Annotated in this window: 89 protein-coding genes and 2 pseudogenes; 60 read left to right on the top strand and 31 right to left on the bottom strand. The window is 30.3% G+C overall.

The annotated features are described in order from the left end of the window. Positions 1–200: 200 nt before the first annotated feature. The gene (gene holA, locus AJ884_RS03490; protein ID WP_070286448.1) at positions 201–1,166 is read right to left on the bottom strand and encodes a DNA polymerase III subunit delta; all 966 of its coding nucleotides are present in this window, start codon (positions 1,164–1,166) and stop codon (positions 201–203) included. Further along, on the bottom strand, positions 1,159–3,093 hold the full coding sequence (locus AJ884_RS03485) for an RNB domain-containing ribonuclease (protein WP_070286447.1): 1,935 nt from the start codon (positions 3,091–3,093) through the stop codon (positions 1,159–1,161). The genes holA and AJ884_RS03485 overlap by 8 nt, the downstream gene beginning before the upstream one ends. A 118-nt stretch (positions 3,094–3,211) precedes the next feature. On the opposite strand from AJ884_RS03485, the gene ilvC reads away from it, so the two are divergent. The 5 genes from ilvC to AJ884_RS03460 are packed head-to-tail and all read left to right on the top strand — an operon-like array spanning position 3,212 to position 7,331. Beyond that, positions 3,212–4,234, top strand: a complete 1,023-nt coding sequence (gene ilvC, locus AJ884_RS03480; protein ID WP_002871355.1) for a ketol-acid reductoisomerase — start codon at positions 3,212–3,214, stop codon at positions 4,232–4,234. A gap of 3 nt (positions 4,235–4,237) precedes the next feature. After that, complete coding sequence (locus AJ884_RS03475; protein ID WP_070276223.1) at positions 4,238–5,320, top strand: divergent polysaccharide deacetylase family protein; 1,083 nt, start codon at positions 4,238–4,240, stop codon at positions 5,318–5,320. Continuing rightward, the gene (locus tag AJ884_RS03470; RefSeq protein ID WP_070285712.1) at positions 5,310–6,083 is read left to right on the top strand and encodes a DNA-processing protein DprA; all 774 of its coding nucleotides are present in this window, start codon (positions 5,310–5,312) and stop codon (positions 6,081–6,083) included. The genes AJ884_RS03475 and AJ884_RS03470 overlap by 11 nt, the downstream gene beginning before the upstream one ends. Next, on the top strand, positions 6,080–6,463 hold the full coding sequence (gene ruvX, locus AJ884_RS03465) for a Holliday junction resolvase RuvX (RefSeq protein WP_070243497.1): 384 nt from the start codon (positions 6,080–6,082) through the stop codon (positions 6,461–6,463). The genes AJ884_RS03470 and ruvX overlap by 4 nt, the downstream gene beginning before the upstream one ends. A gap of 28 nt (positions 6,464–6,491) precedes the next feature. Next, entirely contained in the window at positions 6,492–7,331 is an 840-nt protein-coding gene (locus AJ884_RS03460) for an RsmB/NOP family class I SAM-dependent RNA methyltransferase (RefSeq protein ID WP_079861543.1), read from the top strand. A gap of 175 nt (positions 7,332–7,506) precedes the next feature. On the opposite strand, the gene msrA is transcribed toward AJ884_RS03460, so the two are convergent. Genes msrA through aspS form a run of 4 tightly spaced genes read right to left on the bottom strand, consistent with a single transcriptional unit; the run spans position 7,507 to position 10,899 of the window. After that, positions 7,507–8,004 (bottom strand): peptide-methionine (S)-S-oxide reductase MsrA, encoded by a 498-nt coding sequence (msrA, locus tag AJ884_RS03455; RefSeq protein WP_070285681.1) that lies wholly within the window; start codon positions 8,002–8,004, stop codon positions 7,507–7,509. Positions 8,005–8,044: 40 nt separating this feature from the next. After that, complete coding sequence (gene ppa, locus AJ884_RS03450; protein WP_002871349.1) at positions 8,045–8,563, bottom strand: inorganic diphosphatase; 519 nt, start codon at positions 8,561–8,563, stop codon at positions 8,045–8,047. Between the two features lie 9 nt (positions 8,564–8,572). After that, on the bottom strand, positions 8,573–9,151 hold the full coding sequence (locus AJ884_RS03445) for an adenylate kinase (protein ID WP_002855137.1): 579 nt from the start codon (positions 9,149–9,151) through the stop codon (positions 8,573–8,575). Then, complete coding sequence (gene aspS, locus AJ884_RS03440) at positions 9,148–10,899, bottom strand: aspartate--tRNA ligase (protein WP_070285713.1); 1,752 nt, start codon at positions 10,897–10,899, stop codon at positions 9,148–9,150. The genes AJ884_RS03445 and aspS overlap by 4 nt, the downstream gene beginning before the upstream one ends. 90 nt (positions 10,900–10,989) lie before the next feature. Between aspS and AJ884_RS03435 the strand changes: the two genes are divergently transcribed. The 12 genes from AJ884_RS03435 to mrdA all read left to right on the top strand — a co-directional run bounded on the left by AJ884_RS03435 (position 10,990) and on the right by mrdA (position 21,766). Further along, the gene (locus AJ884_RS03435) at positions 10,990–11,850 is read left to right on the top strand and encodes an NAD(+) kinase (RefSeq protein ID WP_070285682.1); all 861 of its coding nucleotides are present in this window, start codon (positions 10,990–10,992) and stop codon (positions 11,848–11,850) included. Beyond that, positions 11,850–13,373: an AAA family ATPase gene (locus AJ884_RS03430; RefSeq protein ID WP_070243500.1), complete on the top strand. Its 1,524-nt coding sequence runs from the start codon at positions 11,850–11,852 to the stop codon at positions 13,371–13,373. The genes AJ884_RS03435 and AJ884_RS03430 overlap by 1 nt, the downstream gene beginning before the upstream one ends. Before the next feature lie 104 nt (positions 13,374–13,477). Further along, positions 13,478–14,722: a bile resistance response regulator CbrR gene (cbrR, locus tag AJ884_RS03425; protein WP_070276217.1), complete on the top strand. Its 1,245-nt coding sequence runs from the start codon at positions 13,478–13,480 to the stop codon at positions 14,720–14,722. Beyond that, positions 14,713–15,528 carry a TatD family hydrolase gene (locus AJ884_RS03420; protein ID WP_057980181.1) on the top strand — a complete coding sequence of 272 codons (816 nt, stop codon included), beginning with the start codon at positions 14,713–14,715 and terminating at the stop codon, positions 15,526–15,528. Before cbrR ends, AJ884_RS03420 begins: the two co-directional genes overlap by 10 nt. Next, positions 15,528–16,646: a lytic transglycosylase domain-containing protein gene (locus tag AJ884_RS03415; RefSeq protein WP_052858977.1), complete on the top strand. Its 1,119-nt coding sequence runs from the start codon at positions 15,528–15,530 to the stop codon at positions 16,644–16,646. Before AJ884_RS03420 ends, AJ884_RS03415 begins: the two co-directional genes overlap by 1 nt. Further along, positions 16,606–17,433, top strand: a complete 828-nt coding sequence (locus tag AJ884_RS03410; protein WP_070276215.1) for a septal ring lytic transglycosylase RlpA family protein — start codon at positions 16,606–16,608, stop codon at positions 17,431–17,433. The genes AJ884_RS03415 and AJ884_RS03410 overlap by 41 nt, the downstream gene beginning before the upstream one ends. Before the next feature lie 5 nt (positions 17,434–17,438). Then, on the top strand, positions 17,439–17,927 hold the full coding sequence (locus AJ884_RS03405; protein ID WP_002866504.1) for an HAD-IIIA family hydrolase: 489 nt from the start codon (positions 17,439–17,441) through the stop codon (positions 17,925–17,927). Further along, the gene (locus AJ884_RS03400; protein WP_070276213.1) at positions 17,918–18,433 is read left to right on the top strand and encodes a hypothetical protein; all 516 of its coding nucleotides are present in this window, start codon (positions 17,918–17,920) and stop codon (positions 18,431–18,433) included. The genes AJ884_RS03405 and AJ884_RS03400 overlap by 10 nt, the downstream gene beginning before the upstream one ends. Next, positions 18,415–18,876, top strand: coding sequence for an LptA/OstA family protein (locus tag AJ884_RS03395; protein ID WP_002859586.1), 462 nt, complete (start codon positions 18,415–18,417; stop codon positions 18,874–18,876). Before AJ884_RS03400 ends, AJ884_RS03395 begins: the two co-directional genes overlap by 19 nt. Next, positions 18,873–19,469 carry a ribosome biogenesis GTP-binding protein YihA/YsxC gene (gene yihA, locus AJ884_RS03390; protein WP_070276211.1) on the top strand — a complete coding sequence of 199 codons (597 nt, stop codon included), beginning with the start codon at positions 18,873–18,875 and terminating at the stop codon, positions 19,467–19,469. Before AJ884_RS03395 ends, yihA begins: the two co-directional genes overlap by 4 nt. Continuing rightward, positions 19,466–19,960, top strand: a complete 495-nt coding sequence (locus tag AJ884_RS03385; protein WP_070286446.1) for a hypothetical protein — start codon at positions 19,466–19,468, stop codon at positions 19,958–19,960. The genes yihA and AJ884_RS03385 overlap by 4 nt, the downstream gene beginning before the upstream one ends. Beyond that, entirely contained in the window at positions 19,961–21,766 is a 1,806-nt protein-coding gene (gene mrdA, locus AJ884_RS03380) for a penicillin-binding protein 2 (protein WP_070233177.1), read from the top strand. It abuts the gene before it with no gap. Positions 21,767–21,886: 120 nt separating this feature from the next. Here the strand turns inward: mrdA and AJ884_RS03375 are convergent, their stop codons facing one another. The 10 genes from AJ884_RS03375 to AJ884_RS03330 all read right to left on the bottom strand — a co-directional run bounded on the left by AJ884_RS03375 (position 21,887) and on the right by AJ884_RS03330 (position 31,321). Then, positions 21,887–23,677: an aminopeptidase P family protein gene (locus tag AJ884_RS03375; RefSeq protein ID WP_070286445.1), complete on the bottom strand. Its 1,791-nt coding sequence runs from the start codon at positions 23,675–23,677 to the stop codon at positions 21,887–21,889. Positions 23,678–23,692: 15 nt separating this feature from the next. Next, positions 23,693–23,917, bottom strand: a complete 225-nt coding sequence (locus tag AJ884_RS10080) for a hypothetical protein (protein ID WP_070286444.1) — start codon at positions 23,915–23,917, stop codon at positions 23,693–23,695. A gap of 665 nt (positions 23,918–24,582) precedes the next feature. Further along, complete coding sequence (locus AJ884_RS10070) at positions 24,583–24,714, bottom strand: hypothetical protein (RefSeq protein WP_285895264.1); 132 nt, start codon at positions 24,712–24,714, stop codon at positions 24,583–24,585. A 569-nt stretch (positions 24,715–25,283) separates the two neighbouring features. Further along, positions 25,284–25,829 (bottom strand): hypothetical protein, encoded by a 546-nt coding sequence (locus tag AJ884_RS03360; RefSeq protein WP_070276204.1) that lies wholly within the window; start codon positions 25,827–25,829, stop codon positions 25,284–25,286. Further along, positions 25,822–26,928 (bottom strand): hypothetical protein, encoded by a 1,107-nt coding sequence (locus AJ884_RS03355; protein ID WP_074468912.1) that lies wholly within the window; start codon positions 26,926–26,928, stop codon positions 25,822–25,824. The genes AJ884_RS03360 and AJ884_RS03355 overlap by 8 nt, the downstream gene beginning before the upstream one ends. Further along, positions 26,915–27,790 carry a GTPase Era gene (gene era / locus AJ884_RS03350; protein WP_070274946.1) on the bottom strand — a complete coding sequence of 292 codons (876 nt, stop codon included), beginning with the start codon at positions 27,788–27,790 and terminating at the stop codon, positions 26,915–26,917. Before era ends, AJ884_RS03355 begins: the two co-directional genes overlap by 14 nt. After that, positions 27,787–29,106 (bottom strand): ATP-dependent protease ATPase subunit HslU, encoded by a 1,320-nt coding sequence (hslU, locus tag AJ884_RS03345; RefSeq protein ID WP_002852226.1) that lies wholly within the window; start codon positions 29,104–29,106, stop codon positions 27,787–27,789. The genes era and hslU overlap by 4 nt, the downstream gene beginning before the upstream one ends. After that, positions 29,103–29,645 (bottom strand): ATP-dependent protease subunit HslV, encoded by a 543-nt coding sequence (gene hslV, locus AJ884_RS03340; protein ID WP_002776411.1) that lies wholly within the window; start codon positions 29,643–29,645, stop codon positions 29,103–29,105. The genes hslU and hslV overlap by 4 nt, the downstream gene beginning before the upstream one ends. Next, entirely contained in the window at positions 29,645–30,088 is a 444-nt protein-coding gene (gene rplI / locus AJ884_RS03335) for a 50S ribosomal protein L9 (protein ID WP_070286443.1), read from the bottom strand. Before rplI ends, hslV begins: the two co-directional genes overlap by 1 nt. A 12-nt stretch (positions 30,089–30,100) precedes the next feature. Beyond that, positions 30,101–31,321, bottom strand: coding sequence for an argininosuccinate synthase (locus AJ884_RS03330; protein WP_070286442.1), 1,221 nt, complete (start codon positions 31,319–31,321; stop codon positions 30,101–30,103). A 155-nt stretch (positions 31,322–31,476) separates the two neighbouring features. Here AJ884_RS03330 and AJ884_RS03325 point away from each other — a divergent pair, with 155 nt between their 5' ends. From AJ884_RS03325 to AJ884_RS03285, 10 genes and pseudogenes are all read left to right on the top strand, one after another. Next, positions 31,477–31,722, top strand: a complete 246-nt coding sequence (locus AJ884_RS03325; RefSeq protein ID WP_002864726.1) for an RNA-binding S4 domain-containing protein — start codon at positions 31,477–31,479, stop codon at positions 31,720–31,722. Further along, a complete protein-coding gene (tsaE, locus tag AJ884_RS03320) occupies positions 31,719–32,126 on the top strand; it encodes a tRNA (adenosine(37)-N6)-threonylcarbamoyltransferase complex ATPase subunit type 1 TsaE (protein WP_070286441.1) in 408 nt (135 codons plus the stop codon). The genes AJ884_RS03325 and tsaE overlap by 4 nt, the downstream gene beginning before the upstream one ends. Beyond that, complete coding sequence (lptB, locus tag AJ884_RS03315) at positions 32,119–32,847, top strand: LPS export ABC transporter ATP-binding protein (protein ID WP_002855252.1); 729 nt, start codon at positions 32,119–32,121, stop codon at positions 32,845–32,847. Before tsaE ends, lptB begins: the two co-directional genes overlap by 8 nt. Beyond that, entirely contained in the window at positions 32,847–34,097 is a 1,251-nt protein-coding gene (locus tag AJ884_RS03310; protein ID WP_070286440.1) for an RNA polymerase factor sigma-54, read from the top strand. The genes lptB and AJ884_RS03310 overlap by 1 nt, the downstream gene beginning before the upstream one ends. 164 nt (positions 34,098–34,261) lie before the next feature. Continuing rightward, the gene (locus AJ884_RS03305) at positions 34,262–35,686 is read left to right on the top strand and encodes an anaerobic C4-dicarboxylate transporter (RefSeq protein ID WP_002856715.1); all 1,425 of its coding nucleotides are present in this window, start codon (positions 34,262–34,264) and stop codon (positions 35,684–35,686) included. Positions 35,687–35,827: 141 nt separating this feature from the next. Continuing rightward, positions 35,828–36,015: pseudogene (gene kdpF, locus AJ884_RS09585) on the top strand (K(+)-transporting ATPase subunit F). Between the two features lie 9 nt (positions 36,016–36,024). Then, a complete protein-coding gene (gene kdpA, locus AJ884_RS03300; RefSeq protein WP_002861365.1) occupies positions 36,025–37,716 on the top strand; it encodes a potassium-transporting ATPase subunit KdpA in 1,692 nt (563 codons plus the stop codon). 9 nt (positions 37,717–37,725) lie between these two features. Further along, on the top strand, positions 37,726–39,771 hold the full coding sequence (gene kdpB / locus AJ884_RS03295) for a potassium-transporting ATPase subunit KdpB (protein ID WP_070286439.1): 2,046 nt from the start codon (positions 37,726–37,728) through the stop codon (positions 39,769–39,771). Position 39,772: 1 nt separating this feature from the next. Next, entirely contained in the window at positions 39,773–40,381 is a 609-nt protein-coding gene (gene kdpC / locus AJ884_RS03290) for a potassium-transporting ATPase subunit KdpC (RefSeq protein WP_044780531.1), read from the top strand. A gap of 2 nt (positions 40,382–40,383) precedes the next feature. Continuing rightward, entirely contained in the window at positions 40,384–42,315 is a 1,932-nt protein-coding gene (locus AJ884_RS03285; RefSeq protein ID WP_002871322.1) for a sensor histidine kinase, read from the top strand. On the opposite strand, the gene uvrB is transcribed toward AJ884_RS03285, so the two are convergent. Next, positions 42,310–44,283: an excinuclease ABC subunit UvrB gene (gene uvrB / locus AJ884_RS03280; RefSeq protein ID WP_070286438.1), complete on the bottom strand. Its 1,974-nt coding sequence runs from the start codon at positions 44,281–44,283 to the stop codon at positions 42,310–42,312. The genes AJ884_RS03285 and uvrB overlap by 6 nt on opposite strands. Before the next feature lie 153 nt (positions 44,284–44,436). Between uvrB and AJ884_RS03275 the strand changes: the two genes are divergently transcribed. The 4 genes from AJ884_RS03275 to AJ884_RS03260 are packed head-to-tail and all read left to right on the top strand — an operon-like array spanning position 44,437 to position 47,168. After that, a complete protein-coding gene (locus AJ884_RS03275; RefSeq protein ID WP_002852327.1) occupies positions 44,437–44,667 on the top strand; it encodes a hypothetical protein in 231 nt (76 codons plus the stop codon). Further along, complete coding sequence (locus tag AJ884_RS03270) at positions 44,657–44,899, top strand: hypothetical protein (protein ID WP_002854947.1); 243 nt, start codon at positions 44,657–44,659, stop codon at positions 44,897–44,899. The genes AJ884_RS03275 and AJ884_RS03270 overlap by 11 nt, the downstream gene beginning before the upstream one ends. Continuing rightward, on the top strand, positions 44,896–45,333 hold the full coding sequence (locus AJ884_RS03265) for a prepilin-type N-terminal cleavage/methylation domain-containing protein (protein ID WP_002852324.1): 438 nt from the start codon (positions 44,896–44,898) through the stop codon (positions 45,331–45,333). The genes AJ884_RS03270 and AJ884_RS03265 overlap by 4 nt, the downstream gene beginning before the upstream one ends. Then, positions 45,315–47,168, top strand: a complete 1,854-nt coding sequence (locus tag AJ884_RS03260) for a primosomal protein N' (protein WP_044780529.1) — start codon at positions 45,315–45,317, stop codon at positions 47,166–47,168. The genes AJ884_RS03265 and AJ884_RS03260 overlap by 19 nt, the downstream gene beginning before the upstream one ends. Before the next feature lie 9 nt (positions 47,169–47,177). Here AJ884_RS03260 and AJ884_RS03255 read toward each other — a convergent pair. Further along, positions 47,178–48,573, bottom strand: a pseudogene (locus tag AJ884_RS03255) (DUF2972 domain-containing protein). A 145-nt stretch (positions 48,574–48,718) separates the two neighbouring features. Here AJ884_RS03255 and ispG point away from each other — a divergent pair. Then, entirely contained in the window at positions 48,719–49,792 is a 1,074-nt protein-coding gene (gene ispG / locus AJ884_RS03250; protein ID WP_070283751.1) for a flavodoxin-dependent (E)-4-hydroxy-3-methylbut-2-enyl-diphosphate synthase, read from the top strand. Between the two features lie 29 nt (positions 49,793–49,821). Here the strand turns inward: ispG and flgH are convergent, their stop codons facing one another. Next, the gene (gene flgH / locus AJ884_RS03245) at positions 49,822–50,520 is read right to left on the bottom strand and encodes a flagellar basal body L-ring protein FlgH (protein ID WP_070286437.1); all 699 of its coding nucleotides are present in this window, start codon (positions 50,518–50,520) and stop codon (positions 49,822–49,824) included. 91 nt (positions 50,521–50,611) lie between these two features. On the opposite strand from flgH, the gene pta reads away from it, so the two are divergent. The 3 genes from pta (at position 50,612) to AJ884_RS03230 (ending at position 53,880) form a co-directional block, all read left to right on the top strand. Beyond that, a complete protein-coding gene (gene pta, locus AJ884_RS03240) occupies positions 50,612–52,117 on the top strand; it encodes a phosphate acetyltransferase (RefSeq protein WP_083267223.1) in 1,506 nt (501 codons plus the stop codon). Between the two features lie 13 nt (positions 52,118–52,130). Then, the gene (locus AJ884_RS03235; RefSeq protein ID WP_070286435.1) at positions 52,131–53,318 is read left to right on the top strand and encodes an acetate kinase; all 1,188 of its coding nucleotides are present in this window, start codon (positions 52,131–52,133) and stop codon (positions 53,316–53,318) included. A gap of 70 nt (positions 53,319–53,388) precedes the next feature. Next, the gene (locus AJ884_RS03230; RefSeq protein ID WP_070233204.1) at positions 53,389–53,880 is read left to right on the top strand and encodes a hypothetical protein; all 492 of its coding nucleotides are present in this window, start codon (positions 53,389–53,391) and stop codon (positions 53,878–53,880) included. Here the strand turns inward: AJ884_RS03230 and AJ884_RS03225 are convergent. Both AJ884_RS03225 and rsmH read right to left on the bottom strand, forming a co-directional pair. After that, entirely contained in the window at positions 53,868–54,806 is a 939-nt protein-coding gene (locus AJ884_RS03225) for a hypothetical protein (RefSeq protein WP_070233206.1), read from the bottom strand. The two genes, AJ884_RS03230 and AJ884_RS03225, sit on opposite strands and share 13 nt — an antisense overlap. After that, positions 54,806–55,744, bottom strand: coding sequence for a 16S rRNA (cytosine(1402)-N(4))-methyltransferase RsmH (gene rsmH / locus AJ884_RS03220; protein ID WP_079860796.1), 939 nt, complete (start codon positions 55,742–55,744; stop codon positions 54,806–54,808). The genes AJ884_RS03225 and rsmH overlap by 1 nt, the downstream gene beginning before the upstream one ends. A 158-nt stretch (positions 55,745–55,902) precedes the next feature. On the opposite strand from rsmH, the gene AJ884_RS03215 reads away from it, so the two are divergent. From AJ884_RS03215 to flgG, 5 genes are all read left to right on the top strand, one after another. Next, positions 55,903–57,393, top strand: coding sequence for a peptidylprolyl isomerase (locus tag AJ884_RS03215; RefSeq protein ID WP_070274964.1), 1,491 nt, complete (start codon positions 55,903–55,905; stop codon positions 57,391–57,393). Beyond that, positions 57,390–58,778, top strand: a complete 1,389-nt coding sequence (ftsA, locus tag AJ884_RS03210; protein WP_079860504.1) for a cell division protein FtsA — start codon at positions 57,390–57,392, stop codon at positions 58,776–58,778. The genes AJ884_RS03215 and ftsA overlap by 4 nt, the downstream gene beginning before the upstream one ends. Positions 58,779–58,793: 15 nt before the next feature. Continuing rightward, a complete protein-coding gene (ftsZ, locus tag AJ884_RS03205; protein WP_002921956.1) occupies positions 58,794–59,906 on the top strand; it encodes a cell division protein FtsZ in 1,113 nt (370 codons plus the stop codon). A gap of 155 nt (positions 59,907–60,061) precedes the next feature. Beyond that, entirely contained in the window at positions 60,062–60,874 is an 813-nt protein-coding gene (locus AJ884_RS03200; protein ID WP_070286433.1) for a flagellar hook-basal body protein, read from the top strand. 30 nt (positions 60,875–60,904) lie between these two features. Further along, positions 60,905–61,696 carry a flagellar basal-body rod protein FlgG gene (gene flgG, locus AJ884_RS03195; RefSeq protein ID WP_002852142.1) on the top strand — a complete coding sequence of 264 codons (792 nt, stop codon included), beginning with the start codon at positions 60,905–60,907 and terminating at the stop codon, positions 61,694–61,696. 65 nt (positions 61,697–61,761) lie between these two features. On the opposite strand, the gene glnA is transcribed toward flgG, so the two are convergent. Then, positions 61,762–63,192, bottom strand: a complete 1,431-nt coding sequence (gene glnA / locus AJ884_RS03190) for a type I glutamate--ammonia ligase (RefSeq protein WP_070233216.1) — start codon at positions 63,190–63,192, stop codon at positions 61,762–61,764. 202 nt (positions 63,193–63,394) lie between these two features. Here glnA and AJ884_RS03185 point away from each other — a divergent pair, with 202 nt between their 5' ends. From AJ884_RS03185 to AJ884_RS03100, 18 genes are all read left to right on the top strand, one after another. Then, entirely contained in the window at positions 63,395–64,090 is a 696-nt protein-coding gene (locus AJ884_RS03185) for a chemotaxis protein (RefSeq protein ID WP_044794184.1), read from the top strand. Further along, on the top strand, positions 64,087–65,340 hold the full coding sequence (locus AJ884_RS03180; RefSeq protein WP_044780520.1) for a peptidase U32 family protein: 1,254 nt from the start codon (positions 64,087–64,089) through the stop codon (positions 65,338–65,340). The genes AJ884_RS03185 and AJ884_RS03180 overlap by 4 nt, the downstream gene beginning before the upstream one ends. Then, a complete protein-coding gene (gene purE / locus AJ884_RS03175; protein ID WP_070274961.1) occupies positions 65,341–65,835 on the top strand; it encodes a 5-(carboxyamino)imidazole ribonucleotide mutase in 495 nt (164 codons plus the stop codon). It abuts the gene before it with no gap. Between the two features lie 9 nt (positions 65,836–65,844). After that, complete coding sequence (locus tag AJ884_RS03170; RefSeq protein ID WP_004305571.1) at positions 65,845–66,381, top strand: DUF3972 domain-containing protein; 537 nt, start codon at positions 65,845–65,847, stop codon at positions 66,379–66,381. An 11-nt stretch (positions 66,382–66,392) separates the two neighbouring features. Beyond that, the gene (gene glyQ, locus AJ884_RS03165) at positions 66,393–67,256 is read left to right on the top strand and encodes a glycine--tRNA ligase subunit alpha (RefSeq protein WP_002852069.1); all 864 of its coding nucleotides are present in this window, start codon (positions 66,393–66,395) and stop codon (positions 67,254–67,256) included. Further along, on the top strand, positions 67,243–67,968 hold the full coding sequence (locus tag AJ884_RS03160; RefSeq protein ID WP_002932958.1) for a Nif3-like dinuclear metal center hexameric protein: 726 nt from the start codon (positions 67,243–67,245) through the stop codon (positions 67,966–67,968). Before glyQ ends, AJ884_RS03160 begins: the two co-directional genes overlap by 14 nt. A 9-nt stretch (positions 67,969–67,977) precedes the next feature. After that, positions 67,978–68,694, top strand: a complete 717-nt coding sequence (locus AJ884_RS03155) for a zinc ribbon domain-containing protein (RefSeq protein WP_002888864.1) — start codon at positions 67,978–67,980, stop codon at positions 68,692–68,694. Continuing rightward, entirely contained in the window at positions 68,691–69,848 is a 1,158-nt protein-coding gene (gene waaA, locus AJ884_RS03150; protein ID WP_004305574.1) for a lipid IV(A) 3-deoxy-D-manno-octulosonic acid transferase, read from the top strand. The genes AJ884_RS03155 and waaA overlap by 4 nt, the downstream gene beginning before the upstream one ends. Further along, entirely contained in the window at positions 69,829–70,581 is a 753-nt protein-coding gene (locus AJ884_RS03145) for an RluA family pseudouridine synthase (protein WP_053872572.1), read from the top strand. Before waaA ends, AJ884_RS03145 begins: the two co-directional genes overlap by 20 nt. A 66-nt stretch (positions 70,582–70,647) precedes the next feature. After that, positions 70,648–71,985: a signal recognition particle protein gene (gene ffh / locus AJ884_RS03140; RefSeq protein ID WP_070233227.1), complete on the top strand. Its 1,338-nt coding sequence runs from the start codon at positions 70,648–70,650 to the stop codon at positions 71,983–71,985. A 64-nt stretch (positions 71,986–72,049) separates the two neighbouring features. Next, the gene (gene rpsP / locus AJ884_RS03135) at positions 72,050–72,277 is read left to right on the top strand and encodes a 30S ribosomal protein S16 (RefSeq protein WP_002852274.1); all 228 of its coding nucleotides are present in this window, start codon (positions 72,050–72,052) and stop codon (positions 72,275–72,277) included. 2 nt (positions 72,278–72,279) lie between these two features. Continuing rightward, positions 72,280–72,522 (top strand): KH domain-containing protein, encoded by a 243-nt coding sequence (locus AJ884_RS03130; RefSeq protein ID WP_002861392.1) that lies wholly within the window; start codon positions 72,280–72,282, stop codon positions 72,520–72,522. Further along, complete coding sequence (gene rimM, locus AJ884_RS03125; protein ID WP_053872574.1) at positions 72,515–73,054, top strand: ribosome maturation factor RimM; 540 nt, start codon at positions 72,515–72,517, stop codon at positions 73,052–73,054. Before AJ884_RS03130 ends, rimM begins: the two co-directional genes overlap by 8 nt. Further along, on the top strand, positions 73,051–73,755 hold the full coding sequence (trmD, locus tag AJ884_RS03120) for a tRNA (guanosine(37)-N1)-methyltransferase TrmD (RefSeq protein ID WP_053872575.1): 705 nt from the start codon (positions 73,051–73,053) through the stop codon (positions 73,753–73,755). Before rimM ends, trmD begins: the two co-directional genes overlap by 4 nt. A gap of 9 nt (positions 73,756–73,764) precedes the next feature. Then, positions 73,765–74,121, top strand: coding sequence for a 50S ribosomal protein L19 (gene rplS / locus AJ884_RS03115; RefSeq protein ID WP_002861395.1), 357 nt, complete (start codon positions 73,765–73,767; stop codon positions 74,119–74,121). A 132-nt stretch (positions 74,122–74,253) separates the two neighbouring features. Continuing rightward, positions 74,254–74,667, top strand: coding sequence for a hydroxyisourate hydrolase (gene uraH / locus AJ884_RS03110; protein ID WP_002852246.1), 414 nt, complete (start codon positions 74,254–74,256; stop codon positions 74,665–74,667). A gap of 23 nt (positions 74,668–74,690) precedes the next feature. Then, the gene (locus AJ884_RS03105) at positions 74,691–76,031 is read left to right on the top strand and encodes a class II 3-deoxy-7-phosphoheptulonate synthase (protein ID WP_002861396.1); all 1,341 of its coding nucleotides are present in this window, start codon (positions 74,691–74,693) and stop codon (positions 76,029–76,031) included. Beyond that, complete coding sequence (locus tag AJ884_RS03100; RefSeq protein ID WP_002861397.1) at positions 76,028–76,357, top strand: ArsC/Spx/MgsR family protein; 330 nt, start codon at positions 76,028–76,030, stop codon at positions 76,355–76,357. The genes AJ884_RS03105 and AJ884_RS03100 overlap by 4 nt, the downstream gene beginning before the upstream one ends. A gap of 12 nt (positions 76,358–76,369) precedes the next feature. Here AJ884_RS03100 and AJ884_RS09580 read toward each other — a convergent pair whose 3' ends face one another. Further along, a complete protein-coding gene (locus AJ884_RS09580) occupies positions 76,370–76,612 on the bottom strand; it encodes a SelT/SelW/SelH family (seleno)protein (RefSeq protein ID WP_257841545.1) in 243 nt (80 codons plus the stop codon). A gap of 195 nt (positions 76,613–76,807) precedes the next feature. Here AJ884_RS09580 and dnaE point away from each other — a divergent pair, with 195 nt between their 5' ends. Beyond that, positions 76,808–80,410 carry a DNA polymerase III subunit alpha gene (gene dnaE, locus AJ884_RS03095; RefSeq protein ID WP_004305583.1) on the top strand — a complete coding sequence of 1,201 codons (3,603 nt, stop codon included), beginning with the start codon at positions 76,808–76,810 and terminating at the stop codon, positions 80,408–80,410. Between the two features lie 12 nt (positions 80,411–80,422). Here the strand turns inward: dnaE and AJ884_RS03090 are convergent, their stop codons facing one another. Genes AJ884_RS03090 through AJ884_RS03070 form a run of 5 tightly spaced genes read right to left on the bottom strand, consistent with a single transcriptional unit; the run spans position 80,423 to position 84,362 of the window. Beyond that, a complete protein-coding gene (locus AJ884_RS03090) occupies positions 80,423–81,055 on the bottom strand; it encodes a YggS family pyridoxal phosphate-dependent enzyme (RefSeq protein WP_002855231.1) in 633 nt (210 codons plus the stop codon). Positions 81,056–81,090: 35 nt separating this feature from the next. Beyond that, positions 81,091–81,840: a flagellin C gene (flaC, locus tag AJ884_RS03085; protein WP_070277473.1), complete on the bottom strand. Its 750-nt coding sequence runs from the start codon at positions 81,838–81,840 to the stop codon at positions 81,091–81,093. Positions 81,841–81,879: 39 nt separating this feature from the next. Then, the gene (locus AJ884_RS03080) at positions 81,880–82,350 is read right to left on the bottom strand and encodes a DUF4149 domain-containing protein (protein ID WP_070277474.1); all 471 of its coding nucleotides are present in this window, start codon (positions 82,348–82,350) and stop codon (positions 81,880–81,882) included. A 12-nt stretch (positions 82,351–82,362) separates the two neighbouring features. Next, positions 82,363–83,178 carry a HemK/PrmC family methyltransferase gene (locus AJ884_RS03075; RefSeq protein WP_070286432.1) on the bottom strand — a complete coding sequence of 272 codons (816 nt, stop codon included), beginning with the start codon at positions 83,176–83,178 and terminating at the stop codon, positions 82,363–82,365. Beyond that, on the bottom strand, positions 83,175–84,362 hold the full coding sequence (locus AJ884_RS03070; RefSeq protein WP_004305587.1) for a M48 family metallopeptidase: 1,188 nt from the start codon (positions 84,360–84,362) through the stop codon (positions 83,175–83,177). Before AJ884_RS03070 ends, AJ884_RS03075 begins: the two co-directional genes overlap by 4 nt. Before the next feature lie 125 nt (positions 84,363–84,487). On the opposite strand from AJ884_RS03070, the gene AJ884_RS03065 reads away from it, so the two are divergent. Continuing rightward, positions 84,488–84,673, top strand: coding sequence for a hypothetical protein (locus AJ884_RS03065; protein WP_044778932.1), 186 nt, complete (start codon positions 84,488–84,490; stop codon positions 84,671–84,673). On the opposite strand, the gene mog is transcribed toward AJ884_RS03065, so the two are convergent. The 3 genes from mog to AJ884_RS03050 form a co-directional block, all read right to left on the bottom strand. Then, positions 84,670–85,212 carry a molybdopterin adenylyltransferase gene (mog, locus tag AJ884_RS03060; protein ID WP_044778931.1) on the bottom strand — a complete coding sequence of 181 codons (543 nt, stop codon included), beginning with the start codon at positions 85,210–85,212 and terminating at the stop codon, positions 84,670–84,672. The genes AJ884_RS03065 and mog overlap by 4 nt on opposite strands. 20 nt (positions 85,213–85,232) lie before the next feature. After that, the gene (gene corA, locus AJ884_RS03055; RefSeq protein ID WP_070276184.1) at positions 85,233–86,216 is read right to left on the bottom strand and encodes a magnesium/cobalt transporter CorA; all 984 of its coding nucleotides are present in this window, start codon (positions 86,214–86,216) and stop codon (positions 85,233–85,235) included. A gap of 113 nt (positions 86,217–86,329) precedes the next feature. Further along, entirely contained in the window at positions 86,330–88,084 is a 1,755-nt protein-coding gene (locus tag AJ884_RS03050; RefSeq protein WP_070286387.1) for a hypothetical protein, read from the bottom strand. Positions 88,085–88,284: the final 200 nt, after the last annotated feature.

Genomic DNA, 88,284 nt, shown 5'->3' with positions numbered 1-88,284 from the left:
GTTTACTCTCCTACTTGTTAAAAATTTCATCCTGATAATTTTAAAATTATTGGGATGGATGTTTTTAAGGTTGTTAAACTCTTTTTAGATTACAATCATTCTTTTAAAGTATTTTAAAAACTCAGCTAAGATTAACAATAAATCATTTTAAATTATTTTAAGACGATTAAAAAGAAGTGAAGAGGATTGAAGATTAAAAATTAACTTTTTAAAATCCTTGCAAGTTTAAGCAAATTTGAAATCAAGAATTCTTTTTTTACGAGTTTAGGATTGGTTTTAAGTTCGTATTCGCTTTTAAGTAAAAGAGTGAAAATTTCTTTATATTGTTCGATTTTTAAACTAAAGGCTTGAGAGCTTAAATTTTGTCCCACTTGAGGGGGTGGAGTGTAGCCTAAAAGCTCTTTAAAATCAATTTTGCCATTGACTTTAACATAAAGTGCGATTTTAAATAAACGATAAAAAGAATTATATAAAGAGTTGATTAAAGCGATTTCATTAAAATTATCTAAAATTTTTTCAAGTTCGCTTTTAAAGTCTTGTTTTTTTAAAATTTTATCAAAAAAGCTTTCAAAACTTCCTGTATTTAAACTATAGCAGTATTGTTCTATGGTTTTTTCATCTACTTTTAAACCACTAAATTTATTAAGCTCACTCGCAGCAAGATACAAGTTTTCATCAAAACTTGTAAAAAGAGTAAATAAAGCATTTTGAGTGATTTCAACCCCTAGTTGTTTTGCTTTTATTCTTAAAAGTTCCACGCCTTCTTTAGCTCCGTTAGCTTTAAAAAATCTTGCAAAATGAGGAGAGAAAATTTTTTCTATGTCACTTTGCTTTGAACTTTCATCATAAAATTCTAAAAGAAAGAAGTTGTCCGCATTGTTTTTGCAAAGTTCGACTAAAATTTTAAGATCCTTTGTTGGAATTTTTTTAGAAGTTTTGATTTCTAGTAATTTTTTTTCGCTAAAAAGCGATCCTGCGCTTAAAAAATCACTCGCACGAGTGAAGTTGTATTCTTCAAAAAAAAGCTTTAGAGTTTCATCGGGTTTATATTTTTCTTTTATAAATTCAGCATAAAGTTCGCTTTGAAAATTATCTGCTCCATAAAGAAAGAAAAAATTAGGTATTGAATCTTTAGAAAGCAGGGTTTGAAGCTCTTTTCTATACATTTTCTTCCTTTATAAGTCTTTGGGTGATTTTAGCATAAATTTTCGCCATAACTATATCTGCTTCCATGATTTGTACTTCAACACTTTCTAGTAAATTCACACGCGTATCATAAAGGATTATATCCGCTCCTTTGATTTCATCATCTAGTTTAGCTATGCAAACTCCATCATTTTGCACAATCAAAGCTTTAAATTTTTTGCCTATATTTTTAGCTGCCCATCTAGCAAATTTTCTATCCATAAAATCAAAAGCAACCTTATCTGCCTCTCTTTCAAGAGTGCTAAGACTCTCGCAAGTGCTTTCTATGTTTAAAAGCAGATAATTAAAAAGTTTTTCATCGTTTTTTTGTTTGGCTTTTAAAAGTCTGTGCAAAATAAGATCAGAATATCTTCTTATAGGGCTTGTAAAATGTGAGTATTTATCAAAACCCAAACCAAAATGTCCCGCATTTACGCTAGAATATTCCGCTTTTTTTTGTGCTTTGATGATGAGTTTATCTACTTCTGCTCTTAAATTTAACTCATCGGCTAAAGCTTGTATATCGCGTATGAGCTCAGGAAGATTGGGCTTAAAATTTACATCGATTCCGAGTTCGCGTAATTCATTTAAAAGCTTATCGATTTTTCTTGAATCAGCACTTAAGTGATTTCTAAAAACACCTATATCTATGAGTTTTGCTGCGGCTTTATTAGCTAAAAGCATACAATCTTCGATCAAATTATGCGAAGGCGTGTCTTTTTCAAAAACTGTGCTTTTTAGACTTAAATTTTCATCTAAATTCATTCTTAATTCTTCGGTGCGAAATTCAAAAGCATTTTTAAGACGCATTTTGTGTAAATTTTTTGTTATTTCAAAAAGCTCATAAAGCCATGAAAGCTCTTTTAAATCAGGTTTTTGTATCAAAATTTCATCAACTTCATCGTAATTAAAACGGCGTTTTGAGTTGATAATACCTTCAAAAAGTTCTTCTTTGATGACTTTATTTTCATGATCGAGCGTGATTTTAAAACAATACGCTAAGCGATCTAAATGAGGTTTTAAAGAACAGATATTTTCACTTAAAGGACGAGGTAACATAGGTATGGCAATATGTGGAAAATAAATAGAAAATCCACGATTTCTTGCTTCTTTATCTATAGCACTATAAGCATAAACATATTCGCTAACATCAGCAATAGCTACATAAATTTCTCGTTTTTGAGTGTCAAAATAAATCGCATCATCAAAATCTTTTGCATGTATAGGATCTATAGTGCAAAAAGGCAGGGCTCTTAAATCCATGCGATTTTCATACATACTCGCATCAACACTATCGCCGTTTGCTAGGGCTTCTTTGATACAAGCGTCGCTAAATTCGTTATTTTTATTAAAAAGAGCTAAGGAGATTTTTTCATCTATACTTTCATCATCAATATGCCCTAAAACTTCTATGATATTGTTATTTTCATTTTCTATTTTTAAAACTGTTCCTAAAGGTAGCGATTTTAAGGATTTTTGAGAAGCTTTTAAGGCAGTGCTTAATCCTGTTTTGATATTCATTCCAAGTACGGCTTCGCCATACCTTTTGGTGATTACTAAAGAGGTTTCATTGGCTATTTTTAGAACCAAAATTACCTTTGCACTAGGGCGTTTTTTCTTTAAAGGTAGAAGTTTTACCGCAACTATATCTTTATAGTTTGCACCTTTTAGGTTTTTGTTTTCTATCAAAAGATCTTTTTTGAAACTTTCATCAAAGCATTGTAAAAAACCTGTGCCTTTGCTCGAAATATCAAGCACCCCAAAGGCAAAACCATTGTTAAGATAGTATTTGTTTTTGTGTTCTTTGATGATGTGATTGGCTAAAAGTTCTCTTAAAATTTGTTTAAATTCATTGCTTACTTCGTGAGAGCCAATGCCATAACTAAGACTGTTTAAAAATTCTTTCACTTTTGATACTTTATGATTTTTTGTAAAATTCTTACATAAAGTTTATAAAAAAAATATGAAATTTATACTTTAATTGCTATAATAATACCTTTAATTTTTGAATTTTTAAGGAGTGAATATGGCTATTACGGTATATTATGATAAAGATTGTGATTTAAATTTAATCAAATCAAAAAAAGTAGCAATTATAGGTTTTGGCTCTCAAGGACACGCTCATGCCATGAATTTAAGGGATAATGGCGTAAATGTAATTATCGGACTTCGCGAAGGTAGTGTAAGTGCTGTTAAAGCAAAAAATGCTGGTTTTGAAGTAATGAGTGTAAGTGAGGCTTCTAAGACAGCAGATGTGATTATGATTTTAGCTCCTGATGAAATTCAAGCAGATATTTTTAATGTCGAAATAAAACCAAATTTAAGTGAAGGTAAGGCTATAGCTTTTGCACACGGTTTTAATATCCACTATGGTCAAATTGTTGTTCCAAAAGGTGTAGATGTTATTATGATAGCACCTAAAGCACCAGGACATACAGTAAGAAATGAATTTACTTTAGGAGGTGGAACTCCTTGCTTGATAGCCATCCATCAAGATGAAAGTAAAAATGCTAAAAATTTAGCCTTAAGTTATGCAAGTGCGATTGGGGGCGGACGCACAGGTATTATAGAAACAACCTTTAAAGCTGAAACAGAAACAGATCTTTTTGGTGAACAAGCCGTGCTTTGTGGTGGACTTAGTGCTTTGATTCAAGCAGGTTTTGAGACTTTAGTTGAAGCAGGTTATGAACCTGAAATGGCTTATTTTGAGTGTTTGCATGAAATGAAACTCATTGTGGATTTGATTTATCAAGGTGGTATTGCAGATATGCGTTATTCTATCTCAAATACTGCAGAATACGGCGATTACATCACAGGGCCAAAGATTATTACTGAAGAGACTAAAAAAGCGATGAAAGGTGTTTTAAAAGATATACAAAATGGTGTTTTTGCAAAAGATTTTATCTTAGAACGCCGTGCAGGTTTTGCTAGAATGCATGCAGAACGCAAAAATATGAATGATTCTTTGATAGAAAAAACAGGGCGTAATTTGCGCGCTATGATGCCTTGGATCAGTGCTAAAAAATTAGTAGATAAAGATAAGAACTAAACATTGTCAAAGAAAAAATTAGTTCAAATTCAGCGTTATTTAATCATAGCTATACTTTTTTTACTTTGTATAGCTTTAGCTTTGGGAATTTTAGTAAAATATCAAAATTCCCAAGATGTTTCTTCTGCTAAGCCGGATTATTTTGTTGATAAACAAGAAGATTTAATTTCATCAAACAAAGATCATTACGAAATTGGTATTTTTCAAGAGAGTGAGTTTGATAATAATAAATCTGTAAGTATTTTAGAGCAAAAAATTCAAGAAATTGATGATTTAAATACAAGTTTAAATGAGCAAAATTTAAGCAGTGTGGAGCAGAATTTAAGTTTAGAACAAAATCAGAGTTTAGAGCAAAATTTTATTCCAAAAGATATAAATTTAACCCAAGATCAAAATTTAACTTTTGATGAAGATATTCATTTAAATAAAATTTCTAAAAAACCAAAACTTGCTATTATTATCGATGATATGGCAAATGCAAGTCAGGTTAGAGGTTTAAAAGCTTTAAATTTAAAGTTAAATCCTTCTTTTTTTCCGCCAGATAAAAACCATAGCGAAACGCCAAAACTTGCTTTAAAATTTGATTTTTATATGGTGCATTTACCTTTAGCAGCGATTAATTACAATAAACCCGAGCTTGATACTTTAAATCCAAATGATAGCAAAGAAAGAATTTTTAAAAAAATCAAGCAAATTAAAAAAGATTTTAAGGATTTAAGATATATCAATAATCACACAGGAAGTTTATTTACAAGCAATGAAGAAGCTATGAGAAAGCTTTACGAGGCTTTAAAAAATCAAAATATATTTTTTGTAGATTCTAAAACTATAGGAAATTCTAAGGCAAATAAAATCGCTAAAGAACTCAGTATGCCTTATATACAAAGAGATGTGTTTTTGGATAATGAAGATGATGTTAATTATGTTAAAAAACAACTTCAAAGCGCAGTAAAACTTGCACAAAAAAAAGGTTTTGTTATAGCCATAGGACATCCTAGGAAAAATACTTTTAAAGCCTTAGAGCAAAGTAAGGATTTGTTAAAAGGCGTTGATCTTGTGTATTTGAGTGAAATTTATGGCAAGTGAAATTTTGCCTGATGAATTTTTGAAACTTTTTAAAGATTTAAAAAAGCCTCCTAAAAAATTACACTACAAAGGAAATTTATCTTTATTAAGACAAGATAAAATCGCTATTATAGGTTCAAGGCGTATGAGTGTTTATACGAAAAATTGTGTTTTTTCCTTAGTGAGTATGCTTAAAAATACCCATCTTTGCGTGGTAAGTGGCGGTGCTTTGGGTGTGGATATCACTGCAAGTATGGCAGCTATGCCAAATACTATAGGTATTTTTGCTAATGGTTTAGATCAAATTTATCCAAGAACTAATGAAAAAATCATTAAACAAATTTATGAAAACGCTTTAGCTTTAAGCGAATACGAAGATGATTATTTGCCAAAAAATTATGACTTTTTACTAAGAAACCGTTTGGTTATTGCTTTAAGCAAGGCTGTTGTGGTTGCACAAGCAGATATAAAAAGTGGTTCTATGCAAAGTGCAAGGCTTGCTTTAGAGCTTAATAAGCCTTTATATGTTTTACCGCAAAGACTAGGAGAAAGCACAGGGACTAATTTACTTTTAAAGGAAAATAAAGCAAAGTTAATCTGTGATTTTAAAGAATTTGTAAGTGAGTTTGCAAGTATAGATATAAATCAAGATGAATTTTTAGAGTTTTGTAAAAAAGGTGTGAGTGTTGATGAGGCTTTAAAAATTTATGGACAAAAAGTTTATGAATACGAACTTGAGGGAAAAATTTCCATAGAAGGGCTTTTTATAAGGGTTTTAGTATGAGAGCTTTGGCTTTAGATGTAGGTTTAAAACGCATAGGTGTAGCGCTTTGCGTAGATAAAAAGATCGCTTTACCTTTAGATGCAGTTTTAAGAAAAAATCGCAATCAAGCCGCTAATGAAATCAAAAATTTACTTAAAATACATGAAATTTCTTTACTCATTGTAGGCATTCCTAAGGGTGGGTCAAGTGAAGAAGAAATGACAAGACGCATTAAGCATTTTGTTTCTTTGCTTGAATTTGATAAAGAAATTTGCTTTGTAGATGAAAGCGGAACAAGTAAAGAAGCTTTAGAATACGGCGTAGCAAATACACGCAAAAAAGATGGTAAATTAGACTCTTTGGCTGCTTTTATCATGATAAAGGATTATTTTGCTCTCTAGAATAGAAAAACTTTATACCAAAGATGAAATGCAAAATATTTTATCTTCTTTTACTCAAGAAAAAAATGTTTGCGTATTTGCAAATACTTTAAAAATTAGCACTGAAGAATTAGAAAAAGAATTTTTAAAACAAAATTTAAAATTTAAAAAGATTAATGCTTATTGTTATTTGTTTGACGCCAAAGATAAAGCCATCTTAAGTTCTATGAAAGCTTTTAATGAGGCGTACTTTTATATACAAAATTATTCTTCTTATTTGTGTGCTTTAAATTTAGAGGTCAAAGCAGGGCAAAGTGTTCTTGATATGTGTGCAGCTCCGGGTGGCAAAAGTATCAATCTTGCAAATTTTATGCAAAATACAGGTTATTTAGCTTGCAATGAGATGAGTAGGGATAGATTTTTTATTTTGCAAAAAAATCTTAAAAATTACGGCGTGAATGCTAAAGTTTTTATGAAAGATGGTAAAAATATAGGCAATTTATGTCCTTTAAAATTTGATAAAATCTTACTCGATGCGCCTTGTTCAACTTTTGCTAAAATAGGTTTTGATTTAGAAAAAAGTTATAAAGAAATCAAAAATATTGCAAAAACTCAAAAAAAACTTCTACATTCTGCTTTAAAGGCATTAAAAATAGGTGGAGAGCTTGTATATAGTACTTGCACCTTTACCAAGGAAGAAAATGAAGAAGTGATAGAGAATGCTTTAAAAAGCGAGTTTAAATTAGATCTTTTAGATATTGATTTGGAAAATGTTGAGGCTAAAGCAGGGCAAAGTGAAGAATTTGCTGAAATTTCAAAATGCAGACGGATTTTACCAAGCTTAGACTATGATGGATTTTTTATAGCTAAGCTTAGGAAATTATGTTAATTAATAAAATTATTCACATTTAAATACTAATTCATAAAAAAACTTAAAAAACAATAAATAATTTTTTCTTTATTTTAAAGCTTAAAGTTCTATTTTTAAGTACTTTGAAAAGAAAATCACAGCGTGAAAAGGCTGTGAATAAAGTTGAAATTTTTTTAACCTTAAAAAGATGAAATTAGTCTGATTGTATTTTTTGCAGTTTTGGAGCTATTACAGCTTGACAATATCCTTGATTGGGATTATTTGTAAAATAATGTTGATGATAGTTTTCAGCTTTGTAGTAAGTTTGCAATCTTGAAATTTTAGTAACTATTTTTTTGCTTAATATTTTTTGCTGTTCTTCGATGAAATTTTGAGCTAAAATTTTATCTTCTTCATTTTCGTAAAAGATTATTGAGCGATATTGTATACCAATATCTCCACCTTGTTTATCTATACTTGTTGGATCATGAATTTTAAAAAAGAGTGTTAAGATTTCAAGAAGAGAGATTTGTTTTTCATCATAATTTATTTTGACAACTTCTATGTTGCCATCACCATTGCACACGCTTTCATAGCTAGGATTTGGATTTCCTCCGCTATATCCAACTTCAGTATCGATTACACCTTTTAGGCGTTCAAATACAGCTTCAACACACCAAAAACAACCACCACCTAAAACGATATTTTTCATTGTGAGTTTTCCTTGAGTTTAGCCCTTTGAAGGGCTAGGATTATTTGTAGTTTTTGATTGCTTTTTCTAAAATTTCAATTGCAGCTTTTTCATCTTTGAAATCTTGTACTTTAACCCATTTGTTTGGCTCTAAAATTTTATAAGTTTCAAAGAAATTTTTGATTTTATTTAAAGTTGCTTGTGGTAAATCTGTGTAAGTTTTTATATTATCATATCTTGCATCTATTTTTGAATTTGGAACCGCAAGAAGTTTTTCATCCATTCCGCTTTCATCTTCCATGATTAAAACACCGATTAAGCGACAAGGAATCACAGCTCCAGCTTGGATAGGATATTCATTAAGTACTAAAATATCCACAGGATCACCATCATCAGCCAAAGTATTGGCAATAAAACCATAGTTTGCTGGGTAAAACATCGCGCTAGCCATAACGCGGTCTACCATGATAGCACCACTATCTTTATCGATTTCATATTTTATGTTTGAGCCGTATGGAATTTCGATTACGGCATTGATTTTATTTGGAATATCTCCGATTTTGATTTTGCTTAAATCCATTTTTTCTCCTTATATACTTTGAATTTTTTTAATCAGTTCTTTCATATCTGCGACGATAGGTTCGATAGTGCGCTCTCCATCGATAATAAAATGAAGTTTTTTCTTTTGATAAAAATCTAAAATTTCATTTAAAGGTTCTGTATAAACTTTCATTCTATTGTAAAACACTTCTTCATTATCATCTGCACCACGATTTCTGCCTAGAACTCTTTCTTTGGCAACTTCTTCGCTTACTCTTACTTCTATGACACCTTTAAGACAAATTTCATTTTGCTCACTTAAAACCTTGTCAAATTCCATCATTTGTTCTACGCTTCTTGGATAGCCATCGATGATGATAGTTTTAGTTGGAGCAGCTTTTAGTGCGCAAACTATAGTATTTACAACAACATCTAAAGGAACAAGATTGCCTTTGGAGATAAAACTATCTATAGTTTTTCCAAGCTCACTCCCACTTGCTACTTCAGCTCTTAAAAGATCTCCTGTTGAATAGTGTGTAATATTTGTCGCATCTGCTTGTGCGATTAAACTGGCATCGGTAGTTTTTCCACTACCTGGTGCACCTATGATTAAAAACAATTCTTTCATTTTATATTCTCCCTTAGTTTGATTCCTAATTCTCTCATTGCTTCATTATTAGCAGGCGATGGTGCATCTGTCATTAAGCATTGTGCTCTTTGGGTTTTTGGAAAGGCTATAACCTCTCTTATGCTGTTTGCCCCTGTAACTAGCATGATGAGTCTATCAAGTCCTATAGCGATACCTCCATGTGGTGGAGCACCAAAACTTAAAGCATCAAGTAAGAAACCAAATTTTTCTTTTTGTTGTTCTTCATCGATATTTAAAAGTTTAAATACTTTTTGCTGAATATCGTTTTTATGGATTCTTATACTACCTCCACCTAGCTCAACGCCGTTTAGTACTACATCATAAGCGATAGATGAAATTTCTTCTAAATCAGTCTCATCGATATTTTTTGGCATGGTAAAAGGATGGTGCATCGCAGAATAACTTCCGTCATCATTTTGCTCAAACATAGGAAAATCAACAACCCATAAGAATTCTAAGGCATTTGGATCTATAAGATTTAACTCGTTAGCTAAGAAAATTCTAAATCTTCCCATATAATCAAGCACGGTTTTTTTAGCTCCTGCACCGAAAAATACCACATCTCCTATTTCAAGTTCACAGCGTTTGCTGAGTTCATTTAAATCTTCTTCGCTAAAGAATTTGCAAAGTGGACCTTTAAGTCCATCTTCTTTAACTTGTATGAAAGCCAAACCCTGAGCGCCAAATTTACGCACAAATTCTTCAAATCTTTGCATTTGTCTTTTTGAAAAAATAGTATCGCCTTTTGGAACGCGTATGGCTTTGATGCGATTTTTCTTTGTATCTTTGGCGATATTTGCAAAAATTTCATTATTTGACTTAGCGAAAATATCAATAACATCAATAAATTTAAGATCAAATCTTAAATCCGGCTTATCAGAGCCATAATTCTCCATAGCTTCTTTGTATTGCATTTGTCTAAAAGGGGTTTGAATTTCTTTGCCGCAAGCTTTGAAAATATCTTTTAAAAAAGTTTCAGCTACATTGATCACATCTTTTTGTTCGCAAAAACTCATTTCAACATCAATTTGTGTGAATTCAGGTTGGCGATCAGCTCTTAAATCTTCATCTCTAAAACATTTTGCGATTTGAAAATAACGATCAAAACCGCTACACATTAAAAGTTGTTTGAAAAGCTGAGGGCTTTGTGGAAGAGCATAAAATTCACCCTGATGCACACGAGAAGGCACGAGATAATCTCTTGCGCCTTCAGGAGTGGCTTTGGTAAGAATAGGGGTTTCAACTTCTAAAAATCCCATATTTGCCAAAGAATTTCTAGCTGCTATACAAGCTTTAGAACGCAGGGCAAAATTTTCATAAAGTTTAGGATTTCTTAAATCTAAAAAGCGATATTTTAAACGTAATTCTTCATTTACACTTTCATCAGCGATGGCAAAAGGAGGCACGGCGCTTTCATTTTCTATGGTAAGTTTAGAAACAACTACTTCGATTTCTCCTGTTTTTAATTTAGGATTTAAAAGTCCTTCACCACGCGGACGAATAGTACCTTCTGCAATAAGTACAAATTCATTTCTTGCATTGGAAGCGATTTCATGGGCTTCTTTGCTATCATTTGGATCGCAAACAAGTTGGATAATACCACTTCTATCTCTTAAATCTATAAAAATAACTCCACCATGATCGCGGTAGCTATTTACCCAACCGCAAAGTTTAACGCTTTGACCAACATGGGAAATTCCCAAGTCTGTATTATAATGACTTCGCAAATTTATTCCTTGAAAAAGATTTTTTAAGATAATGAGCAAAATTATAGTATTTTTATTCTTTTGCTTTGCTAAGATTTGATATAATTTTTTATGCAAAATAAAATAGATCATAAGAATATTAAAAAAATTGGACTTGTTACGCGACCCAATGTGAGTTTAGATAAGGAAATTTTAAAACTTCAATCGATTTTATCTATATATAAAGTTGAACTTGTTTTGTTTAAAGAAAGTTCTGAAATTTTAAATTTGCCAAAGTATGGATTGGATGATTTGTTTAAAATATCTGATTTTGTTATTTCTTTAGGTGGAGATGGAACTTTGATTTCTTTATGCCGTAAAGCTTGTGAATATGATAAAGCAGTTTTAGGAATTCATGCTGGACATTTAGGTTTTTTAACAGATTTTAAAGTTGATGAAGCTGAAAATTTTTTTCAAGCTTTTTTTCAAGGAGAATTTAGAATAGAAAAGCCTTATTTGTTAAGTGTTTTTTTAGAAGATAAGCAAGGAAAAATTTTAGAAAAATTGGCTTTTAATGATGTGGTTATCAGTAAAAATAATCAAGCATCTATGGCTCATATAGAAGTTTTTAGAAAAGAAAAGAAATTTAATGAATATTTTGGAGATGGGCTTATTGTTGCAACTCCTGCGGGTTCAACAGCTTATAATTTAAGTGCAAATGGACCCATAGTTTATACTTTAGCTCAAGCTTTTATCTTAACTCCTGTTTGTTCTCATTCTTTAACACAACGCCCTATTGTCTTGCCAAAAGGTTTTGAAATAGAGATTATGGCAAAGGATTGCGTACTTTGTATTGATGGGCAAGAAAATTATAAAATGAATGATTTTAAAAGTATAAAAGTGGGTTTAAGTGATAAAAATGTGGCTTTAATTCACCCAAAAAATAGGGATTATTTTCAAATTTTAAAAGAAAAATTACACTGGGGAAATTGATGATAAATAGAATTTTTATGAAAGAAAATCTTGGTTTTAAAAAGGCTGAGCTTGAAATTTCTAAAGGGCTTACCGTTTTTACAGGGCTAAGTGGAGCTGGAAAATCGGTCTTGTTTAAAGGAATTTTATCCGCATTTTCTTTGAGTGAAAGTGAGGCTAAAATTGTCGAAATAGAGCTAGATGATAAGTTAGATTTAGAAAGTTTTGGCATAGAAAGTGAAGAGGAGAATGTTTTTAAGCTTTTAAAAGAAAAAAACACAAAATATTTTATTAACAATCAAAGCATAGCGAAAAAAAGTTTGCAAAATTTAAGTAAAACTTTTATTAAGTATTTAAGCGCAAAGGAAAATAACGAATTTGGAAATGAAAAATTTTTAAATCTCTTAGATGCCTTGGAAATGCAAGAAAATACAAATTTTGTTTCCTTTTTGGAAGATTTTAAAAAAGATTTTAATGCTTATAGTCAAATTTCTAATGAGCTTAATGCAATTTTAGAAGAAGAAAAAAAAGTAGAAGAATTAAAAGAATTAGCTAGAGTGCAAATTGAAAAAATTTCAAGCATTAATCCTAAAATAGGTGAGTATGAAGAGCTTTTAATACTTAAAAAGAAGCTTTCTAAAAAAGATAAATTAGAAGAAGCTTGGAGTAAGGCAGAGCGTATTTTTGAGCTTGAAAAAGTTGTTATTGAAGCTTTAAATTTAAGCGAAGTTGATGCGAGTTTTTTTAGTGAATGTTTAAATGAATTACGCGTGATTTGTGAAAATCAAAAAATGGAAGATTTGGATTTTGATGTGGAGACACTTTTAGATCGCATTGAAAATTTATCCTATCTCATCAAGCGTTATGAAAGCATAGAAAATGCTTTAGAAGTTTTAAAACAAAAAAAACATGAACTAGAACATTATGAAAATTTAAGTTTTGAAAAAAAAGAACTTGAAAAAAAATTTCAAGAATCAAAACAAAAATTAGAAGAAAAAGCACAAATTTTAACTCAAACAAGAAAGAAAAACCTTAGAAAATTAGAAAAATGTTTAAATAATTATCTTAAAGAACTTTATATGAAAGATGCAAGTTTGACGCTTAAAGAAAGTGGAAAAATTTCAATTTTAGGCAAAGATGAGATAATACTAGATATTAATTTAGCTCATTTAAAAAATTTAAGTTCAGGTGAATTAAATCGCTTAAGACTTGCTTTTATAGCCACAGAATGTAAAATTTTAAATGCAGGTAAAGGGATATTATTTTTAGATGAAATCGATGCAAATTTAAGTGGAAAAGAGGCTATGAGTATAGCTAAGGTTTTAGAGGAGCTTTCTAAGTTTTATCAAATTTTTGCTATTTCTCATTTACCCCAACTTTCCTCTAAGGCGCATAATCATTTTTTAGTTGAAAAAAATGGCGAAGAAAGTAAGGTAAAAAAGCTTGATCAAAAAGAAAGAATTAAAGAGCTTGCTAGGATGGTAAGTGGAGAGCTTGTTAGTGATGAAGCAATCGAATTTGCTAAGACCTTGTTTAAGAATTAAGCGGATTTTTTATTTTACTATGTTAAAATATATAACTATAAAATTTCCCTATCTTTTGAAATAAATATATTAAAAATTTTAGATATAAAGGTATTTTACGCACTATGAATAAGAAAATTTTAATTATTGATGATAATAAAATGCTCGGCAAACTTTTAGCTAAAAAAATTCAAATGACTTTAGATTATGAGGTAGATATTGCTTTTGGTTTTGCTGAAGCTAAGGAGTTAATGAACAATAATTATTTTTTAGCTTTTGTGGATTTATGTTTACCGGATGCCCCAAATGGTGAAGTTGTGGATTATGTTATAGAAAAGAAAATTCCTGCTATTGTTCTTACGGCTAGTGGTGATAAGGCTACTAAAGAAAAATTTATGGATAAAGATATATTAGATTATATTTTTAAAGAAAGTGAAACTTGCGTTGATGAGATTATTAGTTCTATTATAAAACTTAATCAATATGCAAAAACTAAAGTGATTTTAGCTATGAGTAAGCTACCTGAACGTAATGAAATTAAAAAAATACTTACTCAAAGACAATTTAATGTTTTAGCTGCAGCTCATGGTGAAGAAGCAATGAGTTATTTAAATGATAATAATGATGTTAAGCTTATTATAGCAGATGTCAATATGCCAGTAATTAGTGGTTTTGAGCTTTTAACTCAAGTAAGAGAGCGTTTTAGTGATGATGAATTAGGTGTGATTCTTTTGGGGGATTATAATGATTCATTTGAAGCGAATTCTTTTAAAAATGGAGTTAATGAGTATTTGCTCAAGCCTTTAAGCAAAGAAAGCTTTAATTGCCGCTTAGATCGTTGTTTATCTTATATGGATGATAAAAAATTTTTAAGCACTTATAATGTTTTAGATCCTGTATCTGGGGTTAAAAATTATAATGCTTTAATCGATGGAATAGATGATTATTTTAATGAAATAGCAACAAAAGACGAGGAATTTGCTTTTGCTTTCTTAGATATAGATAATCTTCAAATGATTAACGATGAATACGGTCGTGAAGTTGGTGATGAAGTAATTAAAATCTGCGCTAATGAAATAGTTAATGAAACTAAAGGAAGAGATCTTGTAGGTAGATATAGTGCAGAAAAAATTTGTATTTTACTTAAAAATATATCCCAAGAAAGAGCGATTAAAATCTTTTCTCGTATACGAGTAAATATAAAAAAGGCCGGTGTTTTAGTTAATTTAGATGAAGTCTTTTTTACAGCTTCTATAGGCGTGGTTTTTGGAAAAAGTGGAGATAAGATTGATTCTTTGGTTGATAAAGCAAGTAAAATATTGTCTCAAGCAAAAGATAATGGCAAGGATAGAGTTGAAGTATGTTCTTAAATCTTGATTTTCAAGATGGTTTAAGGATTGTTGATACGCATTGCCATCTAGACAGTGAAGCATTTAAAGATGATTTAGATGAAACTTTAAATCGTGCTTTTAAAAATGGTATAGAGAAAATCATCATACCTGGTGCTGATATAAAAGACTTGCCTTATGCAGCTACAATTGCTCATAAATATAAAAATATTTTTTTTGCAGCAGGGGTGCATCCTTATGAAATTGATAATTATGATGAGAAAATTTTAAGGCAGTATTTATGCGATGAAAAGTGTGTAGCTGTAGGTGAATGTGGGCTTGATTATTTTCGTTTTAAAAGTGATCTTGCTGAAGAAATTCAAAAAGAAAAAGAAAATCAAAAAAAGATTTTTATCGCACAGCTCGAACTTGCTATTGAATTTAAAAAACCTGTTATCATCCACTCAAGAGAAGCAAATCATGATACTTATGAGATTTTACATGGGTATTCTAAGGATCTTGTAGGAGGAGTTTTACACTGCTTTAATGCAAGCGAACATTTGCTAACTCTTTTTGAAGAGGGATTTTATTTTGGTATTGGAGGAGTTTTAACTTTTAAAAATGCTAAGAAATTAGTTGAAATTTTACCTAAAATTCCAAAAGATAGACTACTACTTGAAACTGATGCTCCATATCTTACTCCAGAGCCTTATCGCGGTAAAAGAAATGAACCTTTGTTAACTCAATTTGTAGCAAACAAAATGTGTGAAGTATTGAATTTATCAAGAAAAGAGCTTTTAGAAATTTGTTTTAATAATTCTGAAAAATTATTTTTTAAAGGTTATTAATGAAAAAAATTTTATTGTGTTTTTTAATATGTTTTAATTTTCTTTTTGCACAAATTAATACTCCTGAATTTTACGAAAGACAAATGAATGTTTTAAGAAATTTGGATATTAACCCAAGTTTTATCAGTGATTTGATTTTTGTGCAAACTCAACAAGATATAAAATCAAAACATGCTCAAACTTTAATAGATAGTATGCAGAATTTTTCAAAAGTTACTCCTATGATAAGAAAAATTTTAGCCCAGCAGGAAGTTCCTGATGAGATTTTGTATCTAGCTATGGTTGAATCAGGCTTGAAAACTCATAGTGTTTCTAATGCCAAGGCTGTAGGGGTTTGGCAATTTATGCAACCAACAGCTAGAAATTTGGGTTTAAGAATCGATGCTTATGTTGATGAAAGGCGTGATCCGGTCAAGTCAACTTATGCCGCTACAAATTATTTAAAAGAGTTAAAAGAAGAATTTGGTAAATGGTATTTAGCGCTTTTAGCTTATAATTGTGGAAATGGTAAACTAAGACAAGCTATCAAGCAAGCAGGAAGTGATGATTTAAGTGTTTTATTGAACCCTGATAAGAAATATCTTTCTTTAGAAACCAGAAATTTTATAAGAAAGATTTTAACGCTTGCTTTTTTAGCCAATGATAGGGATTTTTTACTAGATAAGGATGCGTCTTTAATGAATTATGCTTTAAGCAACGAATTTGCAAAAGTTGATGTGCCTTCTTCTGCATCTTTAAAAGAAATAGCTAAGAATTTAAATATGGATCTTGCAACTTTTAAGAAATATAATCCACAATTTAAACATAATTTTACGCCTCCTGGTAAAGGGTATTATATGTATATACCACTTAATAAAGTAGCATTTTTTGATAAAAATTTTAAAGCAGAAAAACTTGCGAAGGTTGATACAACTATACCTATGACAAGAACTTATATTGTTAAGTCTGGTGACTCTTTATATAAAATAGCAAAAAATTATAATATAAGTGTTGATGAAATTCGAGAATTCAATAAAATAGCAAAAAATCATCTTAGCATTAATCAAAAATTAATTATACCAATCAAGGAGAATAAAAATGCAAATAAAAACAATTACACTAAAGTTGTCAGCCGTTAGTCTGGGGGCTTTATTTTTTAGTGGTTGTTTAGGCACTAGCTTTTTTTCTAGCTTGGATAATGCTCAAGTGTATTATCCTTCAAATGATTTTAAAAGCAGTCCTAGTTCTTCAGGGACTAAAGGAACGATGAAGCCTTATACTATCAACGGTAAAACTTATTATCCTACTGTTGTAGCAGTAGGCGAAACTGCTGATGGTATTGCGAGTTGGTATGGGCCAGGCTTTCACGGCAAGAAAACCTCTAATGGTGAAATCTATAATCAAAATGCTTTAACCGCGGCTCATAAAACTTTACCTATGAATACCATCTTAAAAGTAACCAATCTAAATAACAATCGTCAAGTTACCGTTCGTGTAAATGATAGAGGTCCTTTTGTGAATAATCGTATTATAGATTTATCAAAAGGAGCTGCTAGCCAAATTGATATGATTGCTTCAGGAACAGCTCCAGTAAGGCTTGAGGTTATAGGATTTGGATCAAGTAATTCGGGTAATAATATTGTACATTCTAATGTAAACTATGGAAATAGTGGAGAGATTGCAAATAATGGACAAATTTATGAAGGTGGAAATTTCATGGTTCAAATTGGAGCCTTTAAAAACCCAGCTGGAGCACAAACGATAGCAGCAAGATATAAAACTTATAGAACTTATAGCTCTACTATACGCACAAGCTCAGTGGATGGATTAAATCGCGTTTTCTTAACAGGCTTTAGAAGTGAAGATGAAGCAAGGGATTTTGCTGCAAGTGGTGCATTTGCAGGTGCATTTGTTGTAAGAGAGTAGAAATTATGACAGAATTGATTTTTTTGGATGTAGATGGCTGTTTAACTGATGGAAAAATTATTTATACTTCTAATGGAGAATTTATTAAAGAATTTGATGTAAAAGATGGAGCGGCTATCGAGGCTTGGCTAAAGCTTGGTAAAAAAATTGCTATTATTACAGGTAGAAATTGTCCTTGTGTTGAAAAAAGAGCTAAAGATTTAAAAATAGAAATTTTATATCAAGGCATCAAGGATAAGTTAGCTTGTGCAAAAGAAATTTTACAAAAACTTAATTTAGATTTTTCTCAGTGTGCGGCTATTGGGGATTATTTTAATGATAAGGCTTTGCTTGAAAGTGTAGGACTTAGTTTTAAGCCAAAAGATGGTCATAAAGATTTAAATGTAGATATAGTGCTTAGCAAAAAAGGTGGCAAGGCTGCTGTAGCACAGATGATAGAAATTTTAGTAGAAAAAAATCATCTAGAAGAAGAATGGAATAAGCTTTGGCTATAAAAATTTTTGGAATCTTAATTGCTCTTTTTACAATTACTTTTACAATTTTAAGTTTGCAAGATCCGTATTCTTTAAATTTGCAAACTAATGCTTTAAATTTTAAAAATATTGAGGCTAAAAATTTGAAAGCTTATGAGAGTAATACTAGTACAATTAAGGCATATTATAAGGCAAATTCTTGGGTGAGATATGCAGATAGAGATGAATTTAATGATTTTATTACTTTAAATTTAGATTTTAATCTTAGTGCGAATCGTTTAGAGTTTTTCAATAAAGATATGAGCAAGGTTTTGTTTGAAGGAAATGTCACTTATATAGGTGCTAATAATGTCAAAATTATTTCTCAAGAGGTAGAATACCAAACTAAGGATAAAATTTTACACACAAATACTAATTTTAAAGCTTTGATCAATGGAAGTATTATTAACGGAAATGCTTTAAACTATGATATAAAAAACAAAATTTTAAATATCCAAGGAGTAAATGCGTGGTTGCAAGACAAATAATTTTATTGTTAGCTTGTGTAAGTGTAACTTGGGCAACTCAAATTGAAGTAAAAGCTTTAAATTTTTACTCAGATGAAAATAAGGGTGAAAGTATTCTTAGTGGAAATGTAGAAGTAATTAGGGGTGATGATATTTTAAATTCTGAAAAATTGATTATTTATACGGATAAAAATCGCAAACCTATTCGTTATGAAGCAATGCAAAATGCTAGGTTTAAGATTGTTTTAAAGGGTAAAACTTATAAAGGTAGTGGAGATAAATTTATTTATAATGTTATTAAAGATACTTACGAGATTAATGGTCATGCTTATATAAATGAGCTTGGAAGTAATCAAAAACTTTTTGGTGATAAAATAATAGTCGATAGAAAAGCTAATATTTATCGAGTGGAGAGTAAGGATCAAAAACCTGCTCGTTTTGTGTTTGATCTTAAAGACAAATGATAATTAGTGCTAAATTTATCACTTCTTTAGTAAAATTTGATGAGAAATTGAGCTCAAATTTTAGTGAAGTAGCATTTTTGGGGCGTTCCAATGTCGGAAAAAGTTCTTTAATCAATTCTTTGTGTAAACAAAAAAATTTAGCCAAAAGTTCGGCAACTCCTGGAAAAACTCAGCTTATAAATTTTTTCGAAGTAACTTGCAAAAGAAATGAAGAAAAATTTAATATCAATTTTATCGATTTGCCAGGGTTTGGTTATGCAAAGGTTTCTAAAAATTTAAAAGCAATATGGAATCAAAACTTAGATGAATTTTTAAAATTAAGAACCTCGATAAAGTTATTTATACATTTAATCGACTCAAGACATACTCATTTAGAGATCGATGCAAATTTAAACGACTATTTGAAAAGATTTTTACGACCTGATCAAAAAATTTTAAAAGTTTTTACCAAATGCGATAAATTAAATCAAAGTGAAAAAGCTAAGTTAAAAAATGAATTTAAAGACTCTATTTTAGTTTCAAATTTGAATAAATTTGGTCTTGATTCTTTAGAAGATATTATCATCAATCAAACTTTAGGTCTTGATAAATGAGAAGAAATTTAAGTGCTTATAAAGCAAATTTTAATGGAGCTTATGTCCTTTTAGGATTTTTTTTTCTAATCTATCAGATTCTTGGTTCGACTTTTGTATATACTCCGTTACTTTATGGGATTTTTTTCTGTTATATGTTTTGCTTACTAGAAGAGAGAGAAAGAACTTTTTTAAAGCTTGATTTTAGATGGTATTTTTCTTTATTTTTTTTATTTTTTACTGATATAACTTATAATTTTTTTATTTTTTCATCTTGGTTGGCATTTTTTATTTTTTATTATCTTTGTGCAGATTGGATTAAGACAAATTTAAAAATTGGTAAATTTATCCCTGTTGTTTTTGTGCTTTGTGCTTACGCCATTATTTTGCTTTTGGATGTGATATTGTCTTATATTGGAGATGAAAAAATTAAAATTTTAGGATGGGCGTATATTGTTTCAGTTTTTATAGAATGTTGCTTAGCTTATGTGTTTTTTAAAGGTAAAATTTAAATGAGAATGCGTTTAGTTGTTGGATTTATACTATTGTTTTTTATATTTTTATTAAGTCGTGTGTATTATTTGAGTATAAAATCAAATGTATATTATGAAGAGCTTGCTAAACAAAATGCCATAAAAACTGAATTTTTACCACCCGTTAGGGGTCAAATTACAGATAGAAATGGAACTTTATTAGCTATTAATGATTTGGGTTTTAGTATCTCTATTAAACCTTATTTAAGTATTAAAAAGTCAAATAAGGGAATTTTAGATAAAGAATTATCTGAACTTACAAATTTATTTCCCGATTTAAATGCTAGTAAATTAGCAGAAATTTATAAGAGAAATGATTCTTACTATAATCAAGATTTTATTAAAGTTGTAGATTTTATACCCTACGATGAGATTATTCCGCATTATTCAGAGTTAAATCTTAATAAAACAATAAAAATAGATCCTGTTGTAAAAAGAAAATATCCTTTTGGAAAATTGGCTTCGCATATTATTGGGTATGTAGGTAAGGCAAATTTGCAAGATGTTCAAGAAAATGAAATAGCAAAACTTTCTAACTATACGGGAAAAAGCGGTATAGAACGCTATTATAATGATATTTTACAAGGAGAAAAAGGAACCAGGGTTTATAAGGTTAATGCCTTAAATCAAGAAGTAGAACAGCTTTCTTACACTCCTGCTAAGTCTAATGATATAGAACTTACGATAGATATAGAGCTTCAGTCTTATTTAACTTCATTGTTTGAAGGGAATGCTGGAGCTGCTATAATTATGAATGTAAATGATGGATCTATTTTGGCTGCAGGGAGTTTCCCTGAATATGATCTTAATCCTTTTGTAACAGGGATTTCTTTTAAGGATTGGGATGAGCTTTCAAATAGTCTTGATCATCCTTTTACAAATAAACTTATAAATGGATATTATCCTCCAGGCTCTGTTGTAAAAATGGGAGTAGGGCTTTCTTTTTTAAATTCTAAAAATATTAGCCCGTCGACTCAATATGTTTGCAATGGAAGCATTGAGCTTGGAGGCAGGTTTTTTAGATGTTGGAATCGATCAGGCCATGGACCTGTGGATTTAAAACATGCGATAAAATATAGTTGTGATGTTTATTTTTATAATGGCAGTTTGCAAGTTGGAATCGATCAAATAAGTGAAACTTTATCTCGCATTGGCTTTGGAGCGAAAACAGGGGTAGATTTACCTAGTGAATTTTTAGGAACTTTACCAAGTAAAGAATGGAAGATGCAAAGATATAGACAATCTTGGTTTCAAGGTGATACTTTAAATACAGCTATAGGTCAAGGTAGTTTTCTTGCAACACCTATGCAAATTGCTAGATATACAGCTCAAATCGCAAAAGGTGGAGAGGTTATACCTCATTTTTTAAAAAGCATAGAAAATAATAATACAACTATAGAAAATCAAATGGATGAAAATAAAAAAGAAATTTTTACTTTATTTGAAAAGAGTCAATTACCTTATATAAGAGATGCAATGTATGCTGTTGCCAATGAGCAAGGAGGAACCTCTTATCGTTATTTGCATAATCTTGATGTGAAAGTTGCAGCAAAAACAGGAACTGCTCAGGTTGTGGGATTTTCACAGACAGATAAAAATAGGGTTGATGAAAAACAATTTGAGTATTATACTAGATCTCATGCGTGGCTTACTTCTTATGCTCCTTATTCTAAGCCAAAATATGTAGTTACCGTTCTTTTGGAGCATGGTGGGAGAAATATTACTTCAGGGGCAACTGTAGCTAAAATTTATCAAAAAATGATTGAACTTGGATATTTTAAATAATTTCTAGTTGTAAATTAAGTTTTTCAAAAAAAACTTTTTTAGCAATTGGTTTAAAAACCTTGTATTAAACAAATTATAAGTTTAATACAAGGAAAATTTATCTATATTAACAAAAGTATCTTAAAAGATGGCTTTTGTTCTTTTTTCAAGCCAAACTAGAGCTTTTGGATAATCACCTAGCTTAGGAGAAAGTTTTTCAAATACTTCTTTGTGATAATCGTTTAACCATTTTTTTTCTTTTTCATCTAACATTTTTGTATCAATACAAGATATTTCAAAAGGACAAAGAGTAACAGGTTTAAAGTATAAAAACTCTCCAAAATCTTTATTTTTAGGATTTTCTACTTTGGTATGAATAACTAAATTTTCAAGTCTTATACCCCATTTACCTACTTTATAAATACCTGGTTCTATGGAGGTTAGCATACCTTCTTTGGCTTTTGTTTTTTCAAGTACAGGGGATAGATAAGATAAAACTTGTGGACCTTCATGGACATTTAAAAAATATCCCACGCCATGTCCTGTGCCGTGTATATAGTCAATTTGTTCTTTCCATAAAGGTACGCGTGTGATTGCATCAAGTAAGGGCATAGCTATATCTTTTGGAAAAATTGCACTGGAAATGGCAATATGTGCTTTTAAAACCAAGGTATAGTCATGAATTTGTTCTGCATTAGCCTTTCCTATTGGTACAACGCGTGTAATATCTGTTGTACCGTTTTTATATTGTCCGCCAGAATCAATAAGTAAAAGTCCATCTTTTTTAAGATAAGCAAAACTCTCTTTTGTGGCTTTATAATGTGGATATGCTGCGTTTTCGTTAAAGCCTGCTATAGTGGCAAAACTATCACTTATGTAGTGCTTGCTTTGTGCTCTAAATTCGCTTACTTTAGAATCTATGTCCAATTCGCTTATTAATTCTTTATTTTCTATCGTTTCTTCAAGCCAGGCAAAAAATTTACATAAAGCCACTCCATCTTCTATCATAGCATCTTGTATATGCGCTATTTCTTTTGTATTTTTAGCTGCTTTTAAGTGAGTGCTTGGATTAATTTCTTGAATGATTTTTACGCTTTTATCTAAAGAATTTATGAGTAAAGCGGTCATTTTTGAAGGATCAATAAGCAAATTTGTATTTGCAAGTTGTTCAAGCTCTATGATGATTTCATCATAATTTTTAAGCCAAAACCCATCTAAATTTAATTTTTTTTCAAGTTCTGAATTTACTTTTTTCTGATCAACAAAAAGTAAAGCTTTGTCTTCCAAGATTAGCAAATGACTTAAAAATACAGGATTGTAATTTACATCATTCCCTCTTAAATTTGTAAGCCAAGCTATATCATCAAGGCTGGAGATTAAATGAGAAGTAGCATTTAAATTTTCCATTTTTTGACGCACTAATGCTAATTTTTCTTTTCTTGAGTAAGAGCAGTATTCTAGTTCGTGTTCATAAATTTTTTCTTGTGGTAAAGCGGGACGATCTTTCCAAAGTGGACTTATCAAATCTATATGTTTTAAATTTGCCTTGCAATTAATCTTTAAATCTTTTTGCAAAGATAAAGGTAAAAGTGCAAAATCGATGCCTAAAATTTGATCTTCGCTTAAATTTTTTTCTAACCATTTGGTAAAAGTATTTTTAGCATCTTGCTTTTGTAAAAGTATGCCACTACCTTCTAATTCCTTTTGCGCTTGAAGCCAATATCTTCCATCTACCCACAAAAAGCCCTCTTTTTGTGTGATAAGAATTGTTCCAACAGAACCCTTAAAGCCACTGATAAAGACTCTGTTTTTGTAATATTCTGGTAAATATTCGCTCAAATGCGGATCTGCGCTTAAGATGAGATAGGCGTCAATATTATTTTCTTTCATTAATCTTCTAAGTTCTAATACTCTTTGTTTGTAAATACTCATATTTTCTCCTTAATATTAATTTTTTAGTATTTTATTGATAGGTTTTTTGAGTATAAGTAAAATTATAACAGCACCAAGTAATATCCACATGCATTGGTAAAATAAATTTGGCAAATAAGCTATATTTTCTTCACTTGCTTTACCACCTATGAATCCAGCTAAAGCATTGCCTAATGCACTTGCTACAAACCAAAGTCCCATGACTTGATTTTCGATTAAATCAGGGGTAATCTCAGCCATTATAGAGAATCCAATAGGAGACACGCATAGTTCCCCAAGTGTTAAAAGAATATACTTATAATAATCTAAGCCATGGATATTGGTAAGCCATTGTTGTTTATTAGACTTTGTGAAGCAAAGGTTGTTATCATAAAACCAATACCGGCAAATAATATTTCTAAAGTAAATTTTCCAATGGAAGAAAAATATATATTTTTTCTCTAAAAATATCTAAATATAACTTGCTATAGGAGCAAGTATGATGATAAAAATTGGATTAAAAGATTGAAACCAGTTTGTTGGAATTTTCCAATCAAAAATATTTCTATTTGTAAAATCTTGCGCAAAAAAAGATTATAAGCAGTAGGTTTTTGTTCAAAAGTACTCCAAAAAAGTGGCTGCAAAGAATAAGGCAATTAAAATTGTTAATTGTTGCTTCTCTCTTTTATTTAAGGCTTTAAAAACAAAAAGACATATGAAATAAATTTACCAAACATAGCAAAATTACAATTAGAAGTTTTTTTGATAGTATTATGAGATTAATATCTATAAGATTAATAAAAATTAGAAAAAATCCAATAATATTTAACAAGTTTATACTTAGTATAAGAGTTAAATTTTTACTTTTTTTAAATGGTTGTTCCCAGCTTTGCTTTAAGGTGCAATTTTTATGAAATTCTTCAAGCTCAGGGGGCAGCTTTAAAATGTAAAATAAGCAAAGAGATTAGTATACCTAAACCTCCTATGCTAAATCCTAAATGATAATTCCATTTTGCTTGAACAAAACCACATATAAGAGGAGCAATGAATGCTCCAATGTTAATTCCTATATAAAAAATCGTATGGCTAGTATTGGATCTTGTATCATTTTGCTTTTATATAACATTCCAACTGTTACAGAAGCGCTAGTTTTAAAAATCCAGTACCAACAACGATAAAAGTAAGCCCTAGGAAAAATATAGATGCACTTGAGATAAGGCTATGCTAATATGTCCTAAAGCTATAATAAAAGAACCTAGAAATAAAAAGCCTTTTTGTCCTAAATAATTATCAGTAATTCAGCCTCTAGGAAGTGCTGCTAAATACAAGTACCCTATAAAAATGCCATAAATTGCCAAGGCGCATTCAGTGTTTATTCCAAGTCCGGTTGTTGCCATAAAAAGCAAATCTTTCCCAAAGTTCTACCATTGATAGAGAGAATAAAGGCTTGGGATGACCTAGGAAATTTGTATTAAGTTTTTGTATTTCTTGCTTAGTCACTTCCCAATACTTTTCTTTTTTGTGCTTAAAATATTTTAACTAATAGCAATAGAAAAATAATTAAATTCCAATATTTTTAAATATTTTTTATAATAATATTTAAAAATATAACATTTTAACATTATTATCAATTAACAAATTTAAACATTAAATCAAGCTTTAATTTCAAACCCTGTGTATTGTATAGTTTTATTTTATCAATTTTTAAAGCTATAGGAAGATTTTCTAAATTTTGTATAAAATTGAGCAAGTCTTTAAAGTTGCCATTTAAACTTAGAGAAACATAATTATAGTGGATAAAATTTTTGTTTTCTTGGGAAAATTTTATTTCATTAATGGTTAAATTTTTGGATAAATTATTGATCTTTTTATTGAAAAAATCTTTATCATAAGAAAATAAATGTAATTTTTCTTTATAGTATTTTAATTTTTCTTCCTCTGTTTTTATCTGTTTTGTTAGCTTTGTCTCTATTTCTTTAAGATGTGAATTTTCTATTTTTGCTTCATTTAATGCAAGGTAATTATGTTCTATTAATGTTTTTTGAAAAATATCTTCCAAAAAGTGATCGTGAATTTTAAAAGCTAAAAACAAAGCACAAAGGCAGATAAAAGAAATAAAAAGAAATTTTTCCCTAGGATTTAAATTCTGCAAAAATACTTCTATTTTATTCATGTATGACTTCTAATATGATATTCAATGTTTCTTCATTTTTATCAAGAATTTTAAAAGCAGAATTTAGATTTTCTAATGCTCTTTTAAAGTGGTTTTCATCGATAAAAGAAAGAATGATTTTTGTTTGTTTAAATTCAAGATTTGTGATTTTAAGTTCATTGGAGTTAAGCCATGATATGATTTGATTTAGAATGATTGCTTTATTTTTGTCTAAATTGATTTCTTTTGTTATGGTGGATAAAATATGAAATTGTTGTTGTGTAGATGATATTTTATTAGAAAGAGTAAAGTTTAAATCTTGTATGTTTGTTAATAATTTTTGCTTATCTTGTTTTAGTTTAGAAATTTCTTCTTGTATGATAAAATTTTTATTTTGAATTTCCTTATTTTGTTTGTATTCTATAAAATCTTTAAATAATAAAATCATCATACTAAGACTAAAGCTAAAAATAAATATTAATATAATTTTAAAAGAAATAGATATTTTTATTTTATTATGCTTGATAAAATTACAATTTTGATCTAGATTTTTTATACTATATGAACTTAATTTCAATAAACTATTTTTATCAAGAATATCATTTAGATTTAAACATTTTATTTGAGATGAGAAGTAATGTTTGATTGTATCCAAATCCTGATAAAGTAGCAATTTGCTTTCATAGTGTTTTAAAAGTTCTATAAATCGATTTTGTTTAAAAAATAAATCCATATTACTTGGGTTGAAATTTTCGATTTTTTTAAGATTGATAAATTTTCCCTCTTGGTAAAAATATAAATATAAAGTTTGATCATATAAATTTAAAACACAATAATCACTTTCCTCAATAAATCTTTCATCAAACAAAGCTTGAAAAATTAAAGGCTCAGGAAAGCAAAAACGACTTTTTTTCAATTTGTAAACAGGCGCTAAAAAACAATGATAAATTTCATTATGTTTAAAAAAAGCTATTTGGTAGTCAAAGGGTTTGCTTAGCTTAAAATCTGCAGTTAAATTGTTAAAAAGTTCATCTTCTTTGGATATTCCTGTTCTTTGAGCATAAAGCAAATCTGTAGATTTTATAAAATTTATTTTATTTAATGAATTAATTTTCATCATTTAAAAGTTTTTTTAAAAATTCTTCATCTTTTTGCCAGTTTTTTTTCACTGTTACGAAAAGCTTTAAAAGTACTTTTTTTTGTGCAAGTTTTGAAATTTTAAAGCGTGCATCTTTGCCTATTCTTTTTAAAGTTGCCCCTTCTTTTCCTATAAGCATACCCTTGTGAGAGTTTGTATCTGTGATGATATTGGCTTCTAGGATTAAAAGATTAGGCGTGTCTTTGGTGCGATTGATAAGCACTTCGCTACTATAGGGAAGCTCATCGCTTAAATTTTCATAAATACTTTCAAGTATGAAATCTCTATAAAGTTCTTTTTCGCTACTCGCACTTAAAAATTCAGGATCATAAAAATATTCATGTTCGTCAAGATATTTTACTATCTCATCTAACAAGCCTTTTTTATAGCTTTTTTTCTTAGAAGAATAAGGAATGATAGCTTTAAAATGTTGGCTAAATTTTGCATATTCGCTAAGTTTTTTTAAAAGTGTAGCATTGTCGGTTAAATCTACTTTATTTAAAGCGATGATATGTGGTACTTGTGGGTTTAGACTAAGAAAATTTTCATAGTCTTTTGTACTATCAAAAACACTCGCCACAAATAAAATCACATCACAATCCCCTATAGATTTAATAGCACTTTGGACAAGCAGTTGATTAAGCGTAGTACCGCTTTCGTGAAGTCCTGGGGTATCGATGAAAATGATTTGATTTTTTTCATGCATCACTATGGCTTTGATTTTACGTCTTGTGGCGTTTTGTTTGTGAGAAACTAGGGCGATTTTTTCTTCTAATAAGGAATTGATTAAAGTACTTTTTCCTGCATTAGTACGCCCTATGATACTAACAAAGCCACTTTTCACAAAATATACCTTGCAAGATCTTTATTTTCTATGATATCTCCGAGTTTTTCTTCTACCATTTTTTTATCCACTACGAATTTTTTACCTGCATACTCATCAGCTTCAAAGCTTAAATCTTCAAGTAATTTTTCTATCACAGTATGCAAGCGTCTAGCACCTATATCTTGCATTTCTTCATTGGCTCTTGAAGCTATTTTTGCTATTTCTTTAATGGCTTCATCATCAAATTCAAGTTCTAAATTTTCAGTTTTTAAAAGCTGAGAGTATTGTTTTAAAAGTGAATTTTTAGGGCGTGTTAAAATTTCATAAAGAGCTTTGTCATCAAGACTATCTAATTCCACTCTTAAAGGAAAGCGTCCCTGAAGTTCAGGGATAAGATCACTTGGTTTGCTAAGATGAAAAGCCCCTGCAGCGATAAAAAGAATATGATCGGTTTTTAAAGTACCTATTTTTGTTTGTACATTTGATCCCTCGACTATAGGAAGTAAGTCTCTTTGCACCCCTTCTTTACTTGGATCTTGGCGGTTTGAATTCCCGCTTGAAACAGCGATTTTATCGATTTCATCAATAAAAATAATACCTTCATTTTCCGCTCTTTTTAAGGCTTCGCTTTTGATACTTTCTTGATCTAGGATTTTTTCTCCTGCTTCGTTTTTTAAAGCATTTTTAGCGTCTTTGATTTTCATTTCTTTTTTGACTTTTTTACTGCCAACGCCTATAACCTTAACTATATCTTGCATTGCACCCATTTCAGGAGGTAGGTTAGGATTGGTATCAAACATATTTTGTGAAATTTCTATCTCTATGGTGCTTTCATCAAGATCGCCATTTCTTAGTTTAGTTCTCATTTTTTCAAGACTGTTTTTATATTCTTCTTGTTTTTCATCGCTGATACCCTTTGGTAAAGGTGGTAAAAGTTTTTCTAAAATTTTATTTTCTATAAATTCATCGATTTTATCTTTGTTTTTTTCTCTTTGCTCATTTTTTACCAAATTTAAAGCTGCATTGGCAAGATCTCTTACCATGCTTTCCACATCACGACCTACAAAACCTACTTCAGTATATTTACTCGCTTCGATTTTGATGAAAGGAAAGCCCATCATTTTAGCTAAACGCCTAGCGATTTCTGTTTTTCCCACACCTGTAGAACCTATCATTAAGATATTTTTAGGCACGATATCATCTTGCAACTCAGGGCTAAGTTGCATTCTGCGGTAGCGATTTCTTAAAGCTATAGCTATGATTTTTTTAGCTTTTTTTTGTCCTATAACATAATCATCTAAAAATTTAACAATTTCTTTTGGAGTTAGATTCATTTCTCATCCTCGATTACATAAGTTTTGATATTGGTATTAGTATAAATGCAAATTTCACCTGCGATTTGAAGGCTTGATTTTACAAGTTCTTCTTCATCTAAATTGGCATGTTTTGCTAAGGCTCTAGCAGCTGAAAGTGCATAGTTTCCACCACTTCCTATAGCTGCGATTTGCCCATCTTCAGGTTCGACCACATCGCCTGTACCAGAAAGTAGAAAAATGTGATTTCTATCAAGTACAAGCATCATGGCTTCAAGTTTTCTTAGGTATTTGTCTTTTCTCCATTCTTTAGAAAAGTCAATCGCTGCTTTTAAAAGATCGCCTTTAGAACTTTGAAGGAGATTTTCAAACATATCAAAAAGATTAAAAGCATCAGCTGTTGATCCTGCAAAACCTGCTAAAACTTTTCCATTATTAAGTTTTCTAATCTTTACAGCATTGCCTTTTAGCACCGTATTTCCAAAGCTTACTTGTCCATCTCCGCCGATTACGGATTTATTTTTACCTTTGTAAGCTAAAATCGTTGTTGCGTGAAACATTATTCTGCCTTTATATTTATGTTAAATTTAGCATGGATTGCGTGTCCAAGTTTTACGCTTACTTCGTGGATTCCTAAGCTTTTTAAGGTGTCGCATTCTAAGCTTTTTTTATCGATTTCTATATGGCTTTGTTCTTTTAGGGCATGAGCGATTTCATCTTTGGTTACACCACCAAACAAACTTCCATTTGCACCTACGGGTTTTGAAATTTCAAGAGTGATTTTGCTAAGTTCTTCTTTGAGTTTTTCTAAATTTGCGATTTCAAAGCGTAAATTTTCAGCCTCTTTTTTCTTATCGCTTTCGTATTTTCTTAAAACTTCATTAGTAGCTGCTTTAGCAAAGCCTTTAGCGATTAAGAAATTATGTCCGTAACCGTCTTTTACTTCTTTTATTTCTCCTGCTTTTCCAAGTGCTTTTACATCTTTGATTAATAATACTTTCATTTTATTCCTTTATTAAAATTTTCTTCCATTTTTTCCTGCAATGATAAAACGCAAAGCATTAAGCTTGATAAAGCCTGCTGCATCTTTTTGATTATACACTTCATCTTCTTCAAAAGTGCAATAAGCTGCATTAAACAAGCTATCGTTCGCACTTTCGCGTCCTATAACCATTACATTGCCTTTATAAAGCTCGAGTTTTACTCTACCATTAGCATGAATTTGCGACTCATCGATTAAGGCCTGAAGCATCATTCTTTCAGGCGAGAACCAATAGCCATTATAAATTAAACTTGCGTATTTTGGCATGAGTTCATCTTTTAAGTGTGCTGCTTCTCTATCAAGCGTGATGCTTTCAAGAGCTCTGTGTGCTTTTAAAAGTATGGTACCTCCTGGAGTTTCGTAACAACCACGGCTTTTCATTCCTACATAGCGATTTTCTACTATATCAAGGCGTCCTATACCGTGTTTGCAGCCTAGTTCGTTAAGCTTGGTTAAAAGTCCTGCAGGGCTTAGTTTTTCTCCATTTATCGCTACTAAATCTCCCTTTTGGAAATCAAGTTCTATAATTTCACTTTCATTTGGAGCGTCTTTTGGACTTTTACTCCATCTCCACATATCTTCTTGAGGTGCGTGTGCAGGATCTTCTAAAACAAGTCCTTCATAAGAAATATGAAGTAAATTTGCATCCATAGAATAAGGGGATTTTCCTTTTTTCTTAGAAATATCAATGCCGTGTTTTTGCGCATAAGCAAGGAGTTTTTCACGACTGTTTAAATCCCACTCACGCCATGGAGCGATGATTTTTAAATTTGGGTTAAAAGCAAAATAACCAAGTTCAAAACGCACTTGATCATTTCCTTTGCCTGTGGCGCCATGACTTACCGCATCAGCACCTGTTTGCAGAGCAATTTGTGCTTGAGTTTTTGCTATAAGTGGTCTTGCTATGCTTGTTCCTAAAAGATACTCTCCTTCATAAATCGCATTGGCTCTAAACATAGGAAATACATAATCTTTAACAAATTCATCTCTTAAATCTTTAATGAAAATATTTTCTTCTTTTATGCCTAAAGAAAGGGCTTTTTTTCTTGCAGGTTCAAGTTCTTCGCCTTGACCAATATCTGCTGTAAAAGTTACAACTTCACAATTATATTCATCTTGAAGCCATTTTAAAATAATGCTCGTATCAAGCCCTCCAGAATACGCTAAAACCACTTTTTTTACTTCATTTTTCATAAGATATCCTTTGTTAAAATAGATTTTGAAAATTATGAAATTGTATCCAAATTTCATTAAAGAAAAGTTTTTACTTGCTATTTTCTTAAAAAATAAAGCAAAGGCGTAAGCAAATTTTGTTCCAAAAATTGATTTTTTTTGCTAAAATTGCTTTTATGAGAGTAGATAAATTTTTAAACGTAGTTAATATCACGAAAAGAAGAGCTATTTCTGAAGATATGTGTAAAAGTGGTGTAGTAGGGATTAATGGCGTTATTGTTAAAGCGAGTAAAGAGGTTAAGGTGGGTGATATTATCACTTTACATTTTACTGAATACACTCAAAAATATAAAGTACTAGCTCTACCTAGTACGAAAAGCATTCCTAAAAACGCGCAAAATGAATATGTGGTAAAATTATGAAAGAATTTATTTTAGCAAAAGATGAGATCAAAACGATGCTTCAAATAATGCCTAAAGAAGGTGTTGTTTTGCTTCAAGGAGATTTGGCTAGCGGAAAAACAAGCTTGGTGCAAGCTTGGGTTAAATTTCTTGGTCTCGATGCAAGGGTAGATTCTCCAACTTTTTCCACTATGCAAAAATATGAAAATCATGATATTTGCATTTATCATTATGATATTTATCAAGAAGGTTTAGAAGGACTTTTAGCAAATGGTTTATTTGAAAATTTTTTTGAAAAAGGTTTACATTTGGTTGAATGGGGCGGTGAAAATTTGAAAAAAGCTTTAATGAAATTTGGAATTTCTACTATCCAGATTAAAATTAGCATTAAAGACGACAAAAGAAAGTATGAAATTTATGAGTAAATTAGAAATTGTAAATTTGGAAAAAATTATTAAAAAAACTAAGATTATACATGGAATTTCTTTAGAGGTTAATAGCGGAGAAGTTGTAGGACTTTTAGGGCCAAATGGTGCAGGAAAAACAACAACTTTTTATATGATATGTGGACTTATTTCTCCAAGTAGTGGAAAAGTTCTTTTAGATGGTTTGGATGTAACAAAAGATCCTTTAAATAAAAGAGCTAGATCAGGGATAGGTTATCTACCTCAAGAAAGTAGTATTTTTAAGGATTTAAGTGTAGAAGATAACCTGCTTTTAGCGGCTCAGATTTTTTATAAAGATAAAAAAATTTTACATGATAAAGTTGAGCAAATGCTTGAACTTTTAAGTATAGAACCTATTCGTTTAAGGAAAGGTTTAAGTTTAAGTGGAGGTGAAAGAAGGCGTTGCGAGATCGCTAGAAGCTTGATGTGCGAACCTAAGTTTTTGCTTCTTGATGAGCCTTTTGCAGGTGTTGATCCTATAGCAGTGGCTGAAATTCAAACTTTAATTAAAGAGCTTAAAAGATTAGGGATTGGGGTTTTAATTACCGATCATAATGTGCGTGAGACTTTGGCTATTTGTGATAGAGCTTATGTTATAAGATCAGGTTCTTTGCTTGCTAGTGGGAATGCTGATGAAATTGCAACCAATAAAGACGTGAAAAAGTATTATTTAGGAGCGGAGTTTAAACTCCTTGATTGATGTTAAAGCAAAAAATCACCCAAGCACCCAAGACTAAAATTTCTCAAACTTTACGCTCTTGGTTACCGATTTTACAAGCAAACATAGAGGATTTAAAAGAAAATTTAGATAAATTTGCTGAGGATAATCCTTTCTTAAATATTCAAGATTCGATACAAACTCATGATAAGGGTAAGAATTATTTTGATTCATTTTATAAACATAATGTAAATTCGGCTTTTGTGGATAGTAAAGGACTTGCCAAAAAAAGTGTTTATGAGCTTTTAAATGAACAGATTCTTTCTCCTTTGTTTCCTACAAACAAATCTCAAGAACTTGCAAAAAAAATTATAGAATGCTTAAATGAGGAAGGATATTTTGAATACGATGAAGAATTTTTAAAAGAGTATTCCTTAGAAGAAATTGAGCGAGTAAGAACAAGATTTAAATTTTTAGATCCTGTAGGAGTGGGAGCTAAAGATTATAAAGAAGCATTTTTATTTGCTCTTGAAAATATGGAATTAGATGAAGATATTGATGAATTTTGTAGAATGTTGATTATGGATTTTGAAAATATACAAAACTATACCAAAGAGCCTTTATATAAAGAAGCATTAGCTGTACTTAAGCGTTTTAGCACTCCTCCTTTTTTGGAATATTTTGAAGATTCTCGTATAATTGTTCCTGATATTTTTGTTTATAAAGAAAATGGTGAAATTAAAGTAAAAATCAATGATGATTATTATCCTGAAATTTCAATCCAAACTGATGGTTTAGAGCATGATTTTTTAAATCATTACATCAAAGAAGCAAAAAATTTAGTTGATGCTTTAGCGATGAGAAAAGCTACTCTTTATAAAATAGGGCTTATGATAGTAGAATATCAATATGATTTTTTTATGGGAAAAGAGATAAAACCTATGACTTTTAAGGATTTAGCACTTGATTTAGAACGTAATGCTTCGACTATATCAAGAGCTGTGGCAAATAAATATTTAAGTTGTGAAAGAGGACTTATTCCCTTGCGTGATTTTTTTGCTTTTGCTCTTGATGAAGAGGGAGAGACTTCAAATGTAGGTGTTAAAGAATTTGTGGCAAATTTAGTAAAGAATGAAGATCGCAATAAACCTTTAAGCGATAGTAAAATTTTAGAATTAATCAAAGAAGAATTTAAGGTCAATATCGGACGAAGAACTATTACAAAATATCGCAAACATCTTAATATAGCAAGCTCTACAGATAGAAAAAAAATATATGAACTTGAAGGATAAAATTCTATCAATCTATCAAACCCATTACGCTTGTGTTTTATATTTAAATTTAATTTAAATAATTTAAAAAATTGTTATTTTTATTTTTATAAATATTATTCTTTAATTTAAAAATGTGATACAATAATAACTGTTTTTAAATATCAATTTTCAAAGGAGTTAAAATGGACTTTTTAACAAGCCTTAGTGAGGGAGGGCAATTTGCAATCCAAATCATTATCGTTTTAATTTGTCTTTTTTACGGTGCAAAAAAAGGCGGTATAGCGCTTGGTTTACTTGGTGGTATAGGTATTTTAATGCTTGTATTTGCTTTTCATATAAAGCCTGGAAAACCAGCCATAGATGTTATGCTTACAATTTTAGCGGTGGTGGTTGCGAGTGCAACTTTGCAAGCAAGCGGTGGTTTGGATGTTATGCTTCAAATAGCAGAAAGAATTTTAAGACGCAATCCTAAGTTTTTAACAATATTAGCGCCTTTTGTAACCTGCTTTTTGACCATACTTTGTGGAACAGGACATGTGGTTTATACTATTATGCCTATTATTTATGATATAGCGATTAAAAATGGTATTCGTCCTGAGCGTCCAATGGCAGCAGCTTCTATATCATCACAAATGGGTATTATTGCATCTCCTGTATCTGTGGCTGTTGTGAGTTTGACTGCTTTGCTTTTAAATGCTAATCATAAATTAGCAGGTTTTGATGGTTATATCAATCTTCTTCAAATTACCATACCTAGTACATTATTTGGTGTATTGTGTATAGGAATTTTTTCTTGGTTTAGAGGAAAAGATTTGGATAAAGATGAAGTATTTCAAGAAAAACTTAAAGATCCTGAATTTAAAAAATATGTTTATGGGGATTCTAAAACACTTTTAGGTGTTAAACTTCCAAAAAGCAATTGGGTTGCAATGTGGATTTTCTTAGGAGCTATTGCTTTGGTAGCTTTATTGGGTGTATTTGATTTTTTGCGTCCAAACTGGGGACAAGTTGTAAAAAATGGCATTCCTCAAGTAGATGCTTTAGGTAACCCTAAAATGGATGTTTTATCCATGGTTTCAGTTATTCAGATGTTTATGCTTTTAGCAGGTTCTTTGATTATCATCTTTACTAAAACAGATGCAAAGAAAATCGGCTCTAATGAAATTTTTAAATCAGGTATGATAGCGCTTGTTGCGGTTTTTGGAATTTCTTGGATGGCTGATACTATGTTTGCAGTTCACACTCCTATGATGAAAGCAGCGCTTGGGGATATAGTAAAAGAGCATCCTTGGACTTATGCTGTAATGCTTCTTTTAATTTCAAAATTTGTAAACTCCCAAGCAGCAGCTATTTCGGCTTTTGTTCCTTTGGCTTTAGGAATTGGTGTTGAACCTGGTGTAATTGTTGCCTTTGCGGCTGCTTGTTATGGGTATTATATTTTACCAACTTATCCAAGCGATTTAGCTACTATACAATTTGACAGATCGGGTACTACTCACATCGGTAAATTTGTTATCAATCATAGTTTTATTTTACCAGGTCTTATAGGTGTAATCACTTCTTGTATAGCAGGATATTTTATTGCTATGGCAGCGGGTTATCTTTAACAATTTTTAGCAGGATTTTTCCTGCTAAATTTTTCATTTGTCTTTTTATTTAATATAGATAAAAATTATAAATAAATCATAAAATTAGTATTAATCAAAATATAAGCTTAACAAGGATAGAATAAATCCTATTTTGAATCAATGAGAAAGGGCTATCCTATGGATGTTATCTTTGCTTTGCTTCTGCTTTTAGCTTTTGGTAGTTTATGGTTTTTTATCCGTTTTTGTGAAATTCAAACTAGGACACGCGGATGATATTTTTACTAGTTTTAAGCTTAATACTTGCTCTTTATTTATTTTATGCTCTATTGTATCCTGAAAAATTTTAAAGGAAAAATATGCTAGAAATTTTAATAACACTGATTATAGCTTTTATATTAGCTTTAATTTTTGGAAATTATCTTTATAAAATTGCAAGCTGTAAAAAAACTATTTTTGATTTTATTTTTAATCCAATTGATAACTTAATTTATAAAATTTGTGCGATTGATAGAAAAAATATGACTTGGCAAAAATATTCTTTGCATTTAATTGCTTTTAATGCCTTAGTGGCTATTTTTTCTTTCGTGATTTTTTATTTGCAAGATAAACTTTTTTTAAATCCCAATTCGATAAATTCTATGAAAGGGGATTTGAATTTAAATACTGTAATTAGTTTTATTACAAATACAAACCTTCAGCATTATAGTGGAGAGAGTGCTTTAAGTTTGCTTTCGCAAAATACAGGCATTTTACTTGCTATGTTTGTTTCAAGTGCAAGTGGATATTCTGCTTGTATGGCTTTTTGTCGTGCTTTATGTGGCATGCAAATGGGAAATTTTTATGAAGATTTTACGCGTATTATTACGCGTTTGATGTTGCCTTTAAGTTTTATTTTGGCTGTAATTTTTATCTCTGAAGGCGTAGTGCAAAACTATCACGCAAATTTTAGCGTGCTTACTTTAGAAAATAAATTTCAAAGTATTGCCACAGGTCCTGTTGCAGCTCTTGAGTCTATAAAACATTTAGGGACAAATGGGGGTGGTTTTTTTGGTGCTAATTCAAGCATGCCTTTTGAAAATCCTACTTCACTTACAAATTTTTTACAAATTTTATCCATGATGCTTATTCCTAGTGCCTGTGTTGTAGCTTTTGGATTGATGGTTTATCATAGAAAAGAAAGACAAGGTTTTGCTCTTATGGGAAAAGAAGGGGGAGTTATTTTTGGTGCAATGGGGATTATTTTTATCATTTCTTTGCTTTTAATTTATTTTAGCGAAAAAATGTCAAATCCAAATTTGGATTCTTTGGGTTTAAATGCAAATTTGGGAAATTTAGAAGGTAAAGAAATAAGATTTGGCACAGATGGTTCGAGTTTATTTAGTGCTGTAACTACTGCTTTTACTACAGGAAGCGTCAATAATATGCACGATAGTTTAAATCCTTTAAGCATCAGTGCTACTTTGTTAAATATGATGTTAAATGTAGCTTTTGGTGGTGAAGGAGTAGGGCTTATGAATATGATTATTTATGTGCTTTTAACCGTGTTTATTTGTGCATTAATGATAGGCAGAACTCCAGAATTCTTGGGTAAAAAAATAGAAAGCGCACAAATGAAGCTTATAGCTTTGGTAATTCTTATCCATCCTTTATTAATCCTTGTTTTAAGTGCATTAGCTGTTGTTTTTGCAAAAGATAGTATAAGCAATCCTAGCTTTCATGGCTTGGCTCAAATTTTGTATGAATTTAGTTCTTCGGCAGCAAATAATGGTTCAGGACTTGAAGGTTTAAAAGATGATAATTTATTTTGGAATTTAAGTACAGCTTTTGCTATGTTTTGTGGGCGTTATTTGGTTTTAATAGCTCAGCTTGCTATAGCTGGATCGCTTTTGGCTAAAAATACACAAGAAAATACTGCAAATTCTTTAAAAACGGATAATTTAACTTTTATGTTTGTGCTTGTTTGTATTATATATATTTTTGCTGCACTTACTTTTTTTCCAGTGCTTACTTTATCAAGCGTTGCAGAATATTTATCTTTATGGCATTAAGGAGAGTCAATGTCTAAAAAACAAAATAAACTCATTACAAAAGAAATTTTAAATAATGCCATAAAAGGAGCATTTTTAAAATTTGATCCACGCTTTATGATAAAAAATCCTGTTATGTTTATGGTGGAAGTTGGATTGATTCTTACTTTGATTTTAAGTATTTTTCCTACTTTGTTTAATGGAAATTCTGATGAAAGAATTTATAACATCTTAATCACTTTTATTTTATTTGTAACCTTGCTTTTTGCAAATTTTGCAGAAAGTATTGCAGAAGGAAGGGGTAAAGCCCAAGCAGCTACCTTAAGACAAAGTAAAAAGGATTCTAAAGCTAGACGCATAAAAAGTGATGGCAGTGAAGAAATGCTTAATTCTAGCGAGTTAAAAATAGGTGATATAGTTTTAGTTAAAGCAGGTGAACTTATACCTAATGATGGAGAAATTATAGAAGGTGCTGCAAGTGTTGATGAATCAGCTATTACAGGTGAAAGTGCTCCTGTTATGCGTGAAGCGGGCGGTGATTTTTCTTCTGTTACAGGTGGGACTACGGTTTTAACTGATTTTTTAAAGATTAAAATTTTAGTTGGATCTGGGGAAAGTTTTTTAGATAAAATGATCAATCTTGTAGAAGGTGCTGCGCGTCAAAAAACTCCAAATGAAATTGCTCTTAATACTCTTTTAATTGTGCTTAGTTTGAGTTTTCTAGTAGTGGTTGTAAGTTTATATCCTTTTATGCAATTTTTAGGCGTGAGTTTGCCTATTTCGTGGTTAGTAGCATTGCTTGTATGTCTTATTCCTACAACTATAGGGGGGCTTTTATCAGCTATAGGAATAGCAGGTATGGACAGGGTAACGCGTTTTAATGTGATCGCACTTTCAGGCAAGGCTGTTGAAAGTTGTGGTGATGTTGATACTATGATTTTAGATAAAACGGGAACGATTACTTTTGGAAACCGTTTGGCAAATGAATTTTATGAAGTCCAAGGTATAAGCAAAGACGAAATGATTAAAGCTTGTGTTTTATCCTCTTTAAAAGATGAAACTCCAGAAGGTAAAAGTATAGTTGCATTGGCTCAAAAAATGGGTTATGAATTAGAAGGTAATGATATTAAAGAATTTATCGAATTTAGCGCTCAAAATAGAATGAGCGGTGTGGATTTGCAAGATAATACAAAAATTTGCAAAGGTGCTTTTGATGCTATAAGAGCTTATATAAGCGAAATGAATGGAAAAATTCCTAGCGATTTAGAAACTAAGGTAATGGAAATTTCAAATCTTGGTGGCACTCCTTTGGTAGTGTGTAAAAATGAAAAAATTTTAGGAGTAATTTATCTAAAGGATACAGTAAAACCAGGACTTAAAGAGCGCTTTGATGAGCTTAGAAAAATGGGCATAAAAACTTTAATGTGTACCGGAGATAATCCTTTAACAGCAGCTACTATAGCTAAAGAAGCAGGGCTTGATGGATTTATAGCAGAATGCAAGCCTGAAGATAAAATAGAAGCCATTAAAAAAGAACAAGCTCAAGGTAAGATAGTAGCCATGACAGGAGATGGAACCAATGATGCTCCAGCTCTTGCGCAAGCTGATGTAGGTATAGCTATGAACTCAGGAACTCAAGCAGCCAAAGAAGCAGCCAATATGATAGATCTTGATTCTAATCCTACTAAAATTTTAGAAGTAGTTGAAATAGGAAAAGGTTTGCTTATTACTAGGGGTAGTCTTACAACTTTTAGCATGGCAAATGATATTGCTAAGTATTTTGCTATTTTACCTGCTATGTTTAGTGTGGTTTTACCTCAAATGCAAATTTTAAATATTATGCATTTGACTACCCCGCAAAGTGCTATTTTATCAGCACTTATTTTTAATGCTATTATTATACCTTTGCTCATACCTATTGCTATGCGTGGAGTTAAATTTAAGCCTATGAAAAGCGAGCATTTGCTTTTAAGAAATTTGAGTATTTATGGTTTAGGTGGTATGATAGCACCTTTTATAGGGATAAAAATAATTGATATTCCTACAGCTTGGATACTTAGAATTTTAGGAGTGTGATATGCTTAGAACTTTGCTTAGTTTTTTTGTGGTAATGCTAATATTGTGTACTCTTATTTATCCTTTTGCTTTAAATACAGTTGCAAAATTTATTTTTCCTTATCAATCAAGTGGAAGTTTAGTGGATAAAGAAGGTCGTCCAACTTTGGATATAAGTAAAGCGGTAGGTTCAAAGCTTTTGGGTCAAGATTTTAATAAGCCTTATTTTCTACATTCAAGAGCATCTGTGTCAAATTACAATACAAGTGATACAAATGAAAGCAGTGTAAGTTCAGGTGGATTTAATTATGCTATGTCAAATCCTGCTTTAAAAGAGCGTGTGCAAAAAGATTTGCAAAAATTTTTAGATGAAAATCTGCAAATTACAAAAGAACAAATTCCTTTGGATTTATTAAGCGCTTCAGGATCAGGACTTGATCCTCATATCAGTCTTCAAGCAGCCCTAGTGCAAATTCCTAGGATAAGTCAATCTTCAAAAATCACCAAAGAAGAATTAGAAAAAATCATTCAAGAAAATACAGAGTCTAAATTTTTAGGGATTTTTGGGGAAGAAAAGGTTAATGTTTTAGCCGTTAATATAGCTATTGTTAAAGCCATGAAAAAAGAATAAACATGCAAAGACAAAGTCCTGAACAAATTCTTAAAAAACTTGAGGTTAAAGCCAAGGAAGAAGAAAAAAACAAACTTGCAAAATTAAAAATCTTCTTAGGTTATGCTGCAGGTTCTGGAAAAACTTATGCTATGTTAAGTGAAGCTAGAACTTTAAGGGATAATGGAGTTGATGTTGTTTTAGGCTATATAGAGCCTCACGATAGACCTGAAACAATGGCTTTAACACAAGGTTTTGAAAGTATAGCTAATCTTGAAATTCCTTATAAAAATATAGTATTAAAAGAGTTTGATTTAGACGCTACCCTTAAGAGAAAACCTGCTTTGGTTTTAGTAGATGAGCTTGCACACACTAATGCTAAAGGTTTGCGTAATGAAAAGCGTTTTCAAGATATAGAAGAACTTCTAAAAGCAGGTATTGATGTTTATACTACTTTAAATATACAACATTTAGAAAGTTTAAATGATTTAGTCGCTAATATCAGTAAGATAGAAGTTAAAGAGCGTATTCCTGATCGTATTTTTGATGATGCTGATCAGGTTGAACTTGTTGATATTGAACCCAATAAGCTTTTAAAAAGAATGCAAGATGGCAAAATTTATAAGGAAAAACAAGCTAAACTAGCACTTGAAAATTTCTTTCGCCAAGAAAGACTTATAGCTTTGCGTGAGATTGCCTTAAGAAGACTTGCTTCAAGAGTGAATTTAAGAGCAAGTGAACAAAGGCTTATTAATGATGATTTAGCTTATCATACTGGAGAGCATATTTTAGTTTGTATTAATGCTTCAAATGCAAAGGTTATTCGTGCAGCTGCAAGACTTGCTTTAGCTTTTCATGCTAAATTGAGTGCGCTTTATATAAAAAATCCCAATATTAAAGAAGAAAAAGCCTTAGAAGAAAATATAGAACTAGCTAAAAGTTTTGATGCTGAAATCATTAGCGTATATGATGATGATATAGCAAGACAAATTGCAGAGTATTCAAGCCTTAGCAATGTTTCTAAAATTGTTTTAGGTAAAAATAAAGATAAAAAAAAGTTTAAAGAAGAGATTTTTGAAGCTGTTGCTAAAAAAGCACCCAATATTGATTTATATCTTGTTAATGAAAATCAAATTTCTACTCCTAAAATACGAAGTAAAAAAGGTTTTGATTTTTTAGGTTTTTTAAAAATCACAGGAGTTTTGCTTTTAGCAACTTTTATAGCTTTTGTATTTCATAAATTTAATACTCAGCCAAGCAATATAGTTATGATTTTTATTTTAGCAGTTTTTGCTTCTTCTTTTATTTCTGATAATAAAATTTTCGCCTTTTATTCTTCTTTGGTAAGTGTTTTGATTTATAATTTTTTCTTTTTAGAACCTATTTTTAGTCTTAAAGTTCATGATAGTGGAAATATTATTACTTTTACAACTATGTTTATAGTTGGATTTTTAACAGCTGTTTTTACTAGAAGATTAAAATTGCAATCTAAAGAACTCACTAAAAGAGCTTATAGAACGGCTATTTTGCTTGAAAATAGTGAAAAGTTAGCAAGAGTGAAAAGCAAACAAGAGCTTTGGGAACAACTTGGAAATCAAGCTTTAAAATTATTAAATTTACCTATTATTATTTATCCTATAAATAAAAACAATATTTTATCGAAACCTTTGTTGTTTTTTAACGATGATAAGCAAATGTTAAAAAATTGTTTTAGTGCTGATGAGATTGCTATTGCTCAATGGGTTGCAACAAATAAAGAAAGAGCAGGTGTTTGTACAAATACCTTGCCTAATGCTAATGCTATGTATTTACCTATAGAAGATGGGGAAAAAACTAAAGGGGTCATAGGTATAGTTTTAAAAGAAAAACGTCCCTTGCAAGACTTTCAGTATGAAATTTTAAGTGCTTTACTTAATGAGGCAGGAGTTAGAACAAGGGATATATTTTTATTATAAATCCCTTAATTTATTAATCTCATCTCTAATAGCAGCAGCTTTTTCAAACTCAAGTGCTTTAGCTGCTTCAAGCATTTGCTTTCTTAACTCTTTGACAATTTTTGCTCTTTCGTTAGCAGGCATTTTTTCTAGTTTTTTACCTTTGCGATAAATTTCGCCTAAATCCTCTTCATTTTTCAAGCTCTCTTCAATATGGCGTTTGACTGAAGTTGGCGTGATATTGTATTTTTTATTATAAGCCATTTGAAGTTTGCGGCGTTCATTGGTGGTATCCATAGCTTCTTGCATGGATTTTGTGATTTTTTTGCAAAAAAGCAAAACCTTACCATTGACATTTCTAGCTGCTCTTCCCATGGTTTGGATTAAACTTGTAGTACTTCTTAAAAAACCTTCCTTATCTGCGTCCATAATGGCAATGAGTGAAACTTCAGGTAGGTCTAGTCCTTCTCTAAGTAAGTTAATGCCAATTAGCATATCAAAAGCACCACTTCTTAAACCTCTTATGATTTCATTGCGTTCTATAGCATCGATATCTGAGTGCATGTATTTGACTTTTATACCAAGCTCTAAATAATACCTTGTAAGTTCTTCAGCGAGTTTTTTAGTTAGTACGGTTACTAAAACTCGTTCGTTTCTTTGTATGACTTTTTTAGCCTCATCAAATAAAATTTCAACCTGATTATCGCTATCTTTTAATTCTATCAAAGGATCAAGTAATCCCGTAGGACGCATGATTTGATAAAAGATATTTTCTTTGCTAAGTTCAAGTTCTAAAGGTGCAGGTGTGGCTGAAACAAAAAGAAATTGACAATTTTTATGGATAAATTCATCAAACATTAAAGGACGATTATCCAAGGCTGAAGGCAAACGAAAACCATAATCAACCAAGGTTTGTTTTCTGCTTCTATCTCCTGCAAACATACCTCTAAATTGTGGTAAAGATACATGGCTTTCATCGACTATAACAAGAAATTTTCTATCTTTAATCGCAAAATAATCAAAAAGCGTATAAGGAGTATCACCTTCTTTAAGTCCTGTTAAATGCCTTGCATAATTTTCAACACCTTTACACATTCCTGTGCTTGTAAGCATTTCAAGATCAAATTCAACCCTTTGTTTAAGGCGTTGATATTCTACGAGTTTATTTTCATGTTCAAAATAAGCAAGGCGTTCGTTAAGTTCTGCTTTGATATCTTTTATCGCTTGTTTTAGTCTTGTTTCGCCCACGCTAAACTGGCTTGTAGGATAGAGTATGAAGCGTTTTAAATCTTTGCCTTTTTTATTTTCTAAAACATTGTAATGATACATAGCATCAAGTTCATCGCCAAAAAATTCAAGTCTTACTACTTCATCTTCATAATAAGCTGGATAAATGTCTATAATATCTCCTTGAACTCTAAAATCTGTACGATCAAAAAAATTATCATTTCTTTTATAACCCATATCTACAAGTTTTTTTAAAAGTTCTTTTTGTGAAATTTGCATACCTAGTTCAAAGATTAAAACCATGCCTATGTATTCATTTGGATTGCCAAGTCCATAATTTGCTGAAACACTAGCTATACAAACCACATCTTCATAACTTAAAAGAGAAGCAGTAGCACTCAGTCTTAAACGCTCTAAGTCTTCATTAGTAGAGCTGTCTTTTTCTATGAAAACATCAGTGCGTGGGATATAGGCTTCAGGTTGATAATAATCATAATAAGATATAAAATATTCCACATGATTTTTAGAAAAAAAGCCTTTAAATTCGCTATAAAGTTGTGCACAAAGGCTTTTGTTGTGACTCATGATAAGGGTAGGTATATTAAGTTCTTTAATGACATTTGCCATGGTAAAGGTTTTTCCACTTCCTGTAACGCCTAGTAAGGTTTGATATTTGTTGCCTTTTTTTATACTTTTTACTATACCTTTTATGGCTTCTTGTTGATCGGGACTGGGTTTAAATTCGCTGGTAAGTTCTAACATTTTTCTACTTTATTTTTATTTTTGAAAAAATTTTAAAAGAAAATGCTTTAATTAAAAATTAATTGACAATAAAAACCTAAATTTAAATTTTTTTCTGCTACAATATCAAATAATATTTTCCATAAATTACAAATTTCTTAAGAAGGCAAAAATATGTTTGATGAAAAAATAATCAATACTATGACAGATAAAGTAAATGAATTAATTGAAAAGTATAACGAAGTTTGCGAAGCCAATGAGGCTTTAAGAAATGAGCTTGTAAGTGTGAAAGCACAAAATGAAGCAAAAAGCAATCAAATCATGCGTTTAGAAGAAGAACTTAAATCTCGCAATATAGAAAGCGAAGATATTTATAAGAAAATAGAGGCTGTTCTTGGCAGATAATCTAAAACAAGTTATTGTTAATGTCAATGCAAAAGATTTCATTGTTAAGTGCAGTGAAGAATTTGCAAATTTTTTAGAAGATGATATCGCTTTAATTTCTGGCGGTACTAAAAAAATAGAACTTAAACGTTTTGTAGATGCGTTTGTTAAAAAAAGTTATGAAAATTATATTTTAGAAAGAGAACTTAAGAAACTAATAAAAGCAATCAATGAAGAACTCCCGACAAAATGAATAAAGCTTTTACTTTGCTTGAGCTTGTTTTTGTGATTTTGATTTTGGGAATTTTATCAAGCTTATCTTTATCTTTTATTAATACTACAAAAGATGAGGTTAAAATTTTAAAATTAAAAATGGACTATGAAATGCTAAGCTCGGCTCTTGCTTTAATGCGTAGTCAAATGAGACTTAAAAATTTAAATTTTCCAGAAATTTTAGATAATGCACAAAACAATCAAGCCAAAGAAAAACTCTTTTATTGTTTAAATGATTGTGATTATTCTTTGCTTGATACACCTATTTATTCTGATTTTAAATCTTGGATAAAAATAGGTAAAAATCACTATAGATTTGCATTAAATGCCAAAGAGATGGTTGAATTTATTTATGATTCTAAAGAAGGTTTGTTAAAGTGTATAGGAAGTTCTAGATGCAAAGATCTGATATAAGATATTATGAGCTTGCAATTTGTGGTTTGTATTTGGATAATTTAACTTTTCATAGTTTTGATGAAATCAAACCTTTAACACAAGTATTAGTGGATTTAAAAACTAAAAAAAACCTTAAAGCTATCGTGCTTAAAGAATGTCAAAAACCTGATTTTAAAACCGTAGAAATTAAAGAAATTACAGGGTATTTTCTAACTCCTTTGCAGTTTGAATTGGTAAATTTTATTGTTTATTATTATGCTTCAAAACTTGGTTTTGTTTTGGGTTTTTTTGAAACTAGTCCTAAGTATAAATGTCACAAAATGTTTTTTAAAGATACCCCTAAGCTAAGCAATCAACAACAAAATGCCTTAAGTTTTCTTCAAAAAGAAAATAATTCCTTGCTTTTTGCTGATACAGGTAGTGGCAAGACTGAAATTTATATTTCTTTGATAAAAGAGTGTTTAGAACAGGGTAAACAAGCTTTACTTTTGATGCCAGAAATCGCACTCACTCCACAAATGCAAAAGCGTTTGGAAGTGTATTTTAAGGATAATTTTTTCCTGTGGCATTCTAAAATTTCAAAGAAAAAAAAGCAAGAATATTTAGAGCGTTTTTGCAAGGGAGAAGTGCTTTTAGTAGCGGGTGCAAGATCGGCTTTGTTTTTGCCTTTTAGAAATTTAGGACTTATTGTAGTAGATGAAGAACACGATAATTCTTATAAGGCTTCTAATCAGCCTTTTATCAATGCAAGAGATTTAGCACTTTTTTTGGGTCAAAAAAATAATATTAAAGTGGTTTTAGGTTCTGCAACTCCATCTTTAACGAGCTTTTATAAACAAAAAAGTTTTAGATTAAAAGGAACTTTTTTTGACAGTAAAAAACATTTTTTATATGATGAAAATGAGCTTGGTATAACACCTATGCTTTTAAGCGAATTAGAAAAAAGTTTAAAACATCAAAAACAAGCTATAGTGTTTTTACCTACAAGGGCTAATTTTAGACAAATCATTTGCAAGGATTGTGGGGAAACGATAAAATGTCCTTTTTGTTCTATCGCTATGAGTATGCATAAAAAGAAAAATGTTTTAAAATGTCATTATTGTAATTATACTTCTTTGATAGAGCAAAATTGTCCAAGTTGTAAAGGAGAAATGTTAGAAGCTAGAAAAATGGGGACTGCTGAACTTTTAGAGCTTTTGCAAAATGCTTTGCCTTTAGCAAAAATAGTAAAATTTGATAGCGATGAAATCACAAGCGTTAAAAGGCTTAATACTATTTTAAAAGACTTTAATGAAAATAAGATCGATATACTTATTGGCACCTCTATGCTTGCTAAAGGGCATGATTATCATAGTGTGGATTTGAGTGTGATTTTAGGGCTTGATGAGTATTTGTTTCGTCCTAGTTTTAGAGCGAGTGAAGAAACTTTAGCTTTAGCTATGCAAGTTGCAGGTAGGGCAGGGCGTAAAGGCGAAGCAAGAGTACTTTTGCAAACAAAAAATAGAGCTTTTTTTGAAAGGTATATAGAGGATTATGATGCTTTTTTAAAAGATGAGTTAGAAAATAGAAAAGATCTTTATCCTCCATTTAAACGCCTTTTAAGAGTTCTTATAGAAGATAAGGATCAACAATCCTCACAAAAGCTTTGCGAAAAACTTGCCTATCAATTTAAAAATATCAAACAGGTAGAATTGGTAGGCTATGGAATTTGTGGAGTTGAAATGCTGCATGGAAAATATCGTTTTTATTTATTACTTAGAAGTGAAAATCATAAAGCTTTAGTGGCAATTGAAAATTATATTTTGCAATTTAAAAATGTAAGTGCAGATATTGATCCTATTGATTTTGTGTAAGCAAGATAATTATTTATCTTTGTATATCTTTTCAAATTCTTTATAATATTTCCAAGAGTCAATAATATGAGGATGTGTTTGTTTTAAATGATTTAGTTCATTTTCAAATATATTAAAAAAAGTATAAATAAGTGATTTATTTTTTATAAAATAATCTATCACATCTTTTTCTTTCATCATTTTTGTTTCTGTTTCGTCTATGGTTATTTTAATTTGATGTAAAAAATTATGTAAATAATGTTTAATTGTTGAAAATAAAAGATTGTTTTGTTCTAATTGCTTAAAATTATTTTTATCAATATATACACCCATATCATTACATAGGTCATTTTTTATAATTTCTTGTATTATGTCTATTTTTTCATTATTAATGTGTTTTCTGTCTAAAATTATGGGAATGCTAGAAGTTTTATCAATATTAAAATTTTTATTATTTTTAGGAGTATTAAGATAAAAGGTATTGTTAATATCCTTAGAATTTGCATAAAGTGTAATAGGAAAAAGATAGCGAATATAACCTCTAAATTCTTTAATTTTAAATAAATCTAATTTATCTTTATGGGGGGGGGGTAAAATTAAAATTTATAGCAAGTAAATTCATAGTATCGAAGGCCTTTGATTGGCGGATTTCTTCCATATCAAGATAGTATACTTTGTCTTTGTTAAAATATTTTAATAAATAAGAGATGATAAAAACTCCTTGTTGTAGTTCGTTTATATCGATTTTAATTTTATGATTTTGATGAGCAAGATAGTCAATATAATAACGCCAATCATAAGTTAGATTAAATTCAGAGGGATAGTTTCTTGAAACTTTATTCCAATCTCTTCCCCAGTTATGCTTTAAAATTCCTATTGGATCGCGAACTCCGCAAATAATTTTAGAGTTAAAATCCAATAAAGATAGATATTTATCAAAATAAGGTAGATTGATTTCTGATATATTAATAGCATATTGAGTAATCGTATTGTCATTTAGACACATGTAATTAAGACAATATCTTTCTTTGACATCAGGTGGTAAAACCCAGGAGGCAAAACAAGTTACATCGCAACATTGATTAAGGTATCTTAAAAATGCTGCTGCTCCAACGCCATGTGGAGAAATATAGATAAATTTATAGTGTTTAGGTAGGGGTAAATTTAAATCCCAAGCTAATTCTGCACAATGTCGACTAGCATCTATTTCTATAAAATTAGGATTGATTAAAGGTGGATAAGGATGTTTTATTGATAAATATCTATTCTTAAATTCGCTAGAATTGAGCCAAGTGCAAATTGTTTCAATATTTTCCAAAACAAAGGTAAAAAATTTTTCATTATTCGAATTTTTTAAAGCTTGTAAAAGAATTTGAGCTAGGGTTGGAGTTAGGTTATTTTTTATATAGAGTAAAAGATTTTGCATATAACCTCTTTTAATTGTATTTAATTTATATATAATTCATAAATATTTAAATGTCATGAAATTTAAATATATTATCAAAAATAAACTTTAATTAAAGCAATAAAAAGTTAAAATTTGATATTAAAATTTTTCAAAGAGTGAAGTTATGGAATATAAAAGATTTAAAACCAGACAAATCAAAGTAGGAAATGTTTTAATAGGCGGTGATGCACCCATTTCAGTTCAATCGATGCTTTTTACTAAGACAAGAGATATAGAAGGTTCTTTAGAGCAAATCAATCGTCTTTATTTTGCAGGAGCAAATATAGTGCGTTTGGCGTGTTTGGATATGGCCGATGCAAGGGCTTTAAAAGAGATTAAAGCTAAAAGTCCTTTGCCTTTAATCGTAGATATTCATTTTAATCATAATTTGGCTGTATATTGTGCTGAATTTATCGATGGAGTGCGTATAAATCCTGGCAATATAGGCTCTAAAGAAAATATCAAAGAAGTGGTAAAAGCATGTAAAGAACGGGGTATCCCTATACGTATCGGTGTAAATCACGGCTCCATAGAAAAACAATTTAGCGATAAATTTGGCTATGGTGTCGATGCTATGCTAGAAAGTGCGATGTATAATATCAAGCTTTTAGAGGATTTAGACTTTTTTGATATTAAAATTTCCATGAAGACTTCAGATGCTCAAAAAACTATAGAAGCTTATGAGAGATTAAGACCGCTTTGTGATTATCCTTTTCACTTAGGGGTAACTGAAGCAGGAACTAAATTTCATAGCACTGTAAAAAGTTCTATAGCTTTAGGAAATTTACTTCTTAAGGGTATAGGCGACACTATGCGTGTTTCTATGACGGGCGAACTTGAAGAAGAAATTCGTGTAGCAAGAGCAATCTTGCAAGATAGCGGAGTGCAAAAAAGCGGAGTAAATATCATCTCATGTCCAACTTGCGGTAGGATTCAAAGTGATTTGCTCAGCGCGATTAAAATAGTAGAGGAAAAAACCAAGCATATAAAAGAACCTTTAAATATCAGTGTCATGGGCTGCGTGGTAAATGCTTTGGGCGAAGCTAAAGGTGCTGATGTGGCTATAGCCTTTGGGAAAAATCAAGGACTTGTTATAAGACATGGTGAAGTTGTAGCTAAATTAAAAGAAAGTGAACTTGTAGATAGATTTTTAGCTGAAGTTGAAGATGAAGTTAAAAGTAGGGCTGCAAAAGAATAAAAGCCAAGAAGCAAGGTTTAACCTTGCTTTTAGAATGGCCATATCGCTTCTATAACTTTACTACCCCAAGGTTTTCTTGTGCTTCTATCCACTTCACCTTCTGTTTTATAGAGAATTTTAGCATCTGCTATATATTTACTATCTATAGTATTGTCTTGACCGATGTCATAAGGACGAATAACACCGCTTAATTGTATGATTTGTTTCTCTCCGTTGATTAAAAGCTCTCTTGAGCCTTCGATAAAATAATTACCATTCGATAAAATTTTAATTACACGCGTTGAAATTGTAGTATTGAAACTTTCATTTCTGCTTTGTGAGCCTGTTCCTGTGTACTTGTTTGAACTATTGGTTTGAAAGCCTATATTAGAATAAGCATTGACTTTATTAAGAGCATTAGCTACCACTCCTGAACTTCCTGTTAAAGCACCTCCGCCTAAATTTGAGGTATTAGTTCTACTTGTTGCTTTATTGGCTTGTGTGCTTTGAGTGGTACTTTCTTGTATAACAACTGTAACTAAATCATTTACATTCATAGCTTTTTTATCTGAAAATAAAGGATTATCCCCTTTGCCAAAAAGCGATCCTGGTGCACTTTCTACATTATTGCTTTGTTTTGGTGCAAGTTCTTCTACATAAGCAGGTGGTTTCATTGAAATTTGTGGATCAACCGTTGCAGAACAACCAAAAAACGCAAACGGTAACATATAAAATAAAACTTTTTTCATTTTCGTCCTTTAAAATATAAATTTTTTATTTTTATTTTGTTAAAATTAGAAAAAGCAAAGAGTGTTCCACATTTATAAATTTAAGGAGAAAATGATGGCAAATCTTTATTTGATGAGATCTAGAAGTGATGAATTAAATACTATTATTAGTACAAATTTGCTTAAAAATTATAGCAAAATTTACAAAAATATCGCAATTTATTGTCCTGTGATATACATACATCGCGTCCCTGTTTTGCAAGGTTGGTTGGAAGAATTTAATATTAACCAAACCGTAAAAAGTGCTTATGGTTTTACCTTTAGAGAAGCAATGGAGGAATTTAGCAAAGATCCTCATAATTTTTTTAATGTTATTTTAGAAGAATACGAAGAGTTAAAACGCAAATACGATTTTGTGCTTGTAAATAGCTTTTGCGAATTTGGAATACTTGATGGATTTGATCTTAGTATAAAATTGGCTAAAAATCTTAATACCCCTATCGCTGCTATTATTAATGATGAAGATAAACTTATAGCTCAAAAATATTTCGATCATACCCTAGATGGTCGTAATTATGTTTTGATTAATGAAAAATTTAATTTTGAAGAAGTGCAAAAGCTTGAAGAGTATGATTTTATAACTCCGCATCGTTTTAAATATGAATTGATTAAACAAAGCGTAAAAAATAAAAAAACTGTTGTTTTGCCAGAAAGTAATGATGAGAGAATTTTAAAAGCTGCTGAAATTTTATTAAAAAGTAAAGTTGTTGATCTTATTTTATTGGGTGATGAGGAAAAAATCAAACAAGATGCTGCTAGATTAAGTCTTGATTTAAGTACTATACAAATTATGAATCCGCTCAATTCAGAATATAATCAAGAATTTACTTCCATTCTTTATGAGGCAAGAAAATCTAAAGGAATGAGTTTAGAAGAGGCTAAGATGCTAGTTCAGGATAAAACTTATTTTGGAACTTTGCTTATACATACTGGAAAAGCTGATGCTATGGTTAGTGGAGCATCAACTACTACGGCTGAAACAATTCGCCCTGCATTGCAGCTTATTAAAACCAAAGAAGGTATTAGTTCTGTTTCGGGAATTTTCTTTATGGGGCTTGAAGATCAAGTTTTAGCTTTTGCGGATTGTGCTGTAAATCCAAGTCCAACTGCTGAACAGCTTGCAACTAGTGCTTATGTAAGTGCTATGACTGCTAAATCTTTTGGACTTGAACCAAGAATAGCTTTGCTTTCTTATTCTAGTGGTGATAGCGGTAAAGGGGAAAGTGTAGATCTTGTAAAAGAAGCATTAAAAATTGCTAAAGAAAAATACCCTGAGTTAAATATAGATGGTCCTATGCAGTTTGATTGTGCTTATGATCTAAAGACTGCGGCAAAGAAAATGCCAAATTCTAAGATAGCAGGCCATGCAAATGTGTATATTTTTCCTGATCTTAATGCAGCAAATATTTGTTACAAAGCAGTTCAAAGAACCGCTAATGCTTTAGCAATCGGTCCTATTTTACAAGGTCTTAAAAAACCTGTTAATGATTTAAGTCGTGGATGTTTGGTGGATGATATTGTAGATACTGTTATTTTAAGTGCTATACAAGCTCAATAGAAAGGAATAATAAATGAAAATTTTAGTTTTAAATTCAGGTTCTTCATCGATTAAATTTAAATTTTTTGATAATAAAGTCGTTAAAGCGAGTGGCTTAGTAGAGAAAATCGGAGAGCAAAATTCAAAAGTTATATTAAAAAATGTTTTAAATAATGAAAGTTTTGAAAGAGAATTAACAATAAATAATCACGAAGAAGGACTTAGTATAGTTAATGAGCTTTTTAAAGAATCAGGAATTTTAGCGGATTTAAATGCTCTTGATGGCTGTGGTCATCGTATAGTTCACGGGGGAAGAAATTTAAGTGAGCATTGTTTAGTAGATGACTATGTTCTTAAAGAGATAGATAGGGTTAGTATTTTTGCTCCTTTGCATAATCCTGCCCATTTAGCAGGCATAAAAACAATGATTAAAGCTGCACCTAGTGTTGCAAATGTGGCTATTTTTGATACAGCTTTTCATCGTACTATGCCTGATTTTGCTTATATGTATGCTTTGCCTTATGATTTTTATGATAAGCATAATATTAGAAGATATGGTTTTCATGGGACTTCCCATGCTTATGTTAGTTCTAGAGCGGCAAAATTTCTTCAAAAAGATCAAGATGAATTAAATGTTATCTCTGCTCATCTTGGAAATGGTGCAAGTGTATGTGCTATAGAAAAAGGTAAAAGTGTGGATACTTCTATGGGATTTACTCCGCTTGAAGGACTTATTATGGGAACGCGTTGCGGGGATATAGATCCTGCTATTTTACCTTTTATAAGCCATATTAAAAGTTTAACTATAGAAGAAATAGATACACTGATGAATAAAAAAAGCGGAGTATATGGAATTTGCGGTTATAATGATTTTAGAGATATAGAACGAGAGATAGAACAAGGTAATGATAAAGCACGTTTGGCTCTTGATATGTTTTGCTATCGTCTTGTAAAATATATAGGATCCTACTTTGCTGTGTTGCCAAAAACCGATGCTATTATTTTTACAGGTGGTATAGGAGAAAATGATAGTTTGGTTCGACAAAAAGTATGTGAGAGATTAGCTCATCTTGGTATCGAGTTAAATTTTGAACTTAACAAACAAAGGATTTCGGGCGAAAGAATGATAAATCATGCCAATTCTAAAGTTAAAGTGCTTGTTATTCCTACAGATGAAGAATTAGAAATCGCTAGAATCACAGAAGAATTAATAAGCAATTGAAAGAGGTTTATATTTAGTAAAAATTAATTTTCTTTAGATAAAATTTTAATTAAAAAATAAAGCGTGGATTATGAAAAAATTTAAAGAATTTAGCCTTCGTTTTTTATTTAAAGTATCAGAACAACCTGTTTTAGTGAAGGATTTATTAGAGGCAAATGCACTTTTTAATGACGGTATGCTTGTAGATCCTTCTAAGCTAAATTTTAATTTCAAAATTCTAAATTCTTATATTTATTTTGGTGTTTTTTGTGCTGTGGTTTTGTTGCCATTGCTTTTAATTACTCATTATTTTTTAACAAAACTTGACTTTCATATAAGCATAGTGAGTGCTGTTATGGTTACTGCTTGTGTATTTATAGGATATGATATTTTTAAAGTTTATACTCGCAAAATAATCTCAAAAAAAATAATACAAAAAGCCTGGGCTTTGCATTTCCCTTATTTTGCTTATGAAAAATACTCTATAATGGCAGGTGAAATTTATAGGGAAGCCTTAAAAGAAGAAATTCCAAAAGCAAATTTAGAGCAGTATGTTTTAGATAAGATTATTCATTCTAAATAATCTAAAATTTGATTTTGGAATCGCATATTTTCAAGTCTTCTTTTTAAATCTTTATTTTCTTCGTTTAAAACGCTTTCTTCTGTTCTTAATGTAGCAATTTCTCTACTAAGATAATAAATTTGATTTCTAATATAAATTTGTGGAGCAAATAAAAATAACGCAAAACTAACAAGTAAAGCCGCAAAAAGAAGATGATTGAAATTTAGGTTTCTATCTTCTTTGGTGGCATTAGAGAAGCCTTCTAATAAAACATTTTTTGCCTTTTGAGCATCTTCATCATTTTGTTGTTTTTCTTGGGCTTGATTGGATGGTTTTGGAAGTTCTTGTTTATTTTCTTGTGGTGTTATCTTTTTTTGTAAATTTTCCAAACTTTGTTTAATATCGGGTTGTTTTTTAATATCAGGTCGTTTTTCTATAGTTTGGGAATTTTGTATTTTAGGCTCAGTTTTTTGAATTTTTTCTATAGATTTTATAGATTCTTTTTTTTCTTTTTTATCTTGGATAGGGTTTTGATCATTTTTTGTTTGAATTTTTGGTTTGGTTTGAATATTTTTTATCTCGTTTATTTTTTTTCTTCCAAACGAAAAAATCTTTTTAGTTTTTTTATTTTCTTCTTTTTTTCTTTCTTTCATTTTGGAAAAAATTTTTTTAGCAAGAGATTGCTTTTCTTCTAATTTAACATTGATCAGATCTTCTTTTAAATATATATTTGATTTTTTGGTATGTTTTGACTCATACTCTTCATCGAGTTCTTCTAAGAATTTATTAGGAGTCTTTTTTTTAAAACGACGTCTTAAAATATCATCGCTAGAAATTTCATTTCTTAAGTCATCATCAAGCGGTTTGCCTTGATTTATAGCACGAGAAAATTTCAGCATTTTTTGGCGTATGTTTTGGCGTTCTTTTATAAAATCATCTTCTAGCATTATTTATTGTCCAAATTATTAAAATAAAAAGCCCGCATTTTAGCACAACTAGAGCGAGAATTTTTTAAAAGTTCTTCCTTGCTTGCGCTTATAGCTTTTTTGGTTATTATTTGCCCTAGGCTATGGTTATTTCCACATTCGCAACGCATTATTTTTTCATCACAAATGCAGTTTTTTGACCATTTTTTGAAAAAATTTTTTACTATTCTATCTTCCAAAGAATGAAAACTAATGATTGCTAAAATGCAATTTTTTGGTTTTAAATTTTCTAAATGCCCAAGAAAATCTTTAAGCACTTTAAGTTCTTGATTTACTTCTATTCTAATGGCTTGAAATGCTAAAGTGGCTTTGGAAATTTTTCTATGATTTTGTTTGCCTTTTCCTATGATTTGATAAAGTTCCTTGGCGCTTTTGATTGGATTTTTACTTCTTTCTAGGCAAATTTTTTCAGCAATAAAATGTGCATCGTGCAATTCTCCATAATCTTTAAAAATAGAAGTTAATTGCTCTTTTGTATAAGTATTAATAATCTCATAAGCCGATATTTTGGAGTTTTGATTCATTCTCATATCTAAAAAGTCAGAATTTACACTAAAACCTCTTTCGTTATTATCAAGTTGAAATGAAGAAACTCCAATGTCTGCTAAAATACCTCTTAATTCTTCTTTATGTGAAATTTTTTCTAAAACTTCACTAAAATTACTTTGTATAAAAGTTATCCTATTGTGAAAATCTTTAAGACGTTTTTTAGAAAATTCTAAAGCTTGTTGATCTTGATCGCAAGCAATGATTTCAAGATCAGGATGATTTTTAAGCAAAGCTTCACTGTGTCCGCCAAATCCTAAAGTGCAGTCTAAAAAATAACCTGTTTTAAGATTTTTAAAAATCTCTTGAACTTCATTAAGTAAAACTGGGATATGAGGAATTTCCAAAATCAATCCTAATAAATTTTTATAAACTATAATTATAACTAAATTTCATTGTAAAAATCATAAAATTTAAAGAACAAATATTTTTTGGTAAAAATTTTATAATTAAACTCCACTTAAACACTTCTACGATACAATATCTAGTTTAAATTTAATCAAGGAATGATATGCTTACTTGGATGCAACATCACAAAAAATATCTTGTTGTTACTATATGGGTTAGTACTATAGCTTTTGTTGGTGCCGGCTTTTTAGGTTGGGGTGCTTATGATTTTAATCTCAATAGAAGTTCGAGTGTTGCAACTGTAGGAAATGAAAAGATAGGTTTTAGCGAATTTGATACTAGATATAGACAGATTTTAAGTTATTATAATCAAATTAGCAATGGTGCTTTAACTCCAGAAAATGCTGAGCAACTAGGCATTAAAAATATAGCCTTAAGCTCTCTTGTTGAAGATAAGCTTTTGTTAAATTTTGCTAAAGATTTGGGTATTGGTATAAACGAGAATGAAATTTTACAAAAACTTGCAAATACTAGAGAATTTCAAGATTCTACAGGGGATTTTAACAAAACAATTTATTATGAACTTTTAAATGCCAATAATTTAACTCCAAAAGATTATGAAACACAACTTGCAAATGAAGTAATTACCGATAAACTTAATCAAATTTTTAATATTCCTAGCAAAGATGAGGAATTAAAAATGTTAGCTTCTAGTTATTTTATGCAAGATGCTTTAAGTATTGCAAAAATTGATTATGACAAAAAAAATATTAAGATTAATGAAGAGGATTTAAAAAAGCTTTGGAATGAACATAAAGAAGATTATAAAACTAAAAAAATATATGAAATTTCAACTTATTTTTTGCCAGTTAGCAATGAGAAAATTGACGACAAAGAATTAGAAAAATTTTACAATCAAGATGAAAATAAACTAAAATATAAAGATTTTGCAGGTAAAGTGATGGATTTTCAGTCTGCTAAAAATGAAGTTGCTAAAGATTACGCCTTAATGCAACTAAAGAATGTGGCTAATGCTAAATTTTTAGATTTAAAAAATGGGAAAGATAATTTTCAAAAAGATCAAAATATTAGTGAATCTGATGTTTATTATCCAATTGATCTTTTGAATAAAGCTAAAAATGGAGATGTTTTACGACCAGCACCTTATAATAACGGATATATCATAGTTAAACTAAATAAAGTAGATCCTATAAGAAATAAAACTTTTGAAGAAGCTAGAGAAGAAGTTTTACCTATGTATTTAAGCGAACAAGCTAGAAAAAATTTAGAAGAAAAAGCCAAAAATAGTTTAGTAAATTTTAAAGGCGATGATATAGGCTTTTTAAGTCGAGATAGTTCTCGCGAGAGTGTAAAGCTTAGTGATAAGATATTAAATGATTCTGAATTTGCTTATTTTTTAATGAATGTATTTAATGCTGATCAAAATAGTTCTTATGTGGTCATTAACGACAATAAAGCAATATTATATAAAATAAATAAACAAAAATTAGATATGAACTCCGATAAATTTAAACAATACAAAACTATGCTTGAGCAAAATTTGCAAAATTTAAAAGCAAATGAGCTTAAGCAAGAACTTATTGATGAACTTAAAAAGATATATCCAATAAAAATTTATTATAAAGGGAATTGATTTTGAATATATTAGGAATTGACTTAGGCTCAACCCAGACTTGTGCCATTATTGCTCAAAAAGATGAAGATGGATTAAAAATTATTGGTTTTTCCAAGTCAAAAACCAACGGGGTTAAAAAAGGTGCCATTACCAATATAGAGCTTGCTTCTAAATCTATTGAAGAAGCTGTTAGAAGTGCTGAGATGATGAGCGGAGTTCATTATGATAAGGTTGTGGTGTCTATATCAGGTGCTTATACTAAAAGCGTTGATAGTGTAGGTGTTGTTAATATTCCAAATCATGAAATAGGCATTAAAGAAATCCATCGTGCTGTAAGTACAGCTAAGCATACTGCCAATCTACCAAGTGGTTATGAAATTATCCATGTTTTGCCTTATAATTTTAAGGTTAATGATCTTGAACATGTTGATGATCCTTTGGGAATGAGTGGCAATCGTTTAGAAGTTTCAACCCATATAGTGATTTCACAAGAATCTCATATTAAAAATCTTAAGAAAGCGGTTGAATTAGCTGATTTAAGAGTGGATAATATAGTTCTTTCAGGATATGCTTCAGCTATAGCTTGTTTAGATGATAGCGAAAAGGAATTAGGCGCTGTTCTGATTGATACGGGTGGAGCGATTTGTGATATGGTTGTTCATACTGGAAATTCAATTAGATACAATGATTGTTTGCAAATTGGCTCGATTAATATCACCCAAGATTTATCAATGGCATTGCATACACCTTTAAAAGAAGCAGAAAAAATCAAGCTTAATTATGCAGCTCTTTCGCAACAGCCTAACACCCTTATACAAATTCCTTCAATGGGCGATGAAAGAAAGGTTAATGAAGTTTCTTTGGATATTATTTCAAACGTAATTTATGCAAGAGCGGAAGAAACTTTGATGATTTTGGCAAAAATCTTAAGTGATAATCGTTATGCCAATGCTATAGGTGGTGGAGTTGTTTTAACAGGTGGAATGACTAAGTTAGCAGGTATTGATGAGCTAGCTCCTGCAACATTTGATAATCGCTCAGTTAGACTGGCTACTGCAAGAAAAGATTTGATTACTGGTTTTAGTGAAATTTTTAATGATCCTGAAAATACTTGTGCTATAGGACTTTGTTTATATGGAGCAGGGTATTTTACGCCTTATGAACTTGATTCTAATGAAAAATTAAGATATAAAGGGGAAATTGAAAATTTTAATCGTCAAATTAAACAAGATATTGTTTTGCAAAAAGATGCAGAAAGTGAAATAAAATCTGATTTTTTTGATGAAAATTTGCAAGAAAATGATACAATTGCAATACAAGAACAATTAGATTTTAAAGAGCCAAAAGAAAAAAAACCTAGCGTTTTTTCAAATATCTGGCATAAAATTATGAATCAATTTTAACAAGGAGAAATTTTTATGAGTGAATTTTTAGTAGAAGAAATGCAACATAATAAAGGTGCAAAAATTAAGGTTATAGGCTGCGGTGGCGGTGGCGGTAATATGATCAACCATATGGTTAAAATGGGATTAAATGATCTTGATTTAATTGCAGCAAATACTGATGCACAAGCTATTTCAATTTCATTAGCAAAAACTAAAATTCAACTTGGCGAGAAAAAAACTAAAGGTTTAGGCGCTGGTATGCTTCCTGAAGTAGGCGCAGAAAGTGCTAGAGAAAGTTTTGAAGAAATAAAAGCAAGTCTTAGTCAAAGTGATATTGTATTTATTGCTTCAGGTTTTGGTGGAGGTACTGGAACGGGTGCCACTCCAGTTATTGCACAAGCAGCTAAAGAGATTGGAGCTTTAACTGTTTCTGTTGTAACTATGCCTTTTGCATTCGAAGGAAAACAAAGAAAAAAACTTGCTGAAAGCGGTCTCCTTGAGCTTAAAAAAGAAAGTGATTCTATTCTTGTAATTCAAAATGAAAAATTATTGAGCATTATTGATAAAAAAGCAGGCATTAAAGATGCTTTTAGATTGGTTGATGATATTTTAGCTCGTGCTGTAAAAGGTATGGTGTCTATCTTGCTTGATAATGGAGATATTAATGTTGACTTTGCGGATGTAAGAACCATCATGAGTCATCGCGGACTCGCGCTTATGGGTGTTGGTAGTGCTAGTGGTGAAAATGCTATAGAAGAGGCCCTTTCAAACGCTATAGAATCTCCTTTGCTTGATGGAATGGATATTAAGGGTGCCAAGGGAGTTATTTTACATTTTAAAACAAGTTCTAATTGCTCTTTGTTTGAAATTTCGGCAGCAGCAAATAGTATACAAGAAATTGTTGATGAAAATGCTAAGATTATTTTTGGTTCTACCACAGATGATAGCATGGAAGATAGAGTTGAAGTAACTATTATTGCGACAGGATTTGAAGATAAAGATACAGTAGCTAAAAAATCTACCGAAGAAGCTCAAGCTTCTAGGAAAAATCCTTATTTAAGTCTTAAAAAGGTAAGCGGTGGTTACGATGAAGAGATAATGGCGCAAATTGAAACACCAACTTTCTTGCGTCGTCAAATGGATTAAAATTGATTTTTAAAGCAAGATTGAGTCAAATCTTGCTTTTTGTAGTTTAAATTTCTCTCCTAATAATCTTTCAAATATTTATTTTTCTTTGTTTTTAAAAGTTGGAACACTCTTTGCTTTTATAGCTATAAAATCTTAATTTTATAGGTGAAAATATGCAAAATGGATATTATCAAGCAACTGGTGGAATGGTAACTCAGTTTAATAAACTTGATGTGATTACTAATAATCTTGCCAATATTAATACAAGTGGATACAAAAGAGATGATGTGGTTATTGCAGATTTTAAAAGGATTTTTAAAGAAACTCAGGATGAGTTGCCTATAGAAAATCACACAAGAGATGCATCTCGTTTTGTAAATACTACAATAGATGGAATCCCGCAAGTTTCTCAAGAATATACGGATTTTAGCCTAGGTTCTTTAAAGGCCACAAACAATCCTTTGGATTTGGCAATGACTAGAGAAGATGCTTTTTATTTGGTTCAAACCAAAGATGGAGAAGTAAGATTAACTAAAGATGGAAATTTTCAACTTGATGATGAGGGTTATTTGGTAAATAAGCAAGGATACAAGGTATTAAGTAGTGATTATTTTAATAATCCTCAGAATGCTGGCATACGCATTCCTAATGGTGCTGTTCAAATTAGCGTTGATAAAAACGGAAGCATTGAGGTTGATAGAGCTCAAAATGCAAGATTATTTGTAGCACAAGTAGATGATATAAGAGCTTTGCAAAAAGATGGGGATAATGTCTATAAAATAGATGATCTAACCCGCATTAGAGATTTGGAAAACTCCAATGCTATTCGCCAAGGTTTTTCTCAGGGATCAAATGTTAATCCAGTTACTGAAATGGTAGGACTGATTGAAGCAAACAGAATGGTAGAAATGTATCAAAAAGTTATGACAGCTCATATGGATGACTTAAATCAAGAAGCTATCAATAAGCTTGCAGCTGTTAAATAATTTAAAATAAAATAAAAAAAAGGATTAAAAATGATGAGATCACTTCATACTGCTGCTACGGGAATGGTAGCGCAGCAAACACAAATTGATGTTACTTCAAATAACATCGCCAATGTTAATACAGCAGGTTTTAAGAAAAGTCGCGCAGAATTTGCTGATCTTATGTATCAAGTTATGAAGTATGCAGGAACTTCAACTTCAGCTACTACTCTTTCTCCTTCGGGTATAGAAGTGGGTGTGGGTGTGCGTCCAACAGCAGTAACTAAAGTTTTTACTGAAGGAAATTTAAAATCAACAAGTACTGATGGTCTTGATATGGCTATTGCAGGTAATGGGTTTTTTCAAATACAACTTCCTGATGGCACTATAGGATATACTAGAAATGGGCAATTTACAAAAGATAATGAAGGCAATATTGTAAATTCAGATGGTTATAGACTTTTACCTGAAATGACAATACCTGAAGGCGCAACAGCAATTAATGTTGCTACAGATGGAACCGTTTCTGTAATGCTACCAGGGGAGCAACAAGAAACTCAAATTGGCCAAGTGGAGCTAGTTCAGTTTATAAATCCAGCGGGTCTTCATTCTATGGGTGATAATCTTTATCTTGAAACAGGAGCAAGTGGTGCACCTGTTGCGGGTATAGCAGGACAAGATGGACTTGGAACAATAAGACATGGATTTATAGAACTTAGTAATGTTCAGCTTGTTGAAGAAATGACAGATCTTATCACAGGACAAAGGGCTTATGAAGCGGGTTCTAAGGCAATTACAACAAGTGATGATATGCTAGGAATTGTAAATCAACTTAAGCGATAGTTGATATAAAATAAATATTTTTAATTCTTTTTTAGTTTAATGGCGTGTTAAACGCCATTAAATTTTTAGCAAGAGTAGCAAGTTTTAAATTCATAAGCAGTTGGACGAGCTTCTACTGGCCAAACTTGTGTTTCAAATTTTAAATGCTGATAGTCATCGATAAAAATATCGCTCATTACAGGTTTTAAATAAGAATTATGTCGGATTAAAGCTTCTAAACTTCCTCTTAGAGTATGTGGTAATTGCTCTATCCCTTTTTCACGTATTTCATCCAAAGTAAGATCAAATAAATTTTCATCCATAGGACCTACAGGAATGGTTTTATTTTTGATTCCATCAAGCCCTGCCATTAAAAGACTAGCAAAAGCTAAATAAGGATTAGCAGTACTATCAGGGAAGCGAATTTCTATACGAGCTGAATTTTTACCTATGCCATAAGGAACGCGACAACTTGCTGATCTGTTTTGACAAGAATAAGTTAAAATACAAGGAGCTTCAAAGCCAGGAACTATTCTTTTGTAAGAGTTGGAACTTGGATTTGTAAAAGCTGCGACACTTCTAGCATTTTTTAAAATTCCACCTATATAATTTATAGCAGTTTGACTAAGTCCACTGTATCCATCTTTATCGTAAAATAAATTTACCCCATCTTTCCATAAGCTCATATGAACATGCATACCATTGCCATTATCTCCGTATAAAGGTTTTGGCATAAAAGTGGCAGTTTTGCCATTTAAATGAGCTACCATTTTTACAACATATTTATAAATTTGAACATTGTCAGCTGCTTCTACAAGCGTGCCAAAATTTACTCCTATTTCAGCTTGTCCTTGTGCAACTTCATGATGATGAACAAAAGTTTTAAGACCTACTTTTTCAAGGGTTTGAACCATTTCAGAACGAATATCTACTAAAGAATCAATTGGCTGAACTGGAAAATATCCACCTTTGTTTCTTGGCCTGTGTCCAGTATTGTAGCTATCGGTAAATTCTCTATCATCATTCCACTCTCCTTCTTCGGTATCAACTTCATACTTAGAACAATGAGTAGTATCAACTATTTTTACACTATCAAAAACAAAGAATTCATTTTCTGGTCCAAAGTAAGCAGTATCAGCTATGCCACTATTTTTAAGGTGTTCCATTGCTTTTTTTGCTATGCTTCTTGGACATTTTTCATACATTTGTCCTTTGTAAATATCATACACATCACAAAATACTATGATAGTAGGATCAGCTGTAAAAGGATCTAAAAAAGCACTTTGAGCATCAGGTTTTAAAATCATATCTGATTTTTCTATAGGTTGCCATCCATGGATTGAGCTTCCATCAAATGGAATGCCAGTTTGAAATGTTTCTTCATTGATTGCATGAAGATTATAGGTAATATGATGCCAAGTTCCTATCATATCTGTAAAACGAAAATCAACAAAAAGCACTTCATTTTGTTTGCAAAATTTGAAAAAATCATCTATATTATTAACAAATTTTCCCATATTTTTACTCCTTTATGTAATTAAATTTATAAAATTATATCTTAAAATTTTTAATTAAGATTTAATTAATATATTTTTTTTAATAAATTTAAAAATTTAATTTAAAAAGATTAAAAAATAAAAATTTATATTTTTGTTTTAGATAAAATTGATTATAATTTTAAGCAATTATTGAAAATCTAGATTTAAAAAAGGGAAAAAAATGACTCAAGAAGAGCTTGATGCTTTGATGAATGGTGATGTTGATCTTGATTCAGAGACAGAAGCAGAGGTAAAAACCGAAGAATCGAATACCGAAGAAGATGCTTTGATGTTAGAAGATGTCAAAATAGCTGATTACAAACCTAATCCTAGTGTAGTATGGCCACCACCCCCACCAAATCAGGAACATAAAGTTGTACATCAGTTAGATGATGTTACAAAAGATAGCGAGCTTAAAGCAACGGAAATGATGGATAAGCTTGAAAGTATTAATAATTTTTTTGCGGATTCTGAAAGTTTACTCAAAGAAATAAATAAAGCAATAGAAAAAAATATTGATATTTTTTCCAAACTTAATGAAAAATTTCCTAATGTAGAAAGTTTCAGTGAAGCTTTAGAATTAAACAATCAAGCTAAAAAAAGTTCTAGGGAGATTGTCGGAAATCTTCAAAGCGGACAAGATGAAGTGATGATGGCAATGGATGCAATGCAGTATCAAGATATACATCGTCAAAAAATCGAACGTGTTATTAATGTAATGCGTGCTTTAAGCCGTTATATGAGTTCTTTATTTGAAGGTAAAATTGATGATAAAAAACGTGTAAGTTCTGCAGTGCATATTGAAGGTGATAGCACTACTGATGTTGTAAGTAATGATGATATAGAAGCTTTAATTGCAAGTTTAGGGCAAAAATGATCATTCCTGAAATAGTAGCTCCTGCAGGAAATTTCACAAAATTAAAAATTGCTTTAGCTTATGGTGCAGATGCGGTTTATGCGGGTGTGAATAATTTTTCTTTAAGATCACGTACTGCAAGAGAATTTAATTATGAAAGTTTTGAAGAAGCTATTAAATATACCCATGAGCGTGGTAAAAAAATTTATGTCACTTTAAATGGTTTTCATCTAAGCTCTCAAATTGAAGGCTTAAAAAGACATATATTAAAATTACGTGAGATGAAACCCGATGCTTTTATTGTAGCTTCTGTTGGAACTATGCGTCTTGTTAAAGAGCTTGCACCTGAAATTTCTTTACATGTTTCTACTCAGGCGAATATTTTAAATTATTTAGATGCTCAAGTTTATAAGGATATGGGCGCTAAAAGGGTTGTAATTGCGAGAGAATTAGGGCTTAAAGATGCTAAAGCTTTAAAAGAAAATTGCGATATTGAACTTGAAGCCTTTGTGCATGGTTCTATGTGTTTTGCTTATTCTGGGCGTTGTTTAATAAGCTCTGTGCAAAGTGGAAGAATGAGTAATCGTGGATCTTGTGCAAATGATTGCAGATTTAATTATGAGCTTTATGCTAAAAATCCAGAAAATGGTACTTTATTTCGTTTAGAAGAAGATGAAAATGGTACTCATGTTTTTAATTCCAAAGATTTAAATCTTTGTTCTTATATAGAAAAAATCATGCAAGAAAATTGTATCAGTGCTTTTAAGATAGAAGGACGCACCAAAAGCGAATATTATGTTGCGCTTACAACAAGAACTTATAAAATGGCTATACAGGATGTTTTAGAGGGTAAGTTTGAGTCAAACAAGTATGAAAAAGAGATTGCTACGCTTAAGAATCGTGGTTTTACAGATGGCTATCTTGTTTCGCGTCCTTTAGAAAAAACCGACACACAAAATCATAATACAAGCATAGAAGAAGGCTCTCATCAAGTGCATGCTATAAGCGAAGATGGAAGCTTTTTTAAATGCAAAGGAAAAATCGTTTTAAATACGCCTTATGAAATTTTAGCTCCTTTAGGCGATGTGATTCAAACTTGTGACAATGAACTAGGTAAAATTTATCAAAAAGAGGATAAATATTTTATAGAGTTTAAAAAACTCATTGCTAAAAACAATAAAGAATTTAGTGAAATTCATAGCGGTAATGAACATGAAATTCAATTACCAAGTAAAATCAGTGCATTAAGTTTTTTAAGAAAGGAAATATAGATGAATTTTGTTTCTATTTTAATGGGAAGCAAGAGTGATTATGAGACTATGAAAGAGGCTGCTAAAACTTTAGAAAGTTTTGGGGTAAAGTATGAACTTATTATCTCATCAGCTCATCGTAGCCCAAAAAGAACAAAAGAGTATATTACAAATGCTGAAGAAAAAGGTGCGAAAGTTTTTATAGCAGCAGCTGGAATGGCAGCGCATTTGGCTGGAGCTGTTGCAGCTTATACCACAAAACCTGTTTTAGGAGTGCCTATGCCAGGAAGTAATCTTGCAAGTATGGATTCTTTGTTTTCTACGGTGCAAATGCCTAGTGGAATTCCTGTAGGAACTTTAGCTATTGGTAAGGCTGGAGCAATCAATGCTGCTTATTTGGCTATGCAAATTTTAGCTATTTATGATGTTGATTTAGCACAAAAACTTAAAGAAGATCGTCTTGAAAAAGAAAAAAAACTTGTATCTGATTCAAAAGAAGTAGAAGTTTTATTATAAGGGATAAAAATGCAAACCTATCTTGAACTTGAAGAATTTTGTAAACTTGTGCATTTAAATGAAGATGTGGTTAAAGGTATGATGGCTAATGGGGCTTTAAATTTTAAAGAAGAAGAGGGTAAAATTTACATCGAAGCTCATCAAGGTACTTTTAGTGTGGTGCCTAGTGCTGCAAAATCTCAACCTGCAATGGTAAATTCAATGACTTTAGCAGGGGAAAGTTTTGTTGAAAAAACAATAGGAACTATTTTAAATTTACATGAAAAAGTTTTAGATGCTAAAGATGAAACACTTGAAGCATTAAAAAATGAGAATAAATTTTTAAAAGATGCTCTTTATTCTATGCAAGAACTTTATGATGAAGATAGAAAAACTATAGAAACCTTAAACAATGAGTTAAAACATGCGCGTGAAGAGATAGAATTTCTCAAACGTAAATATAAATTAATGTGGAGTAAAACTGCAGAAATTTTTGGAGCTAAGACAGAGCCTGATTTGGAAATGAATAAAAATTTAGAAAAACCTATTGAAAATATGGAACGATAAAGAGAGATACAATGACTTTTTCACAAATGATACTTAATTTACAAAATTATTGGCAAGAGCAAGGTTGTGCGATTATGCAACCTTATGATATGCCAGCAGGTGCAGGAACCTTTCATCCAGCAACTTTTTTAAGAAGTTTAGGAAAAAAACCTTGGGCAGCTGCTTATGTGGCTCCAAGTAGAAGGCCTACTGATGGACGTTATGGTGAAAATCCTAATCGCTTAGGTGCTTATTATCAATTTCAAGTTTTGATTAAACCTAGCCCTGATAATATTCAAGAATTATATCTTAAAAGTCTTGAAAATTTGGGTTTTGATTTAAAAAGTCATGATATTCGTTTTGTTGAAGATAATTGGGAGAGTCCAAGTTTGGGTGCTTGGGGTTTAGGCTGGGAAGTATGGCTTGATGGTATGGAGGTTACTCAATTTACTTATTTTCAGCAAGTTGGCGGTATAGCAGTAGATTTAGTAAGTGCTGAAATTACCTATGGCCTTGAAAGAATAGCCATGTATCTTCAAAATGTTGATAATGTTTATGATATAGTTTGGAGTGAATTTAATGGAGAAAAAATTAAATACGCAGATGTGCATAAGCAAAGTGAATATGAATTTAGTAAATACAATTTTGAAGTAAGTGATGTTAAAATCTTAAATGAGCAGTTTGAAAATTCTTACAAAGAATGTAAAAATATTTTAGAACAAGGACTAGCTTTACCTGCTTATGATTATTGTATGCTTGCTGCACATACTTTTAATCTTTTAGATGCAAGAGGAGCAATTTCTGTAGCACAAAGACAAGATTATATGTTAAAAATTCGTGAGCTTTCAAAAAATTGTGCTGAAATTTATAAGAAAAATTTAAATGAAGCTGAGTGAAATTTATAATTTTTTAGATCAATTAAGTCCCTTTAATATCCAAGAATCATGGGATAATAGTGGAATTTTGCTTGGAGATAGGGATAGTGAAATTTCAACTGTTTATTTAAGTTTAGATATTGATGAAAATATCATTAAAGAAGCGAGTGAAAATTCTTTAATTATCACACACCATCCTTTGATATTTAAAGGTTTAAAAAATTTGTATGATAAGGCTTATCCTAGGGCTTTTATTAAAGAAATGATTTGTAAAAATATTTCTTTAATCAGCATGCATACAAATTACGATTTAAGTCATTTAAATACTTATTTTGCGGAAGAAATTTTAGGTTTTAAAATTTCTTTTAAAGACGAATTTTTGATTTATGTAGAAAATTCTATGTCTTTTGAAGCTTTGTGTGACTGGGTGAAAAAAAAGTTAAATTTACAAATTTTACGTGTAAGTGATTGTGGTAAAAAAGACATTAAGCGTATTGCTATATGTACTGGAAGTGGCGGGGATTTAATTTCTAAAGTAGATGCGGATTGTTTTTTAAGTGGAGATTTTAAATATCATCAAGCTTTAGAGGCGCTTAGTAATCAAATCAGTCTTATTGATTTAGGTCATTTTGAAAGTGAGAGATATTTTTCTCAATGTTTAGCAAAAGACTTGAAAAATTTGCCGCTACAAGTTATAATAACAGTTTCAAAAAATCCATTTCAATATTTTTAAGGAAAATAAATGAATAAATATCTCGAACAATTAGTGCTTTTATCAAAAATAGATCAAGAAATTGATAGTTATGAACCAAAAATAGACAGTATTAATAAGACTTTAAAAGATGCTGAGTTAAAAATAGGAAAAATCAACACAGATTTAGAAAAAATCGATGAAGAAATTAAAGATATAGAAAATCAAAAAGTGCAAAATAATGCTCATATTTCCGAGTTTTCAGCAAAAATTAAAGAGCTTTCTAAAAAAAGTGGTGCAGTAAAAACAGAAAAAGAAGCTAATGCTTTAAAAATTGAAGAAGATATTGCAAAAGAGCAATTAGACGCTGCAAATGATGAAATTGTAAGACTAGATAAAATTTTAGAGAATAAAGAAACTTATAAAAAAGAACTTGAAGAAGAAAAAATCAAACAAGAGCAAAATATTAATGAGATTAGAGTAAGCATTAAATCTGAAATGGAAGTTCTTGAAAAAGATAGAATGAGTGTTTATGATAAAAAAACCAAACTTGTGGGCGAGATGAATCAAAAAGTTTTAAGTTTTTATGAGAAAATTCGCAAATGGGCGAAAAATACTGCTGTAGTTCCTGTTAAAAAACAAGCATGCTATGGATGTTTTATGAAAATTTACGATAAGACTTATCTGTCTGTTGTAAAAGGTGAAGAGATTGTAACTTGTCCTCATTGTGGAAGAATTCTTTATAAAGAGCAAGAAGAGCAAAATTGATCTTTTTTTATTATTTTTTAACTTGGACGGCATTTTTATTTTGTGCCGTCTTTATTCTTTTGCTTTCTTTTTTAAAATCCAAATACAAAATTAGTTTAAAATCTCGATTTTTTCTTTATAAAAATTTACATCAAGAAAAAGCTGATGTACATTTTCATGCTTGTTCTTACGGGGAGGTAAGAAGTATTAAAGCTTTGGTTTTGAAATTTGATTCAAGAATAACTACTATTACTCAAACAGGTTTTGAATGTGCAAAAGAATTTTGTAAAAAGGTAAATTATCTTGCTTTTGAAAATTTTTTGCCTTTTTGGTTTAATCCTTGTAAGGTTTTGGTAATTTTTGAAGCAGAATATTGGCTTATGCTTGTTTTTATGGCACGTATTTATAAGGCTAAGATTATTTTGCTTAATGCGAGAATATCTGATAAATCTTATCATTCTTATCAAAAATTTTCTTTTTTTTATAAAAAAATTTTTTCTTATATTGATGAAGTTTTTGCTCAAAGTGAATTAGATAAAGTAAGACTTGAAAGTTTGGGAGCTAAAAATGTTAAAATTTTTAAAAATATTAAGGCAAATTTAGAAATTAAAAATAATAAAATTTATACCAAACCTAAGGAAAAACTTATCATTTTTGCTAGTACTCATAAAGATGAAGAAGAGCTTTTACTTGATCATTTTAAACTAGAAGAAAATGAAAAACTCATTATCGCCCCACGACACCCTGAGCGTTTTAAAGAAGTTGAAAATTTACTTTTAAACAAAGGTTTAGAATTTGAAAAATTTAGTTCTTTAAAAGATGAAAATAAGAAATTTTCTAAAAAAATTTTACTTTTAGATACTTTAGGGGAGCTTGTAAATTTTTATGCAATTTCTGATGTTGTTGTGCTTGGAGGTTCTTTCATAGAAGGTATAGGAGGACATAATCCTATAGAAGTGGCATATTTTGACAATGTATTAATCAGCGGGAAATTTATTCACAATCAAAAGGCTTTGTTTGAAGAAGTAGAAAATGTATATTTTTGTGAAAATTTAAAAGATTTAAATGATAAAATCCATTATTTAAATTTAAAAGCTAAAATTTCCAAAAAAGAAAATTTAGATCTTATCATGCAAACTATACAAAAGGGAATTGATGCAAGAAAAAGCTTATAAACTCTTAGCTTTGCAAGAAAAAATTTCAAATCGTGAAGCTAAAGATTTGATTGATAAGGGTTGTGTTTTTTCACATGGAAAAAAAGTTGTGGTTGCTAGAGCTTTGATGAACGATAAGGCAAGATTTAATGTGATAAAAACCAAAAATCCTCAAATTATTTTTGAAGATGATAAGATTATTGCTATTAATAAACCTTACGCTTATGTGAGTGAAGACTTGGAGAAAAAATTTAATGCCAAGCTTTTAAATCGTTTAGACAAAGAAACAAGCGGTGTGATTTTGCTTTGCAAAGATGAAGATTTTAGAAAGCTTTGTATAGAAGAATTTAAAAAACACAGAGTTTATAAAAGTTATATTGCGGTTTTAGATGGGGTTTTGGCTGAAGAGGTTGAAGTGAATGAGCCTATTTTTACCATAAAAGCAAAATGTGGAGCATTAAGTAAAGTTTCAAAAGATGGTTTAAGTGCCTTAAGTATCATTACTCCTATTATGTTGCAGTCAAAAAAAACCTTAGCAAAAATAGTCATTCAAACAGGTAGAACTCATCAAATCAGAGCGCATGCTAAATTTATAAAACATGGCGTTGTAGGTGATGAAAAATATGCTAAAATTTCAAGCGATAGAATGTATTTACATAGTTATGAAATTAAAATTTTTGATTATTATTTTAAGGCTGAGCTAGATAATAGTTTTGCAAAAGTTGGCTTTGAGATAAAAAATTTAGATTTTTAAAGCCATTTAAGAAAAAATTTTGTATAATGCAAGGTTTAATTAAAAATTTTATAGAAAGGTGATAAAGTGTTTGAGTTAGTTAGCGAATCTTTTAAATCAGCGATTAATAAATTACGTTTTGTTGATGATGAAAAAGCACTTAAGAACGCTTTAGAAACCTTAAAAAAAGCTCTTTTAAAAGCAGATGTTCACCATAAGGTAACTAAAGAGCTTTTGACTTCGATAGAAGAAGATGTAAAGCAAAACGGAATAGGTCAAAAACAATTTTTAAATGCCATTAAAGTAAATTTAGAAAATATTTTAAGTGTCAATAGCAAAAATCAAGGTTTTGTTTTTGCTTCTAAACCCCCAACAGTAGTTCTAATGGCAGGTTTGCAAGGGGGCGGTAAGACTACAAGCACTATCAAACTTGCAAATTATTTAAAATTACGCAATAAAAAAGTTTTAGTTGCAGCTTGTGATTTACAGCGTTTAGCGGCAGTGGAGCAGCTAAGACAACTTTGTGAAGCTAATGAAATTGAACTTTTCTTCATAGAAAATGAAAAAGATCCTATTAGGGTTGCTAAAGAGGCTTTAAAAAAGGCTGAAAGTTCTATGGTGGATGTTTTGCTTGTGGATACTGCTGGGCGTTTGGCTATAGATGAGACTTTGATGAATGAATTAAAAGCAGTTAAGGATGTTTTAAATCCTGATGAGATTTTCTATGTTGCTGATGCAATGAGTGGTCAAGATGGGGTTAAGACTGCGGCTAGTTTTAATGAAGTTTTAGGTATCAGCGGGGTAATTTTATCAAAATTTGATGCAGATACTAAAGGTGGAGTAGCCTTAGGTATAGCAAAACAAATCGGTATTCCTTTAAGATTTATTGGTGTAGGTGAAAAAGTAGCAGATTTAGAAGTTTTTATACCAGATCGCATAGTAAGTCGTATCATGGGCGAGGGTGATTTGGCTACTTTAGCTGAAAAAACTGCTGCAGTGATTGATGAAAAAGAAGCTAAAAAACTCAATCAAAAAATCAAAAAAGGTGAATTTAATTTTAATGATTTTCTTAACCAAATGGAAAGTATTAAAAAATTAGGAAGTATGAAGTCTTTAATCGGTATGATACCAGGGCTTGGCGGAATGGCAAATGCGGTAAAAGATATAGATTTGGATAATTCTAAAGAGATTATACATATTAAGGCAATGATTTCTTCAATGACTCCAAAAGAAAGAGAAAATCCTGATTTGTTAAATAATGCTAGAAAACGTCGTATAGCAGAGGGAGCAGGTCTTTCTCAGGTAGAAGTCAATCGTTTTTTAAAACAATTTAGTAATGCAGCAAAACTTGCAAAAAGATTTTCAGGCAAAAAAGGAATGGAGAATTTGACACAAATGATGAGCCAAGCTAGAAGACAATTTTAAATTTTATTTATAAATACTTTTTATAGTATCTATAAATAAAATTTTTAATTTTTAAGGAGTATAAATGACAGTTATTAGACTTACAAGAATGGGTAGAACTAAAAGACCATTTTATCGTATTGTGGTTACAGACAGTAGAAAACGTCGCGATGGTGGTTGGATAGAAAGTATTGGATATTATAATCCTATGGTAGAACCTGAGGTAATTAAAGTTGATGCAGAGCGTTTAGCTTATTGGAAAAGTGTTGGTGCAAAACTTAGCGATAAAGTTGCTTCTATCACTAGCAAATAATCATGGTAGAGAATTTTCTTAGGGAATACGCAAAATTAATTGCAGATTATCCTGAACAGATTAACACTCAAAAAATTGAATTAAGTGAAAATTTTTTTGAGATTGTTCTTTTTGCACATAAGGTTGATACAGGTAAGCTTATAGGTAAAAATGGAAAAATGATCAATGCTATAAAAACCGTAATCTCTGCTTATAAGAGCAAGGATGCAAGTTCTTATAGGGTAACGGTAAAAGCACTTGAGTGAAAAAGATTTTGTTCAAGTTGCAAAACTTGGTAAAACTGTGGGTCTTAAGGGTTATGTAAAATTGCATAACCTGAGCGACTTTTCTTCTCAATTTAAAAAAGATGCTACCTTTTTTATAAAAAATACCAAAGAAATATTAAAGATTAAGCATTATAATGCAAGCAATTCTACTGTTTTATTTGAGAATTATGAAGATATAGAAAAAGCTAAAGAATTAACCAATCTTATTCTTTTTCAGAGTATCGAGAAAAGCAGACAAACTTGTAAATTAAAAAAAGATGAGTTTTTTTATTTTGATATTTTAGAGTGTGAAGTTTTTGAAGAAGATAAAAGATTAGGTAAAGTTGTTGATATCTTGGAAACTGGAGCTTCTTATTTATTTGAAATTCAAAGTGATGAAAAATGGGTGAATAAAAAATATTCTAAAATATTTTTTATTCCGTATCTAGATAAATTTGTTAAAAATATAGATATAGAAAAACGACAGATTTTTTGCACGCAAGATGCTTTTTTAATTTTAGAAAATTCATGAAATTTAGTTTCGTTTCTTTATTCCCTAATCTTATGGAATTTTACTTTCAGGATTCTATACTTGCAAGAGCAAAAGAAAAAAAACTTTTCAAACTTAATTTTTATAACCCAAGAGATTTTTCTAAAAATTCTTATCATAAAGTCGATGATTATAAAATAGGTGGTGGAGCTGGACTTTTGATGCAAGCTGAACCTATGTATGAGGTGTTAAAAAGTATTCAAGAAAAAAAAGAAAATCCCTATTTTATTTTTTTAAATCCAAGTGGTAAAACTTTTAATCAAAAAGACGCCAAACGCTTAAGTAAAAAAGAACACATAGTTTTTGTATGTGGGCGCTATGAAGGTATAGATGAAAGAGTGCTTGAAATTTTTGGGAATGAAGTTTTTAGCATAGGGGATTTTATTTTAACAGGAGGAGAATTACCTGCGCTTGTAATGTGTGATGCGATTTTAAGAAATGTTAACGGGGTTTTAGGGAATATGGAAAGTTTGGAAGAAGAAAGCTTTGAAAATAATTTACTCGAAGCACCTGCTTTTTCAAAACCTTTTATTTTTGAGAAAAAAAATCAAAAATTTTATACTCCTTCAGAGTTTTTAAAGGGTAATCACGCTAGAATTGCAAGTTTAAAAACTACTTTGGCGTCTTGCAAAACGAAATTTTTTCGTCCAGATTTATTTTTAGAGCATGAACGCAAAAAATAAGGGATTTTTATGAAAAATAAATATATAGAACAATTTGAAGCAAAACAAATTGAAGGTAAAAATGTTCCAGATTTTCGTGCTGGTGATACTTTAAAGCTTGCAATTCGTATCAAAGAAGGAGATAAAACAAGAATCCAAAATTTTGAGGGTATTTGTATTGCTAGAAGAGGTAATGGCGTAAGCGAAACTTTTATCGTACGTAAAATGGGTGCTAATAATGTTGGCGTTGAGAGAATTTTCCCTATTTATAGTGAGAGTTTGGAAAGTATTATTGTTTTGCGTCGTGGTCGTGTACGCCGTGCAAGATTATTCTACTTAAGAGATAGACGCGGTAAAGCAGCACGTATTAAAGAGCTTAAAAAATAATTTATAATTATTTTTTATTATAAGTCTAACAATTAAATAATTATAATTAATTTATAATTTTTATTATTTGATTTTAATTATTAATAATGCTCTTATATAATATTCCTTGTAAATATTATATAAGGAGAGAAAATGTTTTCTATTAAAAAAACTTTATTAATATTAGCAAGCGTGCCAATGTTTTTGAGTGCTACTGAATATCAATTAAGCACTCATGTCTTGGATATTACTTCTGGACAACCCGCTCCTAAAGTAAAAGTTGAGCTTTATAAGTTGGAAGCAAATCAACAGTGGAAAAAAGTAAGTGAAGAATTTACCGAAGAAAATGGTAGAATAGGGGATTTATTACCATATGAAAAAGCTGAAAATAGGGCTTTTGGAATTTATAAGCTTAAATTTTTTACAAAAGACTATTACACATCACACAAAATAAATACTTTTTATCCTTTTGTAGAGGTAAGTTTTGAGCTTTCTAAAGATCAAAAACATTATCATGTTCCAATAACCCTTTCTCCTTTTGGTTATTCAACTTATAGAGGAAGCTGATCAATAAAACGAAAGAAAAAACCATGTGGACTAAGAATTCTTGGAAAAACTATCCCATAAAACAGCAACCTATCTATCCAGATCAAGAGGAAATGAATAGAGTTTTAGCAAGACTTGAGAAACTTCCTCCTTTGGTTTTTGCTGGAGAAGTGAGAAATCTTCAAAAGTCTTTAGCAAGAGTTTGTAAAAAAGAAGCTTTTTTACTTCAAGGTGGAGATTGTGCTGAAAGCTTTGAAAATTTTGGCGCTGTAAATATCCGTGACATGTTTAAGATTTTACTTCAAATGGCTATAGTGCTTACATTTGCCGGTGGATGTCCTGTTGTAAAAATTGGTCGTATTGCAGGGCAGTTTGCCAAGCCAAGAAGTAGTGATTTTGAAGAGTTAAATGGTATAAGTCTTCCTAGTTATCGTGGTGATATTATTAATGGTTTTGAATTTAGCGAACAAGCGCGCATTCCTGATCCTCATAGAATGCTTGAAGCTTATTATCAAAGTGCAACAACGCTAAATTTGTTGCGCGGATTTGCTAAGGGTGGTTTAGCAGATTTGCATGAAGTGCATCGTTGGAATTTGAGGTTTTTAAAAAAGAGTGAACTCCATAAGCAATATACTGATATCAGTGAAAAAATTTCACAAGCTTTGGCTTTTATGGAAGCTTGTGGGATTAATACAAGTAATACTCCGAGTCTAAGAGAAGTTAGTGTTTATACTTCACATGAAGCTTTGCTTTTGCCTTATGAAGAAGCTTTAACTAGAGTGGATAGTTTAAGTGGAGAAATTTACGATTGTTCAGCTCACATGCTTTGGATAGGTGAAAGAACAAGGGCGCTTGATGAAGCTCATGTACATTTTTTAAGAGGAGTAAAAAATCCTTTAGGGGTTAAAATAGGACCTAGTGCAAGTGCTGATGATATCATAGCTTTAGCAAATGTTTTAAATCCAAATAATGAAGAAGGAAGATTAAATATTATTATCCGCATGGGTGCAGATAAAATTATCAATAATTTGCCAAAAATTTTCTCCAAACTTAAAAGTGAAGGTTTAAATTTAGTATACAGCATAGATCCTATGCATGGAAATACAGTAAAAGCAGGTAATTTTAAAACACGTGAGTTTGATAAAATCATGCAAGAAGTGGGATCTTTTTTTGAGATTGCAATAAGCGAAGGGATTTATCCAGGTGGAGTGCATCTTGAAATGACCGGAAAAGATGTAACAGAATGCACAGGTGGTGCAAGCAATGTTACTGCTCAAAGCTTAGAAGATCGTTATGAGACTCAATGCGATCCAAGGCTTAATGCGGATCAAGCATTAGAGCTTGCTTTTTTAATTGCAGATTTAGTAAAAAAGGCTAGAAAATGAAACTTTATGGTATTAAAAATTGTAATTCTGTAAAGAAAGCTATGGATGCTTTAACACAAAAAGGTGTTGTATTTGATTTTATGGATATTAAAAAGATTAATCAAGATATTTTATACACATGGTTAAAACAAAAATCTTTTGAAGATCTTATCAATACTGCTGGATTAACTTCTAAAAAACTTGGTTTAAACAAAGAAAAAGTTAAAAGTTTAAATGAAAAAGAACTTGAGAAAATTGTATTAGAAAATCCAAGCTGTATTAAGCGTCCTATTATCGAGTATGAGCAAAACATATATATTGGCAAGGAATATGAGAAAATATTATGATAGAGTGTTTGATTACACTCTATTTTTTATTAATTGATTAATTTCATTTTGATATGGAAATCTTTCACTTTCGCAATTAATAAGTTGTGTTTTAGAGAAGATAACTTTTCCGTCTACTTCAACGATAAAATCACCTCTGTCGCCAATTTCAAATTCTACTTCAACATCTTTGAAATCGCTTTGTAGTTCTTCTGCAACCCTTGCAGCTTGTGGGCGATAATTTCAAAGATTGCAATAAGCAATTTTTACTTTCATCATTTCATCCTTTGAAAAGTTTATTTTATTTAAGATTAAAATCTTAAATTTTTATTATAGTTTATTTTGGCTGAATTTTTGCCTTTTTTGTAAAATTTAAGTTGAAATTTAGGGTCAATTTCTTTCAAATTCAGCGAGAAAAATTTATAATTTTTATCAAAATTAAAATAAGCCTTAAAAAACTAAAGGAAGAAAATGAGTCAATTTACACACTTGCATTTACATACAGAATATTCTTTGCTTGATGGAGCTAATAAGCTTAAAGAATTAGCTTTGACTTTAAAAGAGCAGGGTGCTACAAGTGTTGCTATGACAGATCATGGAAATATGTTTGGGGCAATTGATTTTTATCAAACAATGAAAGCACAAGGTTTAAAACCTATCATTGGTATGGAAGCGTATTTACATAATCACGATGAATTAGATGATAAAAGTTCTCGTCAGCGTTTTCACCTTTGTTTGTATGCAAAAAATGAGATCGGATATCAAAATTTAATGTATTTAAGTTCTCAAAGTTATATTAAAGGTTTGTATTATTATCCGCGTATCAATAAAAAGCTTTTAGAAAAATATAGCGAAGGTCTTATTTGTTCTTCTGCTTGCTTGCAAGGTGAAGTAAATTGGCACTTAAATACTTATAGTGAAAGAAATGTGCGTTTTGGTGCAAAAGGCTATGAAGCAGCAAAAGAAGCAGCATTATGGTATAAAAAAGTTTTTAAAGATGATTTTTATTTTGAAATCATGCGTCATGGTATAGGTGATCAAAGAATGATAGATGATGATATTATCAGACTTTCTAAAGAATTAAATATAAAAATCATTGCTACAAATGATACGCATTATACTTTTAAAGAAAGAGCGGCTGCCCATGAGGTTTTTATGTGTATAGCTATGGGAAAAAAACTTAATGACCCTGATAGAATGCGTCATAGTGTGCATGAATTTTATGTTAAAAGCCCTGAGCAAATGAGTGAGCTTTTTGCAGATATTCCAGAAGCTATAGAAAATACACAAGAAATCGCGCAAAAATGTAATTTAGAGCTTAATCTTGGCAATCCCACTCCACCGAATTTCAAATTTACAAGAGAATATGCTAAAGATCATAATATTACCTTGCCTGAAGAAACAAAAGAATTTAGCTTTGATAATGATGACATAGTTTTTGAAGAGCTTTGTAAAAAGGGACTTGAAGAGAGATTAAAATTTATCGATGAAAGCAAGCATAAAGAATACAAACAAAGACTTGAGGTAGAAATTAATATCATTAAAAATATGAAATTTTCAGGTTATATGCTTATTGTTCATGATTTTATTAAAGTGGCTAAAGATAAAGGCATTCCAGTAGGTCCTGGAAGAGGATCAGCTGCAGGAAGTTTGGTTTCTTATTGTTTGAGGATTACGGATTTAGATCCTATTCCTTATAGTTTACTTTTTGAGCGTTTTTTAAATCCTGAGCGTGTGAGCATGCCTGATATTGATGTGGATTTTTGTCAAGACAGACGTGCTGAAGTGATTGATTATGTGATTGATAAATATGGAGCAGATAAGGTTGCACAGGTTATTACCTTTGGTAAGCTTTTAGCTAAAGGGGTGATTCGTGATGTGGCTAGAGTTTGTGATATGAGTATTCAAGATGCTGATGAGCTTGCTAAACTTGTGCCTGAAGAGCTTAAAATCACTCTTGATGCTGCTTATGAAAAAGAACCTAAAATCAAAGAATTTATTGATCGTCATCCTAAAGGTCCTGAAGTTTGGGAATATGCAAGAGCTTTAGAAGGATTAAATCGCAATGCGGGTATGCACGCAGCGGGTGTTGTAATTTCTAATGAAAGTTTATGGAAGAAAACTCCGCTTTTTAGACAAAGTAAAAATGATGAAAGACATTTGGTAACGCAGTATTCTAAAGATCATTTAGAAGATGTGGATTTGATAAAATTTGACTTTTTAGGTCTTAAAACCTTAACAGTAATCAATAATGCAATCAAGCTTATTAAAAAGCGTTATAATAAAGACATTATTTGGGAAACTATAGATGTAAATGATAGCAAAGTTTATAAAACCATACAAAGTGGAAATACTTTAGGGATTTTTCAAATCGAATCAGACGGTATGCAAAGCTTAAATGCACGCTTAAAACCAGAGCGTTTTGAAGATATCATTGCGGTTCTTGCGCTTTATCGTCCAGGCCCTATGGAATCAGGAATGCTTGATGATTTTATCGACAGAAAGCATGGTTTAAAAAGTATAGAATATCCTTTTGACAGTTTAGAAAAGGTTTTAGAGCCTACTTATGGGGTTATCGTTTATCAAGAACAGGTTATGCAAATTGTTCAAATTATAGGTGGCTTTTCTTTAGGAGGTGCTGATGTAGTGCGTCGTGCTATGGGTAAAAAAGATCCTGAAAAGATGAAAAAGCTTAAGACTGATTTTGCAGATGGAGCAGAAAAACAAGGATATGATAGAGCAAAAGCTGAGGATTTATGGGAGCTTATCGTAAAATTTGCAGGATATGGTTTTAATAAATCTCACTCTGCGGCTTATGCGTTGATTACTTTTCAAACAGCTTATTTAAAAACTTATTATCCTAGTGAATTTATGGCAGCGCTTTTAACAAGCGAAGAAAACAATGTGGATAAAATTGCTGTTTATATTGATGAGATGAAAAAAATGAATATTAAACTTTTACCTCCATCGATTAACAAAGCGATCCGTGAATTTAGTGCTTTAGAGCAAGATGGCAAGGATGCTATTATATACGGACTTGGGGCTATAAAAAGTGTGGGTATTCCTGCAGTTGAAAATTTACTTGAAGCAAGACAAGATGGAGAATTTAAGGATATTAATGATTTCTTAGGTAAGATAGATCCTACCAAAATAAACCGTAGAACATTAGAAAGTCTTATTAAGGCAGGGGCTTTTGATGAGTTTGGTTTTACTAGAAAAGCTTTGTTTGATAATATGGAAAATCTTAGCGAAGCATCGCGTAAAATGGCTGAAGTAAGAAAAAATGCTGCAAGTTCTCTTTTTGGTGAAGAGGAATTAACTTCAGGTGTTCAAGTAAATTTTACTCCCAAAAATGAAGAATTTGAAGTGATGGAAAAATTAGGATATGAAAAAGAAATTTTAGGAATTTATGTTTCGGGCCATCCTTTAGATCGATTTTATGAGCAAATTAATGCCATAGATTATGTTAAAAGTTTAGATTTTGAAAGTTTAAAAAATAATGGAGAAATTTTAAGTATAGGTAAAATTGAAGATTTCAAATCCATGATGAGTAAAAATAATAAGCGTTATGGTAGAATTGAAATTTTGGATTATTATTCTTCGTTTGATGCTACTGTATTTGAAAGCAATGTAGAAGAAATAGAAAACATCATCAAAGATGAAAATTTAAAAAATAATGCCTATGGTTTTGTATTGGGATTTAAAGCTGAGGGAGGGGAGAAGCCTAGCTTTTTTTTAAAAGCAATTAAAGATTTACAAAGTCTTGAAGATGGCGAGATTAAAGCTATAAAAAAATTTGGAGCAAAAAAAGATTTCAAAAATAAAGAAGAAAATCATTTTACCGCAGAACCTAAGGAATTTGAAAAAAATATCATAGAGCTAGATTTGACAAGGTTAAATAGAGAATTAATCTATGAAATTCATGAAATTGCTAGAAATGCACATAATCCTAATGAAAAAAACAATAAAAAACTTGTTTTAAAAGTTATTAGCGCGGGATCTTGCTTGCTTTATCATACAGATTTTATTATCTCTGATAGTATAGTAGAGGAAATTTCTAATAAATATGCTTAAGTAAGATTGTTCTTACTTAAGATTTTTAAATAAAATGCTTCCAAGTCTTACTAAGTTGGATCCGCATTTTATAGCAATTTCAAAATCATTACTCATCCCCATAGAGCAAATTTTAGCCCCATGTTTTTGAAGAATTTCATAAATTTTAAATGTAGTTTCAAAGCTTTTGATAATACTTTCTTTATCTTGGCTGTGTGATCCTATGCTCATTACGCCACAAAGATTTAGATTAGAGCATTCTTCTTGTATTTGTAAATATTCTTCTACAGCTTGATTTGGATCTAGACCGCTTTTGCTATTTTCATTTGCACTATTGATTTCTAATAAAGTATTTAATTTATAATCAAGTCTTTTGTCCATAGCTTTAGCTATTTTAATACCATTACAAGAGTGCCATAATATAGGTTTTTGTTTGATTAAGAGATTGATTTTGTTGCTTTGTAGAGTTCCTATAAAATGCCACTTTATGTCTAATTTTTTTTCATCAAGATTTTCTTTTTTTTGTGCTAGAGCTTGGACTTGATTTTCTCCAAATTCTACTATACCTTGATCAAAAAGCTTTTCAATTATACTTGCATCGACATACTTGCTTGCGGCTACAAGACGAACGTTTTTGGTTTTTTCTAAAATTTGCTCTAAAGTCATTTTGATAAAGAAATAAGCCCTATTTAGGGCTTATATTATTGTAATAAATTAGCAATTTTGCTTTGAAGCTGCATGTTGGATTGCGCAGCAATAAAAGCAGCAGCATTTTCTTTTAGATAATTGGCATTAAAATCATTAACATTTTTTGCCATGTCATTATTTAGTAAATTATTTTCAGCTGCTTTTGAGTTGATGCTATTTTGAACACTTGCATTAATATTTGATGTGATGGCATTGATACCTGAGCCTATTTCACTTCTTAAACTTCCAAGTTGATCCATAAAATTTGTAATACTATCTTGATTATCTATGCTTAGTCCACCTGTTGCTAATGGATTTAAATTTGTAGTTTCAGTTCCGCTACCTACTACAAAATTCATAGTTTGAAAGACATTTTTTCCATTATAAGTTGCATTATTAAAAGAATCATTGATGGATTCTTGTATGCGTGTTGCTTCTGTTCTTAGCATTCCTTTTTGAGAATCATTAAGTGCAGCATTGTTCATTTTTACTGAAAGTTCATTAAGTCTATCTGCACTTTGAGAGATATTAGTAAGGCTAGCATCTGCAATTTGTAAAACCCCTATAGCATCATAAGCATTTGCGATACCTTGATCTATAGTGCTTGATTGAGATCTTAAAGAATCAGCAATAGCTAAATTAGCACTATCAACTCCACTTATTGCGCGAACAGCTGCAATATTTTCTAAAGCTTTATCGCTAGCTTTTTGTGCATTGTTTAAATAGTAATTTTGTTGCATCATAGTTGCATCAGAGATCATCATGGCCTACTCCTTCTCTTTTTGGATTTATTTAATATTCTATCATTTTTTTGCTATTTTAAAGCTTAAGAAATACAAAAAAACTTGCATTATCAAGATGATTTTAATCACCACTTCACTTGCATTATGGATACTGATAAATTCTTGAGTTTTTGTAGCGTTTTCACCTAAGTTTTGGAGTTCAATTATGGTATTAGTAAAATAAAAAACAAATATTAAGCTTAAAATCAAAATAAGCAAACTTAGCATAAATTTTGAAAATTTTATTTGAAATTTTATTTCATTTTTTATAAGAGAATAAATTTCATATAAAAAATTAACCACTGAAACAAAAATCAGTAAATATCCCATTTTAATAAAAATTTGCGTCATCATTAAGCCACTTTGAAAATGGCTCAACACTCCTTCCCCTATAAGATTCTGAGGAAAAAAAATTGTTGGTGCAACAACTATTCCTAGTATGAGTTCAACCCCTATGATGGAGGCAAGTAAAAATAAATTAACAGCTTTCAAAAGTTTCTCCTTTTATTTTTTATCATAACGCATATTTGTAAATTTAGCTATAAAAGCACGATTATAACCTTGTTCATCTTTGAAAAAATCAACAATGAAATTATTTTGATATAAAATTTTTTCCAAAATTTCTTTTTGATCATAGCCAAATTCACAAGCTAAAAATTTAACTTTTTTATCGAGGGAAAAATGTATGATTTCTTCTAGAATTTCATATCCTTTTTCTCCGCCAAATAAAGCTTCTTTGGGTTCTTTTTGTACCCAAATATCTATAGGATATGAATTTTTAATATAAGGTGGATTTGAAAAAATAAAATCATAATTTTCTTTAATTTGCTTAAAATTACAAAGCTTAAAGTCAATCAAATGTTCGACTTTGTGTAATTTGGCATTCTCTAAAGCTAATTCTAAGGCTTTAGGATTGATATCACAGGCTGTGATTTTTAACCCAAGTTCTTTGGCTAAAACAATGCTTAAAATTCCGCTTCCAAATCCTATTTCTAAAATCTTATTAAAAGTATTTTTTTTGCATAAATTTAAAATTTGAAAAAGTAAAATTTCACTATCGTAACGAGGGATTAGAACGCCTTTTTTTATCTTAAATTCTAAGCCCCAAAAATCCACTTTTTCAAATATATATTCAAAAGGTTCTCCAGATTTAAAACGTCTTATAAGCTCAAAATAAGGTTTGTGATCTATTTTTATATCTTGGTTTAAAAATAACCAAGCTTTATCTTTTTTTAGATATTCACAGAGTATAAATACTGCTCCATTTTCATAACCTTTTAAGCTAGATTTAGCTTCTATAAGAGCATTTTTTATAGTCAAGAAAGAGCCTTGATTCTATCGCTAATACTTGGATGACTGAGATAAAAAAATGTATATATTTTACTTGTTTTGATAAAAGCTTTATTTTCTCTTGCTAGAGCTATCAACGCATTTTTCATATCTTCTTTGCTTGTAACTTTAGCTCCGTGTTGATCAGCTGCAAATTCATTTTTTCTACTTAAGGCATTAAGTATAGGAGAGATTAAAAAGCTAAAAATATTTGCAAAGATAAATAAAAGAGCAAATACACCGCCATTTACTCCTTCTAGATGACTTTCTAAGTAAACAAATTCAGGTAAATTTGCAAAAACAAAAAAAAGTAAAAACATAGTTATAGCACCGTTAAATAAAGCTTTGATAACATCCTTATGAACAAAATGTCCAAGCTCGTGTCCTAAAACAGCTAAAAGTTCTCTTTCATTTAAAGCTTTTAATAATGTATCAAAAAGAACCACTCTTTTGCTTTTAAAAAGTCCACCAAAATAAGCATTTAAACGTTTATCTCTTTTGCTTGCATCAATAACATAAACCCCATTTGCATTAAACCCACATTGTTTCATTAAAGAGCTGATTTTTTTCAGCAAATTTTCATCGTTTAGTTTTTCCATTTTATTAAAAATAGGTGCTATCAAGGTAGGGTAAATAAGATTTATAATCACTATAATACAAAAGGCAAAAATAAAGGCCACAATCCACCAAAAAGTTCCAAAAAAATCATAGCAAAAAAGCAAAGCATAAAGGATTAAAAATCCAAATATTAAAGTTAAAATAAGACTTTTTACAGTGTCTTTGATAAAAAGTTTTACAGTCATATTTGAAAAACCATGGGCTTTATCTTTGATAAAACTTTCATAAATACTTAAAGGTAGATTTAAAATACTTGTGATTATTAAAAAAGATAATAAAAATAAAGTATTTTCAAAACGAGTGTTATTTGAGATAAGTAATTCTTTAAGATATAAAAATCCAAAACCTATCCATGCAATATTGATGATTAAATTATAAAAATTGGAAAATAGTTTAAATTTTTCATTTTCGATGGCAATGTCTGCTGCATTTTGATAGTCTTTTTCGCTTAAAATTTGAGCTTGTTTGTCTTTTTCTCTTTCTAAGAAACGAATTTGAGTATAGGAAATCCAAGATAAAAGTGCTGTGTAAAGACATAAAATTGCAATTAAAGTCATTATTTTTCCTTGATTAGTTTTTGCGAATTTTAGCTTAAAATAATGAAATAAAGTTAATAGCTTAAAATCTAAAATAATATTCTTTTCAACTAAGTTGATGTATATTTATAAAAAAGGATTAAAGAATGTTTTTTAAGAAAAAGATTTCACAAAAGCAAAAAGAAAAGCCTAAAATTCCAATCAATAATGTGATTTTAGATGACAGACTTTGTAAGTTTAAAAATAAAGTGCAAAAGATAAGCAAAGATGAAGCTTCGGCAAGTCTGCTTGCTAGACAATTAAGCAGACTTATCAGAGCTAATAAATTTTAATTTTGACATTTTTTCTTAGGGCGAAAAACCTTAATAACTTCATCATTTGCTTCTATATAAGCACCTTCTATTAAATCAATACAATAAGGTATAGCTGGAAAAACAGGCTCTAGACATTCTTTTATAGCTTTAGGATTTCCTGGTAAATTAATGATAAAAGATTTATTGCGAATTCCTGCGCTCTGTCTTGAAAGTATGGCTGTTGGGACATATTTTAAACTTTCTAAGCGCATAAGCTCTCCAAAACCTGGCATCATTTTATCACACACGGCTTCCGTGGCTTCTGGGGTTACATCACGAAGTGCTGGACCTGTACCTCCGCTTGTAACAATCAAATCGCATTTTTTTTCATCTACTAGATAAAGTAATTTTTTAATGATCAAATCATAATCATCAGGGATTAATTCTTTATGATAAATAATATCATTTTTTATATATGAATTTAACACTCTTTCAATTTCAGCAGTAGCTTTATCTTCGTATATACCACTACTTGCTCTATCGCTTAGGGTTAAAATTCCTATGTTTATCGTATCCATTGTTCCTCCTTAATAAATTTTTATAACCATCCTTTTTTCTTGAAAACAACCAAAGGTAAAATGATAGAAATTACCATCACGCCAAGCACTATGGGATAAGCATAGTGAAGTTCAAGTTCTGGCATGAATTTAAAATTCATACCATAAATAGTTCCTATTAAAGTAGGAGGCATCATGGCAACAGTTGCAACGGTAAAAATTTTAATGATTTTGTTTTGTTCTATGTTGATTTGGCTAGCTAAAATGGTTTGAATATTGTCTAAGATATTAAGTTGCGAAACACTAAATTCAACCAAAGAATTTAAGTCTTTTAAAACTATAGTGAGATTTTGTTTTATATCTTTATCGATTTTATCGCTTTTTAGTAAAGAAGTCATAGCACGACGTTTATCAAATAAAGAATCTCTTACACGCATATTAAGCTCTTGTAAGCTTGAAATATCCTTTAGCATTTCATCATAACTATATTCATCTTTTTTTTCTAAAACACTTGTTCTTAAGCGTCTTGCTTCTTTATCTATCCATTCTAGTAAATCCGCATCTTTTTCAACGCGCACTTCAAACATTTTATCAATAATATCAAAACCATCTTCAAAATTCTTCGGACTAGCTAAAATCCTTGCTTGAATTTCTTCAAAAGTGCTAAATTCGTTATATCTTATAGTAAATAAGATATTTTTAGCTGTAGCAAAAGTAACAATTTCTGTGCGAAGTTTGATTAAATTCCTATCTTCTTCATCGCTTTTAAGATCTCTTACTAAAAAATGAGCATTGATGGTTATTGTCGCATTGTCTTCCCAATATTTTGCACTAAGTTCTATTTCTTCTCTTTCTTCTTTTGTAGGAAACTCAAGATTAAATTCACTTGATATAAAAGCAATTTCCGCTGCACTTGGATGAAGTAAATCAATCCATAAAATATTTTGTGGTAGTTCTTGACTATCGAGATTAAAGTTGATTCTTTGAACTAAAGCATTTTGAGTTTTAATATAAACATAGAGCATAGTTATTCCTTATTTTTAACTTTAAAATTATACCTTGATTAGTTTAAAAATCAATTTTTTAATTTTTGCAAATCAAAAACCAAATTTTCCACCTAAAGCTCTTAAACTAAGCTTTAATTTAAAATATCTTTAATCAGTTTTTGCAAATTCCTTTTTGTTTCTTCTTGTTCTTTTATGATAAAACATTTTGCTTTTGGCCAAAAATAACTTTTAGGATTTTCAAATTTTCCCCAACGCCAATCAAACCTAGGATGTAAAAGAACTATAGTAGGAATATCCATAGCTAAACTTAAATGCGCTATAGCACTATCAATACTAAGCATACAGTCAATATCATATAAATAATTTAGAGTATCATTCCAATTTTTTATAAGCTTGCTTCTATCTTCTATTACCTTAGGTAATTCTTCTTTTAATTGCATTTGAAAAGAAATGATTTCATAATCTAAGTCTTTTAATACATCAAATAAAAATTCAAATTTTACATTTCTTAATAAATCAGAATTTTCAGCATTAGGAGTAGCATAAAAAATACCAAGTTTTTTTCTTTGATTATGCGGTTTTTTCTGTGGCAATATAGGTGTTTTTAATCGTAAAATCTCATCAAGCTTAATATCAATAAAAAAAGGCAAAGAACAAATAGGAATAGCATAATCAAAATTTGTAGGTAGATTTTTTAAAACTTTTACATTTTTAAAAATATCATTATTTTGATTTAAAAATTTGATTTGATTTTTAAACATTTCATACATGGCACTTTGAGGAGCAAATAAAACCTTTGAAGCGATTTTGCAAAGTTTTTCTAAGCATCTTGCATACATTATAGTATCGCCAAAGCCTTGCTCGCAAAATACTAAAACTTCTTTATTTTTAAAAGCATCAACGCCAAATTTATTAAAAGCTTTTAGGCTTTCATTATAATGATAAGTAGAAAAAGTTTCATTATGAGCATAAAATAATCTGCTTTCATAATATTTCTTGCCCTCTTCAAAATTATCATCCACTCCCATACGCATCAAAAGATAAGCCAAATCAAATTGATAGGTTGCATGAGAATCCAAACTAAGACATTTTTTATAAGCATGATAAGCTTCTTGATAGTTTGAGTTAAATTCTAAGACCTTAGCATAGTTTTGCCAAAACTGTGCATGGTGTTGATTGGCTTCTTGTAGTGATTGAAAAAGTTCTAAAGAATCAGATATTCTAAAAAGCTTAAAAAGTAAGTATGCTTTTTGGGGTAAAATTTGATGAGTTAAAAAATCTTCTATTTTAGAAATGGTAAGATTTTCTTTGGTTTTACTATGAAGCCTATCTTCGAGTTTGACTAAATTAAGATTGGTTTGTTCAGCAATGATTCCTTTTTGTAGTTTATCAATCAAATCTTGCATAAAATGACACAAGTGCTCATGTGCATTTAATGCCTTCGTAAAATCATGTTTAAAATAAATTTCTGCATAATTTTTCCATAGATTAAGATTATACATATCTTTAGAAAGTAATTCTTTGAAAATTTGTTCAGATTCTTCTAGTTTATTACCCAGTTTATAAATAAAAGCCAATTCTAACTTAAGTTCATCCTCTAAATCATCTTTGCGAATTAAAAGTGTTTGTAATAAATTCAAGGCTTCATCAAATCTTAAATTTTCAATATAGCTTTTAGCAAGCATAAGACCATTAAAACTTGTAGGATTTAAAGAAAAAAGCTCTTGAGCATAATATAAAGCTTTTTGAAAAAGAGAAAGTTTATAAGAAGAAAGCATAGCAAATTCTAAAGCAAATTTTGGACTTTCTTTTAAAAATTGCTCACTCAAGTTTAAGCATTTTTCATAATTAGCATTAAAATAATAATAATGAATTTTATCAAACATATTTTTCCTTGATAGTTACATTAAAATCTAATATTATCTTATAAGTTGCATAAAAAGATAATTATATTTTTATAAAATTAAATAATAAAACAAAAATAAAAAAATAAATCCAAAAAAACATCCATCCTAATAATTTTAAATTATCAGGATGAAATTTTTAACAAGTAGGAGAGTAAACTAATCAAACTAAGTATTATCTT

It is taken from the genome of Campylobacter sp. BCW_6463 (genome assembly GCF_001762785.1).
Classification (GTDB): domain Bacteria; phylum Campylobacterota; class Campylobacteria; order Campylobacterales; family Campylobacteraceae; genus Campylobacter_D; species Campylobacter_D jejuni.
The sequence above is the reverse complement of the archived record's forward strand: the minus strand, read 5'-3'. Positions and strand labels throughout refer to the sequence as shown.

Excerpts from the sequence above, each read along its gene's own strand:
- uvrB (WP_070286438.1), bottom strand. The coding sequence starts at position 44,283 with ATGTTAGAACTTACCAGCGAATTTAAACCCAGTCCCGATCAACAAGAA.
- AJ884_RS03230 (WP_070233204.1), top strand. The coding sequence starts at position 53,389 with ATGAAAAAATTTAAAGAATTTAGCCTTCGTTTTTTATTTAAAGTATCA.
- AJ884_RS03325 (WP_002864726.1), top strand. The coding sequence starts at position 31,477 with ATGAGAGTAGATAAATTTTTAAACGTAGTTAATATCACGAAAAGAAGA.
- kdpA (WP_002861365.1), top strand. The coding sequence starts at position 36,025 with ATGCTAGAAATTTTAATAACACTGATTATAGCTTTTATATTAGCTTTA.
- AJ884_RS03160 (WP_002932958.1), top strand. The coding sequence starts at position 67,243 with ATGAAGCTGAGTGAAATTTATAATTTTTTAGATCAATTAAGTCCCTTT.
- AJ884_RS03235 (WP_070286435.1), top strand. The coding sequence starts at position 52,131 with ATGAAAATTTTAGTTTTAAATTCAGGTTCTTCATCGATTAAATTTAAA.
- AJ884_RS03360 (WP_070276204.1), bottom strand. The coding sequence starts at position 25,829 with ATGAATAAAATAGAAGTATTTTTGCAGAATTTAAATCCTAGGGAAAAA.
- AJ884_RS03305 (WP_002856715.1), top strand. The coding sequence starts at position 34,262 with ATGGACTTTTTAACAAGCCTTAGTGAGGGAGGGCAATTTGCAATCCAA.
- purE (WP_070274961.1), top strand. The coding sequence starts at position 65,341 with ATGAATTTTGTTTCTATTTTAATGGGAAGCAAGAGTGATTATGAGACT.
- AJ884_RS03130 (WP_002861392.1), top strand. The coding sequence starts at position 72,280 with ATGGTAGAGAATTTTCTTAGGGAATACGCAAAATTAATTGCAGATTAT.
- AJ884_RS03170 (WP_004305571.1), top strand. The coding sequence starts at position 65,845 with ATGCAAACCTATCTTGAACTTGAAGAATTTTGTAAACTTGTGCATTTA.
- glnA (WP_070233216.1), bottom strand. The coding sequence starts at position 63,192 with ATGGGAAAATTTGTTAATAATATAGATGATTTTTTCAAATTTTGCAAA.
- yihA (WP_070276211.1), top strand. The coding sequence starts at position 18,873 with ATGATAATTAGTGCTAAATTTATCACTTCTTTAGTAAAATTTGATGAG.
- tsaE (WP_070286441.1), top strand. The coding sequence starts at position 31,719 with ATGAAAGAATTTATTTTAGCAAAAGATGAGATCAAAACGATGCTTCAA.
- corA (WP_070276184.1), bottom strand. The coding sequence starts at position 86,216 with ATGCTCTATGTTTATATTAAAACTCAAAATGCTTTAGTTCAAAGAATC.
- AJ884_RS03375 (WP_070286445.1), bottom strand. The coding sequence starts at position 23,677 with ATGAGTATTTACAAACAAAGAGTATTAGAACTTAGAAGATTAATGAAA.
- rplS (WP_002861395.1), top strand. The coding sequence starts at position 73,765 with ATGAAAAATAAATATATAGAACAATTTGAAGCAAAACAAATTGAAGGT.
- holA (WP_070286448.1), bottom strand. The coding sequence starts at position 1,166 with ATGTATAGAAAAGAGCTTCAAACCCTGCTTTCTAAAGATTCAATACCT.
- AJ884_RS03415 (WP_052858977.1), top strand. The coding sequence starts at position 15,528 with ATGAAAAAAATTTTATTGTGTTTTTTAATATGTTTTAATTTTCTTTTT.
- AJ884_RS03155 (WP_002888864.1), top strand. The coding sequence starts at position 67,978 with ATGAATAAATATCTCGAACAATTAGTGCTTTTATCAAAAATAGATCAA.
- ppa (WP_002871349.1), bottom strand. The coding sequence starts at position 8,563 with ATGGATTTAAGCAAAATCAAAATCGGAGATATTCCAAATAAAATCAAT.
- trmD (WP_053872575.1), top strand. The coding sequence starts at position 73,051 with ATGAAATTTAGTTTCGTTTCTTTATTCCCTAATCTTATGGAATTTTAC.
- ilvC (WP_002871355.1), top strand. The coding sequence starts at position 3,212 with ATGGCTATTACGGTATATTATGATAAAGATTGTGATTTAAATTTAATC.
- AJ884_RS03260 (WP_044780529.1), top strand. The coding sequence starts at position 45,315 with ATGCAAAGATCTGATATAAGATATTATGAGCTTGCAATTTGTGGTTTG.
- ruvX (WP_070243497.1), top strand. The coding sequence starts at position 6,080 with ATGAGAGCTTTGGCTTTAGATGTAGGTTTAAAACGCATAGGTGTAGCG.
- mrdA (WP_070233177.1), top strand. The coding sequence starts at position 19,961 with ATGAGAATGCGTTTAGTTGTTGGATTTATACTATTGTTTTTTATATTT.
- flaC (WP_070277473.1), bottom strand. The coding sequence starts at position 81,840 with ATGATGATCTCTGATGCAACTATGATGCAACAAAATTACTATTTAAAC.
- glyQ (WP_002852069.1), top strand. The coding sequence starts at position 66,393 with ATGACTTTTTCACAAATGATACTTAATTTACAAAATTATTGGCAAGAG.
- AJ884_RS03275 (WP_002852327.1), top strand. The coding sequence starts at position 44,437 with ATGTTTGATGAAAAAATAATCAATACTATGACAGATAAAGTAAATGAA.
- AJ884_RS10080 (WP_070286444.1), bottom strand. The coding sequence starts at position 23,917 with ATGGCTGAGATTACCCCTGATTTAATCGAAAATCAAGTCATGGGACTT.
- AJ884_RS03470 (WP_070285712.1), top strand. The coding sequence starts at position 5,310 with ATGGCAAGTGAAATTTTGCCTGATGAATTTTTGAAACTTTTTAAAGAT.
- AJ884_RS03090 (WP_002855231.1), bottom strand. The coding sequence starts at position 81,055 with ATGACTTTAGAGCAAATTTTAGAAAAAACCAAAAACGTTCGTCTTGTA.
- AJ884_RS03420 (WP_057980181.1), top strand. The coding sequence starts at position 14,713 with ATGTTCTTAAATCTTGATTTTCAAGATGGTTTAAGGATTGTTGATACG.
- AJ884_RS03405 (WP_002866504.1), top strand. The coding sequence starts at position 17,439 with ATGACAGAATTGATTTTTTTGGATGTAGATGGCTGTTTAACTGATGGA.
- rpsP (WP_002852274.1), top strand. The coding sequence starts at position 72,050 with ATGACAGTTATTAGACTTACAAGAATGGGTAGAACTAAAAGACCATTT.
- lptB (WP_002855252.1), top strand. The coding sequence starts at position 32,119 with ATGAGTAAATTAGAAATTGTAAATTTGGAAAAAATTATTAAAAAAACT.
- AJ884_RS03105 (WP_002861396.1), top strand. The coding sequence starts at position 74,691 with ATGTGGACTAAGAATTCTTGGAAAAACTATCCCATAAAACAGCAACCT.
- msrA (WP_070285681.1), bottom strand. The coding sequence starts at position 8,004 with ATGAAAAATATCGTTTTAGGTGGTGGTTGTTTTTGGTGTGTTGAAGCT.
- flgG (WP_002852142.1), top strand. The coding sequence starts at position 60,905 with ATGATGAGATCACTTCATACTGCTGCTACGGGAATGGTAGCGCAGCAA.
- AJ884_RS03225 (WP_070233206.1), bottom strand. The coding sequence starts at position 54,806 with ATGCTAGAAGATGATTTTATAAAAGAACGCCAAAACATACGCCAAAAA.
- AJ884_RS03145 (WP_053872572.1), top strand. The coding sequence starts at position 69,829 with ATGCAAGAAAAAGCTTATAAACTCTTAGCTTTGCAAGAAAAAATTTCA.
- AJ884_RS03310 (WP_070286440.1), top strand. The coding sequence starts at position 32,847 with ATGTTAAAGCAAAAAATCACCCAAGCACCCAAGACTAAAATTTCTCAA.
- AJ884_RS03100 (WP_002861397.1), top strand. The coding sequence starts at position 76,028 with ATGAAACTTTATGGTATTAAAAATTGTAATTCTGTAAAGAAAGCTATG.
- dnaE (WP_004305583.1), top strand. The coding sequence starts at position 76,808 with ATGAGTCAATTTACACACTTGCATTTACATACAGAATATTCTTTGCTT.
- kdpC (WP_044780531.1), top strand. The coding sequence starts at position 39,773 with ATGCTTAGAACTTTGCTTAGTTTTTTTGTGGTAATGCTAATATTGTGT.
- rplI (WP_070286443.1), bottom strand. The coding sequence starts at position 30,088 with ATGAAAGTATTATTAATCAAAGATGTAAAAGCACTTGGAAAAGCAGGA.
- AJ884_RS03185 (WP_044794184.1), top strand. The coding sequence starts at position 63,395 with ATGACTCAAGAAGAGCTTGATGCTTTGATGAATGGTGATGTTGATCTT.
- mog (WP_044778931.1), bottom strand. The coding sequence starts at position 85,212 with ATGGATACGATAAACATAGGAATTTTAACCCTAAGCGATAGAGCAAGT.
- AJ884_RS03460 (WP_079861543.1), top strand. The coding sequence starts at position 6,492 with ATGCAAAATATTTTATCTTCTTTTACTCAAGAAAAAAATGTTTGCGTA.
- kdpB (WP_070286439.1), top strand. The coding sequence starts at position 37,726 with ATGTCTAAAAAACAAAATAAACTCATTACAAAAGAAATTTTAAATAAT.
- AJ884_RS03445 (WP_002855137.1), bottom strand. The coding sequence starts at position 9,151 with ATGAAAGAATTGTTTTTAATCATAGGTGCACCAGGTAGTGGAAAAACT.
- AJ884_RS03065 (WP_044778932.1), top strand. The coding sequence starts at position 84,488 with ATGTTTTTTAAGAAAAAGATTTCACAAAAGCAAAAAGAAAAGCCTAAA.
- AJ884_RS03200 (WP_070286433.1), top strand. The coding sequence starts at position 60,062 with ATGCAAAATGGATATTATCAAGCAACTGGTGGAATGGTAACTCAGTTT.
- AJ884_RS03215 (WP_070274964.1), top strand. The coding sequence starts at position 55,903 with ATGCTTACTTGGATGCAACATCACAAAAAATATCTTGTTGTTACTATA.
- AJ884_RS03385 (WP_070286446.1), top strand. The coding sequence starts at position 19,466 with ATGAGAAGAAATTTAAGTGCTTATAAAGCAAATTTTAATGGAGCTTAT.
- flgH (WP_070286437.1), bottom strand. The coding sequence starts at position 50,520 with ATGAAAAAAGTTTTATTTTATATGTTACCGTTTGCGTTTTTTGGTTGT.
- AJ884_RS03330 (WP_070286442.1), bottom strand. The coding sequence starts at position 31,321 with ATGAAAAATGAAGTAAAAAAAGTGGTTTTAGCGTATTCTGGAGGGCTT.
- AJ884_RS03355 (WP_074468912.1), bottom strand. The coding sequence starts at position 26,928 with ATGATGAAAATTAATTCATTAAATAAAATAAATTTTATAAAATCTACA.
- hslU (WP_002852226.1), bottom strand. The coding sequence starts at position 29,106 with ATGAATCTAACTCCAAAAGAAATTGTTAAATTTTTAGATGATTATGTT.
- AJ884_RS03180 (WP_044780520.1), top strand. The coding sequence starts at position 64,087 with ATGATCATTCCTGAAATAGTAGCTCCTGCAGGAAATTTCACAAAATTA.
- AJ884_RS03285 (WP_002871322.1), top strand. The coding sequence starts at position 40,384 with ATGCAAAGACAAAGTCCTGAACAAATTCTTAAAAAACTTGAGGTTAAA.
- AJ884_RS03070 (WP_004305587.1), bottom strand. The coding sequence starts at position 84,362 with ATGACTTTAATTGCAATTTTATGTCTTTACACAGCACTTTTATCTTGG.
- ftsZ (WP_002921956.1), top strand. The coding sequence starts at position 58,794 with ATGAGTGAATTTTTAGTAGAAGAAATGCAACATAATAAAGGTGCAAAA.
- pta (WP_083267223.1), top strand. The coding sequence starts at position 50,612 with ATGATGGCAAATCTTTATTTGATGAGATCTAGAAGTGATGAATTAAAT.
- uraH (WP_002852246.1), top strand. The coding sequence starts at position 74,254 with ATGTTTTCTATTAAAAAAACTTTATTAATATTAGCAAGCGTGCCAATG.
- AJ884_RS03265 (WP_002852324.1), top strand. The coding sequence starts at position 44,896 with ATGAATAAAGCTTTTACTTTGCTTGAGCTTGTTTTTGTGATTTTGATT.
- AJ884_RS03435 (WP_070285682.1), top strand. The coding sequence starts at position 10,990 with ATGCAAAATAAAATAGATCATAAGAATATTAAAAAAATTGGACTTGTT.
- hslV (WP_002776411.1), bottom strand. The coding sequence starts at position 29,645 with ATGTTTCACGCAACAACGATTTTAGCTTACAAAGGTAAAAATAAATCC.
- ispG (WP_070283751.1), top strand. The coding sequence starts at position 48,719 with ATGGAATATAAAAGATTTAAAACCAGACAAATCAAAGTAGGAAATGTT.
- AJ884_RS03410 (WP_070276215.1), top strand. The coding sequence starts at position 16,606 with ATGCAAATAAAAACAATTACACTAAAGTTGTCAGCCGTTAGTCTGGGG.
- cbrR (WP_070276217.1), top strand. The coding sequence starts at position 13,478 with ATGAATAAGAAAATTTTAATTATTGATGATAATAAAATGCTCGGCAAA.
- AJ884_RS03050 (WP_070286387.1), bottom strand. The coding sequence starts at position 88,084 with ATGTTTGATAAAATTCATTATTATTATTTTAATGCTAATTATGAAAAA.
- AJ884_RS03430 (WP_070243500.1), top strand. The coding sequence starts at position 11,850 with ATGATAAATAGAATTTTTATGAAAGAAAATCTTGGTTTTAAAAAGGCT.